Below are 115,343 nucleotides of genomic sequence, written 5' to 3'. Positions count from 1 at the left end.
GTAAGAGGGCTTGACCTGGATCTCGGCCTGCACGCCGGAGGATTTCTCCATGGCGCTGACCGAGAGCAGACCATCCGCATCCACCTGGAAGGTGACGCGAATATGGGCGGCGCCGGCTGCCATCGGCGGAATACCGGTCAGGGTAAAGCGGGCCAGGGAGCGGCAATCGGCCACCAACTCGCGTTCACCCTGTACCACGTGAATGGCCATGGCGGTCTGACCATCCTTGAAGGTGGTGAACTCCTGGGCGCGGGCAACCGGGATGGTGGTGTTGCGCGGGATCACCTTCTCGGCGAGGCCACCCATGGTCTCCAGACCCAGTGACAAGGGGATAACGTCCAGCAGCAGCATCTCGGCATCGGGCTTGTTACCCACCAGAATATCGGCCTGGATGGCGGCGCCGATGGCGACAACCTTGTCCGGATCGATGCTGGTCAGCGGCGTACGCTGGAAGAACTCGCCCACCAGTTCACGCACCAGCGGCACCCGGGTGGAGCCACCGACCATCACCACTTCCAGCACTTCCACCTGCTCGAGACCGGCATCGCGCAGGGCGCGGCGACAAGCCAGCAAGGTCCGTTTCACCAGCGGGGTGATGAGTTCATCAAACTGGCTACGGCTCACTGAACCCTGCCAGCCCGCAAAGGTGCAAGCCACCTGCTCGGCATCGGTCAGACCGTGTTTGACGGCAGCGGCCACATCCAGCAGCTCGCGCTGCAAATGGGCATCCAGCTCGCCGGAGAGGCCCGCTTGCTCCTTGATCCAGTCCGCCAGCAGGTGATCGAAGTCATCGCCGCCGAGGGCGGAATCGCCGCCGGTCGCCATCACTTCAAACACGCCTCGATGCAGCCGCAGGATGGAGATATCGAAGGTACCGCCCCCCAGATCGTAGACCGCAATCACCCCTTCCTGACCGGAGTCGAGGCCATAGGCAATCGCGGCCGCAGTCGGCTCGTTGAGCAGCCGCAGCACGTGCAGACCGGCCAGACGGGCCGCATCCTTGGTACCCTGACGCTGGGCATCATCGAAATAGGCGGGCACGGTAATGACCACGCCATCGAGATCGCCCCCGAGTGTCTGGGCGCCACGCTCGGCCAGCTTTTTGAGAATTTCGGCCGATACCTGCACCGGATTGACCAGCCCCTGACGGGTTTGCAGTTGCGGCATGCCATTGTCGGCGGCAACAAACTGGTAAGGCTGCTGGCGGGTATCGATATCGGCCAGCGCCTTGCCCATCATCCGTTTGACCGAGATGATGGTGTTGTGAGGATCGAGTGCCGCTTCGCGCTTGGCATCAATTCCGACCCGAATGGTGTCGCTTTGATAGTGCACCACCGACGGAAGCAGGTCGCGCCCTTGCTCATCGCAAAGGGTATCGGCGTGACCACTGCGAACCGCAGCGACGAGAGAGTTGGTGGTGCCGAGATCGATGCCGACGGCACGTTTGTGCTGATGAGGAACAGCGCTCTGGCCGGGTTCGGCGATTTGCAGTAATGCCATGGGTAATGAAACTTCCAGCGTTAAAGGATCAAGACTCGAGAAGCGAGTCTTCGAATCGTTCCAGCTCTTCGAGGAGCTTGTCGACAAACTTGAGTTTGCGAACGCAATCAGCGGCAACGAGATCTCTGCCGGCGGCAAGAGACTCGGTCAGCTGCTGCATCAACATCTGGTGATCATGCCTGATCTCGCTGCGAAAATCCTTGATGGCGCGCTCAGGGTCGGTGTCATCTTTCAGATCGGCCAGACGCTCGCGCCACTCCAGCTGCTGCATCAAAAACGCGGTATCTTGCAGAGTCTGCTGTTCACCACGGATATCGGTGCCACGCAGAGAGAGCAGATATTCGGCACGGCGCAGCGGCGCCTTTAGGGTGGTGAATGCTTCGTTGATCTGGGCGGCACGTTGCACCGCAGCCAGCTGCTCCCGTTCGGGGGCGGTGGCAAAACGATCAGGATGGAATTGGGTTTGCAGCTGGCGGTAGGTATCAGCCAACTGACGGGTATCGAGCTCGAAGCCTTCAACCAGCCCAAACAGCTCGAAATGATTCATGCAAACCTCTTGGAAACGTTCGCCACAACCTCACTCGCCCCTGGCAAATGAGATGTGGTTGAACGGGTCATGGGCAACCCACTCAACCACAGACGAAGGATCATTGACGTCAAACAGCTCAGACACTGAAGCTTTCGCCGCAACCACACTCGCCTTTGGCGTTGGGATTGTTGAACTGGAAGCCCTCGTTGAGGCCCTCCTTGACGAAATCCAGCTCGGTGCCATCCAGATGGATCAGGCTCTTGGCATCGACAATAATCTTGACGCCCTGCTGCTCGAACACCTGATCCTCATCGGTCAGTTCATCAACGAACTCAAGCACGTAGGCCAGACCGGAGCAGCCGGTGGTTTTGACGCCGAGGCGCAGGCCAATGCCCTTGCCCCGGTTAGCCAGAAAAGAGGAAACCCGTGCCGCGGCGGCATCTGTCATGGTAATAGCCATACTGCTCTCCGGCGCTTAGAGACCTTTCTTCTGCTTGTAATCGGCGATGGCGGCCTTGATGGCGTCCTCGGCCAGAATGGAGCAGTGGATCTTCACCGGTGGCAGAGCCAGCTCTTCAGCGATATCGGTGTTCTTGATGCCAGCCGCCTCATCCAGTGTCTTGCCCTTGACCCATTCGGTCACCAGGGAGCTGGAGGCGATGGCAGAACCGCAACCGTAGGTCTTGAACTTGGCATCTTCGATGATGCCTTCGTCGCTGATCTTCAATTGCAGCTTCATCACATCGCCACAAGCGGGCGCACCGACCATGCCGGTTGCAACGCTGGGATCATTCTTGTCGAAACCACCGACGTTGCGAGGATTCTCGTAGTGGTCGATTACTTTTTCACTGTAAGCCATATCTCACTCCTGCTAATTCTGTTGCTCACTGACCCAGTGGATCAGTGATGAGCCCATTCGACCGTGTTCAGATCGACGCCGTCTTTGTACATCTCCCACAGGGGGGACATCTCGCGCAGACGACCGATGGAGTCACGAATAAGCTTGACCGCGTAGTCAATCTCTTCCTCGGTGGTGAAGCGACCCATGCTGAAACGGATGGAGCTGTGCGCCAGCTCGTCGTTCAGACCCAGTGCGCGCAGCACATAGGAGGGTTCCAGGCTGGCGGAGGTACAGGCCGAACCGGAAGAGACCGCCAAATCTTTCAGCGCCATGATGAGGGATTCCCCCTCCACATAGGCAAAGCTGACGTTGAGGTTGCCCGGAACACGCTGATCCAGATCGCCATTGATGTAGACGGCTTCAATATCCTTGATGCCATTCCACAGACGCTGGCGCAGTGCCAAGATACGCTCGCCTTCACTCACCATCTCTTCTTTGGCGATGCGGAAAGCTTCGCCCATCCCGACGATCTGGTGGGTCGGCAGAGTACCGGAACGCATGCCGCGCTCGTGGCCGCCACCGTGCATCTGGGCTTCCAGACGAACGCGGGGTTTGCGGCGAACAAACAGTGCACCGATCCCTTTCGGACCATACACCTTGTGCGCTGAGACGGAGAGCAGGTCCACTTTCAGTGCTTCCACATCTACCGGGATCTTGCCCACACTCTGAACGGCATCCACGTGCAGCAGGATCTTGCGGGAACGGCACAACTCGCCGATGGCGGCAATGTTCTGAACCACGCCGATTTCGTTGTTCACATGCATGATGCTGACAAGGATGGTGTCATCACGCATGGCATTCTCGATCATCTCGATAGTGAACAGGCCGTTGGGCATCGGCTCAAGATAGGTCACCTCGAACCCTTCACGCTCCAGCTGGCGACAGGTATCGAGCACCGCCTTGTGTTCGGTCTTGGAGGTGATGATGTGCTTGCCCTTGCTGGCATAGAAGTGGGCAACACCCTTGATGGCCAGGTTATTGGATTCGGTCGCACCGGAAGTGAAGACGATCTCGCGGGGATCGGCACCGATCAGATCTGCCACTTGATTACGGGCCAGATCCACCGCCTCTTCGGCTTGCCAGCCAAAGCGGTGAGAACGGGAAGCCGGATTGCCGAACAGGCCATCCATGGTGAGACACTGCATCATTTTTTCTGCGACACGCGGGTCCACCGGACAGGTTGCCGAATAATCAAGGTAAATAGGCAGTTTCATGTTTTTCTCCGTCACAGTCCGGGTCATACAGAGTCCCGCTGTGGAAAGCACGTTTATAGTTGGACTTTCAAGCTCACATCGCCGTGTTCTGCCCGATCAACCAGGGACAACACGGTCTTCATTTGTTCATCTTGCTTGCCGGCAATGCGGCGCACATCGGCCTGGCGTACCAGCTCGGCCAGGGTGATATCCCCGAGGAAGCTGGAGATCCGCTCACTCAGGTCGCGCCACAGGGAGTGAGTCAGACACTGGGTACCACCGTGGCAGCCGCCCTTGCCGAGACACTTGGTGGCATCGACCGACTCATCGACCGCGGTGATCACTTGACCCACCGAAATCTCGCCTGGGGCCAACCCGAGGCGATAACCACCACCCGGGCCACGCACGCTGCTCACCAGACCATGTTTACGCAGGCGGGCAAAGAGCTGCTCGAGATAGGACAACGAGATGCCCTGGCGCTCGGAAATATCGGCAAGGGGGACGGGCCCCTGCTCTGCATGCAGCGCCACGTCGAGCATGGCGGTTACAGCGTAACGTCCTTTTGAAGTCAGTCTCATGTGCCTTACCGTCTTGCGAAGCAATTTAATGGGGCACATGGTCACATACCCGACCAAATCAGTCAAGTATATGGTTGAGTAAATCAGTCGGATTAATCCGGTACGCGCGCTTTCTGCACCGAGGTCAGAATACCGCGCAGAATGTTGAGCTCAGCTGCTTCCGGCCGAGCCCGATTGAACAGGCGACGCAGCTTGCTCATCACATGACCCGGATGGTCATCGGCAATAAAACCGGTCTTCATCAGGGTTTGTTCCAGGTGCTGATAAAACCCTTCCAGCTGGGCGGCACTCGGATAGACCATCTCGTCTTCAGGCTCGGCGGCCTGCCCCTGCAGCCAGCGCATCCGCACTTCGTAGCAGAGAGTCTGCACCGCCATGGCCAGATTGAGAGAGCTGTAATCAGGATTGGCCGGAATGGCCACGTGGTAGTGGCACTTTTGCAATTCGTCGTTGGTGAGACCAGTGCGTTCACGGCCAAACACCAGCGCGACCGGGTGCTGCATCCCCTCGACTATCGACTTTTCGCCGGCCTCACGGGGATCGAGCATGGGCCAGCTCAGGGTTCGCGAGCGGGCGCTGGTGCCAATCACCAGACCACAATCGGCGATCGCGTCGTCCAGTGTCGGGACGATACGGGCATTGGCAAGCACATCGCTGGCACCAGCCGCCAGGGCGAAGGCATTGTCATCCGGCAAGGCTTGCGGATCAACCAATACCAGCTGGGTCAACCCCATGGTCTTCATGGCGCGTGCCGCAGACCCCATGTTGCCGGTATGAGAGGTGTTTACCAAAACGATACGAATCTGATCCAACATGCCCAGTCAATCTTCAGTCAAAAATGGCGCGCAATTGTAACATAAGAGAACACCATGTTGGCACCGTAAAAGCCGAGCCATTTCAGAACAAAACTACCCGTTTGTATAACAAACCAGCATGAGGGAAGTGAGAGGGGGGGGCTAAACTTGATGGATATCCGATAAACGGCACAGGAGACACCACGCCATGCTTCCTCCCTTTATCTATGAGAGATTGCCCAGCCTCTACCTGCTGGCAGCCATTGCCATTATTACGTTGAGTGAACAGCCCCTGCTCTGGTTTGCAGGCACCTTGCTGTTTATCGCCGGAGCGGTGACCTGGATGATGCGCTCCAGCTACCGACGTACCGATCTGATTATCTTTCCGAGCAAACGCTGGCTACAGCCGGAGTGGCTGTATGAAGCGCAACCCTTTATCTGGCTGGCTGCGGGGCTGGCCATGTCACAGCTGCCCGCCCCTGCGGCACTCATCGCCTTGGTGCCCTGTCTGTGGGCCTGTCGCTGCCTCTGGGCACGGCACCATTATCGTCGCCATGCCCATGGGGTGATTGTCCACTTAAGACGGGATCCCGCCCGGCGCCGTCTGCACCGGAGCCTGCGCTGACTCGGTGCGGGCGCGTTCGATAAACGTCGCCAGATCCATCAGGGGATACTTCATCAGGCTTGGCAAGCCATCGAGATCCAGACTGTCCATCAGGTTTTTCACCTCAAGGCCCAGTTCGGTATCCCCTTCTATCTTCAGCTTGCGCTGGAAAAAGAGCGAATCCGGATCCTCTTTGCGACCGGCAATCAGGATCAGGTCGTTGGCGGTACCGCTGAAGCAGACATCGGCCTTGTCACACTCGCGAGCTACCACCAGCTGGCCATTCTGCTCACTGATAAACCAGCACAGCGCCAGATCAGAGACTTCGACTTTCAGCCACTTGTCTGCCAGAAACTCGAAATCGCCATCTTCGATAGCCTCTTTGAAAACCCGGGCCAGTAAACTCTCCATCAGCTGCTTTTGCAGATTGAAGGGAACCAGCTTGAGGGGATGGCGCAAGAAGCGCGGAGCCTGTTCGACCAGGCGGCGTTGCAGTTGTTGAAACACGATAGACTCCCTTTTTTGCGCATTCAAACACAGGGAGAGTGGCAAGATCCTGTTGGAAATCAAACTTGTGCAGGGTTACCTCAAGAAGGGTAAAGCCACACAAAGCTGCCTCAGGTCAAAAAGCGGGAGTGCATGGCTGCATACAATCAGGGCTCGTTTGCCCTTCATATGCACTCTCGGAGCGTACCAATGGAATTACTCTGTCCGGCAGGCAGTTTGCCGGCACTGAAAACCGCCGTGGATAACGGGGCCGATGCCGTTTATATCGGTTTCAAGGATGACACCAATGCCCGCCACTTTGCCGGTCTCAACTTTACCGACAGCAAACTGGAGAAGGCGGTGGATTATGTGCATCAACATGGTCGCAAGCTGCATATTGCCATCAATACCTTTGCCCATCCCGGGGCCGATACTCGATGGAAACAGGCGGTTGATCGCGGGGTGGCCCTCGGCGCCGATGCGTTAATCATCGCCGATCTCGCCGTGCTGGAATATGCCAGCCGCCACTACCCCGAGATGGAACTCCATGTCTCGGTGCAGGCCAGCGCCACCAATGCCGCCGCCATTCGCTTCTATCAGCAGCAATTCAATGTCACACGGGTGGTGCTGCCCCGGGTGCTCTCCATGCATCAGGTCAAGCAGCTGGCCCGCGAGACCGATGTTGGCCTAGAGGTATTCGCCTTTGGCAGCCTCTGCATTATGGCCGAGGGGCGCTGCTATCTCTCCTCCTACATGACTGGCGAGAGTCCCAACACCGTCGGCGCCTGCTCACCGGCCAAGTTCGTCCGTTGGGAAGAGACCCCGAATGGTCTCGAGTCGCGGCTCAACGAGGTGCTGATCGACCGCTATGGCCCGGGCGAAAATGCTGGCTATCCGACCCTGTGCAAGGGGCGTTTCGACGTGGATGGCCAGACCTACCACGCGCTGGAAGAGCCCACCAGTCTCAATACCCTGGGTCTCCTGCCCGAGCTCTTCAAGACCGGGATCCAGTCGGTCAAGATTGAAGGGCGCCAGCGCAGCCCCGCCTATGTGGAGCAGGTGACCCGGGTGTGGCGTGCAGCCATCGATGCCTATCAGGCCAATCCCGAGGCCTATCAGGTCAAAGCTGAGTGGGATGCCCAGCTCGCCCGCGTCTCAGAAGGTAGCCAAACTACCCTCGGCGCCTACCATCGTCAGTGGCAATAAGGAGTCCACCCATGCAATTTTCTCTCGGGCCTCTGCTCTTCTACTGGCCCAAAGCCGATACCGAAGCCTTTTATCATGCAGCTGCCGACAGTCAGGCCGACATCATCTATCTGGGTGAGACCGTCTGCAGCAAGCGGCGCGAACTCAAAGTCGATGACTGGCTTGCGCTGGCCCGTCAGGTGGCCAGCTCCGGCAAGCAGGTGGTGCTCTCGACCCTCGCCCTTATCTCCGCCCCCTCCGAACTCAAGGAGGTGAAGAGGCTGGTCGACAATGGCGATCTGATGGTCGAAGCCAACGATCTCGGTACGGTGCAACTCGCCTGGGAGGCAGGGATCCCCTTCGTCTGTGGCCCCGCCATCAACGCCTATAACGCCGATGTACTGCGCATGTTGCTCAAACAGGGGATGAAACGCTGGGTCATGCCGGTGGAGCTCTCCCGTGACTGGCTGATCCAACTCAATCAGGATCTGGGCTCCCTGCGCAAACAATTTGAGGTGGAGGTGTTTGCCTACGGCCATCTGCCGCTCGCCTACTCGGCGCGCTGCTTCACCGCCCGATCCCTCGACAAGCCCAAGGACAACTGCGAGCTCGCCTGCATCAACTACCCCACCGGACGACTGGCCAACAGCCGCGAGGGGCAGCGGGTGTTCAATCTCAACGGGATCCAGACCCAGTCCGGTTACTGCTATAATCTGGGTAACGAGCTGGCTGGTATGGAAGGTCTGGTAGATGTGGTCAGACTTTCACCGCAAGGGATGGAGACGCTGGAGATGCTGGCCCGCTTCAAAGCCAACCGGCAGGGCCAGGCTCCCCTCTCCTTGCAGCAAGGAAGCGACTGCAACGGCTACTGGCGCCAGATCCCCGGCATGAGCCTGGTGGAGTAAACCCGCCATTCGCTGTCTAGTCCTGAAATAGGTTTACACATTTTTAACTAGCATTTCTCTACTCAGAACCCCCTATGTACCGCATCGGGGGTTCTGTATTTCAACGCATGATGCGGCCGCTCCTCGTTGTAAATATCCACCGCTTCACGCACCATTTCCCGCGCTTGCGTCAAATCCTGCGGGCTTTGCAACAATAACTCTCCTTTCAAAATCCCGTTCACCCGCTCCGCCAACGCATTCTGGTAACAGTCATACCCATCCGTCATCGAGCATTTCACCCCGTACCGTTCATGTAGTGACTGATACAGCCCCGAGCAATACTGCACGCCGCGGTCCGAGTGGAGGATGAGTTCACCGCTGCCACGCCGTTGCTTCAGGGCTTTCTTGAACGCCATCGCCACCGACTCCGCGTGCATCCCTTCGTGCACGTGATGGCCCACTATCTTGCGTGAGTACGCATCCGTCACCAGGCTCAGGTACAGCGGCCCGCTCCTGGCTGGCAGATAGGTGATATCTGCGACCCAGACCTGCTTCGGGGCCACCGGCGTAACCTGCTCTGGTCCCGCCTTGAGCAAGTTGGGATGACGGTAGAAACGGTGAAAACTGTGGGTGGTCTTGTGATACGCCCGCTTAGGCAGCACCAGCAGGCGGTGCTCGGCCAATATCCGAAACAGCCTGTCACGCCCGACCTTGAGCCCGCCATCATCCTGACCCTGCAGCAGATAATGCAGCTTGCGAGTGCCCACCCGCGGTTGTCGCAGTCGAACCTGACGCACGAAGCGCACCACCTGCAATCCCTGTGCATGGCGCTCGTCGGCGACCCGATTGCGCTTGTAGTAAGCCTGCCGGCTTATCCCCAGAAACAGGCAAGCCCTGACAATGGTCTTGCCGCTGCGAGAGGACTTGCCGGGTCGCTTTTTTACGATGGAGACGCCGTAGTCATTCTTCAGTACATCGACGACGGCCTCAAAGAACTGGGCCTTCTGACTCATCAGCGCCAGCTGCTGCTCGAGTTCCTTGATGCGCTGTTCGGGCGTCTGGTTGTCGGGGTCAGGCATGGTGATGCTCCTGCCGGCGCGCACAGAAGCCCCCTGGCTCCAATCTTGCCGACCATGTTTACGCAACCATACCAGAACGGTGGAGCGGCCCTGAATGCCATAACACACCTGAGCCTGTTTGTAGGTGAGCTCGCCTTTTTCAATCTGCTCGACCAGTGCCAGTTTAAAAGTCAGCGAGTAATCGCGCTGTGTCCGTTTCACACCTTTTCCCATCGGGTTCTCCATTTATTGGGAGGAAAGGTGTAAACCATATTCAGGACGGGACACGCCCAACAAAAAGGCTATGTCCCAATTACGTGTTGCATGGGGCGCCCCAGCGCCTCATGCAAACATGTTTTGATATTTACGCCTTTTCCGTAACGCTCCAGCATCCGGCGCCAACCCAAGTAGTTCTTCAGGTAGTGCGTCGCCACGCCATGGAACCGCTCCATCCACTCTTTCAACCGATGGTGATATCCGTTCACATGCTGGATGTGATACGCACCGACTACCCGTTCGCCTTGACGATTGCGCACCACCTGATGGGTTATACCCTGTTCATTGCTGAAACAGGCATACACACCCGCCCCATCGCTACACAGCACCGCATCCGGTGACACCAACGGCTTCAACACCGCGATGACCGTCTCGGCATCTATTTTCTCCAACTGGAAATCCGCATGGTGGCCTGCACGGTCTTGTACCACCATCACCGGGATGTAATCTGGCCCGGTTCCACGAGTTCGACCTTTACCACCGCGATGACGTGGTGAACGCGGCAGTCCCCGCTGCCCCTTGAACGATTCAAGGAAGAAGGTCTCATCCACCTCAACAATGCCCTCTTCCCGGGTGGCCTGATGGGTTGCCATCGCGCGCAAGAATCGGTGACGCCAGAGGAACGCGGTGTTTTTGCTGACCCCACAGCGCCGCGCGGCCTGGCGGACAGTCAGTCCTTCGATGAGAGCTTGCGCGTAGTCTTCCCAGCACTGTGCTTTACGCAATCTGGCCAAGGGCGTCTTGGTCAGAACGGTGCTGGTGCGCAGACACAGTTTGCAACGGTAGCGGCGCAGTCCCCGACTCCATCCCCAAGGCGCCAGCTGGGTAACATCGGCCTGACAATGGGGGCAGCCACTGCATGCCGGTAACTGAGTATTGAGCGAGGTAATGGTGTGGGGTGCAGTAAGCTCCTGCTGAGCAACACGGCGCTGGCGCAGGGTTAACTGGGGAAAAAGGGACAACAGGTGTTGAAAGGCTGGAGTATCCATGATGGTAGACCTCAAGGTGATGGCCTACTTCAAGATTAGCCTTTCAACACGTAATTGGGACAGAGCCAACAAAAAGGCCTCATCGCGAGGCCTTTTACCACTATCTGGCAGTGGATCAGGAGGGCTGATCACTCTTGTTACGAGCGCTCTGGGCACCTGGCGGCAAGGGTTTTCGCGCCATCAACTCCAGCTCCAACAGCGCATAGCGGTGCTCAATGAAGTCATAGACGTTATTGGATAAGGCCAGCTTGAAGTAGCTGATGGCTTCCTTGCGGTTGCCTTTGCCCAGCTCGAACTTGCCCAGATAGAAGTAGGTTTCGCACAGGCGCTCAGCGAGCTCCCGGTTATCCTTCACCCCTTTCACCACGTTGCCCATCAGCTGGGAAGCGTTGATCTCGCCGGTATAGAGGCGAACCAGATCCCAGTTCCAGGCATCGTCATCGTACTTGTTGAGACGCTCGCGCATCCGGCTCATGGCGGCCGACGGGTCGAGTTTCTGCTCGGCCAGATAGAGCCAGATCACCCGATAGGGGTCTTCCGGCTGCGCCTCGTAGAAACGCTTCATATCAGCCGCGGCCAGCTCGGGACGGTTACCGTAATAGAGGGCGATGCCACGGTTGAGATAGGCATAGTCATAGTCCGGCGCCAGTTCGAGGGCGGAATCGAACGCATCATAGGCTTCGTCATAATTCTGCTGCTGTACCAGATAGACGCCGATGAAGTTGTAGGCTTCGGCGAAATCCGGTTTCTCCCGCAGGGCACGGTTGAAATCGAGCCGCGCGAGGGAACGCAGACCAACCCGATCAAACACCACGGCACGCTCATAGAACAACTCTGCCCGTTGCTCGGTGGTCAGTTCCATTTCACTGAGCATCTGCCCGAGTCGGGCGAGCGCCAGCTCACTCTGGTAGGAGACCTGCAGGGGGGTCGCCAACACCAGTGAAGCAGGCTGCGGCTTGGGAACCTTGGGGGTGTTAACCTGACTGCTACTGCTGCAACCCCACATGGGAAGCAACAACAGGATACCGAGGAGGTATCCAATCCCTTTCCTGACGTTCAATGAACACTCCGACGCTTACGCTTGACCCCGCATATGGTAAAGGTCAACAGCTGCTTTGTCATGTAGCTGTGCCCCTCTACCTCAAATAAATCAGGATTCGACAGGGTATCCGGCATCGCACCAACCGCGAAACCCGCCGTCGACGCTGATCACCTTGCGATAACCCATCTGTTGCAGGTTGTCCGCAGCCAGAATGGAGCGAAAACCACCACCACAATAGAGGTAGAGCTCGGTCTCGAGATCCGGGAACTGGGTCTCGATATCCCGCTCAATCACGCCACGACCCAGATATCGGGCACCGGGCAGATGGCCTTTGGCCCACTCGCTCTCTTCCCGCACGTCGATCAGGTGAAACGTGCGCCCTTCATCCAGCCAGCGCTTGATCTGGTGAACATCGGTTTCGGTGATGCGGGAGCGGATCCCGTCAACCAGCGCTAAAAAACGGGGATTGTGATGCATGACAAACTCCTGTTGTTTAAATCATGTGCGTCAGCAAACGACACGCAGAGATAAGAAAAGAGCGCCATGAGGCGCTCTTCACTGTTACGGCAGGATTTCCTGTTGGTCCGCACCCTCTTTCTCTACCTGGGTGGGCAGCATGTGCTCGCGCTTGACGCCGAGGAACATGGCAAACGCACTCGCCACATAGATGGAGGAGTAGGTACCGAACGCCACACCGATCACCATGGCCACGGCAAAACCGTGGATCAGCGCACCACCCTTGAGCAGCAGCGCCAGCACCACGATAAAGGTGAGGCCGGAGGTGATGATGGTACGACTCAGGGTCTCGGTCATGGAGAGATCCAGAATGTACTCGGTATCCCCTTTACGCACCTTGCGGAAGTTCTCCCGCAAGCGGTCGAACACCACGATAGTATCGTTCAGGGAGTAACCCACCAGGGTCATCAGTGCCGCCAGTACAGTCAGGTCGAACTCGTACTGGAAGTAGGCAAAGACACCCAGCGTGATCACCACGTCGTGCACCAGGGAGAGAATGCCCCCCAGCGCCAGACGCCATTCGAAACGCACTGCCACGTAGGCCAGGATACAGAGGATGGAGGCCAGCATGGCCAGCGCACCGTCTGTCGCCAGTTCATCACCCACGGAAGGGCCGACGAACTCGACGCGTTTGAGCACTGCGCCCTCGTCGAGCTGCTTGGCCGCCGCCAGCACTTCGTTACCCTGTTGTTCTACCTTGACCCCCTCTTTCGGGGTCAGGCGGAACAGCACGTCACGGCTGGAGCCAAAGTGTTGCAGGGTTGCCCCTTCAATCTTCTGCTCTTCCAGAGCGTCGTGGATCTTGTCCAGGCTCACCGACTGCTGGAACCCCACCTCGATGGTGGTACCACCGGTAAAGTCCAGACCCCAGTTCAGACCCCGATCAAACAGGAAGAACAGGGCTACCACCATCAGCACGGAAGAGAAAACCACACCCGGCTTGGCATAGCGCATAAACGGGATCGGTTTTTCAAAATGTAGAATCTGAAACATCTCTCTATCCTCAGATGGGCAGCTTGTCGATACGCCGTCCACCCCAAGCCAGGTTGATAATGGCACGGGAAACTGTGATGGCAGTAAACATGGAGGCGGTCAGACCAATGCCCAGCGTCAGGGCAAAGCCCTTGATGGCGCCGGTGCCGATACCGAACAGGATCACGCAGGTGATCAGCGAGGTCACGTTGGAGTCGGCGATGGTGGAGAATGCCCGATCAAAGCCCAGATGGATGGCTTGCTGAACACCCCGACCGTTGCGGATCTCTTCACGAATACGCTCGTAGATCAGCACGTTGGCATCCACCGCCATACCCAGCGTCAAGACGATACCGGCGATACCCGGCAATGTCATGGTGGCCCCCGGAATCATCGACATGATGCCGACAATCAACACCAGGTTCATACAGAGCGCCAAGTTGGCAACCCAGCCGAACGCGCGGTAGTAGATCCCCATGAACAGCACGATCACCAGCATGGCCCAGCCGATGGCTTCCATACCGCTGTCGATGTTCTGTTGACCCAGGCTCGGGCCAATGGTGCGCTCTTCCACGATCTGGATCGGGGCGATCAGGGCACCGGCACGCAGCAGCAGCGCCAGGTTGTGGGCTTCGTTGGCGTTGTCGATACCTGTGATACGGAACTGGCTGCCAAGACGCGACTGGATGGTGGCGACGTTGATCACCTCCTCCTGCTTGCGGAACTTGCGCTTGCCATCCGGACCCGGTTGACCGACCGGCTTGTACTCGATGAAGACGGTCGCCATCCCTTTACCGACGTTGTCCTTGGTAAAGTTGGCCATCTTGTTGCCACCCTGGCCATCCAGCTTGATGTTGACCTGGGGACGGCTGTACTCGTCGAAACCGGACTGGGCACCCACGATGTGGTCACCGGTCAGGATCACCCGCTTTTGCAGCACCACGGGACGACCGTTGCGATCGTTATAGACCTTGGAGCTGGGCGGGACACGGCCGTCGGCCGCAGCCTGGATGTCGGCAGTCTCATCGACCATGTGGAACTCCAGGGTCGCGGTCGCACCGAGGATCTCCTTGGCACGGGCGGTATCCTGAATACCGGGCAGTTCAACGACAATGCGCTCGGCGCCTTGCTGTTGTACCAGCGGCTCGGCCACGCCCAGTTCGTTGACCCGGTTACGGATGATGGTGATGTTCTGCTCGAGGGCGTACTTCTTCACTTCCTTGATCTTGGCTTCGCTCAGACCAGCCAGCAGGATGAACTCATCCCCTTTCTGCTCGGTAGTGAAGGACAAATCAGGGTTCTGACGACGCAGATGAGAAACGGCGCGTTCCTGATCGGCTTCGTCACGGAAGATCACCTGCACCTGATCTCCGACCCGGCGTACGCCGGAGTAACGGATCTTCTGGGTGCGCAGCTCGGAGCGGAAATCCTGCACCATCTGCTCTTGCTGCTTGGTCAGTGCTTCGGCCATGTCCACTTCCATCAGGAAGTGCACACCACCGCGCAGATCAAGACCCAGCTTCAGAGGCGCCGCACCGATGGCTTCGAGCCAGGCGGGAGTGGAAGGTGCCAGGTTGAGTGCGGTAATGAAGTTGTCGCCCAGCTTGTTGGCAACGATATCGCGCGCCTTCAGCTGGTCTTCGGTGTTCTTGAAACGGATCAGGATAAAACCGTGCTCGAATGCAGCATGTTTGACCGGGATCTTGGCCGCTTCAAGGGTCTCTTTAACCAGATCAAGAGTATCTAGCTTGACTTCGGCACCACGGCTGGCAGAAACCTGCAAAGCCGGATCTTCGCCGTAAAGATTGGGGGCTGCATATAGAAAACCGATGGCGATCACCAGGATCACCATCAGGTATTTCCACAGCGGATAGCGATTCAACACGCTGTGCTCCTTGGGAGATTAAAGGGACTGGATAGAACCCTTGGGCAGAACGGCAGAGACGAAGTCCTTTTTGATGGTGACTTGAGTCTGGTCGTTCAGGGCGATCACCAGGTAATCGCTGTCTGCAGCCACTTTGGCAATTTTGCCAACCAGGCCACCGGAAGTGAGCACTTCATCACCCTTGGACAAGGAGCTCATCAGATTGCGATGATCCTTGGCACGCTTGGCCTGGGGACGATAGATCATGAAGTAGAAGATCAGGCCGAATACGGCCAGCATGATGATCATTTCCATACCACCACCCTGTGCACCCGGTGCTGCGCCTTCTGCATACGCCTTGGAGATAATGCTCATTTAACAACCTCTTATTGATGTAGATTTAAAAAAACAAAATTATATGTTGTTGTTATTTAACGTCATTTTCAGCTAACGGAGGCACAGGCTTCCCTTGCCGACGGTAAAACTCTGTTACAAAGTCGTCTAATTTACCCTGCTCGATCGCGTCCCGCAAACCCTGCATCACACGCTGGTAGTAACGCAGGTTATGAATCGTATTCAGACGGGCACCGAGGATCTCGTTGCACTTGTCCAGATGGTGCAGGTAGCTACGGCTGTAGTTCTTGCAGGTGTAGCAATCGCACTCGGCATCCAGGGTGCTGGTGTCGTTGCGGTGCTGGGCATTGCGGATCTTCACCACGCCATCGGTGGTGAACAGGTGGCCGTTGCGGGCGTTGCGGGTCGGCATGACGCAGTCGAACATGTCGATACCACGGCGCACCCCTTCCACCAGATCTTCCGGCTTGCCGACACCCATCAGGTAGCGCGGCTTGTCAGCCGGAATTTTCGGGCAGACGTGCTCGAGGATGCGGTGCATGTCCTCTTTGGGTTCGCCCACGGCCAGACCACCGACCGCATAACCGTCGAAACCGATCTCCAGCAGCCCCTTGAGGGAGACATCCCGCAGATCTTCGTAGACCGAGCCCTGAATGATGCCGAACAGGGCATTCTTGTTGCCCAGCGCATCAAACTTGTCGCGGGAACGCTTGCCCCAGCGCAGGGACATCTCCATGGACTTGCGCGCTTCTTCATAAGTGGCCGGGTACGGGGTGCACTCGTCGAAGATCATCACGATGTCGGAGCCCAGATCGTACTGGATCTCCATGGACTTCTCGGGGTCGAGGAAGATCTTCTCGCCATTGATGGGGTGACGGAAGTGGACGCCCGCTTCGGTGATCTTGCGAATATGTCCCAGGCTGAACACCTGGAAACCACCGGAGTCGGTCAGGATCGGGCCCTGCCAGTTCATGAAGTCATGCAGATCGCCGTGGGCACGCATCACTTCCTGACCCGGACGTAGCCAGAGGTGGAAGGTGTTACCCAGCAGGATCTCGGCGCCGGTTTCACGCACTTCTTCCGGGGTCATCCCCTTGACGGTGCCGTAAGTCCCGACCGGCATAAAGGCCGGTGTTTGTACCACACCACGTTCGAAGACCAGTTGACCGCGACGGGCACGGCCGTCGGTGGTTTTCAGTTCAAATTTCATTGCTACCTCGGCTGCGTCAGATAAACAGTCTGACAATAGGAGGGCCGCGCACGGCCCGGTAAATAAGCTGAAGCTTATGCTTCAACCTGGCGACGGGTGACGAACATGGCGTCCCCGTAGCTGAAGAAACGGTACTGCCCGGCCACGGCTGCCTGATAGGCCGCCATCACGTTGTCATAACCGGCAAAGGCGCTGACCAGCATGATCAGGGTCGACTCCGGCAGATGGAAGTTGGTGACCATGGCATCGACAATCTGGAACTTGTAACCAGGGAAGATGAAGATATCGGTGTCACTAAAGAAGGGCGCCAGCGGTTTGCCCTGCGCCAGGGTGACCTTGGCCGCGCTCTCCAGCGAACGGACCGAGGTGGTGCCAACGGCAATCACCCGACCACCACGGGCACGGGTGGCCGCGATGGCATCTACCACCTCTTGCGGCACTTCCGCATACTCGGAGTGCATGTGGTGATCTTCAATCTTCTCAACCCGCACCGGCTGGAAGGTCCCCGCCCCTACATGCAGGGTGACGAAGGCCGTTTCAACCCCTTTGGCCCGAATTTTCTCAAGCAGCGGCTCATCAAAGTGCAGGCCGGCGGTCGGCGCGGCGACGGCGCCCGGCTTTTGATTGTAAACGGTCTGGTAGCGCTCCTTGTCGGCATCCTCGTCGGGACGGTCGATATAGGGGGGCAGCGGCATGTGGCCGATGGCCTCCAAAATTTCCAGCACCGGACGCGGGTCGAGGAAGTGGATCTCGAACAGAGCGTCGTGGCGGGCGCGCATCTCGGCTTCAACGCCACCATCCATGATCATCCGGGTGCCGGGCTTGGGCGCCTTGGAGGCACGGACATGGGCCAGCACGCTGTGCTCGTCCAGAATGCGCTCGACCAGTACCTCCAGCTTGCCGCCGCTGGCCTTCTGGCCAAACATGCGCGCCGGAATGACACGGGTGTTATTGAATACCAGCAGGTCACCCGGATTGAGCTGATCCAGCACATCCACAAATTGACCGTGGCGCAGGGCGCCAGTCTGACCATCGAGCTGCAACAGGCGGCTGGCGGTACGCTCTGCCATCGGATAGCGGGCAATCAGCTCGTCTGGCAGATCAAAATGAAAATCGGATACTTGCATCTTTCACCTCGGGGGGAATCGGCGGCTAGTCTAGTTATCCCCATCTTCCAAGGCAACCCAAAAGACCAAAAACCCAAGAGAGACAAGGGGTAGCGAGCAATATTGAGACACACCTCCGGTTAATGATTCTTTAATGTTCTGTATTGACCCTGATCATGTTTTGCCAGTTGGGGCTGGGCTAGGGTGAAAGCAGATACACAAGGAGGCCCACCATGATGACCCTATCCGAAATCATGACCGAACATCCCTTCACTCTGGGTCCGTCAAACAGTGTCAAACAGGCGATGGACCTGATGCAGCAGGAGCGGATCCGCCACATTCCCATCGTCGACGAGCAGCATCACCTGCTGGGGTTGGTAACCCTCACCGATATCCTGGCCACCCGGGAATCCAAGCTGCTGCTCATCAGCCCGGAGCGGGAAGCAGAATTTACCGACAGCGTGCAACTCGACGAGATCATGACACGGCAAGTGGCGAGCGTAGATCCTCACGCCGGCATCAAGGAGGCAGCACTCTACCTGCAGCGCCACAGATATGGCTGCCTGCCGGTACTCAAAGGACGCAAGCTGATCGGCATTGTCACCGAGTCGGACTTTATTTCCGTGGCCATCAACCTGCTGGAATTGATGGAAGAGCAGGAACCACCTACCGACTTTTGACAGATTTAGCTGTAATTAAATTACAATAAAAGCGTTTTCAGCCGTCAAAACAAGCTGAAATGATGAAACACTTTCATTTTGATTGAAAAATTACACCAAATGCTTGCCTTGTGATCTGCGTCACACTATCATCCCTCTCATGCAATAGTTGCCGAGGGGGAGACGAGGGATTGTGCACCCATTATCTTCCTCTCATATGTCTGCAAGTTTGCACACCCCGTAGTTAGTCTTTGCTGTAAAGCATTTGTTTATATAGCCATTCCTTGTTTGATGACCCGGCCCTGTCGTTGCGATAGCGCCGGGATTTTTTTATCCGCGTTTTCTGCTCTCCCCCTTGTCAGCACATCCCCCATCGCTGCGAGGAACGGTCTCAACCTCCTCGCCACCTGTTTGCACCACCGTTTATCTCATCGCGTCATCGTGGCTCTGCACACCCCTTCTTATGCCTTGAAAAGGCGATGTAGCGCACAGATATTGAACCACGACAAGGAGTTATCTCAGTAGGCCAGAGATATTCATGTTAGGTACAGCCATAGTGAGCTATCTAATAAGTAGATTTAAGCGATTCAAAATTGCGGCTTTTATCGATTAGCGGAAGCCCCTATGATGAATCCATCGAAAGTTAAGCGCCTCGTCTGGCAAGACTCTTCAACACCAGACCGGCATATGTACATCACCAAGGAGCAATTACATGTCTACCTACATCAACACTGAAATCAAGCCGTTCAATGCTACCGCCTACCACAATGGCAAATTCGTTCAGGTGTCTGACGCTGACCTGAAAGGCAAGTGGTCCGTGGTCTTCTTCTACCCGGCTGACTTCACCTTCGTTTGCCCGACCGAGCTGGGCGACCTGGCTGACAACTACGCTGAATTCCAGAAGCTGGGCGTCGAGATCTACTCTGTCTCTACCGATACCCACTTCACTCACAAAGCATGGCACGACACTTCTGACACCATTCAGAAGATCCAGTACCCGATGATTGGTGACCCGACTGGTACCATCACCCGCAACTTCGGCGTGATGATCGAAGAAGCTGGTCTGGCTGACCGCGGTACCTTCGTGATTGACCCGCAGGGCATCATCCAGATCGTCGAGATCAACGCTGGCGGCATCGGCCGTGACGCACTGGAACTGCTGCGCAAAGTCAAAGCGGCCCAGTACGTTGCTTCCCACCCGGGTGAAGTGTGCCCGGCTAAATGGAAAGAAGGCGAAGCCACTCTGGCCCCGTCCCTGGACCTGGTAGGCAAGATCTAAGCCTCCCGCTTCCAAGACCGGCCCGCATAAGGGCCGGTTTTGTTTCCGGCCCCAAGCAAAGGCGCCGGTCTGCTTTACGGCTTACATCTCACGCCGACCCGCAATCACAAGAAGGAATTCGAAGATGTTGGATACCAACCTCAAACAACAGCTGAACACCTATCTGCAGTACATCGTCAATCCCATCGAGATCAGCGTGTCCGGCAACGACAGCGACAAATCTGCAGAGCTGCTGGCACTGGCCAGCGAGATCGCCGAGATGTCCCCCAAGATCACCCAGACCTCTGGCACTGCCGCTCGCAAGCCTTCCATGAGTGTCGCGCCGCAGGGCCAAGCCCCGCGCGTTCACTTTGCCGGCATCCCCATGGGTCATGAATTTACCTCTCTGGTGCTCGCCCTGCTGCAAAGCGGCGGCCACCCCTCCAAGGCCGATGCGGCTGTGCAGGAGCAGATCCGCAATCTCAAGGGTGAGTTCCACTTCGAGACCTATATCTCCCTCTCCTGCCACAACTGTCCGGACGTAGTACAGGCTCTCAACCTGATGGCGACCCTGAACCCCGGCATCACTCACACCATGATCGACGGCGCCCTGTTCCAGGAAGAAGTTGCCGAGCGTCAAATCATGGCGGTACCGAATGTCTACCTGAACGGCCAACCGTTCAGCCAGGGCCGTATCTCGCTCGAAGAGATCGTCGCCAAACTCGACACCGGTGCCGCCGAGCGCAAGGCCGCCGAGCTGAATGAGAAAGCTCCCTACGACGTACTGGTGGTAGGCGGTGGCCCGGCTGGGGCCGCAGCGGCCATCTATGCCGCTCGTAAAGGCATTCGCACCGCCATCGTTGCCGAACGTTTCGGTGGTCAGGTGATGGACACCGTCGGCATCGAGAACTTTATCTCCGTGCCCTACACCGAAGGCCCCAAGCTGGCCGCCAGCCTGGAGCAGCACGTCAAACAGTACGGCGTGGAAGTGATCACCGAGCAGCGTGCCGCCGCCATCAGTAAAGATGGGTATGTGAACGTGGATCTCGCCTCTGGCGCCACCTTGAAGAGCCGTGCCGTGATCCTGGCGACCGGTGCCCGCTGGCGCGACCTGAACGTGCCGGGCGAGCTCGAGTACCGCACCAAGGGCGTGGCCTACTGCCCGCACTGCGATGGCCCCTTCTTCAAGGGCAAGCGAGTGGCGGTGATCGGTGGCGGTAACTCCGGCATCGAGGCAGCGATCGACTTGGCTGGCATCGTCGAGCATGTGACTGTGGTGGAGTTCGCCGACACCCTGCGAGCCGATGAAGTGCTGCAGAAGAAGGCTCGCTCCATGGGCAATATCGACATCATCATGAGCGCTCGCACCACCGAAGTGATCGGTGATGGCAGCAAGGTGGTCGGTATGGACTACGAAGATCGCACCACCGGTGAGATCAAACACCTGGCGGTGGCTGGTATCTTCGTCCAGATCGGCCTGGTACCGAACACCGAGTTCCTGAAAGGGAGCGAGATTGCCCTGACCCGCTTTGGCGAGATCGAGATCGATACCAAAGGGGCGACCTCCCTGCCCGGCGTCTACGCCGCAGGGGATGCCACCACGGTACCGTTCAAGCAGATCATCATCTCCATGGGTGCTGGCGCCACCGCCGCACTGGGTGCGTTTGATTACCTCATCCGCAACCCGGCGCCGGAAGCGACCAAAGCTGATGCTGTGACCGCCTGATAAACCCAGCTCAACAAAAAGCCGACACTCGATTAAGTAAACACGAGCGTCGGCTTTTTTATATCTGCATCGATGCGCAATAAAAACCCCGCAGCAAATGGCGGGGTTGTTCATGACTGGACTTAAACGACGGGCATCACTCCAGCAAGAAAACAGCCTCGATATTATCACTTACCGTGATCTGTTGTTGTTGATAGCTGTTGTCCGCCATATCCGGCGCGGGAGCAGCCATCGCCATGGCCTGCACCACCTTCAGGTTGCGGCTGTAGGCGGTAATGGGCGAAGCATTGCGGTACTCCACACTGTAGACCTTGCCAAGCTTCATACCGAACGCCTTGGCCAGAGATTCAGCCTTGGTTTTGGCATCCTCAACTGCTTTCAAACGGGCCTGCTCCTTGATGACCTGCGGCGACTTCAACCCGTACTCAATCTGGGATACAGACTCCAGCCCGGCTTTGAGGGCGGTATCCATCAGGGGGCTCAATTTATCCAGTTGATAGAGTTTGACCGCCAATTGCCGCTGGGCACGGTATCCCAGCAATACCGGCTTCTTGTTCTCGCCATACTGATATTCCGGAGAGACCATCAGGTTGCCAGCCTCAACATCGCTGCGCTTTATTCCCAGCCCTTCCAGTTGGCTGAAAAAGGCTGCGACCTTGGTATCGACCTGCTGCTTGGCCTTGAGGCCCTGCTTATCCAGTGCACTCACCGCCACATTGAGGGTGAGCATATCGGGTTCGGTCTTCTGCTCGGCATAACCGCTCACCACCAGATGGGGCGCTTGCGGCACTTCAATCGCCAGCAGCGGAGCACTGACAACCAGAGCGGAAAGAGTAAGAAGGGGACGCCACATAGAAAAAACCTCAATCGGAAAGATTGAGGCCATTATGCCCGTGCAGCTACGGGATTTATATATCGTGCAAGGGGGGGATCTGATCCAGTATCTGATTGGTCAGATCGAGACTAATGGTGACCATGCTGCCGGGATCCTGGCTCTGGTTTGCCATATCCAGCGCAGGAGCCGCGCCACAGACCAACACCTCATCATCGAAATGGAAAGAGTCCCACGACAGAACGTGTCCTTGCACCGCCTGTCCGATATTGGTGCCACCACTATCCTCCTCCATCGCAGACCAAGGGATGGTATCAGATGGCCCTAGCAAATCTTGCAACAACGGAGAGTGAAAACTGGCCAGCGGATACTCCTGCTGCCCCTGATGATGGCCAACCAGAATCATGTTATGGGCAGACTCGGTATCCATGACCGGCACATAAGTGATAGAGGCCGTAGCGAAGTCAACATAGAGCGAGCCCGCTACATCACCGGCCTCATTCTCAATCTCCATCCCATCCAGCCGATCCCCCGCGATCGAGGCCTGATAGCCAAACTGGCCTGCGCAGGTAATGTTCCCCTGCCCATCCCAGCTATAACGGATGCCATCAATGTCGACCCAGTTGAATGACTGCATGATTACCCCTCTCCTCTACTGCCGCTATCTTATCCATCCCCTTGAGGAAAAAACAGGGGCCAGGCAAGCCCGGCCCCAAGACAGGGTTACGGATCAACCTTCAAGTTACCGTCATCCAGCAAGTGCTTGATGATCTCCTGATTGGAGCCCAGTGAGGCGAGGTCGAGTGAATTCTGGAACTGGATGGTCAGTTCCGGGCTCCCACCGGCCCCGGCAGGATCTATCGTCAACGTCTTGGTCGTCGTGTTGAACTGCAGATAGTTGTCCAGCACGGCTGCCAGATCCTCGTTGTTCCCCACTGCAGGTACGCCGACCAGCAGATCCGAGAGATCCAGTACATCTCCACCATTGTTGGTATCACCTAAAGTGAAATCAGTAATGGTATCGATACTGCCGTCCGCATCCCCCGCCAGCCACTTGAAGCTGTCACTCTCCCCACCACCGGTCATGGTATCGCTGCCAAGGCCGCCGATCAGAATGTCCTTACCAAGGTCGCCCGTGAGTATATCGCTACCAGAACCACCATCCAGATAATCATCACCGACACCTCCAACAAGGGTGTCGTTCCCTTCCTGGCCAAAAAGGATATCGTTGCCACTGCCACCATATAGGGTGTCATTACCACCACTGCGGCTACTCTCCCCACTCAGCTCAGTAATATGGGTCCGGATGTAATCCACCGTCTGTTCACGTGTCCACCCATGACTGGACTCCAGCGTTTCAAATACCAGCCAACCAGAACCTTGGGGCAGATCCAGTCCCAACTCGCTGGCCAGCGTATCGGTATTGAGTACATCGCCAAACAGGATGTCATTGCCAACACCACCATCGGCCACGTCATTGCCGGCCCCCAGCAACACGGTAATCTGATCCCCCTCGGTCAGGGCTGCCGTCAACTGCTCGGCACTGGTCACAATCTGGGCATCGCCGATCGGAGCATTGAAACCCTGCTCGATCCGGATATTGTCTATCCGTACCTCAGCATTCCGGTCATTGGAGCTGTCGAGCAGTTCGAACACAAACCCGTATTGCCCGACAGGCAGTCCATCGGTTGTGATAGTGCTGTAAGCCGTCAAAACAGACGAACTAACGCCAGTAATGGTGCCCGTTTGCACTGGATTGAGCATATCCCAGAAACCACCCTCGAGTTTCACCAACTTCCAGGTGAAGCTGTCGCTGCTATTAACACCATTCAAGGCATACTGGAACTGCAGACTTGCTCCGGCTTGTGCCGCAGAAACCTGGATGGCATTGGCCACGGCGAGCGCCAATATTGTCCTGTCAGAATCAGAACCGGTTCGATCATCCCGGATCCGCAAGCTTCCATTCGTAACAGTATGCGATCCCTGAGCATCACCACTGAGCACCCATCCCGAGGCGGCATTTATGCCGCTACCACTACCAAAGGTGGCCAAGTCAAGGAAGCTGCCTGCCGAGTAAAACTGATCTGCCGTTTCAGTCGTGTTATCAAAGAACTTCAACAAATCCTTGTTAACATCATTGGTCACCCCGATTGCATTGACCTGACTGATGGCACTGAGTGAAACAAAAGCATCCACCGACTCCTTGATCACCTCAAATGTGGTGCTGTTGCCTGGTCCGGCGACCTGATTGCTGTCATTGAGGTAGTAAGTCGGGTTACCATCCGTGACAAAGAATGTCAGGTTCTGGTAACCGGGAGCAGCCTTGCTACCATCATTGAACCACTGCACGGCCTGATTGAACGCGGCTTCATAGTTGGTGCCACCATTGGCAACCAGTGCATCAATGGCATTGGTCAGGTTGCTCACATTACTGGCACCAAGCCCTACTATTGTCACACTCTCGCTGGCATTCGCCGCAAAACCAATCAAGGTGACATTGATCTCACCATCATGATCTTTCAACTGGTTGACCAAATGGGTCAGGGAGGCCTTGAGCATATTCAGTCGTGATCCAGCCATACTGCCAGACACATCGACCACCAGGGCAATATTGTAATTCTTACCCGGGATGAAATTGGTACTGGTGCCTCCGATGTCCCCCACCACAATATCGTGACCAGCACCGCCTGCAACCAGACCATCCAGACTACCGTTGGAGTTGGGCACCTTGTGATCATCATCCGTGCCGGGGGTCCCGGTAGTGTCGGGGGTATCCGAGGTGTTGCTGCCCACAACCAGAATATTGGACGCGACGGGAGGCTCATTGCTCTTGACCGATACAGTAAAGTTGGCGCTGGCTTTATCTCCATCGGCATCAGTCAAGGTAGCACTGAAATCAAGGTCAATATCAGGAGGCGTGATCTTGTCGATCACTCCGAAATTCTCGATCCTCACTGAGTCATTGCCATTCAGCACAAAGCGGACATAAAGCTGGCTGAACTCCCCATCGGGTTCTATGCTGGCCAACTGCATCGACCCTTTGAGTCCTGACAGAACAAGCTCTCCGGAATCGACGACGGTCACGCCATCGGCAGCATAAGCCACCCACTGTATGGTGCTGGTATTGGTGTTGCCAACCCCGTAGACGTTGAAAGAGAGCCCATCAACGGCTGTCGTCGTGGATACCTTAAACCCTTCGTTATTGTCCAGGTTGCCGTTCTTAATCCCGAAACCATTGTTGTTCGGGTTGAGATTATCTGCATCACTCCCCGGCAGATCCTGAGGATTATTGACGCTGCCATTGAACAGCAGACCATCGAACAGGACACCAATACTGCCAGCAGTAACTCCGATCGTCTCAACAGGCCCGCCAGCACCGAACTGTGCTCCGATCGAGAAAGTCTGGGTTGGCTGGGGAGTAACCAGTTCAAAGCTGTAAGTATTGTCGTCACTGAGTGTCAATGTATAGAACACTTTAGGTGGCTGCCCACTACCATCAATGGTTGCTACCAGAGTCTTGCCATCAGTCGACAATGTTTCGGTGATCCCTGCCAAATCAGGCCATCCAGTCAGTTTCAGTCCACCAGTACCCAGAGGGCCATCAGCACCAAAAGAGACGCCAAACAATCCACCGGTGGTAATGTCGGCAACATTCATCACTTCCAGACTTTCGATGCCTGTGATCACGGGCATATCGTCTTCAATAACAACACTGACCTGCTTGGTATCACTCAAGTCACCATCACTGGCTGACATGTTGAAGGTAAATGTCTTCAGTCCTTCCTTATTGTCTCCAAATTCATGATCGATGGGCCCCAGCAAGGTGACGGTATATTTTCCAACCGGATCTACAGATACTTGTATGACAGGGAGCCCTCCCGCTGACCCCACCAGTGTCGCAGACCCCATACCACTCCACACAACTGGTAAACCTCCAGAGCTCAGGCCAGATGGAGCAGAAAGAGTGAACGTAAAGGTATTGCTGTCTATATCTGTCACATTTGCCGTCGCATTGGTCGAGGTGCTGTCGGTAATATCGCCGGGATTGGGTGAATTGTCTGGATTGGATCTCGGCAATCCCTCCTCGGATATGCGCAGATCCGAGACAGTCAGCATGGGAGCATCGTTAGTTGCAGTGACGGTCACGGTGAAGGGCTTGTTGTCTGCCCCGCCCTCGTCCGTGGTCCCCGCCACATTGCCATTCACGACCCCGCTCCAGTCCGCCGGCAAGCTAAAGCCCGGCACTCCCGCTGTGCTCGCACCGCTCCAGCTGTAGCTGCCCGCCACCGCGCCAGCCACCCAGCCTGCCCCCATCAACGCACCTGCCGGGACACCGCTCAGGGTCACCGTCACGCCGGTCACCTGCTCCGAACCATCCGCGTCGGTCGCAGTAACACCCAGCTGCGCCGCCAGCGATACCACTATCGGGTCGTCTATTTCAGCTTCCACCAGGTCAGTCGCGCTGACACTGATATCCCCTTCCACATTGATGGTGATGCTGCCACTGCTGCTCGCGCTACCTTCGTTGGTGGTCGCCACAACTGTGTAGCTGATAGGCGCGCCACTATTGCTGGTACTGCCCGCCACGCCTGCGGTCGAATAGTCTGCAGGGAACACCAGCCCGAACGCCGGCGGCAATGCCCCCGCCACCACGTTCACTGTCAGGACGTTACCCACCAGGGTGCCACCCACTGCAGTGGTATTCGCAGGCAAATTGTTGAAGGTATACACCAGGCTGGTCCAGGTCTCTGACCCGTCGCCATCGCTGATACTCACTGTGTTGGTCAGCAGCACCTGTACCGTGCCATCCGTTTCGGTCGCACCCGCATTCAGCGCCTCGACGTTGAAGTCGATGTCATGGCCGGCATTGATAGTTACGGTGAAGGGCTTGTTGTCTGCCCCGCCCTCGTCCGTGGTCCCCGCCACGTTGCCACTCACGACCCCGCTCCAGTCCGCCGGCAAGCTAAAGCCCGGCACTCCCGCTGTGCTCGCACCGCTCCAGCTGTAGCTACCCGCCACCGCGCCAGCCACCCAGCCTGCCCCCATCAACGCACCTGCCGGCACACCGCTCAGGGTCACCGTTACGCTCGTCACCTCTTCCGACTTGTCCGCGTCGCTCGCACTCACGCTCAGCTGCGCCGCCAGCGATACCGCCACCGGTGCATCCGTTTCTGCTAGCACCAAGTTGGTGGCGCTGACACTGATATCCCCTTCCACTCCGATAGTGACCGTGCCACTGCTGTTGGCCGTGCCTTCATTGGTGGTCGCCACAACTGTGTAGCTGATGGGAGCGCCACTGTTGCTGGTACTGCCCGCCACGCCTGCAGTCGAATAATCCGCCGGGAATACCAGCCCGAACGCCGGCAATACCCCGTTGACAGCCGTTACTGTCAGCTCGTTACCCACCAGATTGCCACCCACCGCCTCGGTCCCCGCCGGCAGGTTGTCGAAGGTGTATACCAGGCTGGTCCAGGTCTCTGAACCATCGCCATCACTGATACTCACGGTGTTGCTCAGCAGCACCTGTACCGTGCCATCCGTTTCGGTCGCACCCGCATTCAGGGCCTCAGCGTTGAAATCGATGTCACCTTGTGGAGTCACTATCAGCGTCAAGGTTGACGTGACGATATCAGTGCCATCGGTAACCACATAACTCACGGTAGGTACGGCTCCGGAATAATCAGGAGCCGGGGTAAAGGTGAAAGAACCATCACTATTGATGATCAGCGTGCCAATTCCTGTCAGAGTCGACGACACGCCAGCAGGTACGTCTATGTTGCTCCCCCAGCTGTAACTGATGATAGAGGCAGCCTGCGGACCATCGGGGTTGGAACTGTTTGCCAGTAGATTACCGCTTGTAGAGCTATCTTCATCAAGCGAAATGACCTCGCTTTCATCTAGCAGGATATTCTCCAGCGGCTCTGGCTCAAGCAGCGGTTCAGCTGCTTGTTCAGTGTTGATAAACGGCTCGGACTGATAGGTGGTATCAAACCCTGCAGCCGCTATCGTGGCATCGCCTGTTCGATCAATTGTTACGAAACCACCATTACCACTGGCCCCCGCAACCCCACCAATACCGCCACCACCACCGGCCGCTGGTGCCCCACCAGCAGCAGAAGCCTCAAAGTTTTGAGTCGGGTCAACACCCTGCAGAATCTATTCTTGCAATGCGGCAATATCTGAAGGTGCGCCTTCCTGGCTGGCCGCCACTTGCGGTTGAGCAGGTTCAGCGGACTCGGAACCTGCCGGTACATCCGATGCAGGAGTATCGTCATAAGGGGAAAGAGCCAGCTTGGCGTCATCAGCTATGGCCAATTTTGCTCCGGGTTGGAGAATTTCCCCTTTTTGCAGAGGGCGGCTGCTTCCATCAGCCAGCACAATCTCCACATTGCCTTCTATAGCTGAGACAACCACGGACTTGTCGATGATTTGGGTACGCATATCCATTGCTCCAAGGTGACAGATCTTGATGTCTACACCGTAGAAGGAGATAGCGCGCTGTTCCGTTGCAAAAAAGCGTACGTTCGAGAGGAATTCAACAAATGGACGGAAAAAAATCGAAGAGTTGGAATTTCTTAATACAAATCAGAACCCTAGACACAGCTCCATTCAAGGCCGACCTTGAGTTGGTTATAGAAAAATGGCGAAAAGAGAAGTGACTGGTATAAAAAAGGCCCCTATCGGGGCCATTTCCAGCATTTAGTTCAAGACAATGGGAAGGCAGGATGAACAAATCCCTGGTAACCATCGATATGCAACTTGGAAAGCAGTTCCACTTGATGTTGATCCTCGACACGGGTCGCAATGGTGGTCACACCGGCATTGTGTGCGGCGCGACACACTGCAGCCAGGAATGAGGTGTCAGCCCCCGGCTCCATGACCTGACTGGTATAACCGTGATCAACCTTGACATAAGCCGGCGACAACTCCTCCAGATAGCCCAGAGACTGGAAGTGACGACCATAGTGGTCAACCCCCCACTGGAAGCCATGAGCTTGCAAGGTGCCCACCAACGCAGCCACGTTGTCTTTATGTTTCATGATGGCAGCTTCAGGTATTTCAAATAACAACCGCTCTTTCAACTCAACATGCTCGATCAGATAGCGCGTCAACCAGGTTAAAAACTCATCCGAGCAGAGCGAGCCAGCAGTGATGTTGATCGCCAGAACCAGATCAGACTGTTTTTGCAGTAATGGAACGCAAGCATCAAGCACCGCCTGGTCAAACTCGCCACCCAATTTGAACTGTTCAATCGCGGGCAAGAACTGACCGGCAAAATAATCAGTGCCATCCCGAGAGATAGAAGCAAACAGCTCGGCATGCAACCTTGCTCCATTATCAAACCGGCAAGCTGGTTGTGCTTTGAAGCGCCAAAGTTGTCGTGAAATTGCATCTTGTACCAGATCTCGCCAGGCCAAACGCCCCATCAAACCTTGCTCGGTACCCCCTTCCATCACCACAGCACCACGGCGTTCATTGCGCGCCTTGCCAAGCGCATTATCGGCTTTGGTCAACAAGGCAGAGAGATCATCATTGCCATCACGACCGGCAATACCGATGACGGAGAGCGCATCCCCTTCGCCCATTGGATTCACCACCAGATCGGCAATGCGGCTATTAATCACTTCAGCCAGCTCTTTTAGCTGAGTCAGATCGTCAGTTGGACAGAGCAGCGCATATTCCGTCGCGGAGATCCGTGCCAAGGCTGCGCCATCCCACCCTTTTAATTGCTCTTTCAAAGCCTGAGCTATCGATTTGACCATGTTGTCACGGGCAGCAAAGCCTTCATCGCGATAGATATCATCCAGCATGTCGACCGCAACCAACATGACGCCACCTTGGCCAGCCTCCGCTATCCATGCGTTTACCTGACCCACAAAATAGGCTCGGTTGCCAAGCCCTGACACGGCATCGACATAAACCCGCTCACGCAATTTCTCGGCCTCATCGGCTTGCTCTTTGAACTGCAACGCCAACTTGCTTGAGAGGGTGTTGATCGCCTGAACGACCTGCTTCAATTCATGGGTTTTAGGCTCCGGGATCGTATGACCGAAATGGTGCAGCTCAATCTCGACGGCTTGATCACAGATCTGTTTGAGTGGCTTGAGCAAGTAGTTGAGTGCTCTCATCAACAAAATTGTGGTGATCAAAAAGCCGACCAGAAACCAGCTCGCCAGCTCGCTCATCCCCCGCCACAGCTCGTAATAAGCCTGGCCGGGGTGACCCACTACTTTTAATTTTCCAAGCTGCAACCAGCCAGACGTCAGAATTGACTCGTTGGATACCTCAGGAAACAGTCCCAAATTTACAAACCACCGCGGTACCCCCTGAATATTGTTGGTATTTTCCTGCTCGATGACATCCTTTGATGCCAGCAGATCAAGGCGAACCAGTCGATAATAGCCACCATCAAAAATGGCCTGGATCACCGACTCGGCACCGACCTTGTCACCGTTTTCCAGATAGGGGGTGAGCGCAAGCCCCAGCGAGGTTGCCGTATTGATGACCGTTGTTTCCTGTTGCTGCGCCAGATAAGTGCGGGTTGAATTGAATTGCACCCAGTATGTGGCCGCAAATAACAATCCAAACAGCAGCAGCATGGTGGCTAATAACTGTCGATAGAGCGTCATAGGTTAATCATCCAAATTCACCACTGGCCGAGCCAATCGCCCCGAGGTCATGCGATTGCGTAAATCATTCCATAATCCCAGCGGGATGATTGACCAGCCAGTTCCCCTTGGCCTCGTGCCTTCATCAACCACAAGTGACTACCGTTAAAACTGTAAATAGGCACCAGATCACGCCGCTGTGTGGCTGGGCGAATCGAGCCTATCAAATTATCCAAAATAACCGGAACGGAAGAGGGTGTCTCATAATATGCCACCACCATGTGAAACTGGTTGTAATCAAGAGCCTTGACGTACACCATCCGCATTTTATCATCCGGGATCCCAAGCTCGAGCAGCGTAGAGTATTTGGCGATACTGAAATCTTCACAGTCTCCCCCAGCGGCTCCCAAAAATTCTAGCGGGGTTGCCCAATAATCCTTTTTGCGCCACAACTTGATATCGTCAATAAAACGCATCCGATTGAAAAAATTATTTACCCGCTCAAGCTTTTTTTCTTCGCTCAGGGCCCTGCCCTTCGTCTCCATGACCAGCATACGCCAACTGGTTACACGCTTGCCGGCTCTGGCGCCATAGGTCTGCTCCGCCCGTTTGATCAAGTTGAGATCTTCCTGTGGCAGAGGCTGACTGGCACAGAGCAGAAGTGAGAAGGGTAACAGCAGGATCCATAAGGAGTGGCGCAGAGCGCGTAAGGATCGGTATCTCCATTCATTAAGAAGATAACCCCATCTGCCGCCGGTTCCGCGCTGGAGTGTCACGTCATATTCCTGCTGCATTATTGCTGCTGCACTCCTCAAAGCCCGTGCAACCATCTGCTTTAGCCAAACATGGTGACTGCCAGCAGCAGTCACCATGTTGGCGTTCATGATCCCAGCGGGCTCATGGGCAAACGGTTATTGCCTGGCCTGCCATTCAGCGGGTTGTTTGACGCTAAATGCATTGAGCAGGCTACCTGTCGCGTTGAGAATGCGATAGTCCGCCAGCAGTGCATCATACTCGGCAGTGATATAGCTGCGACGCGCCTCGAACAGTTCGTTCTCGGTGTTCAATACGTCCAGCAATGTCCGTTGACCCAACCCAAACTGCTTCTTGTACGCCTGTACGGTGTCATAGCTGGCGTCAACATGCTCTTTCAGGAAGGTCTTTTGCTTGGCCAGCGACTCTTTCGCGTTCCAGGCCAGACGAGTGCCTTCCTCCACTTGGCGGAACGCATTCAAATGAATGTCTTTCGCCTGAGAGTAGAGCGCCGATGTTGCATTGCTCTCTGCCACATCAGAACCGCCACGGAACAGGTTGTAACGCATCCGCACCATGGCGGTCAGGTCATCATTACGGCCAGGAACAGCATCGATATCCTCATTCCAGTTCTGATCGACCTCGAATGTCACATTGGGATAGAAACCGGATTTGGCACCTTCATGCTGATACTTGGCCGCTTCGATATCCTGCAAGGAAGAGAGCAGGGTGGGGTGGACTTCGGTCGCCGTTTTCAGCGCACTATCGAGGCTGGTCGGGATAAGCTCGGTATTGGGAACCGGCTGCACCAGATCTTTGGGTACCTCGTTCACGACACGAATAAATTCACTCTCTGCATCGCGATAGTTGTTTTCAGCAGCAGCCTGATTTGAATAGGCTCGGGCAACACGACCTTCAATCTGGGTCTGATCCGCAGTAGAACCAAGCCCTGAATCAGTCCGCTTGCTGATGTCGCTGCGGATCTGTTCGTGGGTTTCCAGGTTTTGTTTGGAGAGTTCCAAAATCTCCTGCTGACGCAGCATATTGAGGTAGACCTCAGCCACCCGCAGCGCGGTGTTTTCTGCTTCGGAGATCATCGCCAGACGCTGGGCATTGGCTTCAGCTTCGGTTCTGGAGACATTGTTGCTGACATCAAAGCCATCAAACAACATTTGCCGCAGACTGAGTCCAGCCTCTTTACGAGTCAACGAATCATCACTAGTTGGATCACGACGCGTTGAAGGGCTGTCAGTTTTTTCATAACCTACGCCGCCACGCAGATCGATCGTAGGATAATAGCCACCCTTGGCTCCATCATGCTGATAGAGTCGTGCCTGATACAGATCAAACGCTTCCTTTATCTTGGGATGCGTAGCAAGTGTCTGTGCCACCGACTCTTCCAGAGTCTGGGCCTGACCCAAACTCGGGATCAGGATGCAGCCACTGACCAGCATGGCAACAATCGTTTTTTTCATGTTATCTCCAGTCATGTTTTGTTTTTAGATTGTTGGCTTATCGTTCTCTCAGTGCCGACTGCTTTGCCCGTAAAATCGGCTTAAGCAAATAGTCTAGGACACTTTTTTTACCAGTAATGATATCAGCACTGGCTAACATACCGGGGATGATGGGAAGTGCGTTAAGCTCATCGCCCAAGTAACTCTTCTCTGTTCGAACCCGAACCAGATAAAAGGAGTTCCCCTCCTCATCCTGGATCGAATCCGCACTTATCTGTTCAACCTTGCCATGCAATCCTCCATAGATTGTAAAGTCGTAGGCAGTAATTTTGACGATGGCGTCCAGCCCCGGTCGCAGGAAGGCGATATCTTTCGGTGACACCTTGGCTTCTACCAGCAAGGTATCCTCCAACGGCACAATCTCCATCAAATCCATGCCGGGCTGAACCACGCCGCCCAGGGTGTTGATCTTGAGTTTCTTGATGGTGCCCTTGAGCGGAGCAATCACGCTGGTCCGGTCGACCCTGTCTCGCAAGCCAACCTGCCCTTCTGATAACTGGCCAAGCCGCCCCTGTTTCTCATTCAGTTCAGTCTGGGAGTCTGCTCTGAATTTTAGCGCAATATCATTACGCTTGGAGATGGTCTCACGCAGTACCGAATTGAGTTTTGGGATCAGCAGACGGTTGCTCTCCAGCTCCCCCTGCATCTCGTTGACCTGCCGCTCAAGCTTGATTAGCTCCACTTGAGGCACTATACCCTCTTTCGCCAGCGGACGGCTAATATTCAGTTCCTGTCTGGCCAGATCCACACTGCGATTCACGGTGCGAATTTTGGCATTAAGTTCAATCAGCTCCTGCTCTTTCTGTTCGATTTGCTGACCAAGAATATAGAGCTGGTTCTTCAGGTTATTGAGGCGATCCCGCTGTACAGAGCGCTCACGGTGCGCATATTCGGCAAAGACGGTTTCATAACCATCGGGGAACTGGATTGGCGCTTCGCCTACCACTACCTGCTCACGCCACCCCAGTGCCGGGTCGTTTTTCACCTCGACGCTGGCCATCTCGGCGCGCAGACGGGCCACATCCCCCTTCAGGGTGACGACCTCTTGCTCCCGTTCTCTAAAGTCGGAGCGGAAACGGGTGTCATCAATACGCAGCAGCGGCTGCCCCTTTTCGACGATGTCCCCCTCTTTGACGAAGATCTCTTTGACGATCCCCCCTTCCAGGTTCTGGATCACCTGCAGCTGACGGGACGGAATAACTTTGCCCTGACCCACGGTGACTTCATCCAGTTCGGCCCAGGCCGCCCAGACGATGGCACTCATGAAAAAGAGGAAACAGCACCATAGCAGGATGCGAGCTCCGGTCGGCGTGGTCAGCAGTACAGCTGCCGCGCCGTCATCGACAAACTCCAGATGCTCGGGTGCTGGCAATACCTCGCCTGAAGGCGTCTTTTTGCTGCGCTTGAACCAGTCCATGAGCCCCTTAACCATGGGACACCTCCTGCACGCGCACCTTGCCTTCCTTCAACTGCTGTAACACCACCTCTTTGGGACCATCAGCAACGATCTGCCCCTGCTCGATGACGATAACTCGCGATGCCACATCCAGCATCGAGGTTTTGTGAGTGATGAGGATCAATGTGGTTTCCGGGCCCAGTCTGGCGAGCTCCTGTTTGACCTGCATCTCGGACTGATTGTCCATGTTGGAGGTCGGCTCATCCATCACCAGAATGGGGGGATCATTGAGCAGGGCGCGTGCCAGCAGGATCGACTGACGCTGACCACCGGAGAGCTGACGGCCACCCTCACCTATCTGCCGATCCAGCCCGTTGGGATCCCGGTTGGTAAAGTTGGTGACACCCGCCCGCTTGGCGGCGCGCAAGACTCTCACATCATCCACCAGCGGATTACCCAGCATGATGTTGTCCCGCACCGAGCCAAAGAAAAGAATGACATCTTGCGGGACACAACCAATATTGCGGCGGATTACCGCAGGTGGCAGTTGATCGAGTTCAAAACCGTCGATACGTACCGAGCCATCGGTCGGTCGATACAACCCCATCAACAGCTTCTCGAGGGTCGTTTTACCCGCCCCAATCCGGCCGATAATCGCCACCTTTTCGCCCGGCTGAATGCGCAAATTGATATTGTGCAGAGTGCTGGTTTCCATTCCCGGATATTTGAAGGAGACATTTTCAAATTCAATTCGACCGGCAATCACCGGATGATGGATATATTGCTTGCCCTCCTCCTGCTCACCCGGGGTTTGCATGATTTTTTCCAGAATATCCAGTGCTGACTTGGCCTGGTTATAACGGGTCGACAATACGGAGAGTTGCACCATGGGCGCAATGGCGCGGCTGGAGAGCATCACGGCGGCAATCATGCCCCCCATGGTGACCAAACCTTCGGAGATCTGGTAAACACCGACAATAACCAGACCGACCGTCACCACCTGCTGGATATAACTGGCCAGTGAGGACATAGAGTTGGTAATGCGGCGGGTCTGTACGCCCCAGGTGGAAATATGGGAGACGGCCTGTTCCCAGCGATGCTGGAACATGCTCTCGGCGCCGAAAATCTTGACGGTTTCCAGCCCGGAAATACTTTCAATCAGGTTGGCGTTCTTCTGGGACGCAAGGCGTGAACCCTCTTCGATGGACTGCTTGAGGGGCTCTTGAATATAGAAGCTGTAGGCGATGAGGATCAGCATGGCGACGATGGGAACCACCACCATTACGCCTGCAAACATCCAGATAATAAAAAGGAAGAAGACGGCAAAAGGGAGATCGATAAGAGTAGAAACCGTTGCGGAGGTGAAAAACTCCCGCACCGATTCAAATTCCTGCAGATGTTTGGCGAACGCGCCAGTGGAAGCGGGACGAGATTCCATCCTCATGCCCATCACCTTGGCGAAAATCTTGGCGGACAGCAGCACATCAGACTTTTTGCCAGCGATATCGATAAAGTAACTGCGCAACTGCCGCATCACAAAATCGAAGGTAAAGACCACCATGGCCCCGACCGCCAGCACCCAGAGTGAATCAAACGCCAGATTGGGCACAATCTTGTCATAGACGTTCATGGTGAAAAGAGGGCTGGCAATGGCAAACAGGTTGATCAGAATGGAGGCGATCAGCACATCGCGATAGATACCGCGGGATTCGAACAAGGTGCTCCAGAACCAGTGTCCATCACGGGTTTCCAGTACCTTGGGCGAGCGCTCGTCAAACTTGAACTGCTTCTTCACATAGAAGAGGCGCCCCAGATACTCATCACCCAATTGGGCTGAGGTCAGCCATTGCGCTGCATCACCGGCCTGCGGGAAAATCACTTTCCCCTGGCTGCGATCTTCGTTCCACTCCAGCAAAATGCAGGCGCCACCACTGCGCATCTGCAATACACAAGGCAGCAGCAAGGGAGAAATATCGGCCAGTGGCTGTATCACTTCACGGGCGGATAACCCGCCCCGCTCGGCAGCACGGCAAAAGAGTGCGGTAGTCAGGCGTCCGGAGACCAGTGGCAACCCGGTCGTCAGGGCATCCTGGCTGTTGGGCACACCATAAAAACGGGTCAAGAAGACCAGACACTCCAATAACTCATCAATACGACTTGTTTCTGCTTGCATAGCATCCTGTCACTGCATAAATGAGGTAGATAGGAGCGTTCATCGCTCCTATTTCCCTGCTATAGCCACGCTAAAACCGAGTGGCCTTCCCGCTGATGAGACTGATCAGGGGATAAACCTGTCCAGATAGATCGCGACACTCATCCCCAATTTCCCGGCACAGCAGCAATGGCGGCATGATTCGTTATTGGTAAAAATAATTGGCTCATCAACACCATGCTAACACTGCAATCAGGGTGAATGTCGGAGTTAATTGATAATGACATTTATTATGGCGCACCACTATATCAACCGGCACGTACCAAAACTATAGTTTAGGGTATGAAGTTTTTTATATAACCCTATGTTTTACGTGAAAATAATAATCTGGCGCTCAATTATAGGTCAGGAAGTATGAAGGGTCTGCCCAACGCGTGACCTTGCGGGCCGTTCAATGAGAGTGCTTTGGCAATGTCCGCCATAGCCGTCCAGCGATTTTCACACCAGGCTGGCGCCAACAGAGTTGGACGGCGCGCGGATGCCGAAATCCGGTGATACACCACCTCGGGCGGCGTGTGCTGGATCATGGCAACGGCCGCTTCCACATACTGCTCCAGCGTCAATACCTCAAGCCGACCCGCCTGCCACGCTTTGCCAAGAGTACTACCCTCAACAACATGAAGCGGATGCAACTTGATCCCCTCAACACCGGTCTCAACGATACGATGCAGGGTATCGAGGCTGTCCATTGGCACCTCGCCCGGCAGGCCGACGATCAGATGAGCACATACCTTGATGCCGCGCTGATGGGCACGTCTTACCGCATCCTCATAGGCGGCATAACCGTGGCCGCGGTTGATCCGTTGCAGGGTCTTGTCATTGGCACTTTGCAGCCCGAGCTCCAGCCACACCTCGTAGCCCCGGGCCTGATAGCCCGCCAACAGATCCAGCACCGCATCCGGCACGCAATCGGGGCGAGTGCCCACACAGAGCCCCACCATATCGCTCACCGACAGCGCCTCTTCATACATCCGCTGCAGATATTCGACCTCGGCATAGGTGCTGGTATAGGCCTGAAAATAGGCAAGATAGCGTTTGGCACGAGTGACTTCGTCCCGGCGAGCCAGCAGTTGTTGCACCACGGAGAGTTGTTGGGCCGACTCGTCAACAAAAGAGGATACGTTGCAGAAGGTGCAGCCACCACGGCCCAGGGTGCCGTCACGGTTCGGGCAGGTGAAGGCCCCGTGGATGGAGAGTTTGTGGATCTTCTGACCATGACGCTGCTTGAGATCCTGACCGAATGTATTGACGAGTTCGTGTAACTGCATGACACCTCCGCTAAAGGAGCGCCATTGTACGAGCTTGCGCAAAACAGGGGCTGAGCTGGATCAAGCTAGCGGAGAGGGTAAAACATATAAATACCCGACCAATTTTGAATAAATATAGAGAAAAAGCGCAAAAAAAGGATTTTTACAGTTCTTTGACGATTCAAACAGTAAACATCCATATGAAAATGAGACCTGATAACCCACTGTTGAACAATGAAAAATTCAAAGAGACCCGACAGCACACAATTGCAAGCATGGGATATTGAAAATGTGATCCCTTCCGCTGTCGGCCACATCGGATTGGTAAAATTACTACATTCTCCCATCGTCGCCGAGCGCACCATTGAGACCGTCAATAGCGATATATTTAACCAACAAAATCAAACAAAACAGAACAAATACTTCATAACTGCGAGCGAATCCCCCTAACTCGACATTTTGTTATGCGAATGTAACCATGAAGACAAACCTGACCTGCGATTGACCTCGCCAGAAAATCCCATTAGTTTGGAGATTCGCCACGTCAGGCAGACGGAACCACAAGAGCCAATCGCAATTTATGCAGTCAGGTGATGACTGTGCGATACAAGGCCGAGCAAGGGAGAAATGCAATGTCACTATATGATCCAAAGCTGGAGAGGGATAACTGTGGCTTCGGCCTGTTGGCCCACATGGAAGGGGAAGCCAGCCACAAGCTTGTCCGTCTCGCGATGTCAGCATTGGCTCGCATGCAGCACCGCGGCGGGATCTCCGCCGATGGCAAGACCGGCGATGGTTGCGGTCTGCTGCTACAAAAACCGGACAGCTTCTTCAGAGCTGTCGCCGAGGAGAAGGGATGGCACCTTGGCCGCAACTATGCGGTCGGCATGCTGTTTCTCAACCCTGACCCCGTATTGGCCCAGCAGACCCGCGACATCATAGACGAAGAGCTGGAAAAAGAGACCCTGAGTCTGGTCGGCTGGCGCAAGGTGCCCGTCGATACCAACGTACTCGGTACCATCGCCAAAGCCTCCCTGCCCAGCATTGAACAGGTCTTTGTCAACGCCCCGCCCGGCTGGGTCGACAAGGATCTCGAGCGCCGTCTCTATATCGTGCGTCGCCGCATCGAAAAGCGCGTCAACGACGACTACTTCTATGTGGTCAGCCTCTCCAACCTGGTCACCGTCTATAAAGGGCTGTGCATGCCAGTGGACTTGCCGCGCTTCTATCTGGATCTCGCAGACATCCGTATGCAGGCGGCCATCTGCGTCTTCCACCAGCGTTTCTCCACCAACACCAGCCCGCGCTGGCCGCTGGCGCAGCCGTTTCGCTATCTGGCCCACAACGGCGAGATCAACACCATCGCCGGCAACCGCCAGTGGGCCAAGGCACGCAGCTACAAATTTGCGACGCCGCTGATCCCCGATTTGCAGGAAGCGGCCCCCTTCGTCAACACCACGGGGTCGGATTCCTCCAGTCTCGACAACATGCTGGATCTCTTCCTCGCCGGTGGCATGGACCTGTTCCGCGCCATGCGCCTGTTGATCCCGCCTGCATGGCAAAAACATCCGAACATGGATGACGACCTGCGCGCCTTCTACGACTTCAACTCCATGCACATGGAGCCGTGGGACGGCCCGGCCGGTATCGTCATGACCGACGGTCGCTACGCCACCTGCGCACTTGATCGCAACGGCCTGCGTCCGGCCCGCTACGTCATCACCAAGGACAAGTTCATCACCCTCGCCTCCGAGGTCGGCACCTGGGACTACACCCCGGACGAAGTGCTGGAGAAGGGCCGGGTCGGCCCGGGCGAGCTGTTCGTGGTGGATACCAGCAACGGCAAGGTGTGGACCAGCTTCGAGATCGATGACGATCTCAAAAACCGCCACACCTACAAGCAATGGATGGATAAACATTGCCGCCGACTGGTCCCCTTCGAGCAGATGGACGACAGCCAGACCGGTAGCCGCGAGTTCTCCGACCACCAGCTGAAAACCTATCAGAAGCTGTTTGGCTACTCCTTCGAGGAGCTGGATCAGATCATCCGGGTATTGGGTGAAAATGGTCAGGAGGCGGTGGGCTCCATGGGGGATGATACCCCGATGGCGGTGCTCTCCTCCGGCCCGCGTACCCTCTATGACTACTTCCGCCAGATGTTTGCCCAGGTGACCAACCCGCCCATCGATCCGCTGCGGGAAAACCACGTCATGTCGCTAGCCACCTGTATCGGTCGCGAGCAGAACGTCTTCAACGAGACCTTCGGCCACGCCCACCGGGTGCTGTTCCAGTCGCCGATCCTGCTCTACTCCGACTTCCACCAGTTGCTGGCACTGGAAGGGGAGTACTACCGTCATCAGGTGATCAGCCTCAACTTCAAGCCCGAAGAGGGGCTGGAAGCGGCCATCCTGCGCATCTGTGAAGAGGCAAAAACAGCCGCCCAAGGCGGTACAGTGCTGCTGGTGCTGTCGGATCGCGATATCAGCGCCGATACCCTGCCGATCCCGGCCGCCATGGCGGTAGGCGCGGTACAGCGCACCCTGGTGGACAACAACCTGCGCTGCGACGCCAACATTCTGGTAGAGACCGCAAGCTGCCGCGACCCCCATCACTTCGCCGTGCTGCTCGGCTTTGGCGCGACCGCCATCTACCCCTATCTCGCCTACGAAACCCTGGCCAAACAGGTTGAAGAGGGGGTCTTGGTCATGTCTCTGCGTCAGGCCATGATCAACTACCGCAACGGCATCAACAAGGGGCTCTACAAGGTGATGTCCAAGATGGGCATCAGCACGGTCGCCAGCTATCGCGGCTCCCAGCTGTTCGAAGCGGTGGGTCTGGCCAAATCGGTGGTAGATACCTGCTTCCGCGGCGTATCTAGCCGTATTCAGGGTGCCGATTTTGCCGACATCCAGCAGGATCATCACAATCTGGCCCGTCAGGCCTGGCTGGTGCGCAAGCCCCTCCCCCACGGTGGCCTGCTCAAGTTCGTGCACGGCGGCGAGTACCACACCTACAACCCGGATGTGGTGCAGACCCTGCAAGCGGCGGTGCGCTCCGGCAACTATGCCGATTACAAGGAGTACGCCCGTCTGGTGAACGAGCGCCCGGTTGCCACCTTGCGCGATCTGCTGGCCCTGAAGAAGGTCGACAATCCGGTCGCGCTGGATCAGGTTGAGCCGGCCGACAAGCTGTTCCCCCGCTTCGACTCCGCCGCCATGTCCATCGGCGCCCTCGGTCCTGAGGCCCACGAGGCACTGGCTGTCGCCATGAACCGCCTCGGCGGTCAGAGCAACTCCGGTGAAGGGGGCGAGGATCCCAAGCGCTTCGGTACCGAGAAAAACTCCCGCATCAAGCAGGTGGCTTCCGGCCGCTTTGGCGTCACCCCCCACTACCTGATGAACGCCGATGTGGTGCAAATCAAGGTGGCTCAGGGTGCCAAGCCCGGCGAAGGTGGCCAGCTGCCCGGTGACAAGGTGACTGCCCAGATCGCCCAGCTGCGTTATTCCGTGCCCGGCGTGACCCTGATCTCACCGCCGCCGCACCACGACATCTACTCCATCGAGGATCTGGCCCAGCTCATCTTCGACATCAAGCAGATCAACCCGAGCTGTCTGGTGTCGGTGAAACTGGTCTCCGAGCCTGGCGTTGGCACCATCGCCTGCGGCGTGGCCAAGGCCTATGCCGACTTCATCACCATCTCCGGTTATGACGGCGGCACTGGCGCGAGCCCCCTCACCTCGGTCAAATATGCCGGCTCCCCGTGGGAGTTGGGTCTGGCCGAGACCCAACAGGCGCTGGTCGCCAACGGTCTACGCCACAAGGTGCGGCTGCAGGTGGATGGCGGTCTCAAGACCGGCCTCGACATCATCAAGGCGGCCATCCTCGGTGCCGAGAGCTTCGGCTTTGGCACCGGCCCCATGGTGGCGCTCGGTTGCAAATACCTGCGTATTTGCCACCTGAACAACTGCGCCACCGGCGTTGCCACTCAGGATGAGAAGCTGCGTCGCGAGCACTTTACCGGCCTGCCGGAGATGGTGATGAACTACTTCAAGTTCATCGCCGAAGAGACCCGCGAGCTGATGGCCCAGCTCGGCGTCACCCAGCTGACCGACCTGATTGGCCGCACCGATCTGCTGGAAGCCCTGCCCGGCCTCACCGCCCGTCAGGCCAAGCTGGATCTCTCCGGTATTCTGGCCCGTCCGGTAGCACCGGCAGGCTCCAGCCTGTTCAGCCAGCAGCACAACCCCACCTTCGACAAGGGGCCGCTCAACCTCAAGATGGTGGAAGATCTGCTGGAGGCGGTGGAAACCTCAAGCGGCGGCGAGTTCCGCTACGACATTCGCAACACCGACCGCTCGGTGGGTGCGCGCCTCTCGGGCGAGATCGTCAAACGTCACGGCAATCAGGGGATGGCGGCCGATCCGGTCAAGGTGCACTTCAACGGCACCGCAGGCCAGAGCTTCGGCGTCTGGAACGCAGGTGGCCTCGAGATGATCCTCACCGGTGACGCCAACGACTATGTGGGCAAGGGGATGACCGGCGGCAAGCTGGTGATCAAGCCCCATGTCGGCGTGGCGTTCAAGTCCCATGAAGCGGCCATCATCGGCAACACCTGCCTCTACGGCGCCACCGGCGGCAAACTCTACGCCGCAGGCACTGCCGGCGAGCGTTTCGCGGTGCGCAACTCCGGCGCCCTGGCGGTGGTCGAGGGAATTGGCGACAACGGTTGTGAATATATGACAGGTGGTATCGTCACCGTACTCGGTCAGACCGGCGTCAACTTTGCGGCGGGCATGACCGGCGGCTTTGCCTACGTGCTCGACGAGTGCGGCAACTTCGCCAAGCGCACTAACCCCGAGCTGGTGGAACTGCTGGACGTGGCGGATCTCGCCATCCATCAGGAGCACCTGCGCGGCATCATCACGGCGCACCTCAATGAGACCGGCAGCTCGCGCGCCGAGGAGATCCTGGCCAACTTCGACTCCTATGTGCCCAAGTTCAGGCTGATCAAACCCAAGTCCAGCGACGTGAAATCGCTGCTGGGTCACACCAGCCGTTCCAGTGCAGAACTCAGAATCCAGGCGCAATAAGGAGGGAACCCTATGAGCCAGAACGTATTTCAGTTTATCGATGTCCAACGGGTCGACCCGCCCAAGAAGCCGCTCAAGATCCGCAAAATCCAGTTTGTGGAGATCTACGAGTCCTTCAATCAGCCGCAGGTACAGATGCAGGCGGATCGCTGCCTCGAGTGCGGCAACCCCTATTGCGAGTGGAAGTGTCCGGTCCACAACTACATCCCCAACTGGCTGAAACTGGCCAAAGAGGGGCGCATTCTGGAGGCGGTGGAGCTCTCCCACCAGACCAACAGCCTGCCGGAAGTGTGTGGCCGGGTCTGCCCGCAGGATCGCCTCTGTGAGGGCTCCTGCACCCTCAACGATCGCTTCGGCGCGGTGACCATAGGCAACATCGAAAAGTACATCACCGACAAGGCGTTCGAGATGGGCTGGAAGCCCGATCTCTCGAACGTGGTCAAGACCGGCAAGCGGGTCGCCGTCATCGGCGCCGGCCCTGCGGGCCTCGCCTGTGCCGACGTGCTGGCACGCAATGGCGTCACCCCGGTGGTGTTTGACAAATATCCGGAGATCGGCGGCCTGCTCACCTTCGGCATCCCCTCCTTCAAGCTGGAAAAAGAGGTGATGCAGCGTCGCCGCGAGATCTTCCAGGGGATGGGCGTGGAGTTTCGTCTCGAGACCGAAGTGGGCAAGGACATCACCTTCGCCGACCTGCTCGGCGAGTTCGATGCGGTCTTCCTCGGGGTCGGCACCTACAAGTACATGAAGGGCGGCTTTGCCAACGAAGAGGCGCCGGGAGTCTATGACGCCCTGCCCTACCTCATCGCCAACGCCAACCGCTTGCTGGGGTTCGAGAAGGCGCAAGCCGACTACATCGACTTCGCCGGCAAGCAGGTGGTGGTGCTGGGCGGTGGCGATACCGCCATGGACTGCGTGCGTACCGCCATCCGTCAGGGAGCCGCCAAGGTGATCTGCGCCTATCGCCGCGACGAGGAGAACATGCCGGGCTCCAAGCGGGAGGTGAAAAACGCCCGCGAGGAGGGGGTTGAGTTCATGTTCAACCTGCAACCGGTAGCGGTCGAGCTGGATGCCAGCGGTCGCACCGTCGGCATCAAAGTAGTGAGCACCGAGCTGGGTGAACCCGATGCCAATGGCCGCCGCAATCCGGTGGTCATCGAGGGCTCCGAGCAGGTGCTGGCCGCCGATGCGGTGGTGATGGCGTTTGGCTTCCAACCCAACCCCCAACCCTGGATGGCGGAGTTCGGCATCGAGCTCGACAATCGGGATCGCATCAAGGCCCGCGAGCAGGCGGAGTATGCCTTCCAGACCAGCAATCCCAAGGTGTTTGCCGGTGGCGACGCGGTACGTGGCTCCGATCTGGTGGTAACCGCCATCTACGAAGGGCGCAAAGCGGCCGAAGGGATCATGGACTATCTGGCTGTCTGATCCGACCGACCAAGACCCTGATGCGCTTTCACAATCAGCCTCGCCAATGCGAGGCTGATTTTTTGTAGCTACCCCCTACAAACGCACCACCAGCCACTCCCCCTTGCCGACCGGCACCAGCGAGGTGGCAAAGGCCGGATCCTGCCCGACCTCGTTCATCCACTCCACCATCTCGCTGCGATGGGAGATGGCGTTATCGACCACCAGCAGGCCACGGGGTGCCAGCAGGCGGCGGATCTGCGGCCACCATGCCCGGTAGTGCTGACGATCCGAATCGAGGAAGATGAGCTGATAGCCGGCTTGCGGCAAGGTCGGTAACAGCTCACTCGCATCCCCTGCCAGCAAGGTTACCCAGGGGGCCAGCCCTGCCCGCTGAAAGTTGTCATGGGCCTGTACGCGCTTATCCTCATCCAGCTCAATGGTGGTCACGTGCCCCTCCAGCCGACGCACAGCTTCTGCCAGCCAGAGTGTGGAGTAACCATTGGAGGTGCCGATCTCCAGCACCGCCTGCGCCCCACGGGTCTGCACCAGCACTGACAACAACTCCCCCGTGTCGCGGGTGATATTGAGCAGCTTGCGGTGGCGTGCCTGCTGCATGCTGTCATTGCGCTCGCCAAGCTGCTCCAGCTGGCGTTTTAACTGTTCCAGTTCCATCGATATCCCTTTCGTCCTTGCCCAAAACCGTTAGCCACGCATCTAAGCTTGGCATTTGGGAGTCAAATGATTGCTTTCAACCGCCATTCACACCACAAAGGATGAGAAAAGGACAACCATTTGAGGCAGAATTTGTGACGTCTATCTGTTACACTTCGCGCCCGCCATTTTCCGGCTCACTCTCTGACTTGATGTCAGGCGCAGCCGTCGGTGGTTACAACCTCCGTCTCGCTCATGCCGAGCTAACCAAGCCAAACACAGCCCAGCTGGAACACAGGAACCCATTATGAGATTTGAATCGTTCGATTTTGCCCCCGAGATTTTGCGTGCTGTCTCAGATTGCGGTTATCAGGAGATGACCCCTGTGCAGAAACAGGCGATCCCGGCCATTCGCCGTGGCCGCGATGTGCTGGCCAGCGCCCAGACCGGTACCGGCAAGACCGCCGCCTTCGCCCTGCCCATCTTGCAGCGTCTGGTAGACAATCCGGCTCCGGTCCAGCCTTCCAACGCCCGGGTGCTGATCCTGACCCCGACCCGCGAGCTGGCGGCTCAGGTGGCGAGCAACATCAATGACTTCGCCAAGTATCTCGATATCACCACCATCACCATCGTCGGCGGTGGCAAGCAGGACGTGCAGGCCAAGAAGCTCAAAGCGGGCGCTCACATCATTGTGGCCACCCCGGGCCGTCTGTTGGAGCACCTCACCGCCTGCAACCTCAGCCTCTCTGGCGTCGAGTGTCTGGTGATGGATGAAGCGGATCGCATCCTCGACATGGGCTTCAGTGCCGATGTGCAGAAGATCCTGCAAGCGGTCAACAAGACCCGTCAAAACCTGCTCTTCTCCGCCACCTTCTCCGACGCGGTGAAGAAGCTGGCCAACCTGATGCTGGACAGACCACAGATAGTCAGCGTCAACAAGCAGAACTCCACTGCCGACACCGTCAGCCACACCGTCTATCCGGTCGAGCAGAAGCGCAAGCGCGAGCTGCTCTCAGAGCTGATTGGCAAGCAGAACTGGCAGCAGGTGCTGGTGTTTGCCAGTACCCGCGAGAGCTGTGATGTGCTGGTCGAGGAGCTGAACCTTGACGGCATCAAGTCCGCCGTGGTCCATGGCGAGAAAGCCCAGGGCAACCGTCGCCGCGCCCTGCGCGAATTCATGGAAGGCAAGGTACGGGTACTGGTGGCCACCGAAGTGGCAGCCCGTGGTCTGGATATTCCGGATCTGGAGTACGTGGTCAACTATGATCTGCCGTTCCTGGCGGAAGATTATGTGCACCGCATCGGCCGTACCGGTCGTGCCGGCAAGCGCGGCATGGCCATCTCCTTCGTCAGCCGTGAAGAGGAGCGCACCCTGCTGGAGATCGAGGCCCTGATCGGCCAGAAGATCCGCCGCATCATGGTGCCGGGCTATGAGGTGAGCAGCCGTGACGAGCTGATCAAACAGCTGCAAGAGCGTCGCCGCTTTGGCAAGCGCCCGCAGCGTGAAGATAACGCCGTAGCCCAGGTGATGGCCGAAGCCAAGCTGCAGGGTCAGCGCCTCAAGCGTCTGGCCGCCGCCAAGAAGCCCCGCCAGCCGAAATAAGGCGAGCAGTTGCTCTATTAAACCGCAAAGGCGCCACTGGCGCCTTTGCCATCTCTGTCATCGGTGTTGGCCCCTGGTGGTCAACTCAAGGATTCTTATGACCTCTCCGACCTACAATCAGGCCATGTTCGAGATGACCACCCTGAGCCTGGCCGAACTGGCCCGCACCGCCGAACAAAAGGCGGGCAAGCGCACTCCGGCGCAAGAGAGCCACTTTCTCTGCACCTGGATGGCCGACTCCCTCAAGGAGAAGCGCTTCTCCCGTCTGGTGATGGAAGATTTGAAAGCTTGGGTGCAGCTTGGCCGCACGCTGGGCGCGGGCGCCGATCTCAAGGGATTGCTGGAGCGCATCGCCTTCCAATACCAGTGCGCCATGACCAACCCGCAGCAATTGGGAGCCAAGCTGGCTGCCCTGCTGGAGGAGCTCTCAGCGGCAGGCTGGCTGGTGCTGACCGAGAGCGAGGTGAACGCCAAGCTGCGCCTGCAATCGGGCGGTCAGGCGAGTCTGGTAGTAAGCCATAGCGAATATGAAGGCCATATCGAGGGTGGTGAGCTTGTCAAACCCCTCACCCTCTATGTGCGCGGTGACGAGAAGGTGCTGGCCGAGGCGGCCTTCAAGCACGGCCTGCTGCTGAGCCAGGGCAACAAGAAGACCACCCTGGTCAAACACCACAAGGCCTACCGGCTGATGCCGGACAACGCCCAACCGGCGCTGGCACTGCTGAGCGAGGCTCGCCAAGGCGCCTGATCCCGCCTGTCTTCAGCAATAAAAACGGCAGACCCTTGTGCAGGATCTGCCGTTTTTTATTGTTCGATGTTTGGTGATGAGGTTGAGTAGTCGTTTAGCGGATCTTGAATCCAATCTGGCCCGCGTCACACCACTCGAACATCACCTCCTCGCTCTTGCCGCAGCAACTGCCACCACAGACCCGACTCTCGCGCTTGATGACCCGCCCCTTGCGCATCCAGACGCCGAGCATGGCCTCCACCGCATCTTCCGAGGTGTGGAAGTGGCGAGCCAGATCACGCCGGCTCACCTTCTGCTGCGCGGCGAGGTAATCCCCCAGCTCGCGCAGGATCATAAGGTCACCACCTTGCGGGCAACGATATCACCGTGACGGCGACCGGCCCACCAGAGCAGTACCAGAGAGAGGCCGTAGCTGACGATCCAGAACAGGCTCTGCTCCGGATGAGCGGCGAAGGTCGCGACCTGATAGAAGAGGGTCGCGCACATAAAGGCCATATAGTTGCACCATACCGCCGTCATCAGCGCCCACTGACGACCGGTTTCCCGCACCAGCGCGCCCATGGCGGCGGCGCAGGGCATGTAGAGCAGCACGAACAAGAGGTAGGCAAAGGCACCGGCCGCCCCGTCGAAGTGGGTCTGCATGTTGCCGTAGGTGGAGACATCTACCTCCTGCGCCTCGGCGGCAGCTTTCTGGTCGTCAAGGTTGCCAACATCAAGCCCCATGGGGTCACTCGGGTTGATCTCCGCCAGATTAGCCGCCACGGCATCGATCGCCTCGTGGAAGCTGGCCACCAGCGAGAACTCGCTCTCCTCCTCTGCATCGCCACCACCGGCGTAGAGGCTGTTGAGGGTACCGACCACCGCCTCTTTGGCGAAGATACCGGTGACGATACCGACTGTGGCCTGCCAGTTGTCATCGCGTACACCGATGGGGTGCAGCACCGGGGTCACCGCCTGGCTGATTTTGCTCAGGACCGAGCTCTCCTGCTCCTGATGGCCAAAGCTGCCATCGGTACCCAGGGAATTGAGCACGCTCAGCACGGCAACCACCAGTACGATGGTTTTACCGGCGCCAAAGACGAAAGATTTAAGCTTCTGCCAGGTCTTGATGGCAACGTTGACCGGACGCGGCCACTCGTAATCCGGCATTTCCATCAGCATGGAGTCGCTCTTGCCCGGCAGCAGGGTGCTACGCAGCAACAGGCCGGTGAGCACCGCCACCAGAATGCCGATGAGGTAGAGACCGAACACCAGGTTCTGGCCAGACTCGGGGAAGAAGGCCACCGCAAACAGGGCGTAAACCGGCAGACGGGCACCGCACGACATGAAGGGGGCCATGGCGGAGGTCATCAGCCGTTCCCGCTCGGAGTTGAGGGTACGGGTCGCCATCACCGAGGGGACGGTACAGCCAAAGCCCATCAGCATCGGCACGAACGCCTTGCCCGGCAGGCCGAGGCGGCGCATCAGGGCATCCACCACGAAGGCGGCACGGGCCAGATAGCCGGAGCTCTCCAGCACCGCGAGGAACAGATAGAGGCAGCCAATCACCGGAATAAAGGTGGCGACGGTCTGCAAACCGACGCCAAAGCCATCAGCCAGAATGGCGCCCAGCCACTCGGGGGCATTGACCAGCCCCAGCAGGTGGTGCACCCCATCGACAAACAGGGCGCCGCCCATGATGTCGAAGAAGTCGATAAAGGCGCTGCCAACGTTGATGGCAAACAGGAACATCAGGTACATGACAAACAGAAAGAAGGGGATGCCAATCCAGCGATTGAGCAGCACCCGATCCAGCCACTCGCTCTGGGCCTCGGTGAGCTTGCCCTTCTGCTGACGAGCCTGTTGTACCCACTGGTGGATATGGCCGTAGCGAATATCCGCCAGTTGCAGGTCGATATCCTGTCCCTGATGGGCGCGAGCCACTACATTGGCTGCGGCCGCCTGCTGACCGGGCAGCAGGGTCTCCTGCATCACCGCATCCTCTTCCAGCAGGCGCAGGGCGCGACCACGGGTAGTGAGATGATGCGGGGCGAGCAGCGTCTCCAGCTCCGCCAGATCGGTTTCAAGCTCGTGGCCGTAATCGAGCAGCAAGGCGGCTTGCGGCTGACCGATAAACTGGCGGATCTGCTGTTTGAAGGCGGCAACCTGCTTGCTGTTGTGGGCAGAGAGGGCCACTACAGGGCAACCGAGGGATTTGCCGAGCTTGCTCTCGTCGATGACGATGCGGCGCTTTTGCAGGATATCCAGCTTGTTGAGCACCACCACCATGGGCAGGCCCAGTTCGCGCAGTTGCAGCGTGAGATAGAGGGAGCGCTCCAGATTGGCAGCGTCGATGACGTTGAGCAGCAGGTCGGGTTGTTGGCCCTGGGCAAAGCGGCTGGCGATCTGCTCGTCCAGACTGCCATCCTGACTGGCCAGGCTATAGATGCCGGGCAGATCCATCAGCTTGAAGTGATGCTCACCCGCGCTGAACTCACCCATCTTCTTGTCGACGGTGACACCACTCCAGTTGCCTACCTGCTGGCGGGCACCGGTCAGGGCGTTGAACAGGGAGGTTTTGCCGCTATTGGGGTTACCTACCGTTACCAGGGAATAATTCATACCAGCTCTACCTCTTTTTTCTTCTGAACCCACCGCGTGCGTGTGGCAAGCCGCTTTGCAGGTTCGACTTCTTGTCTCTGAACCGCTCCCGGTGACTTTCTTGACCAGAGCGGCAGCCGAGCAGCGGGTTATACCGGCTCGACTTCTATTTGCTGGGCCAGACTCTTTTGCATGGAGAGACAGATCCCCTGGCACTGGATCTGGAGCGGGTCCCCCAGGGGGGCGGAGCGCAGATAGATGACTTCAGTCTGGGGCAACAGGCCCATCACCATCAGTTTGCGGCGCAGCGGCCGGGCGAGCTGATTCATATTCTTGATGCGAGCACTCTGTCCCGGTGACAACTGCGTGAGTACCATGACTGACTCCTGAAGTTAAACAATAATAATTCGCTTTTACTTGGGGCATTATAAGCTGTGTCTTCAACTTTTATTTGAGTAAAATCAAACTCCGCTTAGCTAACCCATAAAGTATTGCCATGAGTCACGACAACAACAGCCGCCTCGTTTACAGCACAGATGGCGGCATGATCAAGGAGCAGAGCGCTCCCCAATCCGCCTCCCCCTTCCCCACCGACGGCACAGTGCGCATTCGCCGCGAGACCAAGGGGCGCAAGGGTGCAGGGGTGATCACCATTCATGGCGTACCCGCCGATCAGCAAAAATCCCTGGCCACCCTGCTCAAGAAAAAGTGCGGCACCGGAGGCGGTATCAAGGAGGGAGTGATCGAGATCCAGGGGGATAAACGGGACCTGATCAAAACCGAGCTGGAGAAAGCCGGTTTCAGCGTCAAGCTGGTGGGTGGCTGATCCCCTTGTCACTCATGCGGTTTTTCCCTAGAATGCCCGCTCCCATCGAGGGGGAGTAGTCTCGCACACCGGTGCCATCCCATTGCATGAATACCGGTTTGCGACCCTGATCAACATACTTGGTGCCAAATCACCATGGTCAGGGTGATCCATGCCAGCCATGGATTTGACAAGACCTTTGACGGGCCAGTGCCAATACCGGGGACGGATGGCGCAGGCTTGTCTTTGGTTTATAACAATTCCGTCCCCCGGTCATTTTTATGGAAGCCTTGTTAACCTCAACCCTCAGCGTCGCTATTGCCGAAATCGGCGATAAAACCCAGCTGTTGGCGTTGCTGCTCATCTGCCGTTTTCGCAAGCCCTGGCCCATCATCGCCGGCATGCTGGCGGCTACCCTGCTCAACCATGCGGGCGCCGCCTGGATTGGTGAGTTCATCAGCCGCTGGCTCGATCCCAAGATAATGACCTGGCTGGTCGCCATCGCCTTTATCGCCATGGCTATCTGGATTTTGGTGCCGGACAAGATGGATGACGAGGAGAGCTCGCTGGATAAATACGGCCCCTTTATGGCCACCTTCGTGCTCTTCTTCATCGCCGAGATTGGTGACAAGACCCAGATCGCCACCGTATTGCTGGCCGCCAAGTATGACTCGCTGGTACAGGTCATTACCGGGACCACCCTCGGCATGATGCTGGCCAACGTGCCGGTGGTGCTGATCGGCAAGCTGGGGGCAGACAAGCTGCCGCTCAAGGGGATCCGCATCGCCTGCGCCATCCTCTTCGTCGGCCTTGGGGTGAGCACTCTGATCTTTGCCTGATCGCCTTTTCCGCTGACCAAGCCCTCCCCTGTGGAGGGCTTTTTTGTTTGCTGCTTTGTCTAGTGCGTAACCCGCTGTCGCAACCACCAGGCACAGAGCCAAGGGGCAGTGCACGGTTGCGGGTGCCTCATGCCATAATGGGGCAAACCTCGTGGAGTCCCCCCATGCACAACGTATCAAGAGAGACGCTTCTCGAATGGGTCAAACAGGGACGGCTGGCGCCAGAGAAGCTGGCGGACGCCCTGACCCTCGCCGATCTTCCTCCCCATCCGGCGCGCTGGCAGTGGCTATTTGACCGGCTGCTGCTCTGGCTCGGCGCCCTCTGTATCGGGGCTGGCCTTATTTTCTTCGTCGCCTTCAACTGGCAAGAGCTGGGCCGGGCCTCCCGCCTCGCCCTGCTGGAGGCGCCGCTGCTCGCCATGCTGCTTCTGCTGTGGCGCAAACCACTGGGGGATACCCCCCGTCAGGCGCTGCTGCTCGCTATCGCCCTCAATATCGGCGCCCTGCTGGCGCTGGTGGGTCAAACCTACCAGACCGGCGCCGATCCCTGGCAGCTGTTCGCCACCTGGGCGCTGATGCTGGTGCCACTGGCGACATTTGGCCAAAGCCCGCTGCTCTGGACCTTGAGCTGGCTGCTCGGCCAGCTGGCGCTGGTGCTCTACTGGCGGCTCGGTTTGTTCACGTTCTTCTTTACCTTCGATGAAGAGGGATTGGGCTGGTGCCTTACCCTGCTCAACGCCGCCCTCTGGGGTCTGCTTCTGCTGGCGCCAAACCGCTGGCGCCTGATGCCAAGCTGGCTGGCGGGCCTTGCTGCCGGTCTGGGGGCCACCCTGCTCACCCTGCTGGCGCTGTTTGATGCCGCCTCTGCGCTGGTGTGGCCGCTCTGGCTTGGCTGGCTCGCCACCGCCTATGCCCTGTGGCACCACAGATTTATCGCCGGACTCGCCATGGGGTGCCTCAGTCTGATTGCCGTCATCCTCGCGGCGCTGGGCAAGTGGATGGAGCCCGACATCAACGGCTTCTTGCTGCTGAGCCTGATTGCCATCGGCCTTTCGGTCACCGCCGCCCGCTGGCTGCAACAACAACGGAGGTCTCATGAGTGATCTGACCCTTTGGCAAGCACTGCAACAGGCCAATCTGGTGGAAGGGGATCAGCCCCGTGATACCCAGCCCCACTGGTCGAGCCGCTTTCTGCTGGGGCTGGTGGGCTGGATTGCCGCCCTGTTCTTGCTCTTTTTCCTGTTTCTCACCTTCGAGCAGCTGACCCGCGAGGCCAACAGTGCCCTGCTGCTCGGGGCCGTGCTGCTGGCGGGGGCCTATGCCCTCAATCGCAGCCAAAGCGGCGATCTCTGGGATCAGTTCGTGCTGGCCCTCACCCTGGCGGCCGATGCCTGGCTGCTCTATGGCCTGCTCGATCAGCTGGACCTTCATCACGCCCTGCTCTGGTTTGGGTTATGCCTGCTCTCCCTTGCCATCGCCGTGCTGTTCGATCACTGGCTGGTGCGGCTGTTTCACAGCGTGGCGGCGGCCCTGCTGCTCACCCTTGGCCTTGCCTGCCTCGGGCTGCAACTGCTGGCCCTGCCGCTGGTGATGGCGGCCATCACCTTCTGCTGGCTGCGGGCAGATAGGGATCCAGAGCGTCACCAGCTCTACCACTCCATCACGCTGGGGCTCGCCCTCTCCCTGCTGGTGCTGGGCCGTCTGCACCAACCGCTGTGGGATGGCGGCAGCAGCGTGCTGGACGAACTGGGGCTTTCCCGCCTGCCGCTCTGGCTCAATCCCCTGATCTGCGCCGCCCTGCTGCTGGCGGTGATGGTGAAACTGAGGCTCCCCCTGCTGTTTGGCCTGCCGCTGGTGCTGATCAGCGCCATCATCCCCGGCATGGGGACAGGCGCACTGGTGCTGATCCTCGGGTTTTATGCCGGCAGTTTAGGGCTGATGACCCTCTCGGCCCTGCTGCTGCTCGGCTATGGCTCGCTCTATTACTACGATCTGGGGCTCACCCTGATGACCAAATCCTGGCTGCTGCTGGGCTCCGGCATCCTGCTGCTGGGTGCCCGCCAGCTGCTCATCACCTTCGCGGCAAGGAGCGACTCATGAAACCCGTCACCCGACAACTCGCCCTGTTGCTGAGCGGCCTCGCCATCCTGGCAGGCATCAATGCCACCGTCTGGCGCTATGAGCACGCCATGAGCAGCGGCGAAGTGGTGCTGCTGCGGCTCGCTCCGGTCGATCCCCGCTCCCTGATGCAGGGGGATTACATGCGGCTGAACTACGAGATTGCCCGCGAGCTGACCAGCCGCGACGCCCGTGCTAATCAAGACAAGGGCAGCGATACCCTGGTGATCCGCCTCGATGCCCATCAGGTAGCCACTCTGGTGGTCGATGGCAAACCGGATCGGCTCGCCAGCGATGAGCGGCTATTGCAGGTACACCAGAGCGAGCGGCAGTGGCAGATCGGCCCCGATGCCTACTTCTTTGAAGAGGGCACGGGGGAGCAGTACGAAGCGGCCCGCTACGGCGAGTTCCGTCTGCAAGCGGATGGCAAGACCCTGCTGGTGGGGCTGAGGGACGAGGCCTACCAGCCCATCGGGCAGATCCGCGCCCGCTGGTAACGGCCGTGAGTGGCTATTTACTCTGTTCATGGTCACACTCAAGGGAAGGTTGATCGCTAAGGATGTTCCCAATGAGGATATGGCTGATCTGTCATCTGTTGCTGCTCTGCTGGGCCTCGACGGCCCGGGCTGATCTGGGCAAGCTCGAGTACCTCACCGAAGAGTACCCCCCCTACAACTTCAGCGATCCGCAAGGCCAGCCCACCGGCCTTGCGGTCGATCTGCTGCAGATGGTCTGGCAACACAGCGGCGTGACACCCCAGCCGGTGCGCATCCTGCCCTGGGCGCGAGGTTATTACTTGCTAACCCAGAAGCCCAACGTGGTGCTCTTCTCCACCGCCCGCACCCAGGCGCGGGAGGATCTCTTCAAGTGGGTCTGCCCCATCGGCTACTCGGAGTACATACTGCTCGGCCGCAAAGCGCAAAACATCACCCTGACCGCCTTCGAACAGATGAGCCAGTACAAGATCAGCGCGGTACGCTCGGACGCCGCCGAGCAGTTGCTGCTCAACAACGGCATGGATGACAACAACATCATCCCGGCCAACCGCCTGTCGCAGGGGTTGAAGATGCTGCTCTCCGGCCGCGCCGACCTGCTCGCCACCAGCAAGCTGGCGGGATATGACGCCATCCGCGAATTGAAGCTCAATAGCGACGACTTCAACGTGGCCATGGTGCTGAGCGCCGAGCAGCTCTGCTACGCCTTCAGCCGTCAGGTGCCTGACAGCGAGATCACCCTCTTTCAGCAGGGCCTGACCCGCGCCCTCGCCTCGGAGGAGTTTCGCAAATTGCAGGCCAAATACCTGCCGGTGCGCTGAGTACTCACTCACCCGATGGGCTGCGGTTCGCTGCCCATTTTATTGATGAAAGATGCAATAGAGGTGGCTAGCTATTCCCGCCGCAAGCAGTCAAACTGGGCTACATAGTTGATTGCGAAGGATCTTTCCCGTGCGGACATGGCACCTACCTCATCTGCTACTGCTCTTGTGGGCCACCTTCGCGCAGGCCGATCCGGGCAAACTCGAGTATCTGAGCGAAATCTCTCCCCCGTTTAATTTCAGCGACCAGCAAGGGATGCCGACCGGATTGTCGGTAGAGCTGATGCAGCTTATCTGGAAAGCCCGCGGCGTGTCGCCCCAGCCCATCCGCATTCTGCCCTGGGCCCGGGGCTACACCCTGCTGCAACAAAAACCCAATGTGGTGCTGTTTGCCACCGCCCGCACCCCGCAGCGGGAGGCACTCTTCAAGTGGGCCTGCCCCATCGATCACTCGGAGTTTGTGCTGCTGGGGCGCAAGGCGGACAACATCACCCTCGGCTCGGAGGCCGAGATCAGCCGCTACAAGGTCGGCGTGGTGCGCTCTACCGTCTCCAAACAGCTGCTGCTCGAACGCGGTATCGATGAGCACCAGCTGATGCTGGCCAACCGCCTCACCCAAGCGGCCAAAATGCTCACCTCAGGTCGCGCCGATCTCTTTGCGACCAACAAGTTGGCGGGCTATCAAACCCTGCAGCAGCTCGGCTTCAAACCGGATGACTTTCATGTCGCCTTCGTGCTGGATGCCAGACCGCTCTGCTACGCCTTCAGCCGTCAGGTGCCCGACAGCGAGGTCGCCCTCTTTCAGCAAGCGCTGACCCAGGTCGTCTCCTCGGCGGATTACTCGGCCCTGCAAGCCAAATACCTGCCGCTGCGCTAACGCCCCGATCGTCGCCGACATGGGCGCAAGATGGCGGCGTACGCCCGCGCTTTTTGCCAAACATGCTCCGTCGCCTTGGCGAAATCGGCCAGCTTGGTCACACTTGAGCAGATATTCCCTTGATCAGGATGGCAAAAATGAAACCATGGATTGGATTAGCCGGGGCGCTGCTGGCCACCCTCGCACAGGCGAGTCCTGAGCTCGGCAAACTGCACTACATCACCGAAGAGTACAAACCCTACAACTACGCCGATGCCAGCGGCGCCCCCACCGGCCTCGCGGTCGAGCTGCTGCAACTGGTATGGAAAAAGACCAATACACCGGCGCAGCCCATCACCATCATGCCCTGGGCGCGTGGTTACTACCTGCTGACCCAAAAACCCAATGCGGTGCTCTTCTCCACCGCCCGCACCCAGGCGCGGGATCCCCTGTTCAAGTGGGCCTGCCCCATCGGGTATGCCGAGATCGTGCTGGTGGGGCTGGCCGATCGCAATATCACCATCACCAAGCTCGACGATGCCAAGACGTTCAATATCGGGGCGGTGCGAGCCGATGTGGGGGAGCAACTGCTGCTCAACAACGGCTTTGACGAAACCAAACTGATGGCCGCCAACCGGCTGGCACAGGCGCTGAAGATGCTCACCTCAGGCCGGGTCGATCTGGTCTCCACCAACAAGACCACCATGGAGCAGCTGATCGTCGAACAAAAACTCGATCCCGCCCGCTTCAAGGAGCAGTGGGTACTGAGCTCGGAGCAGTTCTGCTTCGCCTTCAGCCATCCGGTGAGCGACGAGCTGGTCAAGGAGTTCCAGACCGGCTTGACCCAGGTGCTGGCGAGCAGTGAATACCCGTTGCTGCACAGCAAATACTTCCCAACCCCCGCCGCCAAATAGCGGCGCGGCGTCGAACGCCAACAACAAGGGGCCCATCGCGGGCCCCTTCGCTTTTTTCCGCTTGCGCTCTCCTTCTTTACCGTTTGCGCTTCACTCTTTTTTTACCGTTTGCACTCCTCTCGCGGCGTCACCCCACCGCCCTGCCAGCTCCAAGCCCCGACAACCAACAACTAATCACTAATTAATAAAAGTTTGTGCCAGCGCAAAAAATCACTCTTTTCTGATAGTTAGCTCATCAAAACCATAGATAAGACCACTCTGGCTCCGTAATATGGCGATGGGCGTCTGTTGACCCCTTTTCCGAGATCAATGGTCAACGGCGCAATGTGGCAGCGACAGTCAGGGGCGGTAGCCACTTTAGCGGAAACCAGCCGGTCTCCCGCGCCTGCGCCAAGGTAACCGTCCCCTCTCCCCTTGCGGGAGAGGGCTAGGGTGAGGGGTCACTAGCCTGATGGGCATGACTTCGTCATGCAGGACACGAGGACTCCGTCCTCGACGGGGTTTCGCCGCCGCTGCGCGGCTTGGCGAGTGACTTTTCTTTGCGTGGCCAAAGAAAAGTCACCAAAAGAAAGGCCACCCCCACTTGTTCGCCCTCCTGCGTCGGGTTCCCTCGGTTCAGGCAAAAGGTCTGGCGGAACGACGCAGACGGTACATCCCTGTACCGCCTGCGTCTGCGCCGTCGTCCATGACGGCGCTCCTGACCTTGTACCCTCACCTCGGCGAACAACAGGGGGCAACAGCCAACCCGCAGCACCGAGGCCGGTTAACAGGCGTAGGGTGTAATAAGCGCAGCGCATTGCACCACGGTAACCGTCCCCTCTCCCCCTGCGGGAGAGGGTTAGGGTGAGGGGTCGCCAAACCCGTTGGCATGACTTCGCCAGCAGGCTCGGTAGGGTCGATTAGCGAAGCGTAATCGTCCGTGCTAACCGCACCCCTTGCAGGTGAAGCCAATGGCGCAATCCGCCAAGCCTGACGCTGCAAGCAAACCCGCGTCGAATAGAGGTGCAATTCACTTCGTTCATTGCACCCTACGGTATGGGACAAACGGGATCACCTCGGCGAACAACAGGGGGCAACAGCCAACCCGCAGCACCGAGGCCGATTAACAGGCGTAGGGTGCAACAAGCGCAGCGCATTGCACCGCGCTAACATTCCCCACCCTGTTCAGGGCAAAGATCGGGCGGGTTGTTAGCTCAAAGTCAGCCCCTCGCCCACCCCATGGCGAGATCAGATTGTCGCACCTATGCAACAAGTGCCATCGAAATAGTTGTATAAGTGAAAAAATCATGGCGGGTATAGCTGCAAGCGGTAGATATCCCAATCGGGCAAGGGTTGTATATCGAAAGCCCGATAGTGAGTATTTCAACGTGATAACTCCTTATTTCTCGAACGTCCGATTACGCTTCGCTAATCGAACCTACGGCCCTAATCTAACCTACAGACTAAAACTATTTTTTAGTGAATCTGTAGCCCACAGCATTAATTATCTTTATATTCATGAGAAGGTATAACATGATACTTGATATTGAATTGGAAAATTGTTATGGAATCAGCAAATTAAAAAAGATTTTTAACCTCACCAAAAGTGATAATTGCTGTGGAGTTAACTCTCTATATGCACCAAATGGCACATTAAAAACCTCTCTAACAAAAACCTTCAAAGATATTGAAAAAAATGAAAATACTAGAGACATCATTTTTCCTGACCGCCAAACGATTAGAAAAGTTAAGATAAATGGCACTGACATTTCCGCTGAACAAATACTGACAATAGATTCATATAACGAAAGTTATAGCTCTCAACAACTATCAGCTTTACTTGTCAATAACGAACTGAAAAAACAATACGACACAGCCTTAAAAGAGGTAGATGACAAACAGGAATCACTAATAAAAGCCCTATCGAAATGCTCAGGGAAAGCAGCTAAAGGGGTGCCTGAAATAATTTGTGAAGCATTTGCAAGACATGAGAAGAAGTTACTAGAACTACTGGTTGAACTACATAGTGAAAAACATGAAAACCTAGAGCGTTTCAGCGAACTTAAATACAACGACCTATTCAATCCAAAAGTCGTTGAACTTATTTCATCTGGTGATTTAAACAAAGAACTAACGGAGTACGTTGAAACATACGAAAAACTAATCAGCGAATCTACAATTTTATCAAAGACATTTAATCATCAAAGAGCTGGTGATGTATCTAAAAATTTAAATGAATCAGGTTTTTTTACTGCTGCGCACAGTATAAATATTTCAGTAAAAGGAGAGAAACGTGAGGTTACCTCACAAGAGGAATTAAATAATTTACTGCTTCATGAACAAGAACAAATTTTACAAAACCCAACCCTCAAAGAAAAATTTAATAAATTCGATAGTAAACTAAAGACAAAAGACACTCAAATATTTCGTGACTATATCTCAGAACATCAGGATTTGCTCCCGGACTATAAAAATATATCCCAACTTAAGAAAAAGGTTATCCTGAGCTATTTACAATCACAACATCAACCTTGGAGTGATTTAGTAGAGACTTACAAACAAAATCAAGAGCTAATAAAGGATATTATCAAGCAAGCTCAAGATCAAAAAACAACATGGGAAAATGTTGTCGATACTTTTAATAAACGGTTTGATGTGCCATTTAAACTTAGTATTGAAAACCAAGATGATGTCATTCTAAACAAAGCAACACCCACAATTAAATTTCAATTCGATGATGGCCGTGATACTTCTGGAAAGATAAATCAAAGCAGCCTAATATCAGCTTTAAGTCAAGGAGAAAAACGAGCATTATACATCCTAAATGTTTTGTTTGAACTGGAAGTCAGAAAGAATACCGCCCAACCTATTCTAATTATTATTGACGATATTGCAGACTCTTTTGACTATAAAAATAAATATGCAATTGTTGAGTATCTACGCGACTTATCAAAGTCTACTTTTTTCCACTTACTTTTACTTACCCATAACTTTGACTTCCATAGGATAATTAGCAGTCGTTTAAATGCGAAGCGACAAAATAGGCTGATGGCTGTAAAATCATCTACTGGGATAGAAATTATTCAAGAACGATATCAAAAAGATGTCTTTTCAACATGGAAACAAAACTTAAACACTGACGAAAAATACCTACTTGCAAGTATCCCATTCGCTAGAAACATTGCTGATTATTGTGGCATAGAACAACATTTCACGAAACTAACTTCATTACTACATCTAAAAGATGATAGTGCAACCATAACAAAAAATGATTTGCAAATAATTTACAGAAACATTTTCAATGACTTGCCTAACTTAGTACTACCAAATAGTCATGAGTTCATAATAGATAAAATTCTACAGCAGAGTGATGCTTTGGTAATTGCAAACCACGAAACACCTGAACTTGAGTGTAAGGTTATTTTAGCTATGGCTATCAGACTTAAAGCCGAAGAGTTCATGATTGATAAGATAGCCGATAAGAAGTTTGTAAATTCAATCACCTCTAACCAAACTCGTGAGCTTTTTGACAAATATACGGAAAAATTTTCAACAGAACTAGAGAGTATAGCTCTGCTTGATCAAGTAAACTTAATGACTCCAGAAAACATCCACCTTAACTCTTTTATGTATGAACCAATTTTAGATATGTCTGCCAGTCGTCTTTACACTCTATACAATGATATTAAAGGTCTATTGAATATCTAGATTTCTATCTAGCGTTAAAAACCGCAGCCTTGAGCTGCGGTTTTCATTTCTATTTTCAAAACACTCTTTGGCCCCAATTAGAGAATATTTAGCCAACCCCTTGCACTGCTCTCCCCTTTCAGCGGAAAAGGCGGTCAACATGCACGCTAAAGCCACGGGCGGGCACGGTATTGGTTCCCCCTGCAAACCGCCGAGTCGAGTTCAACGGGTCAGGAGCGCCATCAGGGATGATGGCGCAGCCGCAGTCGGCACAGGGATGTGCCGTCTGCGGCGCTCCGTCCGACCCGTTGGACGAGACGAGGGAACCCGCAAAGCGGGCGGTTTGCCGGGGGAAAAGACTTTTGGTGACTTTTGGTCTTTCAAAAGTCACTCGCCCCAGCCCGAAGGGCGGGCGAAACACCTTCGAGGGCAAGGCCCTCGCGTCCTGCATGGCGAAGCCATGCCATTAAGGCGTTGGAGGGCATTCAGCTGAGGAATGACGTTAGCCCCCCTCACCCTAGCCCTCTCCCGCAAGGGGAGAGGGGATCAGAGCGCAGGCCACCGAGGCTTAAGCAGATCGCAGAGGCTTAAGAGGTGTCGAGGGAAGAGACACAAACAAAAACCGCAGCCCAAGGGCTGCGGTTTTTTTATTGGCTTAACCTGTTGGCACCAGACGCCAACAAGGCCAACCGGCCTTAGGCACGGCGCCAGCTGGTCTTGCCGGCGCTGTCTTCCAGCACTATGCCCATCTCGGTGAGACGGTTGCGGGCGGCATCGGCGGCGGCCCAGTTCTTGTCGGCACGGGCCTGATTGCGCTCGGCGATCAGGCGCTCGATTTCGGCAACCTCTTCGTCCGCTTCGTCACCCTTCAAGAAAGCCTCGGGGTCTTGCTGCAGGATACCGAGCACGGCGCCCAGCTCGCGCAGACGGGCGCCCAGCGCGGCGGCAACGGCCATATCTTCACCCTTCTGGCGGTTGATCTCGCGCACCAGATCGAACAGGGCGGAGTAGGCTTCCGGGGTGTTGAAGTCGTCGTCCATCGCCTCTTTGAAGCGCGCCACCTGCTCGTCGCCACCGGCAGCAGCGGCCGCCGGCAGATCGCGCAGGGCGGTGTACATGCGCTCCAGCGCGGCGCGGGCTTGCTTGAGGTTATCTTCCGAGTAGTTGAGCTGGCTGCGGTAGTGGCCAGACATCAGGAAGTAACGGACGGTTTCGGCGTCGTAGTGAGCCAGCACATCGCGGATGGTGAAGAAGTTGCCAAGGGACTTGGACATCTTCTCTTTATCCACCATCACCATGCCGCTGTGCATCCAGGTGTTGACGTAGTCGCCACCGTGGGCGCAGCAGGACTGGGCGATCTCGTTCTCGTGGTGCGGGAACTGCAGATCGGAGCCGCCGCCGTGGATGTCGAAGTGGTTGCCAAGGTGCTTGGAGTTCATGGCGGAGCACTCAATGTGCCAGCCAGGACGGCCCGGGCCCCAGGGGCTTTCCCAGGTCGGCTCGCCGGGCTTGGACATCTTCCACAGCACGAAGTCCAAGGGGTTGCGCTTGGCATCGACCACGTCAACGCGGGCACCGGCTTGCAGTTGCTCCAGATCCTGGCCGGAGAGCTTGCCGTAGTCGGCATAGGATTCGACGATAAACATCACGTCGCCGTTATCCGCCACGTAGGCGTGCTCTTTTTCCAGCAGGGATTGCACCAGCTCGATGATCTCTTCGATGTGCTGGGTGGCGCGCGGTTCGATATCCGGGCGCACCATGCCAAGGGCGTCGAAATCGGCGTGCATGTCGCCAATCAGACGCTCGGTCAGCTCGTCGCAGGTCACTTGGGTCTCGGCGGCACGTTTGATGATCTTGTCATCCACGTCGGTGATGTTGCGCACGTAGGTGAGGTCGTAACCTGCGTAACGCAGATAGCGAGCCACCACATCAAAGGCGACGAAGGTGCGGCCGTGGCCGATATGACAGTGATCGTAGATGGTGACACCACACACATACATGCCCACCTTGCCCGGGTGGATAGGTTTGAATTCTTCTTTTTGACGAGTGAGTGTGTTGTATATCTTCAGCATCTTCTAACCACTGCCTGTGAGTAAAATGGTTGGTCATAATACCCCGTTCAGGGGCAGAAAACGAGGCAGAAAAGAGGGCCAATCCCGCCTGCCAGCACGGTTACGGCGCCAGAGAGACTATGCCGCCAGCCCTTGATGGGCTAGAATTGCCACCACTTTATGCCATACACCTGCGGGCACTTCGTCGTCCGCATCAAATGAAAGGACATATCATGGTCACTCTGCACACCAATCACGGCGACATCACCCTCACCCTGAACGCTGAAAAAGCCCCGGAAACCGTGGCCAACTTCCTGCAATACTGCCGTGACGGTCACTACGACAACACCATTTTCCACCGCGTCATCGACGGCTTCATGATCCAGGGCGGCGGCTATGCCCCGGGCTTTGAAGAGAAAGACACTCGCGCTCCCATCAAGAACGAAGCGGCCAATGGTCTGTCCAACAAGATCGGCACCATCGCCATGGCCCGCACCATGGAGCCGCACTCTGCCAGCGCCCAGTTCTTCATCAACGTGAACAACAACGACTTCCTCGACTTCAAATCCGCCACTACTCAGGGCTTTGGCTACTGCGTATTCGGTGAAGTGACTGCCGGCATGGACGTGGTCAACAAGATCAAGGGCGTCAAGACCGGTAACTACGGCCGCATCCATCAGGACGTGCCGGTAGAAGACGTGGTGATCACCAAGGTGACCCTTGCTGACTGATCTCTGCCGACTCGGCACTGACAAAACTGCGGCCCCGGCCGCAGTTTTTCCATCTGCCTCCTCCACTGCCAGTCCGAACTGGCGCCGCCTCGACTATCTGGCCCACGGCAACCCGCGCCAGCGCTCGGCCCATGCCCTGCTCACCGCCGGTGTGTGGGATGAGCTGGCCACGCAGTGCGCCGATATGGCGCTGGTGAGCACGCTGGCCATCGGGCTTGATCGGCCGGGCAGCGATCTCGATATTCTCTGCCAGCATGCTGATCCGGCGGCGTTTGCCGCTACTTTTGCAGAGCAAGGCTGGCAGGCGAGCCACAAGGGCGACAATATCTGGCTGCTGGAGCGTACTTTTTCCTGCCTCGACCAGCACTGTGCTGATAGCGGTTCTGACAAGAGCGATGCCAGCTGGCCGCTGGAGCTCTATGTCACCCCTGCCCCCATCGAGACGCTGAATGGCTGGCGCCACCTCACCCTGATGGCCGCGTTGCTCGAGCGGTTTGGTGATGCCTTCTACCGCGAAGTGCTGCACCTACGCCTTGAAAATGGATTGAAAGGGGAAGCGGCCATGTGTCGGTTGCTGGGTCTGGCGGGCGATCCTTATGCCGCCCTGCTGACGCTGGAGGGGCGCAATCTGGCCGAGCTGGCATGGCAGCCGCCCTCCCGTGACGATATCCATACCTCAACTGGCGCGATGGCGCCCGCAGCGCACTGTTCGTCCCCTGTTGTTTGTACTATCTCTGCCACCCCTGTTTGCCCTGTTTCGACCGAGAGCCCGACCCCCACATCATGAGCACCCTCTTTATCAGTGACATTCACCTCTCTGCCCAGCGGCCCGATATGACCGCGGCACTGGTGCGCTTTCTCGAGCACGACGCCCCCGGCGCCGATGCCCTCTATGTGCTGGGGGATCTCTTCGAATTCTGGATTGGCGACGATGACCCCAATCCGCTCCATCAACAGATGGCCGATGCCTTTTTGGCCCTGAGCCAGCAGAACGTGCCCATCTACTTTATCCACGGCAACCGCGACTTTCTGCTGGGCCAGCAGTTTGCCAAGCGCGCGGGGATGACATTGCTGGGTGACCCTTGCGTGATCGACCTCTATGGGGAGCGGGTAGTGCTGAGCCACGGCGATCTGCTCTGCACCCTGGATGAGGGGTATCAGAAGTTTCGCCGCATCACCCAGCTCAAGTGGCTGCGCTGGCTCTTTTTGCGGCTGCCGCTCGCCCGCCGTCAGGCCATCGCCTGCAAGATGCGCGGCCAAAGCCAGATGGAAAATGCCCACAAGAGCCAGATCATCATGGATGTAACGCCCGCGGCGGTGGACGACACCCTGCGCGCCCACGACTGCCGGATGATGATCCATGGCCACACCCACAGACCCGCCATCCACGACTTCACCCTCGATGGCCAGCCCGCCCGCCGCATTGTGCTGGGAGACTGGTTCGAGCAAGGCTCGGTGCTAATCTGCCGCCCCGGCAAGCAGCGGCTGGAAATGCGGGCGCTGGCAGAGGCTTGATAGCCCGCCAGTCCGGTTGACCACCAAGCGCCGGCCCCCCATCACTCCCCATCGTTCGCGCCGTCCGGTTCACCGCTCATCAGGCGCGAACGAATAAGTGGTGATCGCTCACAGATCAGCAAAGCAAACCTGCACTCCTCCTTCAGGACACAAGGTTGTGTGAACCCCGTCACCTTGCCCCTTGCCAATTGAGAGGATGATGGCGCTCAGGCAGAAATGTCTTTCTCGCCAGCTATTTCAACAAGTTGAGGTTTGTATGCCTGACAGCAATGCGGTCGCTCACCCGTTCGATGCCAAGAAGATCAATGTCAACGATCCCTATGAGATGAAGCAGTGGATCAAAATGTTCGAGTGCACCGAGGTCCAGCTGAAACGGGCGGTCAAGGCAGTCGGCACCTCAGGCAAGGCGATCCGAAAACACCTCAAAAAGTGAGGGCACAACCCCGTCACAGACCCGGCCCCGCTCGCGGGGCTTTTCTCTTTCTGACATCTATTTAACAGCATCTATTTCCGACAAAGCGCCCAGTACGCTGGCGAAAGAAGTTGTGGTTTGAAATCACCACCATTTCGGCAAAAACAAAAAAAGGCCACTATTTCTAAATAGCTGTTCCGAATAGTAGATCACAGGAGGAAGGGAACTCTGTCCAGTTTGTGCGATCTCATTAGTCGCCAAACAAAACAAGCCACACCCAAAGGACTGAGTTGATGCCTATCCTACCACCCCTGCCACGACCACAACGGCGCCGTATTCACAAAATCATCCATGCCACCCGTGATAAATGGCATGCTCGTCGCTTGATGGCCATCTTGCTGTTACATGAAGGCCGCACGATGACTGATGTTCATCACATTACCGGCGCTGCTCGCTCGACCATCGGCCGTTGGCTTCGGTGGTATCGGGATGAAGGCGTGGGCGCCTTGGAAGCCTTACCGGCTGGCCGTGCCCCGGTCCTACCTGTCGCCAAGATTGTCACCTTACTGGTGCTGCTCATGCCGTTTTCTCCGCAAGATTTTGGTTATCAGCGCAGCCGTTGGTGTTCTGAGCTATTGGCCATCAAAATCAATCGGTTAACAGGCCTCAATATGGCAGCCTCCACGCTCCGCCGATGGTTACCTCGTATGGGCATTGTCTGGCGAAGGCCCGTGCCGACCTTGCGGATAAAAGACCCGGCTTATCAGGAAAAAATGGCGAATATCGACGCGGCACTGGCCCGCTGTGATGCCGATAATCCGGTGTTTTATGAGGATGAAGTCGATATAGACCTTAATCCCAAATTAGGGGCCGACTGGATGTTCAGAGCGCAGCAAAAGCGGGTTGTCATACCGGGACAGAACGCCAAACATTACCTGGCAGGCGTTCTCCATGCAGGCAACGGAAGAGTACTTTAGTCTGTGGGATAAAGAAAAACTCATCCTTGTTTATCGCCATGCTGGAAAAGCTGCGTCGCCACTACCGGCGAGCCAAAACCATCACGCAGCTCCTCGATAACTACATCATTCACAAAAGCAAACAGACCGAGCGATGGTTGAAGAAGAACCCCAAGTTCTGCTTGGTGTTCCAGCCAGTTTACAGTCCTTGGGTGAATCACATAGAACGGTTGTGGCACAAGTTACATGAAACCATCACACGCAATCATCAATGCAGAGGAATGGTCAGCCTGCTGGCCCGAGTGAAACACTTCATGGATACCGTGTCTCCTTTCCCCGGGAATGGCTATGGCACAGCGAAGGTGTAGCACTATTGGGATCAGTTAATTAGTTTATGTCTGAGAGTTCGGACTTTAAAGCCCATCTGACAAAGCACAAGAGCCTCAATCTCTCTATCTTTTGCCAGCGATATATCTTGACAAACAGATAATGTGACAAAAATCACATTACCCCCACATTAAAACATGGACACATAAGCAATTGATATAGCTTAGTATTTTCTCATTAATTGGTGCAAGACAATTAACCGGCGAATAGTTATAAAAAAATCTTCAAAGACCCTATTGAAAACGTCGCTGCGCTCACAGACAATTCTTTAGCAAAAGAAACATCAGTATCAGATGTTCAATAAAATAATAATCAAAAACATCAATAAACTTTCAGCACAATGGGTAAAAAATGCGTAATACGTTTGTAATGATCTTCTTGGCGCTCTGCGCCATGATGCTTGGTGGCTGTTCCTCAGTGCCAACCGTCACCGATGATGCTGTCGTCAATGAAGCCAAAAGCTTCTCACCTCCTGCCGAGGGCAAGGCTCACGTTTATATCTACCGTCACGGCTGGCTTGCTCGCAATAGCAATATGGATCTTTTTATCGATAAAAAATTTCTAGGTGAATCAGAAAATAAACACTTCTATCTTCTGAAACTTGATGCAGGTAAAAACTATACATTTGAAACTGAAAGTGAATTTTCAAACAATAGCATTTCCCTAAATACCGAATCAGGCAAAACATATTACATCTACCACTATATTCGTATGGGACTTCTCTTTAGTCAGTCTGATTTTGAGCTTGTGACAGACCCTTACGACATTGAGGATGCTCAAATTCTGATCAAGAAGTCTAAAATGTCATTACCACATACTTTATAACTTCTCGTAAAACCATTTGTATTTTGATGTCATGATTTTTTATTGTTTTTATTTGAGGGGAATAAAAATTAATAAGTTACTGTTAGTATTTCCATTTACTATGTTACATACTGCTTGTGGACCGACCTCAGTTGAGAATTTTATGAAAGATCCGAAATTACTGAATGAAACACTGCAAGAGTGCACTTTGAAAATTGCACAGGGTAAAGACGCCAATTCAGAGGAATGTAAAAATGCAATCTAAGCCCAGCAGAGAATGGCTACTAACTTGATGAAAAACATGTTGGGTCAGTAGTTTTCGTTACCCACACGGAATTATTTTAAATTAAGAACTTTTTTCTTCCCTAATAACGCCACCTGTTACGATATAAACTGAGAGCCTTATCTAATAAGGTGGCAAAATTCAATTATTAAAGTTCGCCTAATTGGCGCAATTACAATGATGCATTATCTCAACCCAGTTGAGGAACTGCACAGAATGAGATTGAACGCGATAAACCACTGAGCCTGAGAGTAAACCCATCCGGTGGACGGATGAGTATCAACACTCCATATAAACCTATTATCTTAATGAGGTGTCACCTTGACCCATAAAACCCTGCAGTTCTCTGCACTCTGCTGTGCGGTCAGTCTCATTGCCTCACCGGCTATTGCCGCAAATACGGGCTTCAAAACCCTGACAATCGGCCTGCCCATAACCACACTCCAAGTAGTCAACGATGGTTTGATACGCTATGACTGGCGCAGTGACATTGATGAAGACTTTCGCGGTAAACCAAAGGCGGGCGAGGGATTCTTAGGACGGCCAACTACGGGGGAGTATTACTATGCTGTCTACCAACACAAAGTGTTCTCCTTCGGCGGTACAATGGCATCGTACCAAGACGACTCCGTTGCTTCTGTCAAACAGGCCAAGGCAGACTTCGAGAAATTAGTAAGTCAGGCAACCAATACCTTAAAAGTCAAGCCGGTGATCGTTCGCACAATAAAGGATAAGTCGGTGCCATTTTTTGAATGTGTAAGCGACAGCATGTGCGGTGATTACAGCGCAACCTATACCATCGGTAGCAATGAGGTCTCGATCAATTTGATGCAAGACCGTGATGCTGAGGACGGTGGCCGCCAGCTAAACGCGGGAATGCGCCAGATCCTTGAGTAAAAGCCTCTTCCTTAAAGTGTTTCTGATTTAACCGTTAACCAGCCGAGGCTAATGGGCGGCACGGTCTGAGAGTAGTAACCAAAGCGAAAACAGAGACAGTAGAGCAGGACGGCACCTCTCAAACCACCAGTAAGAGAACATTGAGCACAACACTGCGCTTCAATGGCCATGAATACCCGGTTGGAGAATGGAATAACTTACCGAGCAAGGAGTGGTGGAAGTAATCGGCCATACCCTACCCCACGCGGTAAATTCCTCGGCTATGTACAGACCCTATAAAAGCCTGCCTTCAGCAGGCTTTGTTGTTATGCAACTGTGGACTCGACACAATCGCTGTCGCCACTCTGTCGCCATTTTGCCAAAAACAAAAAGGCCACTATTTCTAGTGGCCTTTCATAACTCTTTGATTTTAATGGTGCCCGAGGCCGGAATCGAACCGGCACGACGCGAACGTCGAGGGATTTTAAATCCCTTGTGTCTACCGATTTCACCACTCGGGCACCGCAATCGGTATCAAGCTCGCGTGGCGGGCTTGTCAATATGGAGGCACGTTCCGGAGTCGAACCGGACTAAACGGATTTGCAATCCGCTGCATAACCGCTTTGCTAACGCGCCATGCAAAAGAGAGTTGGCTCTCGATTGTCTGAATTTGGAGCGGGAAACGAGACTCGAACTCGCGACCCCGACCTTGGCAAGGTCGTGCTCTACCAACTGAGCTATTCCCGCATCGGTCTGGCTGACTGCCTGACTACGAGGACGCATTCTAGCGATGTTCCTCGCCCAGTCAACCAGAAATATTTAATTACCTGATCGTTCGGGCATTTTTTGCCCTTTTTGAACAGTTTTAGCGCCTTTGCTCATTTCCTGTCTCAAATCAGCGGAAACCTCACCTTGCGGCGCAAGTGACTCACAGGTTGGCGTGGTGGGTCAAATCGCCCCAGGCCGCCTTCATGTACTGGAACATCGACCAGAAAGTGAGCACGGTGGCGACATAGAGCATCACATAGGCGAGCCACACCATCCAGACGTTGTATTGCCAAATCAGACCGGTGAGTGACACCATCTGGATCATGGTCTTCCACTTGCCAATCCAGCTGACCGCCACCGAGGAGCGTTTGCCGAGCTCGGCCATCCACTCACGCAGGGCGGAGATGATGATCTCGCGGCCAATCATGGTCATGGCGGGGATGGTCACCCAAATGGTGTTGTAGTGTTCAACGATGACCACCAGTGCGGCGGCAACCATGATCTTGTCGGCAACCGGGTCAAGGAAGGCGCCAAAGGCGGTGGACTGATTGAGCTTGCGAGCCAGATAGCCATCAAACCAGTCGGTGGCAGCGGCCAGAATAAAGATGATGGCGGCAGCCAGATAGGACCATTGATAAGGCAGATAGAACAGGATGACGAAGACGGGAATGAGCAAAATCCGGAAAAACGTCAACAGGTTAGGTATGTTTGTCATTATTTTCAGCCACTTCTTGTACGTCGCTACATAGTGCGCCAAAGCCGATTTGCGATGCAACCGCACTGGCGCCCGTCTTGGTCTTTTTAATCCATCAATCTTCTCAAAATGCGAGGGCCATTATGGCATTTACGGCCCCCTCGCGTCACGGCTCTTGTGCATCAAGGAGTTAGCGATTTTGCCATACCGCTAACCCTGCTCAGGCGCTGTGCAAGCCATCGTGGATGATCTGGGCCAGCTCCTGACTGATGCCGGGTACCTTGGCCAGTTCATCCACGCTCGCCTTTTTGACCTCCTGCAGGCCGCCCAGATATTTGAGCAGCGCCTGCCGCCGCTTTGGCCCCACCCCCGGAATATCCTCCAGACTGCTGCTGGTGCGGGCCTTGGCCCGTCTGGCCCGGTGCCCGGTAATGGCAAAACGGTGGGATTCATCGCGAATATGCTGAATAAGGTGCAAAGCGGGCATATCTGCCGGCAAATGCAACTCTTCGTGGCTCTCCCCCATGATGAGCGTTTCCAACCCCGCCTTGCGGGTGACCCCCTTGGCAATCCCCACCAGCAGCGGATATTTGCCGCCGAGGAACTCCAACTGACGGGCCAGGATCTCTTCGGCGCGGCGCAACTGACCGAGGCCGCCATCGATAAACAGCACATCCGGCACCTTGTCCGGCTCCTGCTGCTTGCCAAAGCGGCGCTCCAGCGCCTGCTCCATGGCCGCGTAGTCATCACCGCCAGTGATACCGTCGATATTAAAACGACGATATTCCGATGAGAGCGGCCCCTCCCGGTTGAACACCACGCAAGAGGCCACGGTGCGCTCCCCCATGGTGTGGGAGATATCGAAACACTCCATGCGGGCGATGGGGCGCTCCAGCTCCAGCAGCTCTTCCAGCTGGTCGTAGCGGGCGGTGATGGTGCTCTTGTGAGCCAGCCGCGATCGCAGCGCCGTCTCGGCGTTGATGGAGGCAAGCTTGATAAAGCGGGCCCGTTCGGCGCGGGTTCGGCTCACCACCCGCACCTTGTAGCCTGCGGTCTGGCTCAGGGTCTCGGCGATGACGTTTTCGTCCTCAAGGGCCACATCGAGCAGCACCTCACTCGGGATCTGCCGCCCCCCCTGCCCCGACAGATAGAACTGCAGCAGGAAGGATTGCACCACCTCGTCGAGCGGGGTGTCAGCCGGCACTTTCGGGAAGTAGCTGCGCGAGCCGAGCACCTTTCCCTGACGGATAAAGAGCACGTGGATGCAGGCAGCGCCTTGCTCGAAGGCGACCCCCACCACATCCAGCTCGTCCAGCACGTTGCCGCTCACCGACTGCTGCTCGGTGACCCGGCGCAGCGCCAGGATCTGATCCCGATAGCGGGCTGCCTCTTCAAAGCGCAGATCGCCGCTGGCGGACTCCATCTTGCCCACCAGTTCGCCAATCACCTGCTGGTTCTTGCCCGCCAGAAACAGCTTGGCCAACTCCACCTGCTGGGCATATTCGGCCTCGCTCACCAGTCCGGGTACGCAAGGGCCGGCGCAGCGCTTGAGCTGATAGAGCAGGCAGGGACGGGTGCGGTTGGCATAGACCGCATCCTCGCACTGACGCACCGGAAATATCTTCTGCATCAGGTGCAAGCTCTCGCGCACCGCTCCGCCAGAGGGGTATGGGCCGAAGTACTCTCCTTTTATCTTGCGGGCACCGCGATGCACGCCGATGCGTGGATGCTGGTGCGCTGTGATGATGATCCAGGGGTAGGATTTGTCGTCCCGCAGCAGCACATTGTAACGGGGTTGGTACTGCTTGATCAGGTTGTGCTCGAGGATCAGCGCCTCGGTCTCGGTGTGGGTGACGGTGACCTGGATATCGGCGATCTGGCGCACCAGGGTGCGGGTCTTGATGCTGTCGACGTTGGTGCGAAAGTAGGAGGCGAGCCGCTTTTTCAGATCCTTGGCCTTGCCCACGTAGATCACGGTGCCACCGCTGTCATACATGCGGTAGACGCCACTTTGATGGGTGACGGCGCTCAGAAACGCCTTGCTGTCGAAGAGAGGTTCGGGAGAGAAGGTCATCAGCTACTCGGCTCACACAAAGGCAAAAATTGACGGGCAGAGCATACTGCCCCCGCTGCCTGAAAAGCAAAAGGGCAGAAAAGCAAAAAGGCGGCACGCGCCGCCTTTGTGACCACACGCCAGCCGATTAGAGGGTATCGGCATCCAGCATGCCATAGCGAATGGCCAGATGGGTCAGTTCCACGTCACCGTTGATCCCCAGCTTGCTGAACAGCCGATAGCGGTAGCTGTTGACCGTCTTCGGGCTCAGGTTGAGCTGCTCGGAGATATCGGTCACCTTCTGCCCTTTGGTGATCATCATCATAATCTGCAGCTCGCGCTCGGAGAGGGACTTGAAGGGATTCTCGTCCGCCGAGGCAAACTGGCTGAGGGCCATCTGCTGGGCAATCTCCGGGGAGATGTAGCGCTGACCGGAGTGCACCAGCCGGATCGCCTGGATCATCTCGTCGGGGGCAGCCCCCTTGGTCAGGTAACCGGCGGCGCCGGCCTGCATCACCTTGGTGGGGAACGGATTTTCTGAATGAATGGTCAGCACTATGATGCGCACATCGGGGCGGATCCGCAGAATTTTGCGGGTCGCTTCCAGACCACCAATACCCGGCATGTTCATGTCCATCAGGATCACGTCCGGATGGTGTTGGCGACAGAATGTAACTGCGGTCTCGCCGCTCTGTGCCTCGCCTACCACCTTGATCCCGCGCACATCTTCAAGAATGCGTCTTATCCCTGTACGCACCAGCTCATGATCATCGACCAGGAATACATTTATCACCCAAACACCCCGTTTTATCTCGTTTTAGCCGCCCGGTTAGGGTTAACAGGGCGTCTTGCATCATAACCAAACTCGTCGCTTTGGCAAACCATGCACGCCAAAAGTTTGAGAAAACCCATGTTTAGCGTTTAAAATCAAATAATTATATAAATTTTCAAAACAAAAAACGGTGCCTTGCGACACCGTTTTTCATGACGTTAGTGCTGTGGCCATCACTTGGCCAAAAAAGCGCGCACCTTCTCCAGATCGGCCTGGGTATCGACACCAACCGGTGGCGCTTCGAGCGCCTGAGCCACGTGGATCTTCTCCCCGTACCAGAGCACCCGCAGCTGCTCCAGCGCCTCGACCTGCTCCAGCACGCTCGGTGCCCAGTCTACGTAACGCTGGATAAAGCCGGCGCGATAGGCATAGATACCGATATGACGCTGGTAGTGGTCACCAATCTGCTCGTGACTGTTGGCAAAGCGATCCCTATCCCAGGGAATGCTGGCGCGACTGAAGTAGAGGGCGTAGCCATCCTTGTCAGTCACCACTTTCACTGCGTTCGGATTGAACGCCTCTTCGGCATCCTTGATCGGCACAGACAGGGTCGCCATCGGCGCCGTGGCAGCGGCCAGATTGTCCGCTACCTGACGAATGATGGCGGGCGGAATGAGCGGCTCATCCCCCTGCACATTGACGATGATGGTATCGGCGGCAAAGCCGTAGTGACGGCACACCTCGGCCAGACGCTCGGTGCCGGACTGGTGATCCGGTGAGGTCATGCACACCTCGACGCCGGTGCTCTGCAGTGCCTGCTGTACCCGCTCGTCATCGGTGGCAACGATCACCCGATCGGCACCCGATTGCAGGGCTTTCTCCACCACATGTTGCACCATGGGCTTGCCATGGATATCAGCCAGCGGCTTGCCCGGCAGGCGGGTTGACGCATAGCGGGCCGGAATGACGACGACGAAACTCATGACGGCAGCTCATCGTTGTTGAGCGGACGGGCACGGTTCTCCAGCAGCACCGGGATGCCCTCTTCCAGCGGATAGGCCAGCTTGTCGAAGCGGCAGACCAACTCATGAACTGCTTTGTTGTAATGCAGCTTACCCTTGCAGACCGGGCAGGCGATGATGTCGAGCAACTTGATGTCCAAAGCCAAAACGATACTCCTTCAACGATGTCGCGCTGGCGGCTTCATCACGCCAGCGATGGATGTCGAGCAACCAGATATTCCATACGGGACCGCTATTGGTCCACTTCTCCCCCGCTCAGGCAAGAGAGATTAATCTTGCGCCCTGGTCGCGCCCTTTGCCTTCGCCCCCAGCTTGTGCAACAAGGTATCGAGCAAGGAGGCGGGCAACTCGGCACTGACCGGCAGATACCACCAGTTATCGAGGGCAAACGAGCGGCACTTGACCGCATCCTTCTCGGTCATCAGCAGCGGCTTGCTGGCAAAGCGCCCCACCAGCTCATCCCGATCGAAGGGGTGATGATCGCCGTAGGCGGCCTGCTGATCCAGCTGATAGCCGAGCCCCTCAAGGGTGGCAAAGAAGCGGGGTGGATGACCAATCCCCGCCAGCGCATCAACCGGCCCCGACAAGGGGGCGGCCAGCGGTGCATCGTCGCGCACCCGGCGCGGGGTGTCGGCGACCAGTTGCATGGGGTACTCCCCCTTGCCCGGCTCGCCGCCGTTGCAGATGATGGCGTCCACCCGTTTGAGACGAGTGACCGGCTCGCGCAGCGGCCCCATCGGCAGCAGGCAGGCGTTGCCAAAACGGCGAGCGCCATCCACTACCACCAGCTCGATATCGCGGGCCAGCGCGTAGTGCTGCAGGCCATCGTCGGTGATGATGATATCCACCTCACCGCTCTGCTCCAGCAGTCGTACCGCGTCGGCCCGTTTCGGGGCTACCACCACCGGACAGCCGCAGCGCCGGGCAATCAGCACCGGCTCATCCCCCGCCTGCGCCGTGGTGCTGGTCTTATCCAGCCGATAGGGGTAATGGGGCGCCTTGCCACCATAACCACGGCTCACCACCCCGGTGCGATAGCCGCGGGCTTGCAACTGCTCCACCAGCCAGACCACCACTGGCGTCTTGCCGTTGCCCCCCACCGAAATATTGCCCACCACAATGACCGGCAAGGAGGCGCGATACCCCTTGCGCCAGCCGTGACGATAGGCGTAGCGGCGACTGCCGCTGATGATGGCAAACAGCAGGGCAAATGGGGCCAGCAACCAGCGCCAGCCACTTTTGCGATACCAGAGCCGTTCCAGCATCAGGCCTTGCTTCCCGCGTTGCCAAACTGAATGGCGCGCAGCTGGGCATAGGTGCCGCGCTGCTCCATCAATGCTTCGTGGTTACCGCGCTCGACGATATGGCCTTCGTCGATCACCAGGATCTCGTCCGCCTTCTCGATGGTGGAGAGACGGTGGGCGATCACCAGCGAGGTACGGGCCTTGCAAAGCTCGTCGATGGCCGCCTGAATGTGGCGCTCGGACTCGGTATCGAGGGCCGAGGTGGCCTCATCCAGCAGCAGAACCGGCGCATCGCGCAGCAGAGCACGGGCGATAGCCACACGCTGGCGCTGACCACCGGAGAGGGATGCACCGTTTTCGCCAACCACAGTGTCATACCCGTTGCTCATCTTGCTGACAAACTCGTCGGCGTGAGCGATACGGGCGGCTTGCACGATCTGGTCACGGCTGTACTGGTCTTCTGCGGCGTAGGCGATGTTGTTGGCCACCGAGTCGTTGAACAGGTGGACATGCTGGGAGACCAGCGCGTACTGCTTGCGCAGCTCGCTCAACTTGTATTCGCGGATGTTGATGCCGTCCAGCAGGATCTCGCCCTGATCGATGTCGTAGAAGCGGGTCAACAGGCTGGCGATGGTACTCTTGCCAGAGCCGGAACGGCCCACCAGCGCCACCGATTTACCCGCCTCCACCTTGAAGCTGACGTTGTGCAGCGCCGGAGTATCCTTGGTCGGGTAGGTGAAGGTGACGTTGCGAAACTCGATCTCGCCGCGGGCACGCTCCAGAGTACGGGTGCCGGTATCCTGCTCCGGCTCGGTGTCGAGCAGGCCAAACAGGCTGTGGCAGGCGGTGATGGCACGCTGGAACTGGTTGTTGACGTCGGTCAGGCTTTTCAGCGGCTTGAGCAGCATCATCATGGAGGTGATCATGACGGTAAACGTACCGGCAGTCAGGGTTGATTTGACGCTGTCAATGGTCGCGACGTAGAGGAAGGCCGCCAGTGCGATGGAGGCCACCATCTGCACCACAGGGCTGCCGATGGCATCGGCGGCGACCATCTTCATGGTCTGCTGGCGCATGTTGTTGCTGACCTGGAAGAAGCGTTTCTCTTCCACCTTCTGGCCACCAAACATCAGCACCTCTTTGTGCCCTTTGAGCATCTGCTCGGTGGAGGTGGTGATATCCCCTACCGCCTGCTGGATGTGACGGCTGATCTGGCGGAAACGGCGGCTGATAAGGCCGATGATGACCCCCACCAGCGGGCCAACCACCAAAAAGATCACTGACAGCTGCCAGGAGTGCCAGAACATCAGGCCGAGCAGGCCGACCACGGTCGCCCCTTCCCGCACCAGGGTCACCAGCGTGGTGCTCGCCGCCGAGGAGACCTGACTGGCGTCATAGGTCACCTTGGAGAGCAGATGACCGGTGTTCTGACGGTCGAAGAAGCTCATCGGCATTGCCACCATGTGATTGAACACCTGCTGTTGCAGACGCATCACGACGTGGTTGCCAACCCAGGCCATGCAGTAGTTGGAGAGAAAGTTGGCGACACCGCGCAGGGCCACGATGCCGAGGACGAAGAAGGGCATCCATTTCAAAACGGTGCTGTCGTTGCCATTGATGCCCTGATCGATCAGCGGCTTGATGGAGTAGACAAAGGTGGTATCCACGGCGGCGTAGCCCAGCATCCCTATGATGCCACCGACCAGGCCCAGCTTGCGATCACGGACATAACCGAGCAGGCGTTTGAATACTGGCCAGCTCTCTTGTGAGGTTTCTTGTTGCATGAATAGCCGTTAGTAATGGAAATGACGGGCTATTCTAGCCAAAGCGCAGGCTTACACCAAGCGCCGCCACCTATATCGCATTCCTACACGGCAGAAATGGCCGATTATTGCTCAAACCACACTCGCGGTCGCCACCACTCACCACTTCGCCGGTACCAGGGCCCCAGATCTCGCTCGGCGGTGACGCTCAAGCCCGCTGCGGTGGGTTCGACCAGCATCGCCCCTTGCTGACCGGTGATCCACTGGCGGGCATCCCGATAGCGGGCCACCACATCGGGACGGGGAAAGCCCCACTGATTCATAAAGCCGGCGCTGTGGATCACCTCCTTTGCCGCTACCGCCGCGACAAAAGGGGGCGTGGAAGAGGTGCGACTGCCATGATGGGGGCTCACCAGCAAGGTGCTGGCCAACCCCTCTCCCTCCAGCGCCACTAGTCGCAGCTCGGCCTGCCGCTCAATATCGGCGCTCAGCAGCACGCTGCGCTCGCCATCGCTGATGCGCACCACGCAGCCATCGTTATTGCGCCCGCCACCGGGGCGTTCGGGCCAGAGCACTGCAAACGAGAGCCCCTGCCAGCGCCACTGTTGCCCACGCTGGCACAGGGTGGTTCCCTCACTGAAGGGGTAAGAGGAGAGCTCGTGGCGCACCGCCATGGCGCTGAGCAGTCGCTTGCGATTGCCGGCATGGTCCCGATCCTTGTGGCTGATGATGAGGCGATCAATCACCCGGATCCCCAGATGGCTCAGCTGGGGCAGGATCACCGCATCCGCCATGTTGTAGCCTCCGGGATAACGATCGCCGGTGTCATAGAGGATGGCACGCTCCCCCTTGCTGATCAGCACCGCCAGCCCCTGTCCCACATCCAGCACCCGCAGTTGCCAGCGGGCAGGCGTTGGCCAGAGCGCCAGCAACAGCGCACACAGACCCGGTAGCCAGAGCCAGCGTGCCGGGCGCCACTGCGCGGCGAACCAGAGCAGCAACAGCAAGGTGCAGAGTGGCAGCCACCAGCCGGGTAGTGGCCACCACAGTTGCAGTTGATCGGCCAGCCAGTTCAGGATCGTCAGCACCCACCCGAGCCCCAGATCCGCCAGCCAGAACAGGCCGTAGGCAAGCGAGGTGGAGAGCGGCGCCAGCAGCACACCGATCAGCGCCAGCGGGATGATGGCGATACAAAAGAGCGGCACAGCCAACAGGTTGATCACCATGGCAAGGGGCGCTATCCCCTCGAACAACGCCAGTTGCAACGGCAGCAGACCGAGCAGCAGCCAGAGTTGGATCTGCCAGAGCCCCGGCTTGTCGTGGACATATCCCACCAGCAGCAAGATGGCCACCGCCAGAAACGAGAGCCAGAAGCCGGCCGAATAGAGGGCGAAGGGATCCCAGAGGGTCAATACCACAAAGGCCCACAGCCAGATACGCCAGGCCGGCCACTCTCGCCGGCTCCAGCGCAGCACACTCCACACCAGCACCATGATCAGGGCCCGCTCGGTCGCCACCGCAAATCCGGCCAATGCGCTGTAGACGGCGGCAAACAGCAGGGAGGTGATAATGGCTCCGCGCAGGCCAAACAGCCTGCCTAACCACCACCCGAGCACCGCCACCAGCGCGATGTGTTGCCCTGAGATGGCGATGATATGGGTCAGGCCGCTGCCGCGAAACAGCTCCCACTGGGCATCCGTGATGCCGCTCTGCTCGCCAAAAGTGAGCGCCGCCAGCAAGGGAGCATGGTCAAGCGGACGCCAACTCTCGGTCGCGGCCCCCAACCAGCGTTCGCGCCAACCCGCAGGTGCCCGTTGAATATCTATCACCCGACGCAAATTGCCGGTGGCAGTGATCCCCTTGCCCAGCAGCAGACGCCGCCCATCCAGCCCAGCCTCGTTGGCCAGACCGTGAGCCGGTTTCAACGAGGTCACCAGGGTGATCCGGCTGCCTACCGTCATGGCGGGTAATGCCTGATAGGCATTGACCCGGATCAGGGGCTCAGGTGTCACCGGTTGCTCGTCGAGGGTGCTCACCCGCAGCAGCAGCCGGACAAATTTATCCCCCTCGGGCTCTGCACTTTGCAGCTGTGCGGTTATCATGTGGCTCGTCTGATCGCCCAACCGCTCCAGCCAGGCCAGCCGATAGGCAAGATTGGCCTGCATCCAGAGGATGCCGAGCAGGAGAAACAGCCACCGCCAGGCACGACAATATGCAAGGGGGATCAGCAGGGACAGCAACAGGCCCCCCCATGCGAGTGAAGGTAACCATGGCCAGAGCAGTGAGGAGCTTGCCCCCAGGGCAAACGACAACAGACGCAGATCCATGGAGCAAGTATTTAGCAAGGTTTCAATATGCCCAAACGACTCATTAAACGCTGGATGCCCGATCAGCAAACCCTGAAAGAACACAAGCACCTGCGGCTGTTCGGCAAACTGCTGCTCGATGCCAACCTCTGGCACCTCAACCGCCGCTCGGCCGCCGGGGCATTTGCGGTAGGCCTCTTCATGGCCTGGGTGCCGCTCCCCTGCCAGATGCTGCTGGCTGCCGGTGGCGCCATCCTGTGCCGGGTCAATCTGCCGCTCTCGGTGGCGCTGGTCTGGCTCTCCAACCCCTTTACCATGCCGCCCCTGCTCTATGGTGCCTATCTGGTGGGTTGCCAGTTGCTGGGACATTCGGCGCAGCAGATAGAGATTGAGTTCACTTGGGAGTGGCTGGTCTCGGTGCTGGGCACAGTGGCACCACCGCTGTTGCTGGGCTCGCTGATCCTGGCCCTGCTCAGTTCCCTTATCGGCTACACCCTGATCCGCACCTTCTGGCGGATCAGCACGGTGCGCCAGTGGCAAAAACGCAAGATGGCACGCCCATGCTGAGTCGCTGGTTTGCCCGCTTCAAGCTCGATCCCGACACCCTGCGCCAGCAGAAGTGGTTTGCCCTGTTTGGTGAGCGACTGCTTGCCCCTGCCCTCTGGCAAGGGGGCACCCGCGCCCTGAGCGGCGCGGTAGCAGCCGGGATCTTCGCCTGCTGGTTCCCCATCCCGATGCACTCGCTTATCGCAGTCGGTCTGGCGCTGGCATTCAGCCTCAACCTGCCGCTGGCACTGCTGGCGGTCTGGTTCAACAATCCGCTGACTTTGCCGTTCATGTATCTCTACGCCTATCGCACCGGTTGTCTGGTACTGCACCAGACGCCGGAGCCTTTCCACCTCAGCTGGACCCTCCACTGGCTGGAGCAGGAGGCGGTGACCCTGGTGCCTCCCTTCCTGCTCGGCAGCCTGCTGCTGGCGGTACTCACCGCCCTGAGCGGCGGCGCCCTGACCGCGCTGCTGTTGCAACTGCGCAAACTGTGGCAAGGTGCCCGCCACCACTGAGCCGCCCTTACCCTTGTTTGGCGATCAGCCGTTGACGATCAAAAAAGCCCGTCACCAAGGTGACGGGCTTTTTCATGGCATAAAACCAGAGCGCAAGGTGATGCGATTACAGCACCTTGGCGATCGCCTCGCACAGAGGATCGATATTGGCGCGGGTAATACCGGCCACGCTGATCCGGCCTGAGCCGACGATATAGATGGCAAACTCGCTCTTGAGCTGCTCAACCTGATCCTTGGAGAGACCGGAGAAGGAGAACATGCCGTTCTGCTCGCGGATAAAGCTGAAATCCTGGCTCACGCCGAGGGCATCCAGCTTCTCTACCAACAATTCGCGCATCTCGCGAATACGCACCCGCATGGCAGCCACTTCTTCGACCCACTCGGCATAGAGAGCCGGATCGCTCACCACGGCGGTAACCACTGCGGCACCGTGTGACGGCGGGTTGGAGTAGTTGGCACGGATCACTGTCTTGACCTGAGTGAAGGCCACATCGGCGATTTCCTTGGTCGCGCTGACCAGCGTGAAGGCGCCGACACGCTCGTTATAGAGGCCGAAGTTCTTGGAGAAGGAGCTAGCCACCAGCAGCTCGTCATGGCACTCGGCGAAGATGCGCAGGCCTTCGGCATCCTCTTCAATACCACGGGCAAAACCCTGATAGGCGAAGTCAAACAGCGGCAACCAGCCGGCGGCAGCACTTTGCTTGGCCAGTGCGCGCCACTGATCGCTAGTGGGGTCGATACCGGTCGGGTTGTGGCAGCAGCCGTGCAGCAGCACCAGCTCACCCGGCTGCACTTCGGCCAGCGAAGCCTGCATGGCAGCAAAGTCGAGCCCCTTGGTGGCGGCGTCGTAGTACTTGTACCACTTGACGGTCAGGCCCGCGGCCTGGAATACGCTTACGTGGTTGGCCCAGGTGGGATCGGAGATCCAGATGGTTTTGGCCAGACCGTTGCGCACCACGAATTCGGCCGCGATACGCAGGGCACCGGTACCGCCCGGCGCTTGCGCGGTCTTGGCGCGGCCGCTGGCAACCAGCGCAGAGTGCTGCCCGAACAGCAGTTGCTGCACGATGCGGCCATATTCGATATTGCCTTCAATACCGAGGTAGTTCTTGGTCTTCTCGTCGGTCAGCAGCTTCTGCTCGGCTTTCTTGACGCAGTGAAGAATGGGGGTGGCACCGGACTCGTCCTTGTAGATCCCTACGCCCAGATTGATCTTGTGGCTGCGAGAGTCAGCGCGGAAGGCTTCGGTCAGGCCCAGGATCGGATCCGCTGGGGCGGCAACAACCTTTTCAAACATGGTATTCCCTGTATTCCGTTGAGTTCGTTGGGTGGCAAAGCGGCTTGATAAACAAAAGCGCTCATCTGGCGAGCGCTTCGTCAACTCTTTATATCACCGCGTTCAATGAGGGAAAACCGCTTTTTGGCTCGCTTTCAGGCCAATTTCAACCAACGGCATGCCACGCTGGCGCCAGTGCGCACACCTCGGCCGACAAGCCACCATTGGACTCAACCAAACCGCTACAAACTGCTAACAATGACTTGGGGATCCGGCTCGGTTCCCAGTGCCGGGCCTCAGTCAAAGGTTGGGCATACGCACTGAGAATGGGGGCCAGATCACGGGGCATCCACCAGCTGGCCGGACGACCCAGCCGCTGGGCCAGCGCCTGCAGCCGATCCACCCCTGCAGGGTCGAGGGCTGTGAGATGACTCCACAGCACATTTGGGGGCAAGGCGGCCACCACCTGCTGCAAGGCAAGGGGAGCCGATGGGGGGGCCCACACCAGCAAGGTGCCAATATCAAGGGGCATCTCGGCAAAAGCGCCGACGCTATCTGTGGTGATCACCCGCTCGATACTCCCCTCCCCCCACAGGATCTTGCCAAGACCCGCCAGGGTGCGCTCGGGTAGGGCCACCTCCCCCAGCGCCTGCAACCAGGGGGCAGCATCGATCAGGGTGCCGCCGCTGAAAAAGAGGCTGAACGGCTGGGCGGCGCGCAAGCGCAACAGCTGATCGGCACAGAGCCGGATCCCCTTGTCCTCGAAATCGATCTGCTCGTTGGGGGTGAAGTTCACCTCGCTCTTGCGATAGAGCGCCGCCAGCACCCGCTCGTTGACCTGCTCCCCCAATTGCCAGCCCTGAGCATGCAACCACTCCTCGGGCTCGGGGGGAGCGGTGGCGATCTCGGCCAGCATCAGCTCGCGGGTGAGATAGCGCCGCCCGGCCGGGGTGAGCTCATAGCTGTGGTTGCCGTGGGCAAGCAGCAGCTGGTTATCCTTGAGCAGGCCCACCAACGGTTGCCACTGGCGGCCACGGATCACCACAGGTGAGTGGCTCAGCAACTGCTGAGCCAGCGCCCGCCATTCGGGGTGACTAAAGTCGATCAATTACAATCCATCCCTGTCAGTGCTCAATCGGATAAACAGCCTGAAAAGGTACCGTTACAGGCCGATGACGCCAAGCCTCCCGCGCCAATTACGTGACCTCGCTCCCTGCAATTTTCCCCAAACAGAAGAGCCCACCGTGGGGTGGGCTCTTCCTTGGATCACACTCGATGCTTATTCGATGTTGAGGCGCAGCTCGGCATCGTGCCAACCCAGTGGCAGGGTCAGCAGCTGATCGATTAGCTCCCGGCGATCGGACTTCTCCAGATAGGCAAGATAGAGCGGACGGCTCAGCGGCTGGCCCCCCTCCACCAGATGGAGCGCCCCCTTCTCGAGGAAGGGGCTGACCATCCGCCGTGGCAGGTAGGCAGCACCACCGTTGGCCAGCACGAACTGCAACGCCATGCTGGCGGAGCTGGAGTGCAGCACCGGGGTCTTTTGCAGGCTCTGCAAGCGGCTGGGTTGCGGCTCGAAGCTGGTGCCCCAGTCGAGGTGGATGTGCGGCATCTGCATCAGGTTGTCGGCATTGGCGGCCGGATCCCGGCTCACCAGCTCGAACACCAGCTCACCGATGGGATGCAGGGCAATCTCGTCGATCTTGGTGGGCTCGGAGAGCAGGGCCAGATCGAGGGAGCGCTCCAGCAACTGGCGGCAGAGATGCTCGCGGGAGGCCGTTTCCAGCCGCACCGCCAAACCGGGCGCCAGTGCATAGATGTGATTGAGCCAGTCGTTGAAATCGAGCTCCCAGAACACAGCGGGCGCGCCGATGGCCAACTGCTGGCTGAATCCCGGTGAGAGCGCCACATCCTGCTTGGCACGACCAAGGGTGTGCAAGATGGCGTCTGCGTAGGGCAGCAGACGCTCACCGGAGGCGGTCAGGCGGATGTTGTTGCGATGACGGGCAAACAGACTGACACCCAGTTGCTGCTCTAGCTGGCGGATCCGGAAACTCACCGCCGACTGGGTCAGGTAGAGATTTTCAGCAGCCCGGCCAAAATGCCGGGTCTTGCTCACCTCGATAAAGGTCCGAAGCAGCTCGGTATCCATTAATCGATGGACTCGTCACTGCCACCGCCGCTGCCACCACCGACATCAAAGCTGCCGCCACCGCTGCTCTCTTCGCTGGCACCGCCAACGACGGTGCAGAGGCGATGAACGCGCTTGGGACCGATCACCTTGAGGTACTTGAACCACACCTTGGCATGGGGGTTGGCACCGGCTGCGCCGGATTTGACCTGCTCGACGAAGGCGGACTCGACATCGTCACGGGGTGCCAGATTACCCTGGTAGAGTGCCAGCATGGCGGTACCATACTTTTCCAGACTGTCCGCTTCGGCCACAGTGAATTCGCCACTGCGACGCAGGCCACGGGGAAAATGTTTGAAGTCGTTGAAACGCTTGTCTGATTCGAAGCTCATAGTGCTCTTATTTTCTGGTTAGTTTGACCTTTGCGGGCAAGTATCATCAGGCCATCGCCGAGTGCAAAATCAATTTTCTCACTATGTTAATAAATATCTTTTATCGAAGTCACTTTGCCCCATCGCTGACGCCGATTTTGTGGCATAACACACAAAAAACGTTGATAAATAATAAACTTATGTAAACGTGCAGCCAATTTGCACGTCACTTTTTGGACTGTGCAGGCAAAAATAAAGCGCCATACGGCGCTTTATTTATCACATCAGGTGAACCAGCTGAACCTTTGGTTCAAACATGCTTACTCAATCATGGCCGGTTGGGCCAGGTTGTCGGCACGCCACAGACGGTAGCGCACTTCATACTCCTGCGGCACGTAGATCACGAACGGCAGTTTTGAGTTGTAGTTCACGAAGAAGCCCTGACCGTAGATCTGGACGAAGGTCTCTTTCTGCTGGTTATCCGGGCACATCATCAGGGTGCTGATGGGGTCGGAGACTTTGCCCAGTTTCAGGTAGTTGTAGCCCCAGCCTTTGACGCTGTGCTGTTCCAGGTTGCCTGCAAAACGCGGTACGTTGCAATCAACCATCATCTTTTTGCCGACCTGCAGCTCGACCATCATGTCGGCTTCTTTCTCGACTTCAGGCAGGCGGATCACCACACGTTCCTGATTCACGTCAGCGGCTGGGAACATGCTGATATCAAATTTTTTCGGCTCGGCGGCGAAGGCATGGCCACCCAGCAACAAGGCGCCCAGCAGGCTAAAACGCAATACGGTTTTCATCTGTACCTCATGGGGTTGGTTCAACGCCGCTAGACTAACCGCTCTGCCGATTTCATGCCAGCGATCTGCTACGTAAAAACTGCGTAAAATGATGCAGATCCGGCACACCATGACGTGATCTGGCTATTTTCTGACAGGGCGCACACTCCCGTTACGGGAACCTGAAACAAAAAGCGAGGCCAATTGGCCTCGCTTTGCATTCAAATGGCGCCAGAGTGCTATTTGGCCGCCTCTTGATGGGCCTTGATGACAGCCACCGCCTTGTCGGGGAAGTCGCTGAACACCCCATCCACATCGGCCTGATAGAGGAAGATGTTAAGGAGATCGGTGAAGTCTTTGGCATAGGCCGGGATCTGCCCCTCATCCTGACGGAAGGTATAGGGGTGAACTTTCAGACCCGCCGCGTGGGCTTCTTTTACCATGCCGGTGAAGACCGGTTTGCCCAAAGTGCCCGGCTCGGTGACGATCATCGGCTTCCACGGGCCAATCCCTTCGGCATAGCTGGCGATGGTTTTCATCGCCCCCGGCTTGAACATCCAGTCATAGTTGTAGGGGGCCGCCTTGCCCTTGGCGTCGTAGACCATGGTCTCGTTCCAGTCGGTCTCGGCCATCAGCTGCACCAGTTTCAGATCCATACCCATGGCGGGCATCAGTTCGCTGTTGATGCGCTTGAGTTCATCGGCATCGAAGCACTGCAGATAGACCTTGTCATCCTTCCCGGTGTAGCCGTACTCCTTGAGCACCTTCAGCACTGCTTTGGAGATATCCTTGCCTTCGTGACGGAACAGCCAGGGCGCCTTGATCTCCGGATAGATCCCGATGTTCTTGCCGGTGCTCTTGTTGAGCCCCTGGATCATCTCGATCTCCTCCTGGAAGGTGTGGATCTTGAAGTCTGACTTCCAGAGCGGGAAGCGGGCCGGATAAACCGGCACCTGCTTGCCATCCACCAGCTGGAATGGCTCGGTCATACGCAGGGAACGCACCTCATCCAGGGTAAAATCCACCACATAGTAACGACCGTCCGGACGGGCACGGCTAGGGAAGCGCGCAGCCACATCGGTGATGCCATCGAGAAAGTGATCGTGCATCACCACCAGCTGGTCATCCTTGGTCATCACCAGATCCTGCTCCAGATAGTCAGCCCCCATGCCATAGGCCAGCGCCTTGGACTCCAGAGTATGCTCGGGCAGGTAGCCGGAAGCGCCACGGTGGGCGATCACCACCTTGCCTTCATCGGCAGCCAACACGGGTAATGAGAGGGAGGCCCCAAGGCTCAAGGCGATGAGGGAAACGGCGAGTTTTTTCATATGTGATGCTCTTTATTATTGTGTAGGTAATTGTTCTATCAGAGGTTTGTTTCATATTTACGGTGGGCAGCAGCGCACTGCCCACCGTCACTCATCAGCTCGCCTTGCGCAGAGCCTGATGGTATTGGTCGAGCCAGATCTGCAGCATCTGCTGCTCTGACTCGTTCAGGCGCAGCCCCAGCTTGCTGCGGCGCCAGAGGATATCATCCAGTGAACAGGCCCACTCCCGCTCGATGAGATAACGCACTTCCGACTCGTAGAGGCCGCCACCGAAGTGAATGCCGCGATCCTCTTTCAGCCAGAGACGGGCATGGGCGCCATAGGCCTCGGCAATGCGCAGGGCACTGCGATCATCGAGCCAGTCAAACTCCAGCGCAAAGGCGCGGGCCAGCTCGCGCACCGAGCAGTCAAACTCGCCGCCGGGCAGACGGCTGGCCGCCGTCCAGTCATCCCCCATCTGGCTGAACCAGGGCTTGAGCTTGTTGCAGGCGGCCTGCGCCAGCTTGCGATAGGTGGTGAGCTTGCCGCCAAACACCGACAAGAGCGGCGCACCATCCGATTCGCCAGAGAGCTCGAGAGTGTAGTCGCGGGTCACCGCCTGCGGTGAATCTGACTCGTCATCACAGAGCGGGCGCACCCCGGCGTAAGTCCAGATCACATCTTTCGGCGCAATTTGGCGAGTGAAGTGGGCGTTGACCACCTTGCACAGGTAGGTAATTTCGGCCTCGCTGATCTTCGCTTCCCGCGGGCTGCCGTGGTGCTCCACATCCGTGGTGCCGATGAGGGAGTAGTCGTGCTGATAAGGGATGACGAAGACGATGCGGTTGTCTTCGTTTTGCAGGATATAGGCCTCTTCGCGCTCATGGATGCGCGGCACTATCATGTGGCTGCCTTTAATAAGGCGAATGCCGCGGGGGGATTTCTCGTGCAGGCTCTCGTCATAGAAGGTCTTGACCCAGGGGCCCGCCGCATTGACCAGACCACGGCAGGTGACGGTGAACTGCTCGCCCCCTTCCCGCTCCAAAGTGAGCGTCCAGTGTTTGGAACCGCGCACCGCCTTGATGCAACGGGTGCGGGTCTGCACGTCGGCCCCCTTGTCACGGGCCATCATGGCATTGAGCACCACCAGCCGGGCGTCGTCGACCCAGGCGTCCGAGTATTCAAACCCCTTGTTGATCCCTGCGGTCAAGCCATCTTGCGGCAGGAAGCGCACGCCACAGCTCCCCTTGAGCTTGTCGCGCTTGGCCAGATTGTCATAGAGGAACAGACCGGCACGGATCATCCAGGCCGGACGCAGGTGTGGACGGTGCGGCAGGCGAAAACGCATGGGACGCGCAATGTGAGGCGCCATACCGAGCAGCACCTCACGCTCCGCCAACGCCTCTTTGACCAGCCGGAATTCGTAATGCTCGAGATAGCGCAAACCGCCGTGGATCAGCTTGCTGGAGTTGGACGAGGTGGCAGAGGCGAGATCTTGCGCCTCAAACAGGGCAACCTTCAGACCCCGTCCTGCCGCATCGGCTGCGATGCCGACCCCGTTGATGCCGCCACCGACGACGACCAGATCATAATGTTCGCTCATGTTCACCTACTTTCATTTTTATGATTGCTATAACAGCAATGTTTGATTTCGCTCATTTTAGAACATGAAAATACAACAAACGAACATTTTATGATGAAAGTGTGATCGCCACAGCCCGCCAGAGGTGGCAAAGTGGACAGGTCAGCGGAGCAAATGGCGTCGGGCCAACATCGGCGGGTTAATAGCCAAAAAAACCAGATTGAATAGTGGTTTTGGCAATACCTATAAAGGGGTGAGATGAGTGCGGGGCTGGGGGAGAGAAAGGAGGCCGCCCTGACGGGCGACCGGCACAGCCTGGGCGTGTTTCGCCGTCAGCAGATGTGGCAGGCGATCTGGTGTTGCGCCATCAATCGCGTCAGCTTTTCCGGTGGCTCCTGATCGGTAAAGAGGGCGTGGATCTGGCTGAGATTGCCCAGATTGACCATGGCATTGCGACCAAACTTGGTGTGGTCGGCGGCCAGGAACACCTGACGGGAGTGAGCGATAATAGCCTGGGCGATCTTCACCTCGTGATAGTCGAAATCGAGCAGGGAGCCGTCGTTGTCGATCCCCGAAATCCCGATGACGCCATAGTCCATGCGAAACTGACCGATAAAGTCGCGGGTCGCCTCCCCCACGATGCCGCCATCGCGGTTGCGGATCTCGCCGCCGGCAATGATGACGGTGAAGTCATCCTTGGCCGTCAAAATGCTGGCCACGTTGAGGTTGTTGGTGACGATGCGCAGCTCGCGGTGATCGAGCAGTGCGCGGGCAATGGCTTCGGTGGTGGTACCTATGTCGATAAAGAGCGATGAGCCGTCGGGAATATTGGCCGCTACCTCGCGGGCGATGCGCTCTTTCTCCTTGAGTTGCATCACTTTACGGGCGCTATAGGCGGTATTGACGGTACTCGAATGCAGGGAGGCACCGCCATGATGGCGCCGGATCTTGTTCTGTTCGGCGAGATCGTTCAGATCCCGGCGAATGGTCTGGGGGCTGACGTCAAAGTGGGTCACCAGATCGTCGGTCGAGACAAATCCCTGCCGCGTCAGGACGTCCAGGATCTCCAGATGTCGTTGGGTTTGCTTCACGCTTGCACTCCGATGATGAGACAAAAAAAGGCCCCGGCAGATGCGGGGCCTTTTGGCAGTTTACCTGATCCCCTTTGGGATCAATAAGCTGAGGATCACGTTTTATGCCTTATGGGCAGCCGCTTTCTTGGCCGCAACGGCAATGTTCTCATGCTTGAGGGTCATCGCCAGCAGGATGATGGAGAGCACGCAGGAGACGGTCAGCACCATGAAGCCGCCATCCCAACCGAAGTGGTCAACGGTATAACCCAGCATGGCGTTGGCCGCGACCGCGCCGCCCAGATAACCGAACAGACCGGTGAAACCTGCCGCAGTACCGGCTGCTTTCTTCGGTGCCAGCTCAAGAGCATAGAGGCCAATCAGCATGACAGGGCCGTAGATCAGGAAGCCGATAGCCACCAGCGCCATCATGTCGATGGTCGGGTTGCCGGCCGGGTTGAACCAGTAAACCAGTACAGCCAGGGTCACCAGCACCATGAACAGGATACCGGCCGGGGCACGGCGGCCCTGGAACATCTTGTCAGAGATCCAGCCACACAGCAGGGTGCCCGGAATACCGGCCCACTCGTAGAGGAAGTAAGCCCAGGAGGAGTTGTCGACGGTGAAGTGCTTGGCCTCTTTCAGGTAAGTTGGCGCCCAGTCCAGCACACCGTAACGAATGAGGTAAACGAAAGCGTTGGCGATCGCGATGTACCACAGCAGTTTGTTGTGCAGCACGTACTTGACGAAGATCTCCTTGGCGGAGAACTCCTGCTCGTGGCTCTCGTTGTAATCCTTCGGATAGTCGTTCTTGTACTCCTCGATAGGAGGCAGACCGACAGATTGCGGGGTATCACGCATCACGAAGAAAGCGATCACTGCGATGGCTGCCGCCGCTGCAGCAGGCACATAGAAGGCGCTGCGCCAGTCGTTGAACCAGCCCATCCCGAGGATAAACAGCGGGCCAATCATACCGCCACCCACGTTGTGTGCCACGTTCCAGACCGCAACCACTTCGCCGCGCTCTTTCTGCGACCACCAGTGCACCATGGTGCGACCGCAGGGCGGCCAGCCCATGCCCTGTGCCCAACCGTTCAGGAACAACAGCACAAACATGATGGCAATGCTGGAGGTGGCCCAGTGCATGGTACCCATCATGAACATGATGGCAGCCGAGAGCAGCAGACCGGCGGAGAGGAAGTAACGGGCGTTGGAACGGTCAGAGACGTTCCCCATCAGGAACTTGGACAAACCGTAAGCGATGGAGACCCCGGAGAGCGCGAAACCGAGATCACCACGGGAGAAGCCCTGCTCGATCAGATAGGGCATCGCCAGACTGAAGTTTTTCCGTACCAGATAGTAGCCGGCGTAACCGAAGAAGATCCCGAAAAACACCTGCCAACGCATGCGTTTGTAGAAGGGGTCGACCTTGTCAGCCGGGAGCCTGTCGATGTGCGCCGCAGGCCTGAAGAGACTAAGCATGTTCTGCTTCCTTATTGTTGTTATGGGCGGTTGAGGATGCCCTGACCATTCCAACGAATCATGTGAGTCCACTAATTCGTAAGCGAGCCTATTGTGCTCATATGCGCTCATTTAATCTGTGATGCATGCTCAAATATTGCAGTTTTATTACAAATAAAAGCTCCAAATGAGAAATCACTCAGCAAGCGCCAGCCCTTGTGTGGCAAGGGTTGCGAGCTACCCCCTAAGTGGTAACTGGCGGTTATCAAGATGCTTTACGTCACATTTTCTTAGCAATGAGTGGGATCTTGTCCACATTTCCTATGGAGGGGGGATGGTGAAATTATTGGGAAGGGTTATTTTCTGTCACGACCGATAACGAGCGCAAACGAGCATAACGTTTGCGCAAGACGCAAAAACAACAAGGAAACGTTTTCGGCGGCAACGGATAGACACAAAAAGATAAAACGGAACATCAAACCTCTACGGGTGGATATAAGGAACAAAAGTATGAGCATACAAAGACCCAATACCCTGCTTGGCGAGTGCATCGCCGAGTTTATCGGAACCGGCCTGCTGATATTTTTCGGCGTCGGATGTGTGGCGGCACTGGTGCTGGCTGGCGCCAACTTCGGGCAGTGGGAAATCTCCATTACCTGGGGTCTGGGTGTGGCCATCGCCATCTATGTGACCGGCGGCATTTCAGGTGCTCACCTGAACCCTGCTGTAACCCTGGCGCTAATGACCTTCTGCGGGTTCGACAAGCGCAAGGTGGTACCCTACATCATCGCCCAGATGGCCGGTGCCTTCTGCTTCGCAGCCCTTGTCTACTTCCTTTATGGTAACCTTTTCACCCAGTGGGAAGTGACCCATAACGTGGTGCGCGGCAGCGTCGAGAGCCTCGGCACCGCCGGGATCTTCTCCACCTACCCCAATGCCCTGCTGACCAACATGCAAGCTTTTGCCGTCGAGCTGGTGATCACCGCCGTCCTGATGCTGGGCATCATGGCGCTGGGTGACAACAACAATGGCGCCCCCAAAGGTTTCGCGGCCGCCCTGCTGATCGGTATCCTGATCGCGGTGATCGGCGCCTCCCTTGGCCCGTTAACCGGTTTTGCCATGAACCCGGCCCGTGACTTTGGTCCGAAACTGTTCGCGTTCTTTGCTGGCTGGGGTGATGTTGCCCTGACCGGTGGTCGTGACAACCCCTACTTCTGGGTTCCGATCCTTGGCCCCATCGTTGGCGCCCAGATTGGTACCGCTCTGTATGTCAAAGTGCTGGCTCCCTGCGTCCCGGGCAACCGTGTCGTCACCACCGAGCAAGCGACCCAAACCGCCAAAGAAGAGGCTGCCGCATAAGAGCGGCCCCCTCCAACGTATAAAAACGTGGAAAATAGAAACGTGGAGAACATCATGTCTGCTGAAAAGAAATATGTCGTCGCTCTGGACCAGGGAACCACCTCTTCCCGCGCCATCGTGTTTGATCAGGATGCCAATATCGTTGGTACCTCCCAGCGCGAATTCACCCAGCACTACCCGAAAGCGGGCTGGGTAGAGCACGACCCGATGGAGATCTGGGCGACCCAATCCTCCGTCTTTACCGAAGTGCTGGCCAAGACCGGCCTGCGCAGCGAAGAGATCGCCGCCATCGGTATCACCAACCAGCGTGAAACCACAGTGGTATGGGAAAAGGCCACCGGCAAGCCCATCTACAACGCCATCGTCTGGCAGTGCCGCCGCACCGCCGCCATCTGCGAAGAGCTCAAAGCTCGCGGTCTGGAAGAGTACGTTCGCGAAAACACAGGTCTGGTGCTGGATGCCTACTTCTCCGGTACCAAGGTGAAGTGGATCCTCGATAACGTGGAAGGTGCCCGCGAGAAGGCGATGAACGGCGAGCTGCTGTTCGGCACCATCGATACCTGGCTGGTCTGGAAGATGACCAATGGCGAAGTGCACGTCACCGACCCAACCAACGCCTCCCGTACCATGCTCTACAACATCCGCGAGCTGAAGTGGGACGAGAAGATGCTGGACGAGCTGGGCATCCCCATGTCCATGCTGCCGGAAGTGAAACCCTCTTCCGAAGTGTACGGCTACACCACCCGTGGCGGCGGCTCCCGCATCCCCATCGCCGGTATTGCCGGTGACCAGCAGTCTGCCTTGTTCGGCCAGCTCTGCTTTGAAAAAGGGATGGCCAAGAACACCTACGGCACCGGCTGCTTCATGCTGATGAACACCGGCACCGAGCCGGTTCGCTCCAGCAATGGCCTGCTGACTACCGTTGCCATCGGCCCGAAAGGGGAAGTGAACTACGCGCTGGAAGGTGCAGTGTTCATGGGCGGCGCCACCATCCAGTGGCTGCGTGACGAGCTGAAGATCATTCACGATGCCCGCGATACCGACTACTTCGCCTCCAAGGTGGGCGATACCAACGGCGTCTATCTGGTACCGGCCTTCGTTGGTCTGGGCGCCCCCTACTGGGATCCGTATGCTCGCGGCACCATGGTCGGCCTGACCCGTGGCGCCAACCGCAACCACATCATCCGCGCCGCGCTGGAATCCATCGCCTATCAGAGCCGCGATGTGCTGGATGCGATGCAGCAGGACTCCGGCATCAAGCTGGCAGCCCTCAAGGTAGACGGCGGCGCCGTAGCCAACGACTTCCTGATGCAGTTCCAGGCTGACATGATGCACACCCCGGTGGTACGTCCGACCCGCATCGAGACTACCGCCATGGGCGCCGCCTTCCTGGCAGGTCTGGCAGTCGGCTTCTGGAAGAGCTCGGACGAGCTGGAAGACAAGTTCAGCGTGGACCGCGAGTTCATCCCGCAGATGGACAGAGACGATCGCGCCAAACGTTACAGCGGCTGGCAGAAAGCGGTTGAGCGTTCACGCCGTTGGGCTGAAGAGGATTGATCGGGCACCCGACATTCCGTTGAGATAAACACCCAAGAGGCCGACCGCAATGTCGGCCTCTCTTTTTATGCTTTCCCTTACCGCTTTCTGCCCCCTTCCCCGCTCATTGCTCCCTCCTGTTTTTCTGCCGCCCTCTGTTGTCACCATCCATCACAACGCAATTGAGTTCTCTATCTATAATCATCATCTGGGTCGCATATGCGACCTTATTTATGAGGAGAGCGATATGGAGAGGGCGATACACCGTTTTACACTGCACTCACTCTGGTCAGGGCTCGGGATCCGCACCCGGATCCTCGCTGGCGTGGCGATACTGATGGCCATCGCCATCAGCTGCATCACCTTGATCCTCGAGCAGATATCCCACAGTCAGGCCCAGCAGCGGGTCGAACGCTACGAGCTGCCAAGCAGTGTGGATCGCATTGCCAACCAGCTGACAGCGCAGCTTATCCAGCACCTGACCGAGGCGCAGGCGCTGGCCAGCAACCGTTTTGTCATCGACTGGCTGACCGCAGGCATGCCAGAGCAAGAGTGGCCCGCCATGGAGCGTTACTTTCAGGATCTGCAACGGCGGATCGGCGGCAACGTCTTTATCGCTCCCCGCCAGAGCAACACCCTGATCAACTTCAGCGGCGGCCCCACCGCCCAGAAATCGCTGAGCGAATCAGACCCGAAAGATGGGTGGTTTTTCGGCTTTCTCAAACGCAGCAAACCCTATGAGCTGAACCTCGACATCTCAGATTTTGACAAGCGCGCCTCCCTCTATATCAACACCGCCGTCACCCACGAGGGCAAGACCCTGGCGGTGGCTGGCACCTCCATCGACATGAGTGCCCTGAGCAAACTCATCAGCGGCTACCGGATCGGCAAGAGTGGTCAGGTCTATCTGGCGGATATGGAGGGCAATATCGAGATCCACCCCGAGCAGGAGGTAGAGGGGGCCGCCCACCACCAGCAATCCTTCCTCGATACCGTCAAACGGCTTATTCCCAATGCCCGGGAACAGGTGGCCGTAGAGGCGCTAACACTGGAAGGGCAAACCTACCTCATCGCGGTACGTTACATCCCCACCCTCAACCGACTGCTGATTGGCGAGATCAACAGCGCCGAGCTGGAAGAGGGACTGCAGGAATCCCGCCAGCTCATCATCATGGTGTCGCTCGCCATCGGCGGGATCGCCATGCTGGCCTCCGCCTGGCTGGCTCACTCCATCAGTCGCCCCATTCGTCAGGCAGCAGATGGCATGCACCACATCACCGCCGATCGGGATCTGGCGACCCGCCTCGACTTCTCTGACGAGTCGGAGCTGGGCATGATGGCCCAGAGTTTCAATCAGCTGATCCAGAGCCTGAACCAGAGCTTCTCCCGCTTCCAGCAGTCAGGCAGCGCCCTCTCAGCGCAGTCGTCCCAATCCATGCAGCAGGCCCAGGCACTGGCAGGAGAAGCGTGCCAGCAGGCCCAGAGCATTCAGGAGCTGACCACTGTTGTCACCACCATCGGCGACAACGCCGAGCAGATCGCCAGCCGCTCTGAAGGGGTCAACGACGTGACCCAACGCATCGCCAACCATATGCTCAGCATCGAGCAGGATGTGACCCAGAGCGCCGCGCAACTCGACACCTTGCGCAGCAGCATCGGCAGCTCCTCGGCCCTGCTCGATGAGGTGGTGAAAGACAGCAACAACATCACCCAGATCATGAACCTCATCCGCGATGTCTCGAACCAGACCAACCTGCTGGCCCTCAATGCGGCCATCGAAGCTGCCCGGGCGGGGGATATGGGACGCGGCTTTGCGGTGGTGGCCGACGAGGTACGTCAGTTGGCGGTGCGTACCCAGACCGCCACCAAGGATGTGCAGGATCTTATCTTGCGCCTGCAGGAGGGAACGCGGCAGGCCAGCAGCTCGATGGCAGACTCCCGCAACCTGAGCGAAGAGGGATACAACCGGATGAATCAGGCCAGAGAGGTGCTGGTGGATGCCACCAGCCAGATCAACCAGACCGCCCTCGAGATCAACGAGATCAGCGCGCTGGCGCAGGCGCAGAATCAACAGATGGGGCAAGCCAGAACCGCGCTCGACGAGCTGGCCATGGTGGCCGAACACCAGCGGGAACACGCGCAGGAGAGCAATGCCGCCAGCCGCGAACTGTTCGAACTGGCCAAAGCCATCGACGAGCAGATCCGCCAATACCGGATTGGCTAGGCCCGGCGCTTCCCTCTCTCCCTCTCAATAACTAAGACGCCACCACAGGGTGGCGTTTTCATTTTGCAAATCATTTTGCCTGCGCTCTCGAAACGGGAATGACGACAAAACTCGCAAGGCATTGATAATTAACATGAAAAAATGTGGAACGGCCATTGCTTAGTGATATCAGACTCAACAGAGGGATATCGCCATGAAACCGACCACCACTCAAGCGCCCGTAGCCCACGTCGCCACTCAAAAAGAGACCCTGACCCCCCGCGAAGGCACCTTCCTGATGATGGTGGCCCAACTGGTGGTGCTCACCTGCATCGTACTGGCCGCCACCGTCGGCGGCCTCTCCTGGCAGTGGACCCTGCTGCTGGCCATTCCGCCGGTGATCGGCGGCGCCCTGCTCAGCCGGGTATGGGGCAAACTGCCCCGCTAACTGCGCTTCAGCTCACACACCTTCCCGAACCGGCGGCCGACCCTCAAGTCGGCCGTCTGTTTATCTGCCGCCTGGCTAATGCTGATGGGCCGCAACGAAGGCACGCCTTGTTCTTCGCCAAGCAAACCGCAGCGACGAACCGTTCAAACAAACAGCACAAACCAACCTGCACTAAAGGGTATGGCTGCCCAGCTGCTCTTTAAGAAAGTCGAGCCAGACCCGCAGCCGGATATCCCGCTGGGCATCGGAGTAGAAGACTGCATTGATGGGGCGCGAGGCGCCGCTGTTACTGCGGGCCAGCACCTCCACCAGCGCGCCGCTCTCCCGATCCGGCCCAGTCATGAAATCTGACAGACAGACAATCCCCTGCCCCGCCAGCGCCAGCTGACGCAAGGTTTCACCGCTGCTGGCACGCAGGCTGGGGGTGATGGCAAAGCGATCCCCCTGCTCGGCACTGAGCAGCGGCCAGTGGTTGAGGTGATCGGGATGCAAAAATCCAAGCAGCTCGTGACCGCTCAGCAGATCTGCCGGTTGGCGCGGGGTGCCGCGCTCGCTCAAGTAAGCAGGAGAGGCCAGCAGCCGCAACCGCGAACGACCAAGGGGCAGCGCACGCAGGGAGGAGTCGGTCAGTTCGCCGATGCGGATGGCCATGTCCACCCGCCGCTCCATCAGATTGATAAAGCCCTCCGAGCTGTGCAGCTGTAGCTCGATGGCGGGGTAGCGGCGGCGAAACTCGCCGATGATCGGCACCAGTCGGTGCAGGATAAAGGGGGTGGCAGCATCGACTCTCAACACCCCTTCGGGTTGTTCCCGGCGCATCAGCAGATGCCCCTCCACCTCGCTCATCTCGGTCAGGATCTTCACCGCCCGCTGATAGAACCAGCTCCCCTCCTCGGTCAGACTGACCCGGCGGGTGGTGCGATTGAGAAGCACGGTGGAGAGCTTCTCCTCCAGCCGCTTGATACCACGGCTCACCACCGAGTTATCCATGCCAAGGTTCTCCGCCGCTTGGCGAAAACTGCCCGCCTCCACCACCGCCACAAACAGGGTCAGTTCATCAGAATGGGTCTTCATTGCTGTTATCCGGACAAGAGTAATGGGTCTTTATAGGCGCAGCAGCTGTGGATTAGCAAGCGTGCGGTGAGGTCAGTTCTTTTTTCTACAGAGAAAGAACGTGACCGCGAGCCCACATCATGCTCGCGATTTGTCAGTACAATGCAGCCAGAAAAGCACCGTATGGCACCTTTTATTTCACAAGGATCAATACCATGACATTTGAAGAGCGGCTGGCCGCCGCCCATCAGGAGCTGGCTAACAAAGGGGTATGGCATGCCAACTACAATCCCCCGCTGTGCAGACTGCTGCGCAGGTTCGGTTATCCCGTCAAACCACCTCACTATGAGGGTTGGCTAACCAACGTTCTGGTATTCGGGGTAGGCATTGGTCTGGTATGGGGCATGGCGATGTGGTTTTTCAGTTGGCACCCCATGGGGATAGATCCGCTGTTTGCCCTGCGCCAAACAGCCCTGTTTGCGGGATTCTGCGGCCTGACCATGGCATCTTGGCTCTGGCTACGGCGCAAGCAGCTTAAACTGACCCCGTGGGAGCAACTTGCTGAGCCCACCGATGCTGATGATGAGGGAGACGAACTGAATGAAAGCCCATGAAAAACTGAACTATGTGGAGTTTGCAGCCAGAGATCTTGCCGCCACCAAGGCCTTCTTTCAGGCCGCTTTCGGCTGGCAATTTGCCGATTACGGCCCCGATTATTGCGCCTTCGAGGGAGAAGGGCTGGATGGCGGCTTCTATCGCGCCGATCTGTGCAGCCAGAGTGCGCAGGGCGGCGCCCTGCTGGTGTTCTACAGCGCCGATATTGAAGCGACTCAAGCCAAGGTGAGCCAACACGGTGGCACAATCAGTCGCCCACTATTCGACTTCCCCGGTGGACGCCGTTTCCACTTCGTTGAGCCCAGCGGTAATGAGTTTGCAGTCTGGGCTGAACCGGCCTGTGCGTGATGGGTTAGTGGGAGAAGCATCCACACGATGCGCCCCAACAATATCCATAATCAGCCGTGATCTCTTACAAATATCTAAAAATACTAATGAATAACTTTTTTGTGATCTTGCCGATGCAATTTTTTGGAAACAATGAAGTATCATCAGCATTCAATGCTAATGTCTGTTATTAGCATGATGCTGCTCTTGTATATATGTTTTTCATATCCATATATTGAATACCAACCATACAATACTTTAAATACCGTTTTATCTGGAAGGGAATATGTCAAAAGCAATTCAAGGATTTGAATACGCAATAAAAGATGCTGAAGAGTTATTAGCCCATTTTGATAGTGTAAATGCAAACCCACCTCCACCAAACAGCGAAGTACTAAAACGAGCAGGACTTGTAATGGCACTCACTGCATGGGAAACCTATGTAGAAGATCGTGTTGTCGAAGAAATGCATAAAAAGCTTGCGATTGTTCAAGGTAGCTATCTTGGTGATTTTATATTAAAAAAACTTCATACAGATTTGAAAACATTCCACAACCCTAGCTCCGATAAAACAAAACGAATCTTTCAAGACTATTTAGGGTTTGATGTCACTGAAGGATGGCGGTGGTCAAATTACGAGCCAGATAAAGCCAGATCAACATTGAATCAATGGATTAAGAAGCGTGGGGATGCTGCCCATCGCTCAAAACCTATAAACTCAGGAATTCCATCAGCTCATTTGATTAAACGTGACGAACTTGAAAAAGTAATCAGATTTATAAAAGACTTGGTGAAGGCCACCGACAACTATGTCAATGAAAAGATAGATCAGCACCATGCTTCTGTTTTTGAGAGACAGCATCAGATATGAAGCTAAACAACTGAAAAAATAGTGCTGTATCTTGGCTATTCCATACTAACTACGCAAATCTAACTATCACTTGACACCGACTTTGTCGGTGTCATTTATTGGTTCCCATTGCTGCTCTCCCCTCAATACTGTTTTGCGACCAGCGCCCTGTTTCCTGCAAGTCACGGCAGGCATACTGACCCTTCGTTTTTGCCAAGGAGGTTCAGATGTCATCACCCGTGATTGTGATTGCCCAGCTTGAAGCCAAACCCGAACTCGCCGCCCAGTTTCGCGCCGCCCTTGAGCTACTGATTGCGGCCACCTTGCAAGAGGCGGGCTGCCAGCGCTATCAGCTGCATCAGGACTTGGACAATCCAAACAGCTGGATGCTCTACGAGGTGTGGGAGAGCGAAGCGGCCCTCACCGCCCATCAGGGCCAACCCCACTTTACCGAATTTGTCGCCAAGGCCGAGCCCTGGTTTGCCAGCAGCACCATTCGCCGCTATCAGCCACTGGGCGCCTGACTGGCCCTAGAGCCTGTTTCTGTTCAGCCCATCAAGGGCCAACCACCACCCCATTGAGGAACGAGATGATCAATATGCCACCCATGGGTCTGGGCACCTTCCGCCTGAAGGGCGAGCCGCTGCTTGCCACCCTGACCAACGGTCTGGAGCTGGGCTATCGCCATATCGATACCGCCCAGATCTATGACAACGAAGCCGAGGTCGGCGCCGTGCTGACCCGCAGTGCCATTGCCCGTCACGAGATCTACCTGACCACCAAGGTGTGGACCAGCGAGTTTGGCCCGGGCAAGCTGATCCCGAGCCTTGAGGTGAGCCTGGAAAAACTGGGCACCGACTATCTGGATCTGGCGCTGATCCACTGGCCCTCCCCCAAGGATGAGGTGCCGATGGCGGTCTATCTGGAGCAGTTGGCCGAGGCCAAGGCCCGGGGGCTGACCCGGGAGATCGGGGTCTCCAACTTCACCGTGGCCCAGCTCAAACAGGCTATCGAGATTTTGGGGCCTGGGGCCATCGCCCACCAGCAGATCGAGGTTCATCCCTTGCTGCAAAACCGCAAGGTGGTCGAGTTCTGCAAGGCCCAGGGTATCGCCGTTACCGCCTATATGCCGCTCGCCTATGGCAAGGTGCTGAGCGAGCCGCTGCTGATGGAGATTGGCCAGCGCCACGGGGTATCGGCGGCGCAGATATCGCTGGCCTGGCTGCTGGCGCAGGACATGACAGTGATCCCGAGCTCCACCAAGCGGGAGAATCAGGCTGCCAATCTGGCCGCTCTCGATATCACCTTGAGCAGCGAGGAGATGGCCGCCATCGCCACGCTGGATAGGGGCGAGCGCTGCGCCAATCCCGACTTTGCCCCTGCGTGGGACTGACGCGAAAGGCGTGAGACTAACGCGAAAAAAAGGCTGGCTCTGCCAGCAAGCCAGATAAAACAGGGAGAGCATCATGCTCTCCCTGTCTCTTTTCTTGCCTCACGCTTTGCAGCGCTTGCTGAACGTCCAGCCGCCATATTGATGCCAGATGCAGCCCCGCAATCAGGGCGCGTTCTGGCAAAGGGCGGGATCGAACACTTGCTTCCAGTCTGATTTCATATCGACCACCACCCAGCCCCGCGCTTTTGCCTGTGCCAGCCCGTCGATCAGCTTGCCGCTGGCTGGCGGATGACTGTCGTAGGCGTATTCGCGCTTGGCATCGGTGTGGTGCACCAACAAACCAAAAGTGTGGTAATCCGGGTTGGTCGAGGTGTATTGCAGCATGGGCACGTCGCCATCGCTGTTACCAAAGGCGCCGACCGGACCCTGCCCCATAAAGAGGTGAATGGCGGCCGGTTTCGCCTTGCTGTCATCGAAATAGGCGCCGTTCATGGTCTTGCGGATCTCGCTGCCCTCCCCGGTCAGGGCAAACTCGCCGAGGGTAAAGGAGCCAATCACCTGCTGGGGCGGGATGCCATACATCTGCTCGGACATCACCCGCATAAAATCGACGCCGCCGCCGGAGACAATCCAGGTCTGGAAGCCATTATCCCGCAGATACCCCAGCAGCTGCTTCATCGGCAGATACCCGAGCTGATCGTAGTGGCAGCCAAAACGGGGATCCTTACTGCTGTTGACCCAGCGAGTGACCCGCTCGGCAAACTCGGTGGTGGTCATGCCGCTGTGGGTCAGTCCCACCAGCTTGGCGAGCCCTTTCTTCCCCGATTTGGCCACGGCCTTGAGGTCGTTGTTCAGCACTGCCGTGACGATGGGGTCGGCCTTCCACTCCGGGTGTTCCGGCGCCAGGCGCTTGATCTCGTCCATCGCAAACTGCAGCTGATAGGTCATGGGCGCTTCCGGCCAGAGGGTGCCGTCATTGTCAAACACCACATGGCGCTTCTCTGGCGGAATAAAAGTGGCCTGCTGCTGATCGGTGGCATTGGTTACCCAGCGGGTGATCTCCTGCTTGGCCGCCGTGTCATTCCAGGCAGAGAGGGGATCGCTCTGGCCAGCCTGTACCGCAAAGGCGCCGCACAGCAGCAAAAGAGAGGAGAGTCGATTCAATGTCATCATGTTACCTGTCAGCTGGATATTGCCTGTAGATGAAAGCGCACGGCCATCACAGCACCGGCGCACATGGGTTCAACACACTGGTTTCACAGGGAAAATCCTATGGCTGCCAGCTTGTACTGGAGCTTAAGCAAGCTCAGAAAAGGAGCAGCGTTCATCCCGTTTTGCGCAGCAGATCACTGCGTTGCGCTCACGCAGCGGGCAACACAATCTCCTCCCACTCAGCGTTATTGCTGCATATTTGGCAAAAGTAATTTGCTGTCACCGTCATTTTTGCCAACAAAACCCATCGGCATACTGGCGCCATTCTCCCGTCGGGAGTCCCTAACCAAGGAGTTGTTATGCCACTGGCGTTATTTGCCCTTACCCTGAGTGCCTTTGCGATCGGCACCACCGAATTTGTGATCGTGGGGCTTATCCCCACCATCGCCGAGCAGCTCAATGTCTCGCTCCCCTCCGCGGGCCTGTTGGTCAGCCTCTATGCCCTTGGCGTAGCCATCGGTGCCCCCGTGCTCACGGCGCTGACCGGCAAGGTGCCGCGCAAGTGGTTGCTGGTGGGGCTGATGGCACTCTTTACCGCCGGCAACCTGCTGGCCTGGCAGGCCCCCGGTTACGAGAGCCTGATCGTGGCCCGCATCCTCACCGGATTGGCGCACGGAGTCTTCTTCTCGGTGGGCAGCACCATCGCCACAGGTCTTGTGGCCAAAGAGAAGGCGGCGAGCGCCATCGCCATCATGTTCAGCGGCCTTACCGTGGCGCTGGTGACCGGCGTACCGCTCGGCACCTGGATTGGTCAGGTCTTTGGCTGGCGTGAAACCTTTCTGGTGGTGAGCCTGCTGGGTCTGGTCGCCATGGTGGGTAGCCTGCTGCTGATCCCGAGCAACCTGCCCAAGGGGGCGGCCTCGACCATCCGCGAGCAACTCTCGGTACTGACCAAGAAGCCGCTGCTGCTGGTCTACGCCAAAACCGCCCTCGGTTATGGCGGCGCCTTCACGGCTTTTACCTTCCTCGCCCCCATCCTGCAGCAGGTGAGCGGCTTTAGCGCCGGTGCGGTGAGCCTGATCCTGCTGGTCTACGGGGTATCGGTCGCCATCGGCAATATCTGGGGTGGCAAGCTGGCCGACAAGATGGGCCCATTGCCGGCGCTGAAGCTGCTGTTTGCCGGTCTGGCGCTGGTGCTGCTGGCCCTCACCTTCACCGCCCCCCATCCGTTGCTGGCCGTGCTCACCGTGCTGGTGTGGGGTGCCTTTGCCTTCGGCAACGTGCCGGGTCTGCAGGTTCTGGTGGTGAAGCAGGCCGAGCTGCACACCCCCAAGGCAGTGGATGTGGCATCGGGCCTCAATATTGCCGCCTTCAACGTTGGCATTGCGCTGGGATCTGTGGTCGGTGGTTTTGTGGTGGAACACCTCGGCCTGATGCACACCCCCTGGATCGGCGCCCTTATCGTGCTGCTGGCCTACGGGCTGACCCATGTCAGCGAGCGCCGCGAAGCCCTCCGGCTCGCTGCCTGTCAGGCATAAGCTGCGCCAGCAGGCGTCACGCAAAGACGTGGCGCCTGCTGCGATCGGCGCGGCAGGCTTCTATGCTGTGACACAGCCTCAACCCCTCAACTGTTTCAGCAACCAAGCCTGTCACCCTCGCATCATTTGCCACGGAGTCTGTTATGAAGGTGCTTATCGTCTATGCCCATCCCGAACCGAAAAGTTTCAACGGTGCCCTCTTCTGCCACGCCATCAGGGCGCTGGAGCTGGCGGGCCACACAGTGATGACCAGCGATCTCTATGCCATGGGCTTTGATCCCGTCTCGGATCGGCGCAACTTCACTGCCGCCAGCGATCCCGATTTTCTCAAGCTGCAACTCGAAGAGCTGGCTGCCACCGAGCAAGGTAGCTTCGCCCCGCATCTGGAGCAGGAGATGCAAAAGCTGGAGGCGGCCGATCTGCTGATCTTCCAGTTTCCGCTCTGGTGGTTTGGCCTGCCCGCCATTCTCAAGGGGTGGGTGGATCGGGTCTTTGCCATGGGGCGGGTCTACGGTCAGGGCCATATCTACGAGAGCGGCAAGTTTCGCGGCAAGCGGGCCCTGCTGAGCCTGACTACCGGCGGCCCTGCCGAGACCTATCTGCCCGACGGCTTCAATGGCGATATCGACGGGGTGCTGCGCCCCATCCAGCGAGGGATCCTGCAATTTGTCGGCTTCGATGTGCTGCGCCCCCATATCTGCTATGCCCCGGTGCGGGTCTCGCAAGAAGAGCGGGAAGCCTGGCTCGCTCAGTGGGCCGAGCGCCTTGGCCAGATTGAGCAGGAGTCCCCCATCGCAGTCGGCCGCTACCAGTAACAGCTGCCCCCCCACACAGCACAAAAACAGCGAGCGGCCCCTGGCCGCTCGCTGTTTTTCACGCTCTGTCGTTATGGTTTTTGTTATCCGTGGGCAAGCCTTATGCCGCCTGTTGCACGCCTGCTTTGCCGGTCACCGCCCGCTTGAGCCAGTAGTCGAGGCTGACGTAGCGGCCACCACTATAAACCAGCAACACCAGCAGCATCACGAAGTAGGTAGCGGCAAACTCCATCCCGTTGTTGAGCATCACGGGATCACCCAGCTCAGTGATGTAGTTGTAGCGACCGGGGAAGTTGGCGGCCAGCCACTCGATAAAACCGTTGAGGCGCAAGGTGGCCTCCATACTGCCAGTGGCGATGGCGTCCCAGCCGTGCTTCCAGTGCACCATGGCGCTCGCCACGCTCATCAGGAAGATGGTGGGAATGGCCATGATGCGGGTAAAGAGGCCAAGGGCGATGCAGATGCAACCCAGAACTTCAGTGCCCGCCGCCAGAAAGGCGAGCAGGGTCGGGAACGGCAGGTTGAGCCCCCCTTCCGAGACCGGCGCGCCAAACCAGGCGACCGTGCCGGCAAAGCCCATCACCTTGGAGTGGGCCCCCACATAGATGACCGGAATGAGATAGAGGCGAATGGCCAGCAGGGCCAGAAAATCGAGCCGCTTGCACTGGGCCACCGCCCGCTCGTACCACTGGATCAGAGTGTTGTTCATGGGAATTCTCCTTGGTGTTTGCTAAATGGGGGCAAGGGGCGGCCGGGCTGGCGCTCGCCAACGGGCAAGGTCAGCAGACCCAGCCGGTAAAAATGGCGTGCCCACTCGATCAGATCAAAGTCGCGGCGAACCTGTTGTACCTGTTGTTGGAACGCGGCTTGGGTGATCCCCGGCTGCTGTTGCAGCAGCTGGATCAGCGCCACATCCCATTCGCGCAAGCGCTGGGTCACCACCTGATGTTCCGGGCTGCGAAACAGGCCATAGAAGTGGTTGCCCTGCCGGGTCGGCACCACGCCGCTGCGACGAATGGCAAAGGGGAGCTCAAGCAGTTGCAGGGTGGGATTGAGCACAAACGAACTCTCCGCCGTCACCACCTCCCCCGGCAACACTTGCGGCACCACCCCTTCATCAATCTCGACACAGAGGCAGGCCCACTCGTACTCCAGCAGCGCCAGCCGCTGCTTGGGCCAGTTGAGAGAGCCTTCACTGTGGCGATGCTGCACATAGCGGACAAACTCGGTGGCGATATGGTGAAACTCGGGGGCCTCAGCGCCGTGCGCGATAACAAAGCCCTCCACCAGTTGCCACCTGTCCACCGGTGCCCAGTGAGCGTGGGTGAGCGGAAAAGCGCTCTCCAGCACCGACTCCACATTGGCGCGCACGCTGCGGGCATAGTGGCTGGCGATGCCATCCTGCGGCAGCCGCACCCGGCTTGCCAGCCAGGCTGTCTGTTGCTGCATCCGCTGCGGTGCCGTTTTGGGCGCAGTGATCAGGGATAACCGTCTATCCATAGCGCACCTCCCGCACCTGACGGTCGAGTGCCTCGCAACAGGCGCCGTGCACCCGCGCCAGCTCGGCCTCCAGCTCTGCCAGCGGTGGCAGATGGTGATCCCGCTCCAGCAACAAGGGGCGCAGGCCATGGGTCTGAACCGTATAACGGGCCAGCGCCACCACCTCCTCGCACACCGGTTTGCCATGGGTATCCAATAAAGTGCCGTCCGCCTCTTCCAGATGACCGGCGATATGGAAGTAACGGATCGCATTGCCCGGCAGCCCGGCGATCATCCGCTTGGGGCAGTAACCGTGGTTGCGGCTGTTCACAAAGACGTTGTTGATATCGAGCAGCAGCTCGCAACCGCTGCGCGCCACCAGCTCGGCGAGAAAATCCTCCTCCGGCATCTCGTGGTCATAGCCGTGGTAGTAGGAGATATTTTCCAGCACCAGCGGGCGGGCCAGCGCCTCCTGCACCTGCGCGATCCGCTCTGCCAGATAGGGGATGTTCTCCCACTGGCGCGGCACAGGTAAGAGCTCATAGAGATAGCCCTGCTGGTCGCGGGAAAAGCTCAAATGCTCGCTGTAGATCCCGATACCGAACTCATCCAGAAAGGTGCGGATCTGGCTGAGCAGGGTGCGGTTGAGGGGCTGACAATCGCCGAGGGAGAGGCTGAGGCCGTGGGCCACCAGCGGGTAACGCTCGGCCAGCTGATGCAGCTGCGCCCGCTTGGCTCCGCCTATAGCCATCCAGTTCTCCGGCGCCAGCTCGAGAAAGTCGATGCCGGGACGGACGGGGCCGGAGCAGAGCGCATCCAGATGCTCCTGACGCAGCCCGATCCCCCGACTGCGGGAGCTTATTGGCCGCATACCCCCTCCGTCATCTTGCTGCCCTGGCTGGATGTATTGCCATCAATCCCCTCGCCCGCCACGCCACACTTGCCATCGCGGGCGCGCACCAGCCGCCCCTGCGGATCACTGTCGAGGGCCTGCTTCTCGAAGCGCTTCTCGGTGCCGCACTTGCCCGCCGCACACTTGCCGCCGTGCTGTTCGCTGGGGGCGGCTTTCACCGGCGCATCGCTCGGAGTGGCCGCCAGCGCCAGCCCCGGTGTCAGGGCAATCAGACTGGTCATGGCGATGGAGAGGGTCAGTTTGCCGGTGGTTTTGTTGCTGCTTGAGTTACTCATGAGCGGACTCCTTGACGGATGAAACGGGGTAGCTGGAGAGATCGCGGGCGGCCACGATCTGGCCGTGGAACTGCTGCTTGACGATGGCCATCGCCTCTTTCTTGTGATTGAGGCCAACCCCCATCCAGTGGTTGAGCACCAGCAGCTTGGGGTTCACCTCGGCGGCAATCTTGGCCACCACAGATGGTTTGGCATGGAGCGAGGCGGAGACAGGGTCGGCCCCTTCGTGGATGGCGAGCGGCATCACCAGAATGTCGGCCCCCTTGGCAAACGGCACAAAGGCCGGGTTGCTGCCGTTCTGATCCGCCGAGATAACGATGGTCCCCTCGGCGCTCTCGATGCGATAGGCCAGACAGGGCACGTCACCGTGAGGGATGCCGAGCGCCGTGATGGTCAGCCCATCCTGCTGATAGACGGTGTGGGGCTGCGGACTCTGGTAGGGCACATCATGGAGGGTGATGGGGAAGAGGCCATCGGTGCCATCCTTGAAGCCGCTCAGGTAGGCATAAGCGCCCTTGTCCTTGTTGAAGAGGGCATCAAAGTAGCCGCTCATGCTGGGGAAGGCCGAACCGGCTTGCGGCCCCGCCAGATCCAGCGGATCGCTGCGCTCGAAGAAGTAGGCCCCCTTGAGCAGGGCGGGCAGGTCGGTCACATGGTCGGTGTGAAAGTGGGTGATGCCGATAAAATCGACCTCTTCGAGCTTGGCCCCCGCCTGACCGAAGCGCAGGTAGACGCCGCCACCGGCATCTATCAGGATGCGGGATTTCCCCTTCCACCAGATCACCTCGCTGGAGGAGGCACGCAGGTCGTCGGAGATGGGGCCACCACTGCCGAGCACCTGCAGGGTGAAGGTTTTATCCAGTGGTGCCAGTTGTACCGGCTCGGCACAGGCCGGGGCGACGGTGAGCGCGCACCCGATGGCCAGCGCCACCGCTTTCAATCTCTGTTTCATCACAATTACCTGTCGGTTGGTTGTCGGTTGAAAGTGTGTCGTGTGTGTCGTTTAAAGAGGGGGAGAGAGGGGCCGATGGCGACGTGTGAACGCCAACCACCGGCCGTGGCGGGGCGCGAACCCCGCCGTCAGTTACCGTCCCGTTCGTCCGCCTGCCAGCGCGCTTCCAGCCAGAGCAGGTTGCACAGGCCCAGCAGCAGGGCGAATCCGAGGCCCAAAATCCAGGTGAAGTACCACATAGCAGATCCCTTGAGGTCAGTAGAGTTGATGGCTGTCGCGCTTGATGCGGGCACGGTCGAGCTTGCCGCGTACCACCCGATAGACCCAGCCGGTGTAGCCCAGGTTGACCGGCATCAGCACCAGCACGAGGCCGAACATGATGGCCAGGGTCTTGTAGCTGGAGGTGCTGTCCCACAGGGTCAGGCTGCTGACCGCATCGAGGGATGAGGGCAGCACGAAGGGGAACAGGGCGATGGCCACCGAGCAGAGCATGGCGGCGCAGGCGATGGCGCTGGCCAGCAGCGCAATCCGGCCCCGCTCCAGCCAGGAGGCAATCCCGCTCACCAGCGGCGCCAGCGTCCCGATGATCGGCACCAGCCACAGCAGCGGATAGTCAAAGTAGTTGCGCAGCCAGCCTCCGGCGTGGGGGATCACCCCCTTCATCAGCGGGCTGATGGCAGCATTCGGGTCAAAGGGTTGTGTGCCGACACCGGTCAGCTGAAACCCTTGCAGATCCACCAGATGCCAACCGGCCAGCAGATAGCAGAGGCTCACCAGCGGGGCCAGCAGGATGGCGATCCCCCGTGCGCGCAGCGCAGGGGTGCCAGTCACCTTGGCTTGCAGAAAACCGGCGCCGTGCAGCAGCAACAGGCTGATGGCAGTGGCCAGCACTGAGAGCAGCCAGCCCCAGTGGAAGTCGAACGCGCCGTAGTGCAAACGCAGCGCCGTGTCGAAGCGAAACGGCAGCCCCTCCATCACCAGACCGATAGCCGCACCGAGGATAAGCGCCGGTATCAGGCCACCGGCCACCAGCGCCCGATCCCACCAGCGGCGCCAAACCGGATCGGCCAGCTTGCTGCGATAGTCAAAGCCGACCGGACGCAAAAATAGTCCGAGCAGCAGCACCACCATGGGGATGTAGAGCCCCGAGAAAGCGGCGGCATAAACCAGCGGCCAGGCGGCGAACAGGGCACCGGCGCCGGCAATCAGCCATACCTGATTGCCCTCCCACACCGGCCCCACGCTGTTGATCACCAGACGGCGGTCGTCGTCATCTTTCGACACCACCGGCAGCAGCATGGCGATGCCGAGATCGAAACCATCCATCACGATAAAACCGACCATCATGAAGAGCACCAGCGCCCACCAGATGAGTTTCAGGGTTGCGTAATCCATCAGGCGATCCTCGCAAGTTCGGGTTGTTCACCGCTGTAGCGGCCGGTATGGAGAATGGCGGGCCCCTTGCGGATCACATGGCGCAACAGGAACAGCTCCACCACCAGCAACAGGGTGTAGATGGAACAGATGGCGATGAGGCTGAACCAGAGTTGGCCCGGCTGAAGCAAAGAGACCGAGGCCGAGACCGGCAGCACATCGCTGATGGTCCAGGGTTGACGGCCGAGTTCGGCCACCAGCCAGCCCGCCTCGATGGCAATCCAGGGCAGCGGAATGCTCCAGAGCAGGGTCTTGAGCAGCCGTGGCGAGTCTTGCAGCCGGTTGCGGCAGAGCTGGACAAAGCTCACCACCATCAGCCCCAGCATGGTGACGCCAAGCCCCACCATCACCCGAAAGCCCCAGAACAGCGGTGCCACCGGCGGGATAGAGTCATCGACCGCTTTGGCAATCTCCGCCTCACCGGCCTTGGCGATATTGCTGGCATAGGGGGTGAGCAGCATGCCGTAGCCAAGATCCTTGCCGTGCTGCTCGAAGCGGGCGCGGTTGGCCGGGCTGTCATCGCCCTGCCGGATCTGGTCGAGGGCCTCGGCCGCCACCATGCCGCTGCGAATGCGCGCCTCGTTCTGCACCTTGATATCCTTGAGGCCGGTCACCGCCTCGTCGATGGAGCGGGTGGCGATGATCCCCATCAGATACGGGATCTTGATGGCGGCGTGGGTGGTCTCTCCCTGCTGATCCGGGAAGCCGAACAGGGTGAATGACGCAGGCGCGGGCTCGGTCTCCCACTCCGCCTCGATGGCGGCGAGCTTGACCTTCTGCACCTCGCCGGTGCGATAGCCCGACTCATCCCCGAGCACAATGACCGAGAGGATGGCCGCCAGCCCGAAACCGGAAGCAATGGCGAAGGAGCGCAGGGCAAACTGCACCTCGGTTTTGCGCAGCAGATACCAACTGCTCACCCCCATCACAAACATGGAGGCGGCCACATAGCCTGCCGCAACGGTGTGAACGAACTTCACCTGCGCCACCGGGTTGAACAGCACGGCGGCGATATCCACCAGCTCCATGCGCTGGGTCAGCAGGTTGAACTCGGCCCCCACCGGGTTTTGCATCCAGCCGTTGCCGATCAGGATCCAGAGCGCCGAGAGGTTGGAGCCGAGCGCCACCAGCATGGTCACCAGCAGGTGCTTGCCGCGAGAGAGCTTGTCCCAACCGAAGAAGAAGAGCCCCACCAGGGTCGATTCGAGGAAGAAGGCCATCAGCCCCTCGATGGCCAGCGGAGTACCGAAGATGTCCCCCACATAGTGGGAGTAGTAAGCCCAGTTGGTGCCGAACTGAAACTCCATGGTGATCCCCGTGGTGACCCCCATGACGAAGTTGATGCCAAACAGTTTGCCCCAGAAGCGGGTGATGTCCTGATAGATCACCTTGCCGGTCATCACATAAGCCGACTCGGCGATCACCAGGATCCAGGACAGCCCCAGCGTGAGGGGCACAAACAGGAAGTGGAACAGGGCCGTGGCGCCAAATTGCAGGCGAGACAGGCTGACCACGTCATCCGGATTGATCATGCGTCACTCTCTTTTGTTGTATTTGCCTTGCACGTTTCGTGCGTGACAAGTACATCACGGAGCATGACACCTATAACAGATGCAGTTATATTGAATTACACCTATAACAGTTGATCCAGATCATGTCCCTTTACCAGCAGTTGGCCGACCGCCTGCAAAGCCAGATCGACGATGGCATCTGGCAACCGGGGGAGCGCATCCCCTCCATTCGCCAGAGCTGCAAGACCCACGGGCTCAGCCCCATGACGGTGTTGCAGGCCTATCAACTGCTCGAAAGTCAGGGGCGGATCCTCGCCCGCCCCCAGTCCGGCTACTACGTCAAAGCCGCCTCACCACAGGTCGTGCAGCACACCCCGAGCCAGACTCACTACAGCGGCTCGGTGGATATCAACGATCTGGTGTTCGAGGTGTTGCAGGCGAGCAAATCACGGGATCTGGTGCCTCTTGGCATGTCGGTAGCAGACCCGACCCTGTTCCCCCATCCCCAGCTCGGGCGGGCGCTGGCCAGTTGCATGCGCAAGCTCGATCCCTTCAGCACGGTGGCCGACCTGCCCCCCGGCAACGAAGCGCTGCGCCGCGCCATCGCCCAGCGCTACGCCAGCGACGGGGTGGCGGTCAATCCGCAGGAGATCATCATCACCACCGGCGCCATGGAGGCGCTCTCCCTAAGCCTGCAGGTGCTGACCGAGCCCGGTGACTGGGTGGTGGTGGAGTCCCCCACCTTCTATGGCGCCCTGCAAGCCATCGAGCGGCTGAAACTCAAGGCGGTGGAGATCCCGGTTATTCCGGGGGTGGGCATCGATCTCGACCTGCTGGCCGACGCCCTCACCCGCATTCCGGTCAAGGCGTGCTGGCTGATGGGCAATGTGCAGCACCCGCTGGGCCACACCATGCCCGATGCACACAAACAGGGGCTGATGGCACTGCTCAACAGCCATGGGGTGCCGCTGGTGGAGGATGACGTCTATGCCGAGGTCTACTTTGGCCGCGAACGCCCCAAGCCGATCCGCCACTGGGATCAGCGTGGCGACAGCCTGCTCTGCAGCTCCTTTTCCAAATGTCTGGCACCGGGCTTTCGGGTCGGCTGGGTGGTGGCGGGGCCCCATGCCGAGCGGGTGCAGCGGCTGCAACTGATGTCCACCCTCTCCACCAATGTGCCGAGCCAGCTGGCGCTGGCCGAGATGCTGCGCCAGGGCGGGGTCGATGCCCACTTTCGCCGTCTGCGCCACACCCTGGCCCAGCGCCAGCAGCAGATGCGAGCGACCCTGCAGCGCTTGCTTCCGGACGAGGTGCGGATCTCCTCCCCCGATGGCGGCTACTTTCTCTGGTTGGAGTTTCCGCCCCGCCTCGACAGCCGCGCCCTGCACGCCAAGGCTCTGGGCAGCGGTTTTTCAGTAGCCCCCGGCGCCCTCTTTTCCAGTCAGGGGCAACACAACCACTGCCTGCGCCTCAACAGCTCCCATCCCTGGAGCGAACAGCTGGAGCAGGCCCTCACCCGACTGGCCGCGCTGATTGCCGCACAACTCGGTGAAAAGTAACGCGGCAAAGAGCCGCTGACGAAACGAACAAAGGCCCGTAACGGGCCTTTGTGGTTGGGGAGTGACGCGCCTTGGCTCGCCATCAAAAACTGATCATCTGGCCATGATCTGCGACTGCACCTTGAAGCCCAGCGCCTCGTAGAGGGCTTGGGCGCGCTCGTTGAAGGCCATCACCTCCAGCCGGATTTGCTGAGCATCACGGGCCTTGGCCCACTCATCGCAATGGGCGATCAGCGCCTTGCCAATCCCGCGGGAACGGTGCTGATCATCCACCACCACCGAGCCGATGCGGCAAATCGGCGCACGGGTGAGAAATGGCACGCTCTCATTGATATCGATCCGCGCCGTCAAAAAGCCCACCACCATGCCATCCTGCTCGGCAACGCAGAACAGACGCCCTTCCACGCCGATGGCGCTCAGCAAAAATGCCCGCTCCTCTGGTGACGGCGGGCAGAACACCTCGGGGTAATGTGCATGATGGATCTCTCCAATCTGCCGGTTCAGCTCGACAATGGCATCGATATCCAGTTCGCTTGCCTTGCGTATCTCCAACGGTTGCTCCTTGCAAAAATGGTGATGGTCCTGCGCCATCTTAGGGGCTGTGTCCCGCAATCCAAATAGGCTCATCCCTATCTTTTGACGAGCAGCAGAAACAACAACGCCCCTTGAGCGGGGCGTTATCGGCAATCCATGGCGATGAGGGATATCAGGCGGGGGCGTTAAGTTGGGCCACCTGCCGCTCGATGCTTCCCTTGAGGTTGTCATCGAGTTTGAGGGCGCGCGCCAGTTCGTCGAGATAGCCTCGCTCCATAAAGTGATCCACCTCGATGGCGAGCAGGGAGGCGAGATAGACCTCGGTGGCCAGCTCCATGTCGGTCACTTCCCGCGCCAGCGCGTGGGGATCGAGGGGGCGGGCCAGCTCGGCGTCAATCCAGCGGGCGACATCGCTCTGACCCTGTTCGGTCAGGTACTCCTGAATTTTCTGGCGCTCGGCGCCGTCGATATGGCCATCGGCCCGGGCTGCCGCCACCATGGCGCGCACCAAAAGCGCCGCGCGGGCATCCAGCGCATTGCCTTCCAGCCCACTGATGGGATGAGTGGGCTGGGCTGGCGCCGACTGCTGGGCCTGCCAATCCTGATAGAGCTTGTAGGCCAGCCCGCCAAGGGCTGCGGCGCCGCCCACGGCAGCGGCCTTGCCACCATATTTGCGCACTTTTTTATTGCCCAGCAGCAGACCGAGCGCGCCACCGGCCAGCGCCCCCTGCATCTGCCCCTTGCGCTTGTCTCCGCCTTCGTTGAGCCAGCCTTTGCCTGCCCCCAACAACTGTTCCAGCATCTGTTTCATGGTGTCACTCCTGCGGCTATGTTCCCGTCGATAGAGCAAGATAGTGACCCCGCCCCCCTGAATCGGGGATGAACCCTTGACCGGGCAGGGCGATGGGGCAAAGCTCAGGGAAACCCTTCAGGCAATAAGGATGTAACTGTGCCAAATCGCGAACTGACCCTGCAATTTCTGGCCGAACCCTCCGACGTCAATTTCGGCGGCAAGGTACACGGCGGCATGGTGATGAAGTGGATCGATCAGGCGGGCTATGCCTGCGCCGCCGGCTGGTGCGGCGGCTATGCGGTGACCGTCTATGTGGGGGGGATCCGCTTTTTGCGCCCCATCCAGATTGGCCAGCTGGTGGAGGTTCACGCCCAGGTGATCCACACCGGCACCACCAGCATGCATCTGGCGGTGGATGTCTACAGCCGCCATCCCACCGAGACCGAACGCCACAAGACCACCCACTGCATCATCATCTTTGTGGCGATGGATGAGCAGGGCAAACCGACCCCGGTGCCCCAGTGGCAACCACTGAGCGAGAGCGATCTGCAGTTGCAGCAGTACGCCAAAAAGCTCATCGCCCTGCGCGAGGAGATCGACAAGGAGATGCGCCAGCACCTCTGACCTTCGTGGCTCACAACCCGACAGAGCGGGCGCTTTCGGCCAACGGCGGCGCCCCTGTATAATCCCCCCTCTTCCCGCAACCGGAACCCTGCCCATGTCACTGGAAACTGCCCCGCCCGAGATAAAACTCGCGGTGGATCTGATTGAACTGCTGGAAACCAATGAGCTGGCCCCCGAGCTGGTGCTGGCGGCGCTGGCCATCGTAAAAAATGACTACGAGCGCAAGCTGGCGGAGGGGAAGGATCACTGATCCCTCCCCGCACTTTTTCCGCCTTATCTTTCCGACGTCAGTTTTTCCCCACAGAAGTTTTTCCCCACATAGGCCACTCACTGTGGCCCCATCACCTCGTCACAGAGGGCGATCAGGGCCTCGCTCAAGCGAGTGAGCGGCTCGCCCCCGCTTCTCCCGGCATGGAGGGCCAGCTCCACCGGCGCCACCTTGGGCCACTGGGTCAGGGCCAGCTGATCGGCGGGCATCAACCGTTTGGGTAGCAAGCTCACCCCGATCCCCGCGCTCACCGCCCCCTGCAAACTGGCAAGGCTGGCGCTGACATAGGCAATACGCCAACGCCGCCCCAGACCATCGAGCGCCTCGGTCATCTGCCGCCGATAGAGCCCTTCGCTCGGGAACACCACCAGCGGCAGCGGATCCCGTTCCCGTGCCGGCCAGTCGTGACTATCGACCCACACCAGCGGCTCGCGCCAGCTGGCAAGGGGCGAACCCTGACCGCGAGTCTGCTTGACCAGCGCCAGATCCAGCTCCCCCGCCTCGAAGCGCTGCCAGATCTCGTGGCTCAGGCCACTTTGCACCTCCAACCGTACCTCGGGGTAGTCGCGGGCAAAGGCGGCCAGCACCGGAGTGATGGCGCCTGCGGCGAAATCCTCCGGCACCCCGAGGCTGAGCGATATGCTCCCCTCGCTCACCTGCTCCTCGACCTGCGCCAGCAGCGCCAGAATGCGGCGGGCCAGCCCCAGCAATTTTTCCCCCTCCGCCGTTGCCACCACCTGACGGCCAGCGCGATCCAGCAGTGGGCAGCCGAGCTGCTGCTCAAGGCGGCGGATCTGCTGGCTGATGGTGGATTGGGTCAGATGGACCCGTTCACCGGCGCGGGTAAAGCTGCCGGTGTCGATAATGGCGACAAAACTGCGCAGTAACAGGGGATCCAGCATGGGGCACTCCATTTACAAAATCACTGAAGCCCATTCTATCATTTAATTTCCAAATGACTTTCGAGCCCGCTAGGCTGGCGCTTTTGCCTCCTTTGACGGTGATCTACCATGTTCAGCCCCGATGACTCCGCGTCCCGAGTGCCCCCTATCTCTCCCAGAACAGGAAACAGCACCCGATGAATCAACAAAATGCGGATCAACCCGCAGGCCAGACCGCACTGCTGGTGCTGGTGATCCTGATTGGCCTTAACCTGCGCCCCTTTCTTACCGCCATCGGCCCGCTGAGC

General features: G+C 57.7%; 104 protein-coding genes, 3 tRNA genes and 2 pseudogenes (2 of these 109 cut by a window edge). 44 read left to right on the top strand and 65 right to left on the bottom strand.

Translation table 11 applies throughout. The features are described from left to right. From hscA to trmJ, 7 genes are all read right to left on the bottom strand, one after another. Nucleotides 1-1,500, bottom strand: the 5' portion of a protein-coding gene (hscA, locus tag ACTG2W_RS21505) for a Fe-S protein assembly chaperone HscA (RefSeq protein ID WP_128835496.1). The gene continues 348 nt to the left of window position 1, outside the view; 1,500 of the gene's 1,848 nt are visible here — the first part of the coding sequence; its start codon is at nt 1,498-1,500; the stop codon falls past the left edge of the window. A 28-nt stretch (nt 1,501-1,528) separates the two neighbouring features. Next, nucleotides 1,529-2,047, bottom strand: coding sequence for a co-chaperone HscB (hscB, locus tag ACTG2W_RS21500; RefSeq protein WP_113740608.1), 519 nt, complete (start codon nt 2,045-2,047; stop codon nt 1,529-1,531). Nucleotides 2,048-2,165: 118 nt separating this feature from the next. Further along, nucleotides 2,166-2,489, bottom strand: a complete 324-nt coding sequence (gene iscA, locus ACTG2W_RS21495) for an iron-sulfur cluster assembly protein IscA (protein WP_005333812.1) — start codon at nt 2,487-2,489, stop codon at nt 2,166-2,168. Between the two features lie 15 nt (nt 2,490-2,504). Beyond that, nucleotides 2,505-2,888: a Fe-S cluster assembly scaffold IscU gene (gene iscU, locus ACTG2W_RS21490; RefSeq protein ID WP_005333813.1), complete on the bottom strand. Its 384-nt coding sequence runs from the start codon at nt 2,886-2,888 to the stop codon at nt 2,505-2,507. 41 nt (nt 2,889-2,929) lie between these two features. After that, nucleotides 2,930-4,144 carry an IscS subfamily cysteine desulfurase gene (locus ACTG2W_RS21485; protein WP_021229687.1) on the bottom strand — a complete coding sequence of 405 codons (1,215 nt, stop codon included), beginning with the start codon at nt 4,142-4,144 and terminating at the stop codon, nt 2,930-2,932. A 53-nt stretch (nt 4,145-4,197) separates the two neighbouring features. Beyond that, nucleotides 4,198-4,701 carry a Fe-S cluster assembly transcriptional regulator IscR gene (gene iscR / locus ACTG2W_RS21480; RefSeq protein WP_026035025.1) on the bottom strand — a complete coding sequence of 168 codons (504 nt, stop codon included), beginning with the start codon at nt 4,699-4,701 and terminating at the stop codon, nt 4,198-4,200. A gap of 92 nt (nt 4,702-4,793) precedes the next feature. Further along, the gene (trmJ, locus tag ACTG2W_RS21475; RefSeq protein WP_088869225.1) at nt 4,794-5,516 is read right to left on the bottom strand and encodes a tRNA (cytosine(32)/uridine(32)-2'-O)-methyltransferase TrmJ; all 723 of its coding nucleotides are present in this window, start codon (nt 5,514-5,516) and stop codon (nt 4,794-4,796) included. 187 nt (nt 5,517-5,703) lie between these two features. Here trmJ and ACTG2W_RS21470 point away from each other — a divergent pair, with 187 nt between their 5' ends. Continuing rightward, a complete protein-coding gene (locus ACTG2W_RS21470) occupies nt 5,704-6,120 on the top strand; it encodes a hypothetical protein (RefSeq protein ID WP_005333821.1) in 417 nt (138 codons plus the stop codon). Here ACTG2W_RS21470 and ubiT read toward each other — a convergent pair. Next, nucleotides 6,073-6,606 carry a ubiquinone anaerobic biosynthesis accessory factor UbiT gene (gene ubiT / locus ACTG2W_RS21465; RefSeq protein ID WP_111899602.1) on the bottom strand — a complete coding sequence of 178 codons (534 nt, stop codon included), beginning with the start codon at nt 6,604-6,606 and terminating at the stop codon, nt 6,073-6,075. The genes ACTG2W_RS21470 and ubiT overlap by 48 nt on opposite strands. Before the next feature lie 189 nt (nt 6,607-6,795). Between ubiT and ubiU the strand changes: the two genes are divergently transcribed. Both ubiU and ACTG2W_RS21455 read left to right on the top strand, forming a co-directional pair. Next, complete coding sequence (gene ubiU / locus ACTG2W_RS21460) at nt 6,796-7,791, top strand: ubiquinone anaerobic biosynthesis protein UbiU (protein ID WP_042080116.1); 996 nt, start codon at nt 6,796-6,798, stop codon at nt 7,789-7,791. A gap of 11 nt (nt 7,792-7,802) precedes the next feature. Beyond that, the gene (locus ACTG2W_RS21455; RefSeq protein ID WP_106844537.1) at nt 7,803-8,675 is read left to right on the top strand and encodes a U32 family peptidase; all 873 of its coding nucleotides are present in this window, start codon (nt 7,803-7,805) and stop codon (nt 8,673-8,675) included. Between the two features lie 62 nt (nt 8,676-8,737). On the opposite strand, the gene ACTG2W_RS21450 is transcribed toward ACTG2W_RS21455, so the two are convergent. The 9 genes from ACTG2W_RS21450 to queA form a co-directional block, all read right to left on the bottom strand. Continuing rightward, nucleotides 8,738-9,946, bottom strand: coding sequence for an IS3 family transposase (locus ACTG2W_RS21450; RefSeq protein WP_106844538.1), 1,209 nt, complete (start codon nt 9,944-9,946; stop codon nt 8,738-8,740). A 68-nt stretch (nt 9,947-10,014) separates the two neighbouring features. Beyond that, entirely contained in the window at nt 10,015-10,977 is a 963-nt protein-coding gene (locus ACTG2W_RS21445) for an IS1595 family transposase (RefSeq protein ID WP_106844639.1), read from the bottom strand. Nucleotides 10,978-11,092: 115 nt separating this feature from the next. After that, entirely contained in the window at nt 11,093-12,037 is a 945-nt protein-coding gene (gene nlpI / locus ACTG2W_RS21440) for a lipoprotein NlpI (RefSeq protein WP_280638861.1), read from the bottom strand. A gap of 90 nt (nt 12,038-12,127) precedes the next feature. Beyond that, complete coding sequence (locus tag ACTG2W_RS21435) at nt 12,128-12,496, bottom strand: rhodanese-like domain-containing protein (RefSeq protein ID WP_106843939.1); 369 nt, start codon at nt 12,494-12,496, stop codon at nt 12,128-12,130. 84 nt (nt 12,497-12,580) lie between these two features. Continuing rightward, on the bottom strand, nt 12,581-13,528 hold the full coding sequence (secF, locus tag ACTG2W_RS21430; RefSeq protein ID WP_005337322.1) for a protein translocase subunit SecF: 948 nt from the start codon (nt 13,526-13,528) through the stop codon (nt 12,581-12,583). 10 nt (nt 13,529-13,538) lie between these two features. Then, complete coding sequence (gene secD, locus ACTG2W_RS21425; protein ID WP_106843940.1) at nt 13,539-15,392, bottom strand: protein translocase subunit SecD; 1,854 nt, start codon at nt 15,390-15,392, stop codon at nt 13,539-13,541. Nucleotides 15,393-15,410: 18 nt separating this feature from the next. Then, entirely contained in the window at nt 15,411-15,746 is a 336-nt protein-coding gene (gene yajC / locus ACTG2W_RS21420; RefSeq protein ID WP_005337327.1) for a preprotein translocase subunit YajC, read from the bottom strand. Between the two features lie 52 nt (nt 15,747-15,798). Further along, nucleotides 15,799-16,935, bottom strand: coding sequence for a tRNA guanosine(34) transglycosylase Tgt (tgt, locus tag ACTG2W_RS21415; RefSeq protein ID WP_106843941.1), 1,137 nt, complete (start codon nt 16,933-16,935; stop codon nt 15,799-15,801). A 74-nt stretch (nt 16,936-17,009) separates the two neighbouring features. Then, complete coding sequence (gene queA / locus ACTG2W_RS21410) at nt 17,010-18,062, bottom strand: tRNA preQ1(34) S-adenosylmethionine ribosyltransferase-isomerase QueA (RefSeq protein WP_021229691.1); 1,053 nt, start codon at nt 18,060-18,062, stop codon at nt 17,010-17,012. A 212-nt stretch (nt 18,063-18,274) separates the two neighbouring features. On the opposite strand from queA, the gene ACTG2W_RS21405 reads away from it, so the two are divergent. The 3 genes from ACTG2W_RS21405 to ahpF all read left to right on the top strand — a co-directional run bounded on the left by ACTG2W_RS21405 (nt 18,275) and on the right by ahpF (nt 21,684). Next, nucleotides 18,275-18,721, top strand: a complete 447-nt coding sequence (locus ACTG2W_RS21405; RefSeq protein ID WP_005337333.1) for a CBS domain-containing protein — start codon at nt 18,275-18,277, stop codon at nt 18,719-18,721. Nucleotides 18,722-19,412: 691 nt separating this feature from the next. Next, a complete protein-coding gene (gene ahpC / locus ACTG2W_RS21400) occupies nt 19,413-19,979 on the top strand; it encodes an alkyl hydroperoxide reductase subunit C (protein ID WP_005337335.1) in 567 nt (188 codons plus the stop codon). Between the two features lie 124 nt (nt 19,980-20,103). Next, on the top strand, nt 20,104-21,684 hold the full coding sequence (gene ahpF / locus ACTG2W_RS21395; RefSeq protein ID WP_106843942.1) for an alkyl hydroperoxide reductase subunit F: 1,581 nt from the start codon (nt 20,104-20,106) through the stop codon (nt 21,682-21,684). 136 nt (nt 21,685-21,820) lie between these two features. On the opposite strand, the gene ACTG2W_RS21390 is transcribed toward ahpF, so the two are convergent. The 10 genes and pseudogenes from ACTG2W_RS21390 to ACTG2W_RS21345 form a co-directional block, all read right to left on the bottom strand. Then, the gene (locus tag ACTG2W_RS21390) at nt 21,821-22,537 is read right to left on the bottom strand and encodes an SIMPL domain-containing protein (RefSeq protein ID WP_181281650.1); all 717 of its coding nucleotides are present in this window, start codon (nt 22,535-22,537) and stop codon (nt 21,821-21,823) included. A 55-nt stretch (nt 22,538-22,592) separates the two neighbouring features. Continuing rightward, nucleotides 22,593-23,153: a hypothetical protein gene (locus ACTG2W_RS21385; RefSeq protein ID WP_103251717.1), complete on the bottom strand. Its 561-nt coding sequence runs from the start codon at nt 23,151-23,153 to the stop codon at nt 22,593-22,595. Nucleotides 23,154-23,239: 86 nt separating this feature from the next. Beyond that, nucleotides 23,240-28,399, bottom strand: a complete 5,160-nt coding sequence (locus ACTG2W_RS21380) for a VWA domain-containing protein (RefSeq protein WP_440016549.1) — start codon at nt 28,397-28,399, stop codon at nt 23,240-23,242. 273 nt (nt 28,400-28,672) lie between these two features. Continuing rightward, nucleotides 28,673-28,957, bottom strand: coding sequence for a hypothetical protein (locus tag ACTG2W_RS21375; RefSeq protein WP_440016524.1), 285 nt, complete (start codon nt 28,955-28,957; stop codon nt 28,673-28,675). A 263-nt stretch (nt 28,958-29,220) separates the two neighbouring features. Continuing rightward, nucleotides 29,221-31,146 (bottom strand): EAL domain-containing protein, encoded by a 1,926-nt coding sequence (locus ACTG2W_RS21370; RefSeq protein ID WP_206877790.1) that lies wholly within the window; start codon nt 31,144-31,146, stop codon nt 29,221-29,223. 3 nt (nt 31,147-31,149) lie between these two features. Beyond that, nucleotides 31,150-31,901: pseudogene (locus ACTG2W_RS21365) on the bottom strand (transglutaminase-like cysteine peptidase). Nucleotides 31,902-32,036: 135 nt separating this feature from the next. Further along, nucleotides 32,037-33,353 (bottom strand): TolC family outer membrane protein, encoded by a 1,317-nt coding sequence (locus tag ACTG2W_RS21360; protein WP_139442622.1) that lies wholly within the window; start codon nt 33,351-33,353, stop codon nt 32,037-32,039. A 37-nt stretch (nt 33,354-33,390) separates the two neighbouring features. Beyond that, nucleotides 33,391-34,824 (bottom strand): HlyD family type I secretion periplasmic adaptor subunit, encoded by a 1,434-nt coding sequence (locus ACTG2W_RS21355; RefSeq protein ID WP_005350982.1) that lies wholly within the window; start codon nt 34,822-34,824, stop codon nt 33,391-33,393. Beyond that, nucleotides 34,817-36,961: a type I secretion system permease/ATPase gene (locus ACTG2W_RS21350; RefSeq protein ID WP_106843946.1), complete on the bottom strand. Its 2,145-nt coding sequence runs from the start codon at nt 36,959-36,961 to the stop codon at nt 34,817-34,819. Before ACTG2W_RS21350 ends, ACTG2W_RS21355 begins: the two co-directional genes overlap by 8 nt. Nucleotides 36,962-37,338: 377 nt before the next feature. Beyond that, on the bottom strand, nt 37,339-38,268 hold the full coding sequence (locus ACTG2W_RS21345; RefSeq protein WP_106843947.1) for a TIGR01212 family radical SAM protein: 930 nt from the start codon (nt 38,266-38,268) through the stop codon (nt 37,339-37,341). 611 nt (nt 38,269-38,879) lie between these two features. On the opposite strand from ACTG2W_RS21345, the gene gltB reads away from it, so the two are divergent. After that, nucleotides 38,880-43,337: a glutamate synthase large subunit gene (gene gltB, locus ACTG2W_RS21340; protein ID WP_106843949.1), complete on the top strand. Its 4,458-nt coding sequence runs from the start codon at nt 38,880-38,882 to the stop codon at nt 43,335-43,337. Between the two features lie 12 nt (nt 43,338-43,349). After that, complete coding sequence (locus ACTG2W_RS21335) at nt 43,350-44,765, top strand: FAD-dependent oxidoreductase (protein WP_005346752.1); 1,416 nt, start codon at nt 43,350-43,352, stop codon at nt 44,763-44,765. Nucleotides 44,766-44,840: 75 nt separating this feature from the next. Here ACTG2W_RS21335 and ACTG2W_RS21330 read toward each other — a convergent pair whose 3' ends face one another. Further along, nucleotides 44,841-45,419 carry an O-methyltransferase gene (locus ACTG2W_RS21330; protein WP_159163820.1) on the bottom strand — a complete coding sequence of 193 codons (579 nt, stop codon included), beginning with the start codon at nt 45,417-45,419 and terminating at the stop codon, nt 44,841-44,843. 286 nt (nt 45,420-45,705) lie between these two features. Here ACTG2W_RS21330 and ACTG2W_RS21325 point away from each other — a divergent pair, with 286 nt between their 5' ends. Both ACTG2W_RS21325 and ACTG2W_RS21320 read left to right on the top strand, forming a co-directional pair. Beyond that, on the top strand, nt 45,706-47,001 hold the full coding sequence (locus ACTG2W_RS21325; protein WP_440016523.1) for a DEAD/DEAH box helicase: 1,296 nt from the start codon (nt 45,706-45,708) through the stop codon (nt 46,999-47,001). A 97-nt stretch (nt 47,002-47,098) separates the two neighbouring features. Next, the gene (locus tag ACTG2W_RS21320) at nt 47,099-47,749 is read left to right on the top strand and encodes a DUF2913 family protein (protein ID WP_159163821.1); all 651 of its coding nucleotides are present in this window, start codon (nt 47,099-47,101) and stop codon (nt 47,747-47,749) included. A 94-nt stretch (nt 47,750-47,843) separates the two neighbouring features. Here ACTG2W_RS21320 and ACTG2W_RS21315 read toward each other — a convergent pair whose 3' ends face one another. From ACTG2W_RS21315 to ACTG2W_RS21305, 3 genes are all read right to left on the bottom strand, one after another. Then, nucleotides 47,844-48,083, bottom strand: a complete 240-nt coding sequence (locus tag ACTG2W_RS21315) for a FeoC-like transcriptional regulator (RefSeq protein ID WP_005346763.1) — start codon at nt 48,081-48,083, stop codon at nt 47,844-47,846. Further along, a complete protein-coding gene (gene feoB / locus ACTG2W_RS21310) occupies nt 48,080-50,350 on the bottom strand; it encodes a Fe(2+) transporter permease subunit FeoB (protein ID WP_440016522.1) in 2,271 nt (756 codons plus the stop codon). The genes ACTG2W_RS21315 and feoB overlap by 4 nt, the downstream gene beginning before the upstream one ends. Before the next feature lie 128 nt (nt 50,351-50,478). Further along, on the bottom strand, nt 50,479-50,706 hold the full coding sequence (locus ACTG2W_RS21305) for a FeoA family protein (protein ID WP_005337384.1): 228 nt from the start codon (nt 50,704-50,706) through the stop codon (nt 50,479-50,481). Nucleotides 50,707-50,825: 119 nt separating this feature from the next. Here ACTG2W_RS21305 and ACTG2W_RS21300 point away from each other — a divergent pair, with 119 nt between their 5' ends. From ACTG2W_RS21300 to ACTG2W_RS21260, 9 genes are all read left to right on the top strand, one after another. Further along, entirely contained in the window at nt 50,826-51,155 is a 330-nt protein-coding gene (locus ACTG2W_RS21300) for a translation initiation factor (protein WP_005337385.1), read from the top strand. A 260-nt stretch (nt 51,156-51,415) separates the two neighbouring features. Further along, a complete protein-coding gene (locus ACTG2W_RS21295; RefSeq protein WP_005337386.1) occupies nt 51,416-51,973 on the top strand; it encodes a TMEM165/GDT1 family protein in 558 nt (185 codons plus the stop codon). Between the two features lie 164 nt (nt 51,974-52,137). Then, nucleotides 52,138-53,076: a DUF2157 domain-containing protein gene (locus ACTG2W_RS21290; protein ID WP_106843953.1), complete on the top strand. Its 939-nt coding sequence runs from the start codon at nt 52,138-52,140 to the stop codon at nt 53,074-53,076. Further along, entirely contained in the window at nt 53,069-54,073 is a 1,005-nt protein-coding gene (locus ACTG2W_RS21285) for a DUF4401 domain-containing protein (protein WP_106843954.1), read from the top strand. The genes ACTG2W_RS21290 and ACTG2W_RS21285 overlap by 8 nt, the downstream gene beginning before the upstream one ends. Continuing rightward, nucleotides 54,070-54,588 (top strand): GDYXXLXY domain-containing protein, encoded by a 519-nt coding sequence (locus ACTG2W_RS21280; RefSeq protein ID WP_106843955.1) that lies wholly within the window; start codon nt 54,070-54,072, stop codon nt 54,586-54,588. The genes ACTG2W_RS21285 and ACTG2W_RS21280 overlap by 4 nt, the downstream gene beginning before the upstream one ends. A 71-nt stretch (nt 54,589-54,659) precedes the next feature. Then, on the top strand, nt 54,660-55,406 hold the full coding sequence (locus tag ACTG2W_RS21275; RefSeq protein ID WP_106843956.1) for a substrate-binding periplasmic protein: 747 nt from the start codon (nt 54,660-54,662) through the stop codon (nt 55,404-55,406). A gap of 130 nt (nt 55,407-55,536) precedes the next feature. Further along, complete coding sequence (locus ACTG2W_RS21270; protein ID WP_106843957.1) at nt 55,537-56,283, top strand: substrate-binding periplasmic protein; 747 nt, start codon at nt 55,537-55,539, stop codon at nt 56,281-56,283. A gap of 137 nt (nt 56,284-56,420) precedes the next feature. Next, entirely contained in the window at nt 56,421-57,176 is a 756-nt protein-coding gene (locus tag ACTG2W_RS21265) for a substrate-binding periplasmic protein (protein WP_069555682.1), read from the top strand. 1,512 nt (nt 57,177-58,688) lie between these two features. Further along, entirely contained in the window at nt 58,689-60,863 is a 2,175-nt protein-coding gene (locus tag ACTG2W_RS21260) for a hypothetical protein (protein ID WP_106843958.1), read from the top strand. Between the two features lie 674 nt (nt 60,864-61,537). On the opposite strand, the gene cysS is transcribed toward ACTG2W_RS21260, so the two are convergent. Next, entirely contained in the window at nt 61,538-62,914 is a 1,377-nt protein-coding gene (gene cysS / locus ACTG2W_RS21255; RefSeq protein ID WP_106843960.1) for a cysteine--tRNA ligase, read from the bottom strand. Between the two features lie 212 nt (nt 62,915-63,126). Here cysS and ACTG2W_RS21250 point away from each other — a divergent pair, with 212 nt between their 5' ends. From ACTG2W_RS21250 to ACTG2W_RS21215, 8 genes and pseudogenes are all read left to right on the top strand, one after another. Beyond that, entirely contained in the window at nt 63,127-63,624 is a 498-nt protein-coding gene (locus ACTG2W_RS21250; protein WP_005337417.1) for a peptidylprolyl isomerase, read from the top strand. Continuing rightward, nucleotides 63,614-64,411 carry a DUF4269 domain-containing protein gene (locus ACTG2W_RS21245; protein WP_106843961.1) on the top strand — a complete coding sequence of 266 codons (798 nt, stop codon included), beginning with the start codon at nt 63,614-63,616 and terminating at the stop codon, nt 64,409-64,411. Before ACTG2W_RS21250 ends, ACTG2W_RS21245 begins: the two co-directional genes overlap by 11 nt. Further along, entirely contained in the window at nt 64,408-65,139 is a 732-nt protein-coding gene (gene lpxH / locus ACTG2W_RS21240) for a UDP-2,3-diacylglucosamine diphosphatase (RefSeq protein ID WP_106843962.1), read from the top strand. Before ACTG2W_RS21245 ends, lpxH begins: the two co-directional genes overlap by 4 nt. 256 nt (nt 65,140-65,395) lie before the next feature. After that, nucleotides 65,396-65,572, top strand: coding sequence for a DUF3606 domain-containing protein (locus tag ACTG2W_RS21235; protein WP_019445078.1), 177 nt, complete (start codon nt 65,396-65,398; stop codon nt 65,570-65,572). Between the two features lie 272 nt (nt 65,573-65,844). After that, nucleotides 65,845-66,875: pseudogene (locus tag ACTG2W_RS21230) on the top strand (IS630 family transposase). Between the two features lie 370 nt (nt 66,876-67,245). Next, nucleotides 67,246-67,719, top strand: a complete 474-nt coding sequence (locus ACTG2W_RS21225) for a DUF2846 domain-containing protein (protein ID WP_106843963.1) — start codon at nt 67,246-67,248, stop codon at nt 67,717-67,719. A 31-nt stretch (nt 67,720-67,750) separates the two neighbouring features. After that, on the top strand, nt 67,751-67,963 hold the full coding sequence (locus tag ACTG2W_RS21220) for an EexN family lipoprotein (RefSeq protein WP_106843964.1): 213 nt from the start codon (nt 67,751-67,753) through the stop codon (nt 67,961-67,963). Nucleotides 67,964-68,302: 339 nt separating this feature from the next. Next, entirely contained in the window at nt 68,303-68,878 is a 576-nt protein-coding gene (locus tag ACTG2W_RS21215) for a hypothetical protein (protein WP_106843965.1), read from the top strand. Nucleotides 68,879-69,291: 413 nt separating this feature from the next. Here ACTG2W_RS21215 and ACTG2W_RS21210 read toward each other — a convergent pair. The 11 genes from ACTG2W_RS21210 to ACTG2W_RS21160 all read right to left on the bottom strand — a co-directional run bounded on the left by ACTG2W_RS21210 (nt 69,292) and on the right by ACTG2W_RS21160 (nt 79,500). Continuing rightward, nucleotides 69,292-69,378 (bottom strand) — tRNA-Leu (locus tag ACTG2W_RS21210). Nucleotides 69,379-69,419: 41 nt separating this feature from the next. After that, nucleotides 69,420-69,493, bottom strand: a tRNA-Cys gene (locus ACTG2W_RS21205). A 35-nt stretch (nt 69,494-69,528) separates the two neighbouring features. Continuing rightward, nucleotides 69,529-69,604: transfer RNA gene (locus ACTG2W_RS21200), tRNA-Gly, on the bottom strand. Nucleotides 69,605-69,785: 181 nt separating this feature from the next. Beyond that, nucleotides 69,786-70,340, bottom strand: a complete 555-nt coding sequence (pgsA, locus tag ACTG2W_RS21195) for a CDP-diacylglycerol--glycerol-3-phosphate 3-phosphatidyltransferase (RefSeq protein ID WP_031227442.1) — start codon at nt 70,338-70,340, stop codon at nt 69,786-69,788. 199 nt (nt 70,341-70,539) lie between these two features. After that, entirely contained in the window at nt 70,540-72,393 is a 1,854-nt protein-coding gene (uvrC, locus tag ACTG2W_RS21190; RefSeq protein WP_106843966.1) for an excinuclease ABC subunit UvrC, read from the bottom strand. Between the two features lie 127 nt (nt 72,394-72,520). Beyond that, the gene (gene uvrY / locus ACTG2W_RS21185) at nt 72,521-73,165 is read right to left on the bottom strand and encodes a UvrY/SirA/GacA family response regulator transcription factor (protein WP_005337448.1); all 645 of its coding nucleotides are present in this window, start codon (nt 73,163-73,165) and stop codon (nt 72,521-72,523) included. A gap of 212 nt (nt 73,166-73,377) precedes the next feature. After that, nucleotides 73,378-74,127 carry a 3-deoxy-manno-octulosonate cytidylyltransferase gene (gene kdsB, locus ACTG2W_RS21180; protein ID WP_021229372.1) on the bottom strand — a complete coding sequence of 250 codons (750 nt, stop codon included), beginning with the start codon at nt 74,125-74,127 and terminating at the stop codon, nt 73,378-73,380. Continuing rightward, nucleotides 74,124-74,312 (bottom strand): Trm112 family protein, encoded by a 189-nt coding sequence (locus ACTG2W_RS21175; protein WP_040067763.1) that lies wholly within the window; start codon nt 74,310-74,312, stop codon nt 74,124-74,126. Before ACTG2W_RS21175 ends, kdsB begins: the two co-directional genes overlap by 4 nt. A 123-nt stretch (nt 74,313-74,435) precedes the next feature. Beyond that, entirely contained in the window at nt 74,436-75,431 is a 996-nt protein-coding gene (gene lpxK, locus ACTG2W_RS21170) for a tetraacyldisaccharide 4'-kinase (RefSeq protein ID WP_106843967.1), read from the bottom strand. Beyond that, entirely contained in the window at nt 75,431-77,194 is a 1,764-nt protein-coding gene (msbA, locus tag ACTG2W_RS21165; protein ID WP_106843968.1) for a lipid A ABC transporter ATP-binding protein/permease MsbA, read from the bottom strand. The genes lpxK and msbA overlap by 1 nt, the downstream gene beginning before the upstream one ends. A gap of 104 nt (nt 77,195-77,298) precedes the next feature. Beyond that, nucleotides 77,299-79,500, bottom strand: coding sequence for a DNA internalization-related competence protein ComEC/Rec2 (locus tag ACTG2W_RS21160; RefSeq protein WP_181281651.1), 2,202 nt, complete (start codon nt 79,498-79,500; stop codon nt 77,299-77,301). A gap of 27 nt (nt 79,501-79,527) precedes the next feature. Between ACTG2W_RS21160 and ACTG2W_RS21155 the strand changes: the two genes are divergently transcribed. After that, the gene (locus tag ACTG2W_RS21155) at nt 79,528-80,046 is read left to right on the top strand and encodes a DUF2062 domain-containing protein (protein WP_005350890.1); all 519 of its coding nucleotides are present in this window, start codon (nt 79,528-79,530) and stop codon (nt 80,044-80,046) included. Beyond that, on the top strand, nt 80,040-80,543 hold the full coding sequence (locus ACTG2W_RS21150) for a DUF2062 domain-containing protein (protein WP_106843969.1): 504 nt from the start codon (nt 80,040-80,042) through the stop codon (nt 80,541-80,543). Before ACTG2W_RS21155 ends, ACTG2W_RS21150 begins: the two co-directional genes overlap by 7 nt. 106 nt (nt 80,544-80,649) lie before the next feature. Here the strand turns inward: ACTG2W_RS21150 and ACTG2W_RS21145 are convergent, their stop codons facing one another. From ACTG2W_RS21145 to glpT, 9 genes are all read right to left on the bottom strand, one after another. Then, complete coding sequence (locus ACTG2W_RS21145) at nt 80,650-81,840, bottom strand: amino acid aminotransferase (protein WP_106843970.1); 1,191 nt, start codon at nt 81,838-81,840, stop codon at nt 80,650-80,652. 145 nt (nt 81,841-81,985) lie between these two features. Beyond that, entirely contained in the window at nt 81,986-82,927 is a 942-nt protein-coding gene (locus tag ACTG2W_RS21140; protein WP_162895374.1) for a hypothetical protein, read from the bottom strand. A gap of 171 nt (nt 82,928-83,098) precedes the next feature. After that, entirely contained in the window at nt 83,099-83,971 is an 873-nt protein-coding gene (gene hdfR / locus ACTG2W_RS21135) for an HTH-type transcriptional regulator HdfR (protein WP_042081968.1), read from the bottom strand. Then, nucleotides 83,971-84,342 (bottom strand): DUF413 domain-containing protein, encoded by a 372-nt coding sequence (gene maoP, locus ACTG2W_RS21130; RefSeq protein ID WP_005337527.1) that lies wholly within the window; start codon nt 84,340-84,342, stop codon nt 83,971-83,973. The genes hdfR and maoP overlap by 1 nt, the downstream gene beginning before the upstream one ends. 299 nt (nt 84,343-84,641) lie before the next feature. Continuing rightward, nucleotides 84,642-85,124 carry a serine protease inhibitor ecotin gene (gene eco, locus ACTG2W_RS21125; RefSeq protein ID WP_005337529.1) on the bottom strand — a complete coding sequence of 161 codons (483 nt, stop codon included), beginning with the start codon at nt 85,122-85,124 and terminating at the stop codon, nt 84,642-84,644. A gap of 218 nt (nt 85,125-85,342) precedes the next feature. Next, nucleotides 85,343-86,431 (bottom strand): glycerophosphodiester phosphodiesterase, encoded by a 1,089-nt coding sequence (gene glpQ, locus ACTG2W_RS21120; RefSeq protein WP_440016521.1) that lies wholly within the window; start codon nt 86,429-86,431, stop codon nt 85,343-85,345. Between the two features lie 94 nt (nt 86,432-86,525). Then, nucleotides 86,526-88,013, bottom strand: a complete 1,488-nt coding sequence (glpD, locus tag ACTG2W_RS21115) for a glycerol-3-phosphate dehydrogenase (protein ID WP_374878781.1) — start codon at nt 88,011-88,013, stop codon at nt 86,526-86,528. A 311-nt stretch (nt 88,014-88,324) separates the two neighbouring features. After that, nucleotides 88,325-89,083, bottom strand: a complete 759-nt coding sequence (locus ACTG2W_RS21110) for a DeoR/GlpR family transcriptional regulator (RefSeq protein WP_005347045.1) — start codon at nt 89,081-89,083, stop codon at nt 88,325-88,327. Between the two features lie 102 nt (nt 89,084-89,185). Then, nucleotides 89,186-90,544 (bottom strand): glycerol-3-phosphate transporter, encoded by a 1,359-nt coding sequence (glpT, locus tag ACTG2W_RS21105; RefSeq protein ID WP_005337540.1) that lies wholly within the window; start codon nt 90,542-90,544, stop codon nt 89,186-89,188. A gap of 489 nt (nt 90,545-91,033) precedes the next feature. Here glpT and ACTG2W_RS21100 point away from each other — a divergent pair, with 489 nt between their 5' ends. The 4 genes from ACTG2W_RS21100 to ACTG2W_RS21085 all read left to right on the top strand — a co-directional run bounded on the left by ACTG2W_RS21100 (nt 91,034) and on the right by ACTG2W_RS21085 (nt 96,069). Continuing rightward, nucleotides 91,034-91,882, top strand: a complete 849-nt coding sequence (locus ACTG2W_RS21100; RefSeq protein ID WP_005350866.1) for an MIP/aquaporin family protein — start codon at nt 91,034-91,036, stop codon at nt 91,880-91,882. Between the two features lie 54 nt (nt 91,883-91,936). Then, nucleotides 91,937-93,439 carry a glycerol kinase GlpK gene (gene glpK / locus ACTG2W_RS21095; RefSeq protein ID WP_005337546.1) on the top strand — a complete coding sequence of 501 codons (1,503 nt, stop codon included), beginning with the start codon at nt 91,937-91,939 and terminating at the stop codon, nt 93,437-93,439. Nucleotides 93,440-93,665: 226 nt separating this feature from the next. Further along, complete coding sequence (locus tag ACTG2W_RS21090; protein WP_103422270.1) at nt 93,666-95,642, top strand: methyl-accepting chemotaxis protein; 1,977 nt, start codon at nt 93,666-93,668, stop codon at nt 95,640-95,642. 193 nt (nt 95,643-95,835) lie between these two features. After that, complete coding sequence (locus ACTG2W_RS21085; protein WP_005337550.1) at nt 95,836-96,069, top strand: hypothetical protein; 234 nt, start codon at nt 95,836-95,838, stop codon at nt 96,067-96,069. Between the two features lie 171 nt (nt 96,070-96,240). Here the strand turns inward: ACTG2W_RS21085 and ACTG2W_RS21080 are convergent, their stop codons facing one another. Then, nucleotides 96,241-97,143, bottom strand: a complete 903-nt coding sequence (locus ACTG2W_RS21080) for a LysR substrate-binding domain-containing protein (protein ID WP_440016520.1) — start codon at nt 97,141-97,143, stop codon at nt 96,241-96,243. Nucleotides 97,144-97,337: 194 nt separating this feature from the next. On the opposite strand from ACTG2W_RS21080, the gene ACTG2W_RS21075 reads away from it, so the two are divergent. The 5 genes from ACTG2W_RS21075 (at nt 97,338) to dkgB (ending at nt 100,307) form a co-directional block, all read left to right on the top strand. After that, nucleotides 97,338-97,736: a DUF6404 family protein gene (locus ACTG2W_RS21075; protein WP_371155196.1), complete on the top strand. Its 399-nt coding sequence runs from the start codon at nt 97,338-97,340 to the stop codon at nt 97,734-97,736. After that, nucleotides 97,723-98,085: a VOC family protein gene (locus ACTG2W_RS21070; RefSeq protein WP_106843976.1), complete on the top strand. Its 363-nt coding sequence runs from the start codon at nt 97,723-97,725 to the stop codon at nt 98,083-98,085. Before ACTG2W_RS21075 ends, ACTG2W_RS21070 begins: the two co-directional genes overlap by 14 nt. Before the next feature lie 265 nt (nt 98,086-98,350). After that, the gene (locus tag ACTG2W_RS21065; protein WP_106843977.1) at nt 98,351-98,935 is read left to right on the top strand and encodes a HEPN domain-containing protein; all 585 of its coding nucleotides are present in this window, start codon (nt 98,351-98,353) and stop codon (nt 98,933-98,935) included. A 206-nt stretch (nt 98,936-99,141) separates the two neighbouring features. Next, on the top strand, nt 99,142-99,438 hold the full coding sequence (locus tag ACTG2W_RS21060; RefSeq protein ID WP_106843978.1) for a putative quinol monooxygenase: 297 nt from the start codon (nt 99,142-99,144) through the stop codon (nt 99,436-99,438). Between the two features lie 65 nt (nt 99,439-99,503). Continuing rightward, nucleotides 99,504-100,307 carry a 2,5-didehydrogluconate reductase DkgB gene (gene dkgB, locus ACTG2W_RS21055; RefSeq protein ID WP_106843979.1) on the top strand — a complete coding sequence of 268 codons (804 nt, stop codon included), beginning with the start codon at nt 99,504-99,506 and terminating at the stop codon, nt 100,305-100,307. A 162-nt stretch (nt 100,308-100,469) separates the two neighbouring features. Here dkgB and ACTG2W_RS21050 read toward each other — a convergent pair whose 3' ends face one another. Beyond that, entirely contained in the window at nt 100,470-101,477 is a 1,008-nt protein-coding gene (locus tag ACTG2W_RS21050; protein WP_106843980.1) for an HAD family hydrolase, read from the bottom strand. Between the two features lie 341 nt (nt 101,478-101,818). On the opposite strand from ACTG2W_RS21050, the gene ACTG2W_RS21045 reads away from it, so the two are divergent. Continuing rightward, nucleotides 101,819-102,997 carry an MFS transporter gene (locus ACTG2W_RS21045; protein WP_106843981.1) on the top strand — a complete coding sequence of 393 codons (1,179 nt, stop codon included), beginning with the start codon at nt 101,819-101,821 and terminating at the stop codon, nt 102,995-102,997. A gap of 143 nt (nt 102,998-103,140) precedes the next feature. After that, nucleotides 103,141-103,812 carry an NAD(P)H-dependent oxidoreductase gene (locus tag ACTG2W_RS21040; protein ID WP_106843982.1) on the top strand — a complete coding sequence of 224 codons (672 nt, stop codon included), beginning with the start codon at nt 103,141-103,143 and terminating at the stop codon, nt 103,810-103,812. Nucleotides 103,813-103,912: 100 nt separating this feature from the next. Here the strand turns inward: ACTG2W_RS21040 and ACTG2W_RS21035 are convergent, their stop codons facing one another. The 8 genes from ACTG2W_RS21035 to ACTG2W_RS21000 all read right to left on the bottom strand — a co-directional run bounded on the left by ACTG2W_RS21035 (nt 103,913) and on the right by ACTG2W_RS21000 (nt 110,397). Beyond that, entirely contained in the window at nt 103,913-104,521 is a 609-nt protein-coding gene (locus ACTG2W_RS21035; RefSeq protein WP_106843983.1) for an HvfX family Cu-binding RiPP maturation protein, read from the bottom strand. Continuing rightward, the gene (locus ACTG2W_RS21030) at nt 104,518-105,312 is read right to left on the bottom strand and encodes an HvfC/BufC family peptide modification chaperone (RefSeq protein ID WP_106843984.1); all 795 of its coding nucleotides are present in this window, start codon (nt 105,310-105,312) and stop codon (nt 104,518-104,520) included. Before ACTG2W_RS21030 ends, ACTG2W_RS21035 begins: the two co-directional genes overlap by 4 nt. Further along, nucleotides 105,305-106,162, bottom strand: a complete 858-nt coding sequence (locus ACTG2W_RS21025) for a DUF692 domain-containing protein (RefSeq protein WP_106843985.1) — start codon at nt 106,160-106,162, stop codon at nt 105,305-105,307. Before ACTG2W_RS21025 ends, ACTG2W_RS21030 begins: the two co-directional genes overlap by 8 nt. Further along, a complete protein-coding gene (locus ACTG2W_RS21020; RefSeq protein ID WP_042056354.1) occupies nt 106,150-106,479 on the bottom strand; it encodes a hypothetical protein in 330 nt (109 codons plus the stop codon). Before ACTG2W_RS21020 ends, ACTG2W_RS21025 begins: the two co-directional genes overlap by 13 nt. After that, nucleotides 106,472-107,431 carry an MBL fold metallo-hydrolase gene (locus tag ACTG2W_RS21015; RefSeq protein WP_106843986.1) on the bottom strand — a complete coding sequence of 320 codons (960 nt, stop codon included), beginning with the start codon at nt 107,429-107,431 and terminating at the stop codon, nt 106,472-106,474. Before ACTG2W_RS21015 ends, ACTG2W_RS21020 begins: the two co-directional genes overlap by 8 nt. A gap of 128 nt (nt 107,432-107,559) precedes the next feature. After that, a complete protein-coding gene (gene cydX, locus ACTG2W_RS21010; protein ID WP_005337572.1) occupies nt 107,560-107,670 on the bottom strand; it encodes a cytochrome bd-I oxidase subunit CydX in 111 nt (36 codons plus the stop codon). A gap of 16 nt (nt 107,671-107,686) precedes the next feature. Beyond that, nucleotides 107,687-108,826, bottom strand: coding sequence for a cytochrome d ubiquinol oxidase subunit II (gene cydB / locus ACTG2W_RS21005; protein ID WP_106843987.1), 1,140 nt, complete (start codon nt 108,824-108,826; stop codon nt 107,687-107,689). Further along, a complete protein-coding gene (locus tag ACTG2W_RS21000) occupies nt 108,826-110,397 on the bottom strand; it encodes a cytochrome ubiquinol oxidase subunit I (protein ID WP_033135850.1) in 1,572 nt (523 codons plus the stop codon). Before ACTG2W_RS21000 ends, cydB begins: the two co-directional genes overlap by 1 nt. Before the next feature lie 122 nt (nt 110,398-110,519). On the opposite strand from ACTG2W_RS21000, the gene ACTG2W_RS20995 reads away from it, so the two are divergent. After that, nucleotides 110,520-111,935, top strand: coding sequence for an aminotransferase-like domain-containing protein (locus ACTG2W_RS20995; RefSeq protein ID WP_106844021.1), 1,416 nt, complete (start codon nt 110,520-110,522; stop codon nt 111,933-111,935). 93 nt (nt 111,936-112,028) lie between these two features. On the opposite strand, the gene ACTG2W_RS20990 is transcribed toward ACTG2W_RS20995, so the two are convergent. After that, complete coding sequence (locus ACTG2W_RS20990; protein WP_181281652.1) at nt 112,029-112,487, bottom strand: GNAT family N-acetyltransferase; 459 nt, start codon at nt 112,485-112,487, stop codon at nt 112,029-112,031. Between the two features lie 154 nt (nt 112,488-112,641). Beyond that, the gene (locus tag ACTG2W_RS20985; RefSeq protein ID WP_005347072.1) at nt 112,642-113,280 is read right to left on the bottom strand and encodes a tellurite resistance TerB family protein; all 639 of its coding nucleotides are present in this window, start codon (nt 113,278-113,280) and stop codon (nt 112,642-112,644) included. Between the two features lie 138 nt (nt 113,281-113,418). Between ACTG2W_RS20985 and ACTG2W_RS20980 the strand changes: the two genes are divergently transcribed. Both ACTG2W_RS20980 and rsmS read left to right on the top strand, forming a co-directional pair. After that, a complete protein-coding gene (locus tag ACTG2W_RS20980) occupies nt 113,419-113,886 on the top strand; it encodes an acyl-CoA thioesterase (protein ID WP_041208541.1) in 468 nt (155 codons plus the stop codon). Nucleotides 113,887-113,980: 94 nt separating this feature from the next. After that, nucleotides 113,981-114,136, top strand: a complete 156-nt coding sequence (gene rsmS, locus ACTG2W_RS20975; protein ID WP_106843989.1) for a pleiotropic regulatory protein RsmS — start codon at nt 113,981-113,983, stop codon at nt 114,134-114,136. 77 nt (nt 114,137-114,213) lie between these two features. Here the strand turns inward: rsmS and ACTG2W_RS20970 are convergent, their stop codons facing one another. After that, on the bottom strand, nt 114,214-115,056 hold the full coding sequence (locus ACTG2W_RS20970) for a LysR family transcriptional regulator (protein ID WP_106843990.1): 843 nt from the start codon (nt 115,054-115,056) through the stop codon (nt 114,214-114,216). A 176-nt stretch (nt 115,057-115,232) separates the two neighbouring features. Between ACTG2W_RS20970 and ACTG2W_RS20965 the strand changes: the two genes are divergently transcribed. Beyond that, nucleotides 115,233-115,343: the start of a cyanate transporter gene (locus tag ACTG2W_RS20965; RefSeq protein WP_106843991.1), read on the top strand. The gene runs 1,152 nt beyond the window's last position; 111 of the gene's 1,263 nt are visible here — the first part of the coding sequence; it begins with the start codon at nt 115,233-115,235; its stop codon lies off the right edge, out of view.

The organism is Aeromonas sp. 96A, from assembly GCF_051919165.1.
GTDB classification, from domain to species: domain Bacteria; phylum Pseudomonadota; class Gammaproteobacteria; order Enterobacterales; family Aeromonadaceae; genus Aeromonas; species Aeromonas veronii.
Note: the sequence above shows the minus strand (reverse complement) of the source record. Positions and strands in the feature narration are given on the sequence as shown.

Excerpts from the sequence above, each read along its gene's own strand:
- ACTG2W_RS20970 (WP_106843990.1), bottom strand. The coding sequence starts at position 115,056 with ATGCTGGATCCCCTGTTACTGCGCAGTTTTGTCGCCATTATCGACACC.
- ACTG2W_RS21315 (WP_005346763.1), bottom strand. The coding sequence starts at position 48,083 with ATGATCCTGCGCGAGCTGGGGGATTACCTCGCCGCGCAGCAGAAGGTG.
- secF (WP_005337322.1), bottom strand. The coding sequence starts at position 13,528 with ATGTTTCAGATTCTACATTTTGAAAAACCGATCCCGTTTATGCGCTAT.
- cydX (WP_005337572.1), bottom strand. The coding sequence starts at position 107,670 with ATGTGGTACTTCACCTGGATTTTGGGCCTCGGATTCGCCCTGCTGCTG.
- ACTG2W_RS21025 (WP_106843985.1), bottom strand. The coding sequence starts at position 106,162 with ATGCGGCCAATAAGCTCCCGCAGTCGGGGGATCGGGCTGCGTCAGGAG.
- ACTG2W_RS21330 (WP_159163820.1), bottom strand. The coding sequence starts at position 45,419 with ATGGAACTGGAACAGTTAAAACGCCAGCTGGAGCAGCTTGGCGAGCGC.
- ACTG2W_RS21090 (WP_103422270.1), top strand. The coding sequence starts at position 93,666 with ATGGAGAGGGCGATACACCGTTTTACACTGCACTCACTCTGGTCAGGG.
- ACTG2W_RS21035 (WP_106843983.1), bottom strand. The coding sequence starts at position 104,521 with ATGAACAACACTCTGATCCAGTGGTACGAGCGGGCGGTGGCCCAGTGC.
- ACTG2W_RS21050 (WP_106843980.1), bottom strand. The coding sequence starts at position 101,477 with ATGACATTGAATCGACTCTCCTCTCTTTTGCTGCTGTGCGGCGCCTTT.
- ACTG2W_RS21015 (WP_106843986.1), bottom strand. The coding sequence starts at position 107,431 with ATGAAACAGAGATTGAAAGCGGTGGCGCTGGCCATCGGGTGCGCGCTC.
- yajC (WP_005337327.1), bottom strand. The coding sequence starts at position 15,746 with ATGAGCATTATCTCCAAGGCGTATGCAGAAGGCGCAGCACCGGGTGCA.
- glpK (WP_005337546.1), top strand. The coding sequence starts at position 91,937 with ATGTCTGCTGAAAAGAAATATGTCGTCGCTCTGGACCAGGGAACCACC.
- ACTG2W_RS21325 (WP_440016523.1), top strand. The coding sequence starts at position 45,706 with ATGAGATTTGAATCGTTCGATTTTGCCCCCGAGATTTTGCGTGCTGTC.
- ACTG2W_RS21030 (WP_106843984.1), bottom strand. The coding sequence starts at position 105,312 with ATGGATAGACGGTTATCCCTGATCACTGCGCCCAAAACGGCACCGCAG.
- ACTG2W_RS21250 (WP_005337417.1), top strand. The coding sequence starts at position 63,127 with ATGGTCACTCTGCACACCAATCACGGCGACATCACCCTCACCCTGAAC.
- ACTG2W_RS21280 (WP_106843955.1), top strand. The coding sequence starts at position 54,070 with ATGAAACCCGTCACCCGACAACTCGCCCTGTTGCTGAGCGGCCTCGCC.
- ACTG2W_RS21075 (WP_371155196.1), top strand. The coding sequence starts at position 97,338 with ATGACATTTGAAGAGCGGCTGGCCGCCGCCCATCAGGAGCTGGCTAAC.
- ACTG2W_RS21445 (WP_106844639.1), bottom strand. The coding sequence starts at position 10,977 with ATGGATACTCCAGCCTTTCAACACCTGTTGTCCCTTTTTCCCCAGTTA.
- ACTG2W_RS21085 (WP_005337550.1), top strand. The coding sequence starts at position 95,836 with ATGAAACCGACCACCACTCAAGCGCCCGTAGCCCACGTCGCCACTCAA.
- ACTG2W_RS21220 (WP_106843964.1), top strand. The coding sequence starts at position 67,751 with ATGATTTTTTATTGTTTTTATTTGAGGGGAATAAAAATTAATAAGTTA.
- ACTG2W_RS21375 (WP_440016524.1), bottom strand. The coding sequence starts at position 28,957 with ATGCGTACCCAAATCATCGACAAGTCCGTGGTTGTCTCAGCTATAGAA.
- ubiU (WP_042080116.1), top strand. The coding sequence starts at position 6,796 with ATGGAATTACTCTGTCCGGCAGGCAGTTTGCCGGCACTGAAAACCGCC.
- gltB (WP_106843949.1), top strand. The coding sequence starts at position 38,880 with ATGTCACTATATGATCCAAAGCTGGAGAGGGATAACTGTGGCTTCGGC.
- ACTG2W_RS21355 (WP_005350982.1), bottom strand. The coding sequence starts at position 34,824 with ATGGTTAAGGGGCTCATGGACTGGTTCAAGCGCAGCAAAAAGACGCCT.
- ACTG2W_RS21455 (WP_106844537.1), top strand. The coding sequence starts at position 7,803 with ATGCAATTTTCTCTCGGGCCTCTGCTCTTCTACTGGCCCAAAGCCGAT.
- lpxH (WP_106843962.1), top strand. The coding sequence starts at position 64,408 with ATGAGCACCCTCTTTATCAGTGACATTCACCTCTCTGCCCAGCGGCCC.
- dkgB (WP_106843979.1), top strand. The coding sequence starts at position 99,504 with ATGATCAATATGCCACCCATGGGTCTGGGCACCTTCCGCCTGAAGGGC.
- ACTG2W_RS21335 (WP_005346752.1), top strand. The coding sequence starts at position 43,350 with ATGAGCCAGAACGTATTTCAGTTTATCGATGTCCAACGGGTCGACCCG.
- ACTG2W_RS21145 (WP_106843970.1), bottom strand. The coding sequence starts at position 81,840 with ATGTTTGAAAAGGTTGTTGCCGCCCCAGCGGATCCGATCCTGGGCCTG.
- ACTG2W_RS21345 (WP_106843947.1), bottom strand. The coding sequence starts at position 38,268 with ATGCAGTTACACGAACTCGTCAATACATTCGGTCAGGATCTCAAGCAG.
- ACTG2W_RS21285 (WP_106843954.1), top strand. The coding sequence starts at position 53,069 with ATGAGTGATCTGACCCTTTGGCAAGCACTGCAACAGGCCAATCTGGTG.
- ACTG2W_RS21305 (WP_005337384.1), bottom strand. The coding sequence starts at position 50,706 with ATGGTACTCACGCAGTTGTCACCGGGACAGAGTGCTCGCATCAAGAAT.
- ACTG2W_RS21160 (WP_181281651.1), bottom strand. The coding sequence starts at position 79,500 with ATGGATCTGCGTCTGTTGTCGTTTGCCCTGGGGGCAAGCTCCTCACTG.
- ACTG2W_RS21370 (WP_206877790.1), bottom strand. The coding sequence starts at position 31,146 with ATGACGCTCTATCGACAGTTATTAGCCACCATGCTGCTGCTGTTTGGA.
- ACTG2W_RS21065 (WP_106843977.1), top strand. The coding sequence starts at position 98,351 with ATGTCAAAAGCAATTCAAGGATTTGAATACGCAATAAAAGATGCTGAA.
- ACTG2W_RS21020 (WP_042056354.1), bottom strand. The coding sequence starts at position 106,479 with ATGAGTAACTCAAGCAGCAACAAAACCACCGGCAAACTGACCCTCTCC.
- uvrC (WP_106843966.1), bottom strand. The coding sequence starts at position 72,393 with ATGACCTTCTCTCCCGAACCTCTCTTCGACAGCAAGGCGTTTCTGAGC.
- ahpC (WP_005337335.1), top strand. The coding sequence starts at position 19,413 with ATGTCTACCTACATCAACACTGAAATCAAGCCGTTCAATGCTACCGCC.
- ACTG2W_RS21290 (WP_106843953.1), top strand. The coding sequence starts at position 52,138 with ATGCACAACGTATCAAGAGAGACGCTTCTCGAATGGGTCAAACAGGGA.
- glpT (WP_005337540.1), bottom strand. The coding sequence starts at position 90,544 with ATGCTTAGTCTCTTCAGGCCTGCGGCGCACATCGACAGGCTCCCGGCT.
- ACTG2W_RS21260 (WP_106843958.1), top strand. The coding sequence starts at position 58,689 with ATGATACTTGATATTGAATTGGAAAATTGTTATGGAATCAGCAAATTA.
- iscU (WP_005333813.1), bottom strand. The coding sequence starts at position 2,888 with ATGGCTTACAGTGAAAAAGTAATCGACCACTACGAGAATCCTCGCAAC.
- ACTG2W_RS21150 (WP_106843969.1), top strand. The coding sequence starts at position 80,040 with ATGCTGAGTCGCTGGTTTGCCCGCTTCAAGCTCGATCCCGACACCCTG.
- ACTG2W_RS20985 (WP_005347072.1), bottom strand. The coding sequence starts at position 113,280 with ATGAAACAGATGCTGGAACAGTTGTTGGGGGCAGGCAAAGGCTGGCTC.
- hscB (WP_113740608.1), bottom strand. The coding sequence starts at position 2,047 with ATGAATCATTTCGAGCTGTTTGGGCTGGTTGAAGGCTTCGAGCTCGAT.
- ACTG2W_RS21000 (WP_033135850.1), bottom strand. The coding sequence starts at position 110,397 with ATGATCAATCCGGATGACGTGGTCAGCCTGTCTCGCCTGCAATTTGGC.
- ACTG2W_RS21405 (WP_005337333.1), top strand. The coding sequence starts at position 18,275 with ATGATGACCCTATCCGAAATCATGACCGAACATCCCTTCACTCTGGGT.
- ACTG2W_RS21100 (WP_005350866.1), top strand. The coding sequence starts at position 91,034 with ATGAGCATACAAAGACCCAATACCCTGCTTGGCGAGTGCATCGCCGAG.
- cysS (WP_106843960.1), bottom strand. The coding sequence starts at position 62,914 with ATGCTGAAGATATACAACACACTCACTCGTCAAAAAGAAGAATTCAAA.
- ACTG2W_RS21275 (WP_106843956.1), top strand. The coding sequence starts at position 54,660 with ATGAGGATATGGCTGATCTGTCATCTGTTGCTGCTCTGCTGGGCCTCG.
- ACTG2W_RS21360 (WP_139442622.1), bottom strand. The coding sequence starts at position 33,353 with ATGAAAAAAACGATTGTTGCCATGCTGGTCAGTGGCTGCATCCTGATC.
- ACTG2W_RS21070 (WP_106843976.1), top strand. The coding sequence starts at position 97,723 with ATGAAAGCCCATGAAAAACTGAACTATGTGGAGTTTGCAGCCAGAGAT.
- ACTG2W_RS21040 (WP_106843982.1), top strand. The coding sequence starts at position 103,141 with ATGAAGGTGCTTATCGTCTATGCCCATCCCGAACCGAAAAGTTTCAAC.
- ACTG2W_RS20995 (WP_106844021.1), top strand. The coding sequence starts at position 110,520 with ATGTCCCTTTACCAGCAGTTGGCCGACCGCCTGCAAAGCCAGATCGAC.
- iscA (WP_005333812.1), bottom strand. The coding sequence starts at position 2,489 with ATGGCTATTACCATGACAGATGCCGCCGCGGCACGGGTTTCCTCTTTT.
- ACTG2W_RS21350 (WP_106843946.1), bottom strand. The coding sequence starts at position 36,961 with ATGCAAGCAGAAACAAGTCGTATTGATGAGTTATTGGAGTGTCTGGTC.
- msbA (WP_106843968.1), bottom strand. The coding sequence starts at position 77,194 with ATGCAACAAGAAACCTCACAAGAGAGCTGGCCAGTATTCAAACGCCTG.
- cydB (WP_106843987.1), bottom strand. The coding sequence starts at position 108,826 with ATGGATTACGCAACCCTGAAACTCATCTGGTGGGCGCTGGTGCTCTTC.
- lpxK (WP_106843967.1), bottom strand. The coding sequence starts at position 75,431 with ATGCTGGAACGGCTCTGGTATCGCAAAAGTGGCTGGCGCTGGTTGCTG.
- maoP (WP_005337527.1), bottom strand. The coding sequence starts at position 84,342 with ATGAGCTTCGAATCAGACAAGCGTTTCAACGACTTCAAACATTTTCCC.
- iscR (WP_026035025.1), bottom strand. The coding sequence starts at position 4,701 with ATGAGACTGACTTCAAAAGGACGTTACGCTGTAACCGCCATGCTCGAC.
- eco (WP_005337529.1), bottom strand. The coding sequence starts at position 85,124 with ATGAAAACCGTATTGCGTTTTAGCCTGCTGGGCGCCTTGTTGCTGGGT.
- glpQ (WP_440016521.1), bottom strand. The coding sequence starts at position 86,431 with ATGAAAAAACTCGCCGTTTCCCTCATCGCCTTGAGCCTTGGGGCCTCC.
- ahpF (WP_106843942.1), top strand. The coding sequence starts at position 20,104 with ATGTTGGATACCAACCTCAAACAACAGCTGAACACCTATCTGCAGTAC.
- ACTG2W_RS21265 (WP_069555682.1), top strand. The coding sequence starts at position 56,421 with ATGAAACCATGGATTGGATTAGCCGGGGCGCTGCTGGCCACCCTCGCA.
- ACTG2W_RS21155 (WP_005350890.1), top strand. The coding sequence starts at position 79,528 with ATGCCCAAACGACTCATTAAACGCTGGATGCCCGATCAGCAAACCCTG.
- ACTG2W_RS21060 (WP_106843978.1), top strand. The coding sequence starts at position 99,142 with ATGTCATCACCCGTGATTGTGATTGCCCAGCTTGAAGCCAAACCCGAA.
- ACTG2W_RS21320 (WP_159163821.1), top strand. The coding sequence starts at position 47,099 with ATGACCTCTCCGACCTACAATCAGGCCATGTTCGAGATGACCACCCTG.
- ACTG2W_RS21295 (WP_005337386.1), top strand. The coding sequence starts at position 51,416 with ATGGAAGCCTTGTTAACCTCAACCCTCAGCGTCGCTATTGCCGAAATC.
- pgsA (WP_031227442.1), bottom strand. The coding sequence starts at position 70,340 with ATGACAAACATACCTAACCTGTTGACGTTTTTCCGGATTTTGCTCATT.
- ACTG2W_RS21300 (WP_005337385.1), top strand. The coding sequence starts at position 50,826 with ATGAGTCACGACAACAACAGCCGCCTCGTTTACAGCACAGATGGCGGC.
- ACTG2W_RS21080 (WP_440016520.1), bottom strand. The coding sequence starts at position 97,143 with ATGAAGACCCATTCTGATGAACTGACCCTGTTTGTGGCGGTGGTGGAG.
- ACTG2W_RS21235 (WP_019445078.1), top strand. The coding sequence starts at position 65,396 with ATGCCTGACAGCAATGCGGTCGCTCACCCGTTCGATGCCAAGAAGATC.
- queA (WP_021229691.1), bottom strand. The coding sequence starts at position 18,062 with ATGCAAGTATCCGATTTTCATTTTGATCTGCCAGACGAGCTGATTGCC.
- rsmS (WP_106843989.1), top strand. The coding sequence starts at position 113,981 with ATGTCACTGGAAACTGCCCCGCCCGAGATAAAACTCGCGGTGGATCTG.
- tgt (WP_106843941.1), bottom strand. The coding sequence starts at position 16,935 with ATGAAATTTGAACTGAAAACCACCGACGGCCGTGCCCGTCGCGGTCAA.
- ACTG2W_RS21390 (WP_181281650.1), bottom strand. The coding sequence starts at position 22,537 with ATGTGGCGTCCCCTTCTTACTCTTTCCGCTCTGGTTGTCAGTGCTCCG.
- trmJ (WP_088869225.1), bottom strand. The coding sequence starts at position 5,516 with ATGTTGGATCAGATTCGTATCGTTTTGGTAAACACCTCTCATACCGGC.
- ACTG2W_RS21450 (WP_106844538.1), bottom strand. The coding sequence starts at position 9,946 with ATGGGAAAAGGTGTGAAACGGACACAGCGCGATTACTCGCTGACTTTT.
- ACTG2W_RS21385 (WP_103251717.1), bottom strand. The coding sequence starts at position 23,153 with ATGCAGTCATTCAACTGGGTCGACATTGATGGCATCCGTTATAGCTGG.
- ACTG2W_RS21045 (WP_106843981.1), top strand. The coding sequence starts at position 101,819 with ATGCCACTGGCGTTATTTGCCCTTACCCTGAGTGCCTTTGCGATCGGC.
- ACTG2W_RS21470 (WP_005333821.1), top strand. The coding sequence starts at position 5,704 with ATGCTTCCTCCCTTTATCTATGAGAGATTGCCCAGCCTCTACCTGCTG.
- hdfR (WP_042081968.1), bottom strand. The coding sequence starts at position 83,971 with ATGGATACCGAGCTGCTTCGGACCTTTATCGAGGTGAGCAAGACCCGG.
- feoB (WP_440016522.1), bottom strand. The coding sequence starts at position 50,350 with ATGAATTATTCCCTGGTAACGGTAGGTAACCCCAATAGCGGCAAAACC.
- ACTG2W_RS21225 (WP_106843963.1), top strand. The coding sequence starts at position 67,246 with ATGCGTAATACGTTTGTAATGATCTTCTTGGCGCTCTGCGCCATGATG.
- kdsB (WP_021229372.1), bottom strand. The coding sequence starts at position 74,127 with ATGAGTTTCGTCGTCGTCATTCCGGCCCGCTATGCGTCAACCCGCCTG.
- ACTG2W_RS21485 (WP_021229687.1), bottom strand. The coding sequence starts at position 4,144 with ATGAAACTGCCTATTTACCTTGATTATTCGGCAACCTGTCCGGTGGAC.
- glpD (WP_374878781.1), bottom strand. The coding sequence starts at position 88,013 with ATGAGCGAACATTATGATCTGGTCGTCGTCGGTGGCGGCATCAACGGG.
- ACTG2W_RS21435 (WP_106843939.1), bottom strand. The coding sequence starts at position 12,496 with ATGCATCACAATCCCCGTTTTTTAGCGCTGGTTGACGGGATCCGCTCC.